General features: G+C 42.8%; 114 protein-coding genes, 4 tRNA genes and 1 other annotated feature (2 of these 119 running past the window's edge). Of the genes, 57 read left to right on the top strand and 61 right to left on the bottom strand.

Annotated features, from left to right (window positions below; genetic code table 11):
- The 3 genes from BMZ58_RS13775 to acsA form a co-directional block, all read right to left on the bottom strand.
- Nucleotides 1-692, bottom strand: partial view of a lysine N(6)-hydroxylase/L-ornithine N(5)-oxygenase family protein gene (locus BMZ58_RS13775; RefSeq protein WP_075037159.1) — the 5' portion only. It extends 628 nt beyond the left edge of the window; the window shows 692 of its 1,320 coding nt (coding positions 1-692); it begins with the start codon at nucleotides 690-692; its stop codon lies beyond the left edge, outside the window.
- A 30-nt stretch (nucleotides 693-722) separates the two neighbouring features.
- On the bottom strand, nucleotides 723-2,027 hold the full coding sequence (locus BMZ58_RS13770) for a purine/pyrimidine permease (RefSeq protein WP_075037135.1): 1,305 nt from the start codon (nucleotides 2,025-2,027) through the stop codon (nucleotides 723-725).
- Nucleotides 2,028-2,662: 635 nt separating this feature from the next.
- Nucleotides 2,663-4,372, bottom strand: a complete 1,710-nt coding sequence (gene acsA / locus BMZ58_RS13765) for an acetate--CoA ligase (RefSeq protein WP_075037134.1) — start codon at nucleotides 4,370-4,372, stop codon at nucleotides 2,663-2,665.
- Nucleotides 4,373-4,739: 367 nt separating this feature from the next.
- Between acsA and queF the strand changes: the two genes are divergently transcribed.
- On the top strand, nucleotides 4,740-5,234 hold the full coding sequence (gene queF / locus BMZ58_RS13760) for a preQ(1) synthase (RefSeq protein WP_075037133.1): 495 nt from the start codon (nucleotides 4,740-4,742) through the stop codon (nucleotides 5,232-5,234).
- 281 nt (nucleotides 5,235-5,515) lie between these two features.
- On the opposite strand, the gene aldA is transcribed toward queF, so the two are convergent.
- Nucleotides 5,516-6,967, bottom strand: a complete 1,452-nt coding sequence (aldA, locus tag BMZ58_RS13755; RefSeq protein ID WP_075037132.1) for an aldehyde dehydrogenase — start codon at nucleotides 6,965-6,967, stop codon at nucleotides 5,516-5,518.
- A 109-nt stretch (nucleotides 6,968-7,076) separates the two neighbouring features.
- Between aldA and BMZ58_RS13750 the strand changes: the two genes are divergently transcribed.
- On the top strand, nucleotides 7,077-7,259 hold the full coding sequence (locus BMZ58_RS13750; protein WP_075037131.1) for a hypothetical protein: 183 nt from the start codon (nucleotides 7,077-7,079) through the stop codon (nucleotides 7,257-7,259).
- A 180-nt stretch (nucleotides 7,260-7,439) separates the two neighbouring features.
- On the opposite strand, the gene BMZ58_RS13745 is transcribed toward BMZ58_RS13750, so the two are convergent.
- The 22 genes from BMZ58_RS13745 to BMZ58_RS13635 all read right to left on the bottom strand — a co-directional run bounded on the left by BMZ58_RS13745 (nucleotide 7,440) and on the right by BMZ58_RS13635 (nucleotide 23,255).
- Complete coding sequence (locus BMZ58_RS13745; protein ID WP_075037130.1) at nucleotides 7,440-7,691, bottom strand: hypothetical protein; 252 nt, start codon at nucleotides 7,689-7,691, stop codon at nucleotides 7,440-7,442.
- A gap of 110 nt (nucleotides 7,692-7,801) precedes the next feature.
- Entirely contained in the window at nucleotides 7,802-7,912 is a 111-nt protein-coding gene (locus BMZ58_RS13740) for a YjcZ family sporulation protein (RefSeq protein ID WP_075037129.1), read from the bottom strand.
- Nucleotides 7,913-8,019: 107 nt separating this feature from the next.
- Entirely contained in the window at nucleotides 8,020-8,673 is a 654-nt protein-coding gene (locus BMZ58_RS13735; RefSeq protein ID WP_075037128.1) for a M50 family metallopeptidase, read from the bottom strand.
- Nucleotides 8,674-9,565: 892 nt separating this feature from the next.
- On the bottom strand, nucleotides 9,566-10,132 hold the full coding sequence (locus BMZ58_RS13730) for a DUF4352 domain-containing protein (RefSeq protein ID WP_075037127.1): 567 nt from the start codon (nucleotides 10,130-10,132) through the stop codon (nucleotides 9,566-9,568).
- A 142-nt stretch (nucleotides 10,133-10,274) separates the two neighbouring features.
- Nucleotides 10,275-10,517 carry a hypothetical protein gene (locus tag BMZ58_RS13725; protein WP_075037126.1) on the bottom strand — a complete coding sequence of 81 codons (243 nt, stop codon included), beginning with the start codon at nucleotides 10,515-10,517 and terminating at the stop codon, nucleotides 10,275-10,277.
- A gap of 103 nt (nucleotides 10,518-10,620) precedes the next feature.
- A complete protein-coding gene (locus tag BMZ58_RS13720) occupies nucleotides 10,621-11,790 on the bottom strand; it encodes an SAP domain-containing protein (protein ID WP_075037125.1) in 1,170 nt (389 codons plus the stop codon).
- 28 nt (nucleotides 11,791-11,818) lie between these two features.
- Nucleotides 11,819-12,322, bottom strand: coding sequence for a hypothetical protein (locus tag BMZ58_RS13715; protein ID WP_075037124.1), 504 nt, complete (start codon nucleotides 12,320-12,322; stop codon nucleotides 11,819-11,821).
- Nucleotides 12,323-12,337: 15 nt separating this feature from the next.
- On the bottom strand, nucleotides 12,338-13,252 hold the full coding sequence (locus BMZ58_RS13710) for a DUF6731 family protein (RefSeq protein ID WP_075037123.1): 915 nt from the start codon (nucleotides 13,250-13,252) through the stop codon (nucleotides 12,338-12,340).
- Nucleotides 13,253-13,374: 122 nt separating this feature from the next.
- On the bottom strand, nucleotides 13,375-13,998 hold the full coding sequence (locus tag BMZ58_RS13705) for a hypothetical protein (RefSeq protein ID WP_075037122.1): 624 nt from the start codon (nucleotides 13,996-13,998) through the stop codon (nucleotides 13,375-13,377).
- Between the two features lie 43 nt (nucleotides 13,999-14,041).
- Nucleotides 14,042-14,359: a hypothetical protein gene (locus BMZ58_RS13700; RefSeq protein WP_075037121.1), complete on the bottom strand. Its 318-nt coding sequence runs from the start codon at nucleotides 14,357-14,359 to the stop codon at nucleotides 14,042-14,044.
- Nucleotides 14,360-14,485: 126 nt separating this feature from the next.
- Nucleotides 14,486-14,692: a hypothetical protein gene (locus BMZ58_RS13695; RefSeq protein ID WP_075037120.1), complete on the bottom strand. Its 207-nt coding sequence runs from the start codon at nucleotides 14,690-14,692 to the stop codon at nucleotides 14,486-14,488.
- A gap of 984 nt (nucleotides 14,693-15,676) precedes the next feature.
- Nucleotides 15,677-15,811 (bottom strand): hypothetical protein, encoded by a 135-nt coding sequence (locus BMZ58_RS21635; RefSeq protein WP_279626137.1) that lies wholly within the window; start codon nucleotides 15,809-15,811, stop codon nucleotides 15,677-15,679.
- A 320-nt stretch (nucleotides 15,812-16,131) separates the two neighbouring features.
- Complete coding sequence (locus BMZ58_RS13675) at nucleotides 16,132-16,392, bottom strand: helix-turn-helix domain-containing protein (RefSeq protein ID WP_167360085.1); 261 nt, start codon at nucleotides 16,390-16,392, stop codon at nucleotides 16,132-16,134.
- 91 nt (nucleotides 16,393-16,483) lie between these two features.
- Complete coding sequence (locus BMZ58_RS13670; protein ID WP_075037115.1) at nucleotides 16,484-17,050, bottom strand: hypothetical protein; 567 nt, start codon at nucleotides 17,048-17,050, stop codon at nucleotides 16,484-16,486.
- A 351-nt stretch (nucleotides 17,051-17,401) separates the two neighbouring features.
- Complete coding sequence (locus tag BMZ58_RS13665) at nucleotides 17,402-17,893, bottom strand: hypothetical protein (RefSeq protein WP_244151578.1); 492 nt, start codon at nucleotides 17,891-17,893, stop codon at nucleotides 17,402-17,404.
- 447 nt (nucleotides 17,894-18,340) lie between these two features.
- Nucleotides 18,341-18,508 carry a hypothetical protein gene (locus tag BMZ58_RS21180; protein WP_167360084.1) on the bottom strand — a complete coding sequence of 56 codons (168 nt, stop codon included), beginning with the start codon at nucleotides 18,506-18,508 and terminating at the stop codon, nucleotides 18,341-18,343.
- A gap of 176 nt (nucleotides 18,509-18,684) precedes the next feature.
- On the bottom strand, nucleotides 18,685-19,260 hold the full coding sequence (locus BMZ58_RS13660) for a tyrosine-type recombinase/integrase (protein WP_075037114.1): 576 nt from the start codon (nucleotides 19,258-19,260) through the stop codon (nucleotides 18,685-18,687).
- 347 nt (nucleotides 19,261-19,607) lie between these two features.
- Nucleotides 19,608-20,030 (bottom strand): endonuclease domain-containing protein, encoded by a 423-nt coding sequence (locus BMZ58_RS13655; protein WP_075037113.1) that lies wholly within the window; start codon nucleotides 20,028-20,030, stop codon nucleotides 19,608-19,610.
- A gap of 50 nt (nucleotides 20,031-20,080) precedes the next feature.
- Entirely contained in the window at nucleotides 20,081-20,998 is a 918-nt protein-coding gene (locus BMZ58_RS21465; protein WP_075037112.1) for an HNH endonuclease, read from the bottom strand.
- A 76-nt stretch (nucleotides 20,999-21,074) separates the two neighbouring features.
- Nucleotides 21,075-21,857, bottom strand: a complete 783-nt coding sequence (locus BMZ58_RS13645) for a helix-turn-helix domain-containing protein (protein WP_075037111.1) — start codon at nucleotides 21,855-21,857, stop codon at nucleotides 21,075-21,077.
- 166 nt (nucleotides 21,858-22,023) lie between these two features.
- Nucleotides 22,024-23,034, bottom strand: a complete 1,011-nt coding sequence (locus BMZ58_RS13640; protein ID WP_083412777.1) for a tyrosine-type recombinase/integrase — start codon at nucleotides 23,032-23,034, stop codon at nucleotides 22,024-22,026.
- 148 nt (nucleotides 23,035-23,182) lie between these two features.
- Nucleotides 23,183-23,255, bottom strand: a tRNA-Arg gene (locus tag BMZ58_RS13635).
- A 197-nt stretch (nucleotides 23,256-23,452) separates the two neighbouring features.
- Here BMZ58_RS13635 and BMZ58_RS13630 point away from each other — a divergent pair.
- Together BMZ58_RS13630 and BMZ58_RS13625 are read left to right on the top strand one after the other, a co-directional pair.
- Entirely contained in the window at nucleotides 23,453-24,094 is a 642-nt protein-coding gene (locus tag BMZ58_RS13630) for a deoxynucleoside kinase (RefSeq protein ID WP_075037109.1), read from the top strand.
- Nucleotides 24,091-24,774, top strand: coding sequence for a deoxynucleoside kinase (locus tag BMZ58_RS13625; RefSeq protein ID WP_075037108.1), 684 nt, complete (start codon nucleotides 24,091-24,093; stop codon nucleotides 24,772-24,774). The genes BMZ58_RS13630 and BMZ58_RS13625 overlap by 4 nt, the downstream gene beginning before the upstream one ends.
- A gap of 31 nt (nucleotides 24,775-24,805) precedes the next feature.
- On the opposite strand, the gene BMZ58_RS13620 is transcribed toward BMZ58_RS13625, so the two are convergent.
- The 7 genes from BMZ58_RS13620 to guaB all read right to left on the bottom strand — a co-directional run bounded on the left by BMZ58_RS13620 (nucleotide 24,806) and on the right by guaB (nucleotide 31,930).
- Complete coding sequence (locus tag BMZ58_RS13620; protein WP_075037107.1) at nucleotides 24,806-25,273, bottom strand: NUDIX hydrolase; 468 nt, start codon at nucleotides 25,271-25,273, stop codon at nucleotides 24,806-24,808.
- Between the two features lie 248 nt (nucleotides 25,274-25,521).
- Nucleotides 25,522-25,614 (bottom strand) — tRNA-Ser (locus tag BMZ58_RS13615).
- Nucleotides 25,615-25,827: 213 nt separating this feature from the next.
- On the bottom strand, nucleotides 25,828-27,102 hold the full coding sequence (serS, locus tag BMZ58_RS13610) for a serine--tRNA ligase (protein WP_075037106.1): 1,275 nt from the start codon (nucleotides 27,100-27,102) through the stop codon (nucleotides 25,828-25,830).
- 49 nt (nucleotides 27,103-27,151) lie between these two features.
- Nucleotides 27,152-27,372 (bottom strand) — a binding site (T-box leader).
- Nucleotides 27,373-27,411: 39 nt separating this feature from the next.
- Nucleotides 27,412-28,002, bottom strand: a complete 591-nt coding sequence (pdxT, locus tag BMZ58_RS13605) for a pyridoxal 5'-phosphate synthase glutaminase subunit PdxT (protein WP_075037105.1) — start codon at nucleotides 28,000-28,002, stop codon at nucleotides 27,412-27,414.
- Nucleotides 28,003-28,019: 17 nt separating this feature from the next.
- Nucleotides 28,020-28,904 carry a pyridoxal 5'-phosphate synthase lyase subunit PdxS gene (gene pdxS / locus BMZ58_RS13600; RefSeq protein WP_075037104.1) on the bottom strand — a complete coding sequence of 295 codons (885 nt, stop codon included), beginning with the start codon at nucleotides 28,902-28,904 and terminating at the stop codon, nucleotides 28,020-28,022.
- 120 nt (nucleotides 28,905-29,024) lie between these two features.
- Nucleotides 29,025-30,320, bottom strand: coding sequence for a serine hydrolase (locus BMZ58_RS13595; protein ID WP_075037157.1), 1,296 nt, complete (start codon nucleotides 30,318-30,320; stop codon nucleotides 29,025-29,027).
- 140 nt (nucleotides 30,321-30,460) lie between these two features.
- Complete coding sequence (guaB, locus tag BMZ58_RS13590; protein WP_075037103.1) at nucleotides 30,461-31,930, bottom strand: IMP dehydrogenase; 1,470 nt, start codon at nucleotides 31,928-31,930, stop codon at nucleotides 30,461-30,463.
- Nucleotides 31,931-32,102: 172 nt separating this feature from the next.
- Between guaB and BMZ58_RS13585 the strand changes: the two genes are divergently transcribed.
- Complete coding sequence (locus BMZ58_RS13585) at nucleotides 32,103-32,819, top strand: YaaC family protein (protein WP_075037102.1); 717 nt, start codon at nucleotides 32,103-32,105, stop codon at nucleotides 32,817-32,819.
- A gap of 16 nt (nucleotides 32,820-32,835) precedes the next feature.
- On the opposite strand, the gene BMZ58_RS13580 is transcribed toward BMZ58_RS13585, so the two are convergent.
- The 8 genes from BMZ58_RS13580 to dnaA all read right to left on the bottom strand — a co-directional run bounded on the left by BMZ58_RS13580 (nucleotide 32,836) and on the right by dnaA (nucleotide 43,234).
- Nucleotides 32,836-33,930, bottom strand: coding sequence for an HD-GYP domain-containing protein (locus BMZ58_RS13580; RefSeq protein WP_083412774.1), 1,095 nt, complete (start codon nucleotides 33,928-33,930; stop codon nucleotides 32,836-32,838).
- Between the two features lie 94 nt (nucleotides 33,931-34,024).
- Complete coding sequence (gene gyrA, locus BMZ58_RS13575) at nucleotides 34,025-36,583, bottom strand: DNA gyrase subunit A (RefSeq protein WP_075037100.1); 2,559 nt, start codon at nucleotides 36,581-36,583, stop codon at nucleotides 34,025-34,027.
- 74 nt (nucleotides 36,584-36,657) lie between these two features.
- Nucleotides 36,658-38,580 (bottom strand): DNA topoisomerase (ATP-hydrolyzing) subunit B, encoded by a 1,923-nt coding sequence (gene gyrB / locus BMZ58_RS13570; RefSeq protein WP_075037099.1) that lies wholly within the window; start codon nucleotides 38,578-38,580, stop codon nucleotides 36,658-36,660.
- 66 nt (nucleotides 38,581-38,646) lie between these two features.
- On the bottom strand, nucleotides 38,647-38,931 hold the full coding sequence (remB, locus tag BMZ58_RS13565) for an extracellular matrix regulator RemB (RefSeq protein ID WP_075037098.1): 285 nt from the start codon (nucleotides 38,929-38,931) through the stop codon (nucleotides 38,647-38,649).
- Between the two features lie 9 nt (nucleotides 38,932-38,940).
- Nucleotides 38,941-40,059, bottom strand: coding sequence for a DNA replication/repair protein RecF (gene recF / locus BMZ58_RS13560; RefSeq protein ID WP_075037097.1), 1,119 nt, complete (start codon nucleotides 40,057-40,059; stop codon nucleotides 38,941-38,943).
- A gap of 14 nt (nucleotides 40,060-40,073) precedes the next feature.
- A complete protein-coding gene (gene yaaA / locus BMZ58_RS13555) occupies nucleotides 40,074-40,295 on the bottom strand; it encodes a S4 domain-containing protein YaaA (protein WP_075037096.1) in 222 nt (73 codons plus the stop codon).
- Between the two features lie 270 nt (nucleotides 40,296-40,565).
- The gene (gene dnaN, locus BMZ58_RS13550; RefSeq protein WP_075037095.1) at nucleotides 40,566-41,705 is read right to left on the bottom strand and encodes a DNA polymerase III subunit beta; all 1,140 of its coding nucleotides are present in this window, start codon (nucleotides 41,703-41,705) and stop codon (nucleotides 40,566-40,568) included.
- A gap of 173 nt (nucleotides 41,706-41,878) precedes the next feature.
- Nucleotides 41,879-43,234, bottom strand: a complete 1,356-nt coding sequence (gene dnaA, locus BMZ58_RS13545; protein WP_075037094.1) for a chromosomal replication initiator protein DnaA — start codon at nucleotides 43,232-43,234, stop codon at nucleotides 41,879-41,881.
- 670 nt (nucleotides 43,235-43,904) lie between these two features.
- On the opposite strand from dnaA, the gene rpmH reads away from it, so the two are divergent.
- The 9 genes from rpmH (at nucleotide 43,905) to BMZ58_RS13500 (ending at nucleotide 52,908) form a co-directional block, all read left to right on the top strand.
- A complete protein-coding gene (rpmH, locus tag BMZ58_RS13540; protein WP_035545113.1) occupies nucleotides 43,905-44,039 on the top strand; it encodes a 50S ribosomal protein L34 in 135 nt (44 codons plus the stop codon).
- Nucleotides 44,040-44,264: 225 nt separating this feature from the next.
- On the top strand, nucleotides 44,265-44,618 hold the full coding sequence (gene rnpA, locus BMZ58_RS13535; protein ID WP_075037093.1) for a ribonuclease P protein component: 354 nt from the start codon (nucleotides 44,265-44,267) through the stop codon (nucleotides 44,616-44,618).
- A 113-nt stretch (nucleotides 44,619-44,731) separates the two neighbouring features.
- Nucleotides 44,732-45,493, top strand: a complete 762-nt coding sequence (spoIIIJ, locus tag BMZ58_RS13530; RefSeq protein ID WP_075037092.1) for a YidC family membrane integrase SpoIIIJ — start codon at nucleotides 44,732-44,734, stop codon at nucleotides 45,491-45,493.
- Nucleotides 45,490-46,104 carry an RNA-binding cell elongation regulator Jag/EloR gene (gene jag, locus BMZ58_RS13525; RefSeq protein WP_075037091.1) on the top strand — a complete coding sequence of 205 codons (615 nt, stop codon included), beginning with the start codon at nucleotides 45,490-45,492 and terminating at the stop codon, nucleotides 46,102-46,104. The genes spoIIIJ and jag overlap by 4 nt, the downstream gene beginning before the upstream one ends.
- A gap of 809 nt (nucleotides 46,105-46,913) precedes the next feature.
- On the top strand, nucleotides 46,914-48,290 hold the full coding sequence (gene mnmE, locus BMZ58_RS13520) for a tRNA uridine-5-carboxymethylaminomethyl(34) synthesis GTPase MnmE (RefSeq protein WP_075037090.1): 1,377 nt from the start codon (nucleotides 46,914-46,916) through the stop codon (nucleotides 48,288-48,290).
- Between the two features lie 42 nt (nucleotides 48,291-48,332).
- Nucleotides 48,333-50,222 carry a tRNA uridine-5-carboxymethylaminomethyl(34) synthesis enzyme MnmG gene (gene mnmG / locus BMZ58_RS13515; RefSeq protein WP_075037089.1) on the top strand — a complete coding sequence of 630 codons (1,890 nt, stop codon included), beginning with the start codon at nucleotides 48,333-48,335 and terminating at the stop codon, nucleotides 50,220-50,222.
- A gap of 17 nt (nucleotides 50,223-50,239) precedes the next feature.
- A complete protein-coding gene (gene rsmG / locus BMZ58_RS13510) occupies nucleotides 50,240-50,956 on the top strand; it encodes a 16S rRNA (guanine(527)-N(7))-methyltransferase RsmG (RefSeq protein ID WP_075037088.1) in 717 nt (238 codons plus the stop codon).
- 574 nt (nucleotides 50,957-51,530) lie between these two features.
- Nucleotides 51,531-52,034: a metallophosphoesterase family protein gene (locus BMZ58_RS13505; RefSeq protein WP_075037087.1), complete on the top strand. Its 504-nt coding sequence runs from the start codon at nucleotides 51,531-51,533 to the stop codon at nucleotides 52,032-52,034.
- Between the two features lie 112 nt (nucleotides 52,035-52,146).
- A complete protein-coding gene (locus BMZ58_RS13500; RefSeq protein ID WP_075037086.1) occupies nucleotides 52,147-52,908 on the top strand; it encodes a glucose 1-dehydrogenase in 762 nt (253 codons plus the stop codon).
- Nucleotides 52,909-53,081: 173 nt separating this feature from the next.
- Here the strand turns inward: BMZ58_RS13500 and BMZ58_RS13495 are convergent, their stop codons facing one another.
- The 4 genes from BMZ58_RS13495 to BMZ58_RS13480 form a co-directional block, all read right to left on the bottom strand.
- Nucleotides 53,082-53,951: an SDR family oxidoreductase gene (locus BMZ58_RS13495; RefSeq protein ID WP_075037085.1), complete on the bottom strand. Its 870-nt coding sequence runs from the start codon at nucleotides 53,949-53,951 to the stop codon at nucleotides 53,082-53,084.
- A gap of 87 nt (nucleotides 53,952-54,038) precedes the next feature.
- Complete coding sequence (locus tag BMZ58_RS13490) at nucleotides 54,039-54,509, bottom strand: hypothetical protein (RefSeq protein WP_075037084.1); 471 nt, start codon at nucleotides 54,507-54,509, stop codon at nucleotides 54,039-54,041.
- A gap of 23 nt (nucleotides 54,510-54,532) precedes the next feature.
- A complete protein-coding gene (locus tag BMZ58_RS13485) occupies nucleotides 54,533-55,519 on the bottom strand; it encodes a DUF3231 family protein (RefSeq protein ID WP_075037083.1) in 987 nt (328 codons plus the stop codon).
- Nucleotides 55,494-55,733 carry a hypothetical protein gene (locus tag BMZ58_RS13480; RefSeq protein WP_075037082.1) on the bottom strand — a complete coding sequence of 80 codons (240 nt, stop codon included), beginning with the start codon at nucleotides 55,731-55,733 and terminating at the stop codon, nucleotides 55,494-55,496. The genes BMZ58_RS13485 and BMZ58_RS13480 overlap by 26 nt, the downstream gene beginning before the upstream one ends.
- Nucleotides 55,734-55,832: 99 nt before the next feature.
- Here BMZ58_RS13480 and BMZ58_RS13475 point away from each other — a divergent pair, with 99 nt between their 5' ends.
- From BMZ58_RS13475 to BMZ58_RS13465, 3 genes are read left to right on the top strand one after another with little or no spacing between them, the layout of a single operon-like run.
- Entirely contained in the window at nucleotides 55,833-57,344 is a 1,512-nt protein-coding gene (locus BMZ58_RS13475) for a spore germination protein (RefSeq protein ID WP_083412772.1), read from the top strand.
- Nucleotides 57,337-58,452 (top strand): GerAB/ArcD/ProY family transporter, encoded by a 1,116-nt coding sequence (locus BMZ58_RS13470; protein ID WP_075037080.1) that lies wholly within the window; start codon nucleotides 57,337-57,339, stop codon nucleotides 58,450-58,452. The genes BMZ58_RS13475 and BMZ58_RS13470 overlap by 8 nt, the downstream gene beginning before the upstream one ends.
- Nucleotides 58,442-59,530, top strand: a complete 1,089-nt coding sequence (locus BMZ58_RS13465; RefSeq protein WP_075037079.1) for a Ger(x)C family spore germination protein — start codon at nucleotides 58,442-58,444, stop codon at nucleotides 59,528-59,530. The genes BMZ58_RS13470 and BMZ58_RS13465 overlap by 11 nt, the downstream gene beginning before the upstream one ends.
- A 316-nt stretch (nucleotides 59,531-59,846) precedes the next feature.
- Here the strand turns inward: BMZ58_RS13465 and BMZ58_RS13460 are convergent, their stop codons facing one another.
- From BMZ58_RS13460 to BMZ58_RS13445, 4 genes are all read right to left on the bottom strand, one after another.
- Nucleotides 59,847-60,371: a hypothetical protein gene (locus tag BMZ58_RS13460; RefSeq protein WP_075037078.1), complete on the bottom strand. Its 525-nt coding sequence runs from the start codon at nucleotides 60,369-60,371 to the stop codon at nucleotides 59,847-59,849.
- A complete protein-coding gene (locus BMZ58_RS13455; protein WP_075037077.1) occupies nucleotides 60,368-60,841 on the bottom strand; it encodes a hypothetical protein in 474 nt (157 codons plus the stop codon). The genes BMZ58_RS13460 and BMZ58_RS13455 overlap by 4 nt, the downstream gene beginning before the upstream one ends.
- A 100-nt stretch (nucleotides 60,842-60,941) precedes the next feature.
- Nucleotides 60,942-61,970: a spore photoproduct lyase gene (gene splB, locus BMZ58_RS13450; RefSeq protein ID WP_075037076.1), complete on the bottom strand. Its 1,029-nt coding sequence runs from the start codon at nucleotides 61,968-61,970 to the stop codon at nucleotides 60,942-60,944.
- Entirely contained in the window at nucleotides 61,964-62,218 is a 255-nt protein-coding gene (locus BMZ58_RS13445) for a transcriptional regulator SplA domain-containing protein (protein ID WP_167360083.1), read from the bottom strand. Before BMZ58_RS13445 ends, splB begins: the two co-directional genes overlap by 7 nt.
- A gap of 174 nt (nucleotides 62,219-62,392) precedes the next feature.
- Here BMZ58_RS13445 and BMZ58_RS13440 point away from each other — a divergent pair, with 174 nt between their 5' ends.
- Nucleotides 62,393-62,914, top strand: a complete 522-nt coding sequence (locus tag BMZ58_RS13440; protein ID WP_075037074.1) for a GNAT family N-acetyltransferase — start codon at nucleotides 62,393-62,395, stop codon at nucleotides 62,912-62,914.
- A 63-nt stretch (nucleotides 62,915-62,977) separates the two neighbouring features.
- Here the strand turns inward: BMZ58_RS13440 and BMZ58_RS13435 are convergent, their stop codons facing one another.
- Nucleotides 62,978-64,153 carry an MFS transporter gene (locus BMZ58_RS13435; protein WP_075037073.1) on the bottom strand — a complete coding sequence of 392 codons (1,176 nt, stop codon included), beginning with the start codon at nucleotides 64,151-64,153 and terminating at the stop codon, nucleotides 62,978-62,980.
- Between the two features lie 630 nt (nucleotides 64,154-64,783).
- Here BMZ58_RS13435 and noc point away from each other — a divergent pair.
- The 4 genes from noc to BMZ58_RS13415 all read left to right on the top strand — a co-directional run bounded on the left by noc (nucleotide 64,784) and on the right by BMZ58_RS13415 (nucleotide 68,344).
- Nucleotides 64,784-65,647, top strand: coding sequence for a nucleoid occlusion protein (gene noc / locus BMZ58_RS13430; protein WP_075037072.1), 864 nt, complete (start codon nucleotides 64,784-64,786; stop codon nucleotides 65,645-65,647).
- Nucleotides 65,648-65,921: 274 nt separating this feature from the next.
- On the top strand, nucleotides 65,922-66,695 hold the full coding sequence (locus tag BMZ58_RS13425) for a ParA family protein (RefSeq protein ID WP_075037071.1): 774 nt from the start codon (nucleotides 65,922-65,924) through the stop codon (nucleotides 66,693-66,695).
- On the top strand, nucleotides 66,676-67,524 hold the full coding sequence (locus tag BMZ58_RS13420; RefSeq protein ID WP_075037070.1) for a ParB/RepB/Spo0J family partition protein: 849 nt from the start codon (nucleotides 66,676-66,678) through the stop codon (nucleotides 67,522-67,524). The genes BMZ58_RS13425 and BMZ58_RS13420 overlap by 20 nt, the downstream gene beginning before the upstream one ends.
- A 115-nt stretch (nucleotides 67,525-67,639) precedes the next feature.
- Nucleotides 67,640-68,344 (top strand): DUF554 domain-containing protein, encoded by a 705-nt coding sequence (locus BMZ58_RS13415; protein WP_075037069.1) that lies wholly within the window; start codon nucleotides 67,640-67,642, stop codon nucleotides 68,342-68,344.
- A 1-nt stretch (nucleotide 68,345) separates the two neighbouring features.
- Here the strand turns inward: BMZ58_RS13415 and yyaC are convergent, their stop codons facing one another.
- Nucleotides 68,346-68,972, bottom strand: a complete 627-nt coding sequence (yyaC, locus tag BMZ58_RS13410; RefSeq protein WP_075037068.1) for a spore protease YyaC — start codon at nucleotides 68,970-68,972, stop codon at nucleotides 68,346-68,348.
- An 89-nt stretch (nucleotides 68,973-69,061) separates the two neighbouring features.
- Here yyaC and BMZ58_RS13405 point away from each other — a divergent pair, with 89 nt between their 5' ends.
- The 7 genes from BMZ58_RS13405 (at nucleotide 69,062) to rpsR (ending at nucleotide 73,806) form a co-directional block, all read left to right on the top strand.
- Nucleotides 69,062-70,081, top strand: a complete 1,020-nt coding sequence (locus tag BMZ58_RS13405) for a YkvI family membrane protein (RefSeq protein ID WP_075037067.1) — start codon at nucleotides 69,062-69,064, stop codon at nucleotides 70,079-70,081.
- Nucleotides 70,082-70,131: 50 nt separating this feature from the next.
- Nucleotides 70,132-71,061: a mechanosensitive ion channel family protein gene (locus BMZ58_RS13400; protein WP_075037066.1), complete on the top strand. Its 930-nt coding sequence runs from the start codon at nucleotides 70,132-70,134 to the stop codon at nucleotides 71,059-71,061.
- On the top strand, nucleotides 71,061-71,255 hold the full coding sequence (locus BMZ58_RS13395; protein ID WP_075037065.1) for a DUF951 domain-containing protein: 195 nt from the start codon (nucleotides 71,061-71,063) through the stop codon (nucleotides 71,253-71,255). The genes BMZ58_RS13400 and BMZ58_RS13395 overlap by 1 nt, the downstream gene beginning before the upstream one ends.
- A gap of 270 nt (nucleotides 71,256-71,525) precedes the next feature.
- Complete coding sequence (ychF, locus tag BMZ58_RS13390) at nucleotides 71,526-72,623, top strand: redox-regulated ATPase YchF (RefSeq protein WP_075037064.1); 1,098 nt, start codon at nucleotides 71,526-71,528, stop codon at nucleotides 72,621-72,623.
- 139 nt (nucleotides 72,624-72,762) lie between these two features.
- Nucleotides 72,763-73,056 (top strand): 30S ribosomal protein S6, encoded by a 294-nt coding sequence (gene rpsF, locus BMZ58_RS13385; protein WP_075037063.1) that lies wholly within the window; start codon nucleotides 72,763-72,765, stop codon nucleotides 73,054-73,056.
- Nucleotides 73,057-73,068: 12 nt separating this feature from the next.
- Nucleotides 73,069-73,557: a single-stranded DNA-binding protein gene (ssb, locus tag BMZ58_RS13380; RefSeq protein ID WP_075037062.1), complete on the top strand. Its 489-nt coding sequence runs from the start codon at nucleotides 73,069-73,071 to the stop codon at nucleotides 73,555-73,557.
- 21 nt (nucleotides 73,558-73,578) lie between these two features.
- Entirely contained in the window at nucleotides 73,579-73,806 is a 228-nt protein-coding gene (rpsR, locus tag BMZ58_RS13375; protein ID WP_035507315.1) for a 30S ribosomal protein S18, read from the top strand.
- Between the two features lie 454 nt (nucleotides 73,807-74,260).
- Here rpsR and BMZ58_RS13370 read toward each other — a convergent pair whose 3' ends face one another.
- Complete coding sequence (locus tag BMZ58_RS13370; RefSeq protein ID WP_075037061.1) at nucleotides 74,261-74,698, bottom strand: Rrf2 family transcriptional regulator; 438 nt, start codon at nucleotides 74,696-74,698, stop codon at nucleotides 74,261-74,263.
- 176 nt (nucleotides 74,699-74,874) lie between these two features.
- On the opposite strand from BMZ58_RS13370, the gene hmpA reads away from it, so the two are divergent.
- Nucleotides 74,875-76,095: an NO-inducible flavohemoprotein gene (hmpA, locus tag BMZ58_RS13365; RefSeq protein ID WP_075037060.1), complete on the top strand. Its 1,221-nt coding sequence runs from the start codon at nucleotides 74,875-74,877 to the stop codon at nucleotides 76,093-76,095.
- A gap of 52 nt (nucleotides 76,096-76,147) precedes the next feature.
- On the opposite strand, the gene BMZ58_RS13360 is transcribed toward hmpA, so the two are convergent.
- A complete protein-coding gene (locus tag BMZ58_RS13360) occupies nucleotides 76,148-76,783 on the bottom strand; it encodes a YczE/YyaS/YitT family protein (RefSeq protein ID WP_244151576.1) in 636 nt (211 codons plus the stop codon).
- Between the two features lie 127 nt (nucleotides 76,784-76,910).
- Nucleotides 76,911-78,569, bottom strand: coding sequence for a peptide ABC transporter substrate-binding protein (locus BMZ58_RS13355; protein WP_075037156.1), 1,659 nt, complete (start codon nucleotides 78,567-78,569; stop codon nucleotides 76,911-76,913).
- Nucleotides 78,570-78,849: 280 nt separating this feature from the next.
- Here BMZ58_RS13355 and BMZ58_RS13350 point away from each other — a divergent pair, with 280 nt between their 5' ends.
- Both BMZ58_RS13350 and serA read left to right on the top strand, forming a co-directional pair.
- Nucleotides 78,850-80,010: a pyridoxal-phosphate-dependent aminotransferase family protein gene (locus BMZ58_RS13350; RefSeq protein ID WP_075037058.1), complete on the top strand. Its 1,161-nt coding sequence runs from the start codon at nucleotides 78,850-78,852 to the stop codon at nucleotides 80,008-80,010.
- A 2-nt stretch (nucleotides 80,011-80,012) separates the two neighbouring features.
- Nucleotides 80,013-81,596, top strand: a complete 1,584-nt coding sequence (gene serA / locus BMZ58_RS13345) for a phosphoglycerate dehydrogenase (RefSeq protein ID WP_075037057.1) — start codon at nucleotides 80,013-80,015, stop codon at nucleotides 81,594-81,596.
- A gap of 76 nt (nucleotides 81,597-81,672) precedes the next feature.
- On the opposite strand, the gene BMZ58_RS13340 is transcribed toward serA, so the two are convergent.
- Entirely contained in the window at nucleotides 81,673-82,191 is a 519-nt protein-coding gene (locus BMZ58_RS13340) for an NUDIX domain-containing protein (RefSeq protein WP_075037056.1), read from the bottom strand.
- Between the two features lie 3 nt (nucleotides 82,192-82,194).
- Nucleotides 82,195-83,013 (bottom strand): histidinol-phosphatase HisJ family protein, encoded by an 819-nt coding sequence (locus tag BMZ58_RS13335; RefSeq protein WP_075037055.1) that lies wholly within the window; start codon nucleotides 83,011-83,013, stop codon nucleotides 82,195-82,197.
- 162 nt (nucleotides 83,014-83,175) lie between these two features.
- On the opposite strand from BMZ58_RS13335, the gene BMZ58_RS13330 reads away from it, so the two are divergent.
- From BMZ58_RS13330 to dnaB, 4 genes are all read left to right on the top strand, one after another.
- The gene (locus BMZ58_RS13330) at nucleotides 83,176-84,123 is read left to right on the top strand and encodes a YybS family protein (protein ID WP_075037054.1); all 948 of its coding nucleotides are present in this window, start codon (nucleotides 83,176-83,178) and stop codon (nucleotides 84,121-84,123) included.
- Between the two features lie 29 nt (nucleotides 84,124-84,152).
- Entirely contained in the window at nucleotides 84,153-86,126 is a 1,974-nt protein-coding gene (locus BMZ58_RS13325; protein WP_075037053.1) for a DHH family phosphoesterase, read from the top strand.
- Nucleotides 86,123-86,569 carry a 50S ribosomal protein L9 gene (gene rplI, locus BMZ58_RS13320; protein WP_075037052.1) on the top strand — a complete coding sequence of 149 codons (447 nt, stop codon included), beginning with the start codon at nucleotides 86,123-86,125 and terminating at the stop codon, nucleotides 86,567-86,569. Before BMZ58_RS13325 ends, rplI begins: the two co-directional genes overlap by 4 nt.
- Before the next feature lie 192 nt (nucleotides 86,570-86,761).
- Nucleotides 86,762-88,123, top strand: a complete 1,362-nt coding sequence (dnaB, locus tag BMZ58_RS13315; protein WP_075037051.1) for a replicative DNA helicase — start codon at nucleotides 86,762-86,764, stop codon at nucleotides 88,121-88,123.
- A gap of 139 nt (nucleotides 88,124-88,262) precedes the next feature.
- Here the strand turns inward: dnaB and BMZ58_RS13310 are convergent, their stop codons facing one another.
- A complete protein-coding gene (locus BMZ58_RS13310; RefSeq protein WP_075037050.1) occupies nucleotides 88,263-89,120 on the bottom strand; it encodes a Cof-type HAD-IIB family hydrolase in 858 nt (285 codons plus the stop codon).
- Nucleotides 89,111-89,893, bottom strand: coding sequence for a DeoR/GlpR family DNA-binding transcription regulator (locus tag BMZ58_RS13305; RefSeq protein WP_075037049.1), 783 nt, complete (start codon nucleotides 89,891-89,893; stop codon nucleotides 89,111-89,113). The genes BMZ58_RS13310 and BMZ58_RS13305 overlap by 10 nt, the downstream gene beginning before the upstream one ends.
- Before the next feature lie 660 nt (nucleotides 89,894-90,553).
- Here BMZ58_RS13305 and BMZ58_RS13300 point away from each other — a divergent pair.
- On the top strand, nucleotides 90,554-91,843 hold the full coding sequence (locus BMZ58_RS13300) for an adenylosuccinate synthase (RefSeq protein ID WP_075037048.1): 1,290 nt from the start codon (nucleotides 90,554-90,556) through the stop codon (nucleotides 91,841-91,843).
- Nucleotides 91,844-91,915: 72 nt separating this feature from the next.
- Nucleotides 91,916-92,461, top strand: a complete 546-nt coding sequence (locus BMZ58_RS13295) for an LOG family protein (RefSeq protein WP_075037047.1) — start codon at nucleotides 91,916-91,918, stop codon at nucleotides 92,459-92,461.
- A gap of 25 nt (nucleotides 92,462-92,486) precedes the next feature.
- Here BMZ58_RS13295 and BMZ58_RS13290 read toward each other — a convergent pair whose 3' ends face one another.
- The gene (locus BMZ58_RS13290) at nucleotides 92,487-92,969 is read right to left on the bottom strand and encodes a hypothetical protein (RefSeq protein WP_075037046.1); all 483 of its coding nucleotides are present in this window, start codon (nucleotides 92,967-92,969) and stop codon (nucleotides 92,487-92,489) included.
- A gap of 135 nt (nucleotides 92,970-93,104) precedes the next feature.
- On the opposite strand from BMZ58_RS13290, the gene BMZ58_RS13285 reads away from it, so the two are divergent.
- From BMZ58_RS13285 to BMZ58_RS13245, 9 genes are all read left to right on the top strand, one after another.
- Nucleotides 93,105-93,181: transfer RNA gene (locus BMZ58_RS13285), tRNA-Asp, on the top strand.
- 90 nt (nucleotides 93,182-93,271) lie between these two features.
- Nucleotides 93,272-93,344, top strand: a tRNA-Phe gene (locus BMZ58_RS13280).
- A 315-nt stretch (nucleotides 93,345-93,659) separates the two neighbouring features.
- Nucleotides 93,660-94,943: a peptidoglycan DD-metalloendopeptidase family protein gene (locus BMZ58_RS13275; protein WP_075037045.1), complete on the top strand. Its 1,284-nt coding sequence runs from the start codon at nucleotides 93,660-93,662 to the stop codon at nucleotides 94,941-94,943.
- A gap of 396 nt (nucleotides 94,944-95,339) precedes the next feature.
- Nucleotides 95,340-96,044 (top strand): response regulator YycF, encoded by a 705-nt coding sequence (gene yycF / locus BMZ58_RS13270; RefSeq protein WP_075037044.1) that lies wholly within the window; start codon nucleotides 95,340-95,342, stop codon nucleotides 96,042-96,044.
- A gap of 6 nt (nucleotides 96,045-96,050) precedes the next feature.
- A complete protein-coding gene (gene walK / locus BMZ58_RS13265; protein ID WP_075037043.1) occupies nucleotides 96,051-97,889 on the top strand; it encodes a cell wall metabolism sensor histidine kinase WalK in 1,839 nt (612 codons plus the stop codon).
- On the top strand, nucleotides 97,886-99,253 hold the full coding sequence (locus BMZ58_RS13260) for a YycH family regulatory protein (RefSeq protein ID WP_075037042.1): 1,368 nt from the start codon (nucleotides 97,886-97,888) through the stop codon (nucleotides 99,251-99,253). Before walK ends, BMZ58_RS13260 begins: the two co-directional genes overlap by 4 nt.
- A gap of 17 nt (nucleotides 99,254-99,270) precedes the next feature.
- Nucleotides 99,271-100,176, top strand: coding sequence for a two-component system regulatory protein YycI (gene yycI, locus BMZ58_RS13255; protein WP_075037041.1), 906 nt, complete (start codon nucleotides 99,271-99,273; stop codon nucleotides 100,174-100,176).
- A gap of 31 nt (nucleotides 100,177-100,207) precedes the next feature.
- Entirely contained in the window at nucleotides 100,208-101,002 is a 795-nt protein-coding gene (locus BMZ58_RS13250) for an MBL fold metallo-hydrolase (RefSeq protein WP_075037040.1), read from the top strand.
- Nucleotides 101,003-101,077: 75 nt separating this feature from the next.
- Nucleotides 101,078-102,304 (top strand): S1C family serine protease, encoded by a 1,227-nt coding sequence (locus BMZ58_RS13245; RefSeq protein WP_075037039.1) that lies wholly within the window; start codon nucleotides 101,078-101,080, stop codon nucleotides 102,302-102,304.
- Nucleotides 102,305-102,900: 596 nt separating this feature from the next.
- Here the strand turns inward: BMZ58_RS13245 and BMZ58_RS13240 are convergent.
- Nucleotides 102,901-104,268 carry an alanine/glycine:cation symporter family protein gene (locus tag BMZ58_RS13240; RefSeq protein WP_075037155.1) on the bottom strand — a complete coding sequence of 456 codons (1,368 nt, stop codon included), beginning with the start codon at nucleotides 104,266-104,268 and terminating at the stop codon, nucleotides 102,901-102,903.
- Between the two features lie 246 nt (nucleotides 104,269-104,514).
- On the opposite strand from BMZ58_RS13240, the gene ltaE reads away from it, so the two are divergent.
- Nucleotides 104,515-105,537 carry a low-specificity L-threonine aldolase gene (gene ltaE, locus BMZ58_RS13235; RefSeq protein WP_075037038.1) on the top strand — a complete coding sequence of 341 codons (1,023 nt, stop codon included), beginning with the start codon at nucleotides 104,515-104,517 and terminating at the stop codon, nucleotides 105,535-105,537.
- A 93-nt stretch (nucleotides 105,538-105,630) separates the two neighbouring features.
- Nucleotides 105,631-105,801, top strand: a complete 171-nt coding sequence (locus tag BMZ58_RS21175; protein ID WP_167360082.1) for a hypothetical protein — start codon at nucleotides 105,631-105,633, stop codon at nucleotides 105,799-105,801.
- 47 nt (nucleotides 105,802-105,848) lie between these two features.
- On the opposite strand, the gene BMZ58_RS13230 is transcribed toward BMZ58_RS21175, so the two are convergent.
- A complete protein-coding gene (locus BMZ58_RS13230; protein ID WP_075037037.1) occupies nucleotides 105,849-107,210 on the bottom strand; it encodes an FAD-dependent oxidoreductase in 1,362 nt (453 codons plus the stop codon).
- 246 nt (nucleotides 107,211-107,456) lie between these two features.
- Between BMZ58_RS13230 and BMZ58_RS13225 the strand changes: the two genes are divergently transcribed.
- From BMZ58_RS13225 to BMZ58_RS13190, 8 genes are all read left to right on the top strand, one after another.
- Entirely contained in the window at nucleotides 107,457-107,924 is a 468-nt protein-coding gene (locus tag BMZ58_RS13225; protein ID WP_075037036.1) for an NUDIX hydrolase, read from the top strand.
- Nucleotides 107,925-107,997: 73 nt separating this feature from the next.
- Entirely contained in the window at nucleotides 107,998-109,272 is a 1,275-nt protein-coding gene (locus tag BMZ58_RS13220) for a M48 family metallopeptidase (protein WP_075037035.1), read from the top strand.
- A gap of 184 nt (nucleotides 109,273-109,456) precedes the next feature.
- The gene (locus BMZ58_RS13215; protein ID WP_075037034.1) at nucleotides 109,457-110,821 is read left to right on the top strand and encodes a sigma-54 interaction domain-containing protein; all 1,365 of its coding nucleotides are present in this window, start codon (nucleotides 109,457-109,459) and stop codon (nucleotides 110,819-110,821) included.
- Nucleotides 110,822-111,025: 204 nt separating this feature from the next.
- The gene (locus BMZ58_RS13210; protein ID WP_075037033.1) at nucleotides 111,026-111,721 is read left to right on the top strand and encodes a CoA transferase subunit A; all 696 of its coding nucleotides are present in this window, start codon (nucleotides 111,026-111,028) and stop codon (nucleotides 111,719-111,721) included.
- Between the two features lie 17 nt (nucleotides 111,722-111,738).
- On the top strand, nucleotides 111,739-112,413 hold the full coding sequence (locus tag BMZ58_RS13205) for a 3-oxoacid CoA-transferase subunit B (RefSeq protein WP_075037032.1): 675 nt from the start codon (nucleotides 111,739-111,741) through the stop codon (nucleotides 112,411-112,413).
- Nucleotides 112,414-112,425: 12 nt separating this feature from the next.
- Nucleotides 112,426-113,202, top strand: a complete 777-nt coding sequence (locus BMZ58_RS13200) for a 3-hydroxybutyrate dehydrogenase (RefSeq protein ID WP_075037031.1) — start codon at nucleotides 112,426-112,428, stop codon at nucleotides 113,200-113,202.
- Between the two features lie 18 nt (nucleotides 113,203-113,220).
- Nucleotides 113,221-114,399 (top strand): thiolase family protein, encoded by a 1,179-nt coding sequence (locus BMZ58_RS13195; RefSeq protein ID WP_075037030.1) that lies wholly within the window; start codon nucleotides 113,221-113,223, stop codon nucleotides 114,397-114,399.
- A 19-nt stretch (nucleotides 114,400-114,418) separates the two neighbouring features.
- Nucleotides 114,419-115,343, top strand: the 5' portion of a protein-coding gene (locus tag BMZ58_RS13190) for a GntP family permease (protein ID WP_075037029.1). Its footprint extends 359 nt past the window's final position; the window shows 925 of its 1,284 coding nt (coding positions 1-925); the start codon lies at nucleotides 114,419-114,421; its stop codon lies beyond the right edge, outside the window.

Genomic DNA, 115,343 nt, shown 5'->3' with positions numbered 1-115,343 from the left:
CCACCTGATCGTGTGAATAGACTGAGCTTCATTTCCGTATCTCTTTCTTGTTCTTCCAACAAATCCAAAAAAACTTCCAGGGCGCTCTGCCCTGACCCCACAATTGTGACATGCTTCGCTTTGAGCAGATGGTCCTTTTCAAAGAGATAGCGGCTCGAATGCATGACATCTTCGTTCGGCAGACGATCCAGCCCATCGAGAATCAATGGTTCACTTCCAGTTCCCATGACAATATGCCTTGCCTGGTAGTATTTCTTCCTTCCAGTGGACGTCTCCTCTACAACTATTTCGTAATGAGGGACATCCGCTTCTTTTTTATCGATTACATCGACGACCGTATTACCAAAATATAGACCTTCCAGTTGTTTAGCTACCCATTGCAAATAGTGATTGTATTCTTGTCTCGGTACCTCGAAATGTCGATGAAAGAAAAAAGGAAACATTCGATCGTGCTCATGTAGATAATTCATGAATGTATAAGGACTTTTAGGGTCAGCGAAGGTAACTAAATCCGCCAAAAAAGGAACCTGCAAATCCATTGTTTCAATAAGCATTCCAGGGTGCCATACAAACTCTGGTGTCTTTTCAAAAAAGATAGCATCGATTTCATCCGTTTGATCCAGCAAGGCCGCCATTCCTAAATTGAAAGGACCGATACCTATACCAATCAAATCATATAATTTATTTTCCATTTGATCACTTCCTCTATCCATCACTTTCCCCTACGAGGACTTGTTTGATACCTTCCACACTTGGTTTAGCACGATGACGAGTACTGTGCCAACCAACAAGCCATTACTCAGCAGATTTTGCAGGATCGGTGGAACACCGGCAAAGGCCTCTGAAGGGAGGAACATCAGGCCGATGCCCAATAAAAAGGAGATCCCTAAAATCGTCAACCGTCGTTCATCCAGAGGTTCGCTTGTCATGTTGGATAAACCGAGCCCCATAAGCTGGACAAAAGTAGCCAATAAAGCAGCATTTGCTACAGGAGCAGGTATTCCAGATATGAAAGCAACAATAGGAGGAGAAAAGGAAAATACTACTAACAAGAGGGATGCATACAAAAATGGGCGTTTTCCCTTTTGTCCTGTCAATTGCATAAATCCTGAAGAAGAAGCGAGGGAAACATTAGCTACAGCAGAAAAGATCGCTGTAATTCCATGGTTCACACCTAAAAAACTACTCCCCTTATTAACCTGGTCATATGTATAACGAGGTTCCCCATAAATCGTATGACTGACAGCAATGACAGAAGCCACCAGGTTCGACAACAAAATAACCGCTGTAATAAAGCCAAGGGGAAGCGTTCCCCATGTCAGATGAGGAGGGCCCCAGGCGAAGAGATCAGGGAATGAAAAAGCTTCTGGGTCTCCAGACTTGAGAGCTTCTCCCCCTGTCATCACATACAATACCCACCCGACACCTATCCCAATCAGTACGGCAAAGCTTTTCAGCCACCCTTTTCCCATAACCGACAAACCGATGACGAGAAACAAAGTCACCAATGCAACCATGGCTTGTCCACCATCCACCTTGTCTGTCGATTGTTGAAGACCGAGCATCCCCTGGAGGAATGTCCCGCTTAACTGTACGGTTAACAAAAATAAAAAAGCGCCCGTTACAAAAGGGGTGAACACATACAAGACACGATGGGAAAGGCGGAAGATTCCAAACAGAAATAAGAAAATTCCGGTCCAAATCATCGTCCCTTCCAACACCTGTAATGTGTCCAAGTAGCTATCACCGGACTGTGCTCCGCTATATGCCATTACAGCGAAAATACTAATCCAAATTCCAGCAGGACCTTCCATGATCGGCAATTTATGTCCAAACACCCCTTGTAGGAAAGAAGCTACACCGACGACAAAAAAGGTCCTTTGCATAAGTCCAGCCACTTCTCTGAAGTCCAATTCAAAAATTGAACCTATAACAATCGGAAGAGCAACGGCACTTGCCAAGAGAAATACAAACCACTGAATGGTTTCTAATGAACGGTCAAAAAAACTAATAGATTCTTCCTTCATCGTTGTTCCACCTGCATTCTATGTAATCTATCCCTCCACATCTTACCATAACAAAAAATTACTTTTCTTCCCCTACGCCCTGAAGTTTCACGTGAAACGCTCCCTATTCTGTAAGACTCAGTTTCGAGACATCTGGTGAAGTGCGAATGGGGGCTTGGAAGCTACTCGCTTTCCGCGGGGAAGACGGCAAGCCTCCTCGGGCTGTACGCCCTGTGGGGTCTTGCCAGTCTATCCTTTCCCGCAGGAGTCTCGCAGCTTCCCATCCCCCATTACCTTAATGAGTATCTCGAAACTTCTGGATAGACAGGATAGGGAGCTATTGATGAAAAGGCTCTACAACAGGGATTTTCATATGCAACGATGGATACCATGCAGAATGATTTCGAATCCTATTTTATGGCTGAGGGGCGGAGGGAAACGGTGAGACCCCGGAAGGCGAAAGCCTGAGGAGGCTCAGCGCCCACCCCATGGAAAGCGAACCGTTTCCCGTAGCCCCTAAAGCACCCACAAACATCTCGAAATCGAGTCTTCCAGAACACTGCCATTTTAATGAATAATTAAACCATAGAGAATGGAAGAGACGTTCATATAACCATAGTAAAAGCACAGCCATGGGAGGCTGTGCTTTTAGTCATTTATTCTTCTAATGTGGAGGTATCACCCGTCGGTAACCCTAGTTCCCAAGATTTAAGAAGTCGGCGCATTATTTTACCACTACGCGTCTTCGGAATCGTATCCTTGATTTCAATCTCCCTTGGCGCAGCATGAGCACTTAAGCCTTTTTTAACAAACTGACGGATTTCTTCAAGCAATTCATCAGATTGTTCATATCCTTCTCTCAAAGTGATGAAAGCTTTAATGACTTCCCCACGCTCAGGATCAGGCTTACCGATAACTCCGGCTTCTGCTACCGCCTCGTGCTCAATCAATTTGCTTTCAACTTCGAATGGACCTACACGTTCCCCAGAAGTATTGATAACATCATCTAGACGACCCTGGAACCAGAAGTACCCATCTTCATCTTTATAGGCACTATCACCAGACACATACCAACCGTTCAAGAAATAGCTCTCATACTTACCAGGGTTATTCCATATAGCTCTCATCATGGATGGCCAACCTTGTTTAATAGCCAAGTTCCCCATTTGATTGGCTGGAAGTTCATTTCCATCATTATCTACAATAGCCGCTTCTACTCCAGGGAACGGTTTACCCATGGAACCTGGACGCATATCCATTGCTGGGTAGTTACAAATGAGCATACCGCCTGTTTCTGTCATCCACCACGTATCATGGATGCGTAAGTCGAATGCAGAAAGTCCCCATGTCACGACCTCAGGATTCAATGGTTCTCCAACACTCAAAATATGCCTTAAGGAGGACAGGTCATGTTTCTGTGCTGCTTCTTCCCCGGCACTTAAAAGTTTCCGGAAGGCGGTCGGTGCGGAATACCATACAGAAACATTCTTTTCAGCAATGGTTCCATACCAATCATCCGGGCTGAATCGCCCCCCACGGATAACATTCGTCACTCCGTTCAACCAAGGCGCAAATATGCCATAACTCGTCCCAGTTACCCAACCAGGATCGGCTGTGCACCAATAGACATCGTCCTCTTTCAGATCAAGCACCCATTTACCTGTTTGATAATGTTGTAACATCGCATTATGGACATGATAAACCCCTTTAGGCTTACCGGTTGAACCAGAAGTATAGTGGAGAAGCATACCATCTTCCAAGTCCACCCACTCTATGTTGAATTCATCCGAAGCATTATCCATTTCCTCATCAAAAGAGATGTAGTTTCCTGGAGCATCGCCACCTACAAGCACTACTTGCTTTAAATTTGGAAGGTCATCCGCTGGAACACGCTCAAGAAGTTCCGGTGTTGTAATTAACATCGTCGCTTCACTATCTTCCAGTCGGTCTCTTACCGCTTGCTCCATAAATGCTTCAAAAAGAGGACCTGCAATGGCACCTACTTTCAATATTCCAAGAAATGCAGCATAAAACTCTGGACTTCTCGGCATAAAGAGGAAAACGCGGTCTCCCTTTTCAATGTTGTGTTTCTTCAACACATTTGCAAAGCGGTTGCTCTTCCGTTTCAAATCTTCAAACGTGAGTGTCTCTTCTCTATCTGGGGCCGAATATATGAGAGCGGCTTGGTTTTTCTTATCAGGATCCTCTGCATGACGATCAATGGCCTCATAAGCGATATTCACTTTACCTGTCTGATCCCAAGTAAAGTTTTTTTTCACTTCTTCCCACTGGAAATTTTCATACGCTTCTTTGTAGTTTTCCATGTTGTGATTGCCTGACCTTGCTGGAATTGGTTTCATGTCCATAATAATCACCTCATAAGAATGTTTTGTAAACGGTTTCCTTTTGTGGTTGAAGAAAGCTCTGTTTTCTCCAGAGCCACGTGTTGCATACTTTTCTGAAAATTTTATGAATTAATTCCATTGTAGGGTATTTCCACACATTTTTAAAGAGTTATGCCCAAAGATTTACAGAAATAGGACAAGGGCACGGGGTAAATTGACAGTATTCTACTCAATTTATATAATAAGATCAGTATTGCAGATTCCAATAAAGAGGTTTCTTAGCTACCCCTCTATAAAAAACTAAGGATGCCGTCTTATCTAAGCCGCAGCCCTTAGCCGCTGCGGCTTTTTTATGTAATGATAAATAATCAGAAGAGGAGCTTCATCTATGACTGGACGTAACGACCAAGATCTTGATTTGTCTTTACTAGGAAATCAAGGGACTTCCTATTCCTTCGAGTATGACCCCGAGGTATTAGAAACATTCGATAACCAACACCCGGATCGCGATTATTTTGTAAAATTCAATTGCCCCGAATTTACGACTCTTTGCCCTAAAACCAGACAACCAGATTTCGCTACGGTATATATCAGCTATATTCCCAATGTGAAAATGGTTGAAAGTAAATCATTGAAATTGTATCTCTTCAGCTTTCGTAATCATGGAGACTTCCATGAAGATAGTATGAACACGATCATGAACGACTTAATCGAATTGATGGATCCTCGATACATTGAAGTTTGGGGCAAATTCACCCCACGAGGAGGAATCTCCATCGACCCTTACTGTAATTACGGTAAACCTGGAACGAAATTCGAACAAATGGCTGATCACCGAATGATGAATCATGACCTTTACCCAGAAAAAATCGATAATAGATAATAAAAAAAGCTCCCTATTCTGTAAGACTCAGTTTCGAGACTTTAATGAGAGTTTGGGGCTGCGGGAAAAGGTTCGCTTTCCGTGGGGCGGGCGCTGCGCCTCCTTGAGCTAAAGCTCTGCGGGGTCTCACCTGTCCCGCAGATCCCATAGGAGTCTCACCGTTTCCCTCCGCTCCTTTCCATGATAAGTATCTCGAAACCACCTTCGAGTACAGAGAGCTGTATGCAGAGGACATTGCTGTTCTTGTTAAAAAGAGCTGCGATTTTATCGCAGCTCTTTTTTTATTGCTTATCATCTTTATATTGCATATAGACAGTTTGCGTGACAAGGAAGTCTTCCATCCCGTGTTTTCCATCCGTTCCACCAAGTCCAGATTTTCTCATTCCAGCATGGTAACCCTGGACAGCTTCGAAATTCTCACGGTTTACAAATGTTTCTCCAAATTTCAACTCATTGACTACCCTCATCGCTTCATTCATGTCATCTGTATATACGGACGAGGAAAGCCCATAGTCTGTGTCATTCCCTTTATCAATAGCTTCGTCCAGCGTTTTATATGTTGCTATAGGAATGACTGGACCGAATATTTCTTCCTGTATAATATCCATATCCTGTTCCACATTGGTCAAAATCGTAGGTTTATAGAAATAACCTTTTTCTAAGTCACCACGTTCACCCCCGATTTCGACTCTCGCCCCTTCATTTACCGCTTCTTTAACCATTGTTTCTACTTCTTCCAAGCGATCTTTACTGACAAGAGGTCCTACGTCAGCTTCTTTATTCTCCCGGGGATTTCCAAGAGTCAAGGACTCAAATTTATGCCGAAGTTTGCCAATAAGCTCTTCTGCAACACTTTCATGGACATACACACGTTCCGCATTCGTACATGCCTGTCCATTGTTAGCTAACCTTGAGGTGGTAATACTGTCTGCAGCTATATCTAAATCAGCATTTTCTGTAACAATGGCGGGAGCCTTCCCACCTAATTCAAGGTTCACTTTCGTAATATTTTGTGCGGCAGCTTCCATTACCTTTGTACCTGCAGGGACGCTACCTGTCATCGAAACCATATGGACATTTGGGTGAGTGGCAAGAGCATTACCAATCTCTGATCCTGTGCCGGTTACGACATTATAGACTCCTTCAGGAATCTCCTCCATCGAGTCGACTATTTTCGTGAACTCCATCGCTGTGTTTGGAGTTTGCTGACTCGGCTTCAATACTATTGTATTACCTGTCACTAATGCTGTAGCTACTTTTCTTGCTAAAATGAAGACTGGGAAATTCCAGGGTACGATTCCTGCTACGACACCGATCGGTTTTTTATATATGAAGATATTTTCATTTTTTCGATCACTCGGTACAACCTCTCCTTCAATCCTTCTGGCCCATTCAGACATATAGCGGAAATAATCGATGGCAAGATCTACTTCACCGCTGGCAAGCTCATAATCTTTCCCTTGTTCTTCTTGCAGTAAATCAATAAAAGTCGCACGATTTTCTTCCATGCGGTCGCCCAGCTTCCTTACAATTTGCCCCCTTTCAATATTAGGCGTCAGCTCCCAACCTTTCTGTGCTTCAAAAGCAGCTTCCACTGCCCGATTCACATCATCTTCCGTGCCTTTAGGTGTCTGGGAGATAACCTCTTCTGTCGCCGGATTAATAATATCAATCAATTCTGATCCATTGGATGTTGTATATTCGCCATTAATGTACAATTCATGTTTCAACAAAATGATGACCTCCTGTTAGGGTTTACCATTTCCATTCCACCTTCAGGGTGAACATAAACAGGCAAATACGTTATGATAAAGACGAAGATCCAAAAAAAGGAAGGTTTCCATGCAAAAACAGAACCAAATGTTCTTCATCCTGGGATTAATAGGGACAGGGAACATAATTGCAGCTATAGTCTTATTGTGTGCTATTAATAACACAATGGTTTCCGTAATGTTGTTTGTCTCCGGTGCGTTATTGATCATTGGTGGAATAGCTGATCGCAAACATCGTATAGGGAATAAATAAAGTACAAGCGCCGTGCCCTGCTGACAAGCTTTGGCCAAACAATCTCCATACACTTTTTTTAAAGAGATGGGGAATAAGACCTCCACGGGATCATGCTGAAGCTGGAGACAGTCCATGATAAAGTGATGTACAACCTTGGGATATAAATCTTTAAACAAAAAAGCCCTGGGAACAGGACTTTTACCATTCAAGGATGAACCCTTTTATTTTCTTTTCCCCACCGTCTTCATCCTTCTGTTCAGCTTCAAAATAAGGGTGTTCCTCTTTGAAGTGATAAGTAATACTCTCTGGTTCCAGGTACAACTTGTACTCTAAGTCCGTCACTTTGTGAAGGGTGACACCCGGTACGGTCGTTTGTTCTCCATCCTCTCCTACAATCAAAATATCAATTTGATCATAACCTTGAGTAATCAATCGGTCTTTTAAATCCATAAACGAATCCCCCGTCCAATTATTCTAGTTCTCTTATACCCCTTATCAATCCATCAAAAACGTTTCATTTTATGTAAAAAGCGGGAAACAATTCCCGCTTTCCTTACTGATTAATATCCGTATCCGTAGCCACGGCCACCTACATAAGATGCACCAATGATAATCAAAAGGATGAACAAAACAACTAATAGCGCGAATCCGCCACCGTATCCTCCGCTCATTTAATTCCCTCCTCTCTTTCCTACTTTAATACCTTATTCAAAAGTGAATTAGAGGGCAGGGCATGAGCGGAATTTTTTCTTTTTTGATTAAATCATGCACCCTTTTCTTAAGGAAACACACGTTTTATAGAGAGGAGAGCGAAATATAAAGCTTGAACGAAAAATAGAATCCCCCAAAACGGGGCTGGGATGAATTTTGTGGCACGGGCTAAGTTCGCTGCATCTCCTGCTTGTCCAGGCGAAACAAGGCTGATCCACATGATTTCAAATGCGCTTGTCACAGACTCGACAAGGATGAGGGACGCTAAGAAGAGAAGGACATAGTGCACTACTTGTTCATGTCCAGACCTTAATAACCAGATGAAACCTGCGCCAAAGGTGAAAATCCAAAAAAGCCCATACACATTTCGGACCCAAAAGATTAAGTTAATCAAAAGAAAACCCATTAAAATGTATACCATCCATTTATATTGGCCCCGGCTAACCAACCAGAAGAAAACAAAAGCAAAAAAGGAGGCAAAAACATAACCAGCCAAACTGGTCAGCACTTGTCCTATCCAGGAAGTATGCCCCGTGAGGGCGAAGCCTGATGTATTTGGTAGTAAAGATACACGCCTTACTTCTCCGCCAGTAATTAGTGCCATGAGCGAATGACCACTTTCATGAATCATTGTGTTTAATATGGCAAAGTATTTTCCTGCGATAGGCAGTTGAGTAAGTATAAGAGCTAGAATAAGAGCGGAAATCACCTGTAACTTCATCTTCTCTCACTCCTTTCCATTCTTTTTTGTCAGCTGATAAACATCAATCTATTTACTTTCTGCTACCTTTACGAACGGTTTTAAGAAAAGTTCCAAAGAAGTGAACACGAAATAGAGCAACATTTCTGTATTCCTAACTGTTTTACAATGTGACAAAAATAGTCAAAATCAAATAGTAACATTTTTTTCTGAAATGTGGGCTAAGGAAGAAATACTGGACATAAACCGTTCCTGTTGCTGCTATTATGAATTTTGCCATGTTCGTCAAAGCATGATTGATTCCCAACGCATTATTTCCCGGGAAAAGCCCTCTACTAATAAATGGCAAGAAGTGAGAAAAAACAGGATACCTTGGGAGACATGTTAAGCAAAATGTTTGGAGAAAGGTTCCCCCCTTCCACAAGGCTGATTGCTTATGACCCGATAGAATATAGCTGTTCGGAACATTTTAGTTATTTCTCAGGCAATAAAAAAGCTGAAGCTAACTTAAGCTTCAGCAATAAACGCCCCCGGCAGGATTCGAACCTGCGGCACACGGTTTAGGAAACGCTTATTGTGTTGAAAAATACGTTGCTTGCCGTTTGCTTACCCGTTGAGTCTTTAAGGGGGGGTCACACGGTTAGTCGATTACACATACGTGCTTGATTCCGTATCAAATCATTTCTAACGTCTATGTTACGATACTTACCGATGAATGACAAGTCATTTACGAGAATCGCTCTCTGTTGAATCGAGTCGGACTAACCCCCGTCTTAACGAAAATAATTTCGCTCTGAGGGCGCCTCTTTGCATCACCGTTGAAAACATAGAACATAAGTACGTTATTAGGCGAGTAAAACAACACGGTAAAAGCATGAAAAAGACGGGTATTACCCCGCCCTTTGTTTTCTCGTTATTTAAGGTCAATTGTTTTCGTGTTAGTACCGAATACACCTTCGGATACTTGAAGTTTCAACCCGTCTTTTTCTGCTGTTTCAGCGTTGATATCAAAAGCAACTTTACCTTCGATAGTTGAGTCTGGATTAACTTCGGCTAAGAAGAACTCTACGGCATCTTCGTTAGCTGCCATCGTGGCTGCTGAATCAGCCTCGTAAGTTTTGTCTTCAAATTTCAGCTTAAACATAGAACTATCAACCGTGTTAGCCTCGTTCCCGTTATTTATAACAGTGACGTCGACCAGTACGTATTTACCGTTAGCTTCTTCTTGAAGCATTTCTGGACCGACTGTGCTAGCCGTTGTTTTCTCGTTAGCAGTAAACGCCATTTTTCCGACTTCCACTTTATCGCCAATGCTATAAGTTTGTTCTTTTTCTTCGGAACTTTCACCGTCAGCCGACGTTTCCGTGTTCTCTCCATCTGTAGACGCTGTATCGTCCTCGCCTCCAAGTGAAGCAAAAATCACTCCTAGAACAACAAGGGCGATAACCCCGAGACACCCGAACTTAAAAAACTTCTTCATATAACTCTCCCCCTAAATATGTAATACTTTCGTAATAATTCCACTCATTACATACTAAGGGAATATATGGGTGATTACAATAGGTTTTCAATAAAAAAGTTTCAGTTTCGAGAGAAAAAATCTAGGCTATTGAGTCACGCTGTTACTCATCGTAAATCCCCGATTGTATAACCTTCATCTGTCGTAGGAGAAAACTGCGGATTTCATCGTCAGAGATAGTCGGTATGTGGGACTGTACGTAGGTGGTCGAATGATCCGGATTAAGACGATCAGATACGGTAATGGATCGTTCACCATCCGGGAGAAGAATGCACTTATCAATGTCAAAACGGGAAGAGCCGGCGAACTCGAGAAAAATCTGCTTGCGGTAACGATAATCGTTCATGTATAACGCTCCTTGTAATATGTCATCGGAGTTATATTCGACAACCTTCCGCATTTTCCTCTTTTCGCATAGAAAAAGCGAGGCTGCGTAGCCCCGCGCTTCATTAATCGTACTTATCGAGATCAATCGGTAAACTTAGCCCGTATTTCTTACGTAGTGACTTCTCGTTAAACTCGTTTGTAAGTCGATCATACGCTTTTAAAAGTTGTTCTTTAACTTTCTCAGTCCCGTCTTCTTCCTCAGTTATCGAGTTTAAAAGGCAACGGAAACACTCGTCTTTCGTTAAATAATGGAACTCTAATTCCCCTCTAACTTTTCCCCACGTTTTATCGAAATGGTCACGCAGTCCAGTCTCGTCTATGTCTAATCTCTTCACTAGAACCTTCACAAAACGCCCCATCGGTTGAGGAATCATTGCGTATTTCGGATGCTCTAAGTGTCTGCCATTTTGTAACCCACTTGTATCGAAAATGAACACCCTTAAGTATTGGAACAGCGCCGATTCATATTTCTTTTCCCTTTCCAACTGCATTGCTTTGTTTAGGATAACGTTTCGCATTAATCCGTAATCCCGTTTCTCAGCGTAATCAATATACGCTTGTTGGAACAAAGCCCACGAGATATCTCCATTATTAGGCTTATAGTTAAGCTTTTTGACGTGCCGGATCGCGTTCGGAACGTTATAAACGCCATCTTTTGAGTCATTACGATGAGCAGGAACGATATAGTAGTATTCCTCGAGCGTCTTCTCGCCCTTCTCCGTTACTTTCAGCGTTAGACTATCGCCAACCAATGACATGACCTCGGAATCCGAAAAGTTTTCCGAAATCCTCGAAATGAGGTCGGCTTTCTTACCGCTAACTTTCAGTTGCTTCGATTTTAACGCTTCTTTTAACTCCGGCAGTTTAAACGAAACTAACGATTCTACCGGTGTTGCTTCCGATATGTACCCATTCTTTACGAGCTTTTTCAGTGAACGTTCGGGTTTAATGCCGTATGTCCTCTCGTAGTATTGAGGAAATCGAACGTTCTGCTTTTTACCCGTGATCCAATCGATTAGCAATACTTCACCGGGAAGTAACCCGTTAGATAACTTCTTCGTGAGAATCGGGTCAATGTTGACCTGGCCATCGTTATAACTCCTCGTTTTCACCTCGACTTTAGTTTCTATCGAAGGTTTCGAAGATGACTGTTTTTTAACGCTTGATTTTGGCGTCTGCTTCGGTTTACTCGCTTCTTTAAACGCCTTAAGGATTGAATCGAAAAATCCCACAATGACCGACCCCCTCTCCAGTTTCTAGTTAGTCGTTTTTTTTCAACGTTGGTTTAGCAACTTTTCTCTTCGGTTCAGGGTTTGACCCCTTAGATTCCTCCAATGCGTTTTTGAGTATTTTAGAAGTTAAGTTTAGTATTCTATATGAAGAAGAAAGTAGAAAAGTAATCAAAAATATAAATGCACTTAACATTAAATACGTATATTTACCGTTGTAATCCAAACACATTAGTAAGACCATTGAATAGACAACTAATAACAATCCACCAATAACAGTCTGCGCAATATATGAAGTAAGTAAGCCTTCCCCATCTTCATCTTTTATCCTTTGCATTACATGAGAACCGGCTAAAGATATAAATATTGAAACCATAGTACTTAAAAAAGCTATTATTATAGAACTAAAAGTTATTGTTGCATTTAGTATTTCCTTAAAGTTATTAATATCTATAATTCCCCATTTAAACCAGTACACTATGACAGCACTTAATAGAGCAATTATATAAGGATACATTTTTTCAATAAACCTCAAGGATCACACTCCTCCCTAGACATACACGTTATTAATATCTCCAACCCTCTCACGATACAGCCTATGCATACGCCCTATTACTGTAGTATGAAGAATATTTCGCGATAGTGGGCTTATATCGTTTTCAGTAAAAGCACTGTAGTCAATTAATCTGTGTTTTATTAAATCAATCGGTTCCACTTTTGCATCTTCATCCGCCTTCCTACGAACCTTGATGCTTTGCACAGAAGGATCATCCACCAAATTTCCTAGCTCCTCATAAACTGGAAGTCGACTATGTTTTCTAGACCCTTCTTGTTGAATGCTTATTTTAAATGTCACGCTTACAGACTCATTCATATCGTTTGCTCTGGTTATCATTTGTCCCAAAGACCTACGTGTAGTATCTCTTGCATTTTTAATATCAGCTACCGAAATTTCAGCTCCTCTAATCAAATGGTCTTCCTCTAACAAATCTGTTGCTCTAGGGTGAATAAGGGGTTTAAAATACAATGTAAAACCCGGCTCATCAATTACGTCTGTAAGGTAGTTAGCTATTGCTGATGGAGCTAAACTGTGCATATTTCTTCTAACCATAATTACATAATTAGTTGGATCATACAAAACTGAAACTTCTTCACCAAAGCCCTCTTCTTCATCTAAATCTTCAAAATATCCATACGTTCCGTCATCGTGGGTTTTAATTGGAAATCCATTTTTTCTAATCCGAACGAAATGTAACTCCCACTTATCGTTATTTTGACTCATCCCTTGTAAACGTGCTTGGTCATCTCCAAGCCTATAAACCCTATCCACTACCGGTGTATTATTTAATCCTTGAAAAAGGTCACTTAAATCGCATGGTACGTCTTCCATAACATCCCTCTCTTGATTATATTCTCGAGCATTCACTTTAAAGTAATCGAACCTAACGTTTTTTCTTCTTGGCAAAATAGCTCCTCTCCCTTCAACCTACATAATTCTACGTCAATAGTACTAAAACCTCCTGAATTTGCATTTAGTTCCAATTATTATGAAGAAAGAAGGGGATAAAAGAAGCTAACCTCGGTAGTTTATCGTTTATAACCTTTTTGATAATCGCTGTATGCCGGGTGCGTTAACCTCAACCTGCGGAAAGAAGTGTCAACACCGGACAATTTCGCTTGCTTGATCTCTTCCAGGTGCTCGGCCTCCGGCGTCTGTAAGGCGTTAAAGGTTCCGTTAATTTTACGAAGTTCCTTCATTGAAAACTCGTCGTCGTTTACTGCCTGAGCTACTTCAGGTAACTTTTGCTTTATAGCGTACAGACCGCTCTCATCGTCGAAGTGGTGAATTTTTTCCTCGAATTTATTGAAGGCTGCCCGTTTGTCTGCTTCACTGTAGGAGAACGTTAGCTCCGCCTTCAAGTCGGTTGTGAACTGCTCCGCCAGTTGTCGGTCAGCCGTGCTGACTCGGAAGGTGCTACGTGCTGCCTCACGTTCTTGGGCCTCGACTACCTCGTCTATCTTCTTTTGGAACTCATCGCTAATCTCGGCCACTCGTTTTTCAAGTTCCTTTCTTTTTTGCCCGATTTCATAGTCGAGTACCGCCTGATCGTGATAATACGGGTTCTCGCTTGTCTTCATTTTCTGTACTTCGTTTCGGAACCCTTTAACCTCTTGATCGACCTGCTGTTGATACTGTTGTTTAATATCCATTGATAACCTCTCCTTAGTAGTGATAGTTTGTTAGTTTTGGGTTTTACCTCATGCGTTTGTCTGTTGTCTTAACCATTGGCAGCTTGGCGTCGGTGTACCCCGATTCAACAACCAATCCCTCGGCGTCAACGTACTGTCTAACAATGTCTTTAGCCGTATGGTACGCATACATTTCGCTTTGACTTGTGGCGAAGCTCGCCTCAAAGACGTATTCTCCCCGCCCTCTATCGAGAACCTTTACGTTTATCTCACGTTCATCTCGGTTGATCCAATTAACAAGGATCTGAACGTGGACAAAACCGTCCTTCGGGATATCGGAACTAGCTTCGACACGCCCTCGGTTCCTGCCGAATACATTCATTGACTATCGACGTCCTTTCCGATGGTTTCTTTTAGGCTAAAGCTGCTTTTTAAACCGTTTGCCACTCTCTATCGCTGCTTTCGCTCTCTTTGAGTGTTTAATATCGATTCTCGGATTGCCCTTGCTTTAAAGCAGCGTTTTGCTTCCGTCATTCCGACCCATCCTTTCGTATGCTTCCGTTAACCCGTTCGCCTTCAACGCTTCCGCAGTTTGCTCGAAGACGTTATAAACAATGATGTCCGATGATTTCTGCCAGGGCTCAATCGGCTCATGCTTTTTTCGTTCCGGTTTCGGTTCTATGCGTACATTTCGTAGCTCGTGTTTGTCGCTCATGCTATCGCCCCTCCGATTTCTCGTATAATGCTGCTATCATTCGTCCGTCCGGCTTGTAGACTTCGACTAGCCTTTCGAGCTCGTCGTCACTCTCGAGCCTTTGAATCGTGGTCCGTCTGTCCGTATAAATCTGACTCACCGCACCACCTCCGTAAGCTCTCGGGCTGTAATGATAGCCCGTAGCTTTCTCGTAAAACCGTTGTCGTCGAACTCTCTCGCATCGATCACGGCATCCGAGTTAAGGACGTTTGGAATCACCCGGGCGTCCATCGTCTGTAACATCCATCGTCCGTCTAATAGCTCATAGGTTACTGTGGGCTCGTCCGCTCTTACCGTTATCTCCCGGTTAAGTCGGTGTAGGAACTCCGCCGTACGCACCTCGCCTTTATAATGTTGCTCCGTTAAATTTCTCGCTTTGGTTATCGTGTTCATCGTTTTAATAGCCCCTTTCGAAAAATGCGTGATTTAGGGGTCGACCCCCGTATTTTCTTGACGTATATGACAGCCTGAGCCCAAAATATCGACCTGTGTGCGAATTAGTTAGGCTTAAACGGTTCATCGTCTTACTGCGATTTCTAATTTCGTCTGAGGCCCGTATTTTTCGCTGAGACGGTCATATGTGTCAATCGATCTTTCTGGCGGTGACTCCGAAGAATCGTTCTGCCTTCCGTCTTTCTTTTGCGGGTATCAAGTACAGATACGTTGCGTTGCGGTCGGACTGCTTAACACCGGTAGCCCACGACCGCCCCACGCTCTTCCATGTCTTCGATTTGTTTGACCGTGTGATGTTCCGAATCAATGTTCTGTCGCCGGTACATCCGATAAGCTGCCGTTCATCCGAGTAGAATAAATCGTTCACCGTGAATCATCCCCCGGCAGGATGCTTCGTAGCTGCTCGTCCATCCGATCAAGTTTTTCGATAATGTGCTCGTAGATTGCCTGTTCGTTCATATCTCTCACTCGCTCCTTCATTCGGTTATTAGTTTACTTGCGTAACTCTTCTTCGATAGCTTCCAATGTCGACGTAATCTCTAGAGTTACGTGGATCCCTTGTCGCTTTAACTCCGCCAATGCCTTCAAGTATTCGATCAAGTCCGTTAGTTTTCGTGCTTCATTCATTCGCTCACCTCTCTCATTCGTGAAGTACGTTCTCGTGCTTGCGTTTTTACTCCGCCTGCGCTAAAATTAAATTGATAATTGCGGAAGTATGCGTTTTATACCTTGTAGTATAAGAAGCCGTCGTCGGTCGCTTGGACCTCGTAGGCCTCGCATAGTCGCTTAACCAAGCGCTCGACTTCGGTTTCTGGCTCACCGCCCACCCACGTTACAAGACCCGTGAGCCGCCGGTTTACCTTTTGCGATATCATTAACGCCTGCGTCGTTCGCGGCGTTGATACGTAACGTCGAGTCATTACTGATCGCCTCCACTTTCGATAGATTTATAGATTCCGATTGAGTAGATCCATCGTTTTCTTTACGTGCTCAATTTGCTCGAGACCGAACTCCTCGTTTACCTTGCGTTCTAATGCCCTGCTTATCGGCGTCTTATCCGTTTCCACCAACGCTAACAGTGCCCGCGATACCTTCAAACGGTCGGCCGCTTGGAGCTGCGTTAGTTGGTTCAGTTGACGTAGTGTCTTAAATAGCTTTGAATCCATTTTGACCCCCCTCCTCTTATACAATTTGTTAACGAGTGCCATAAAAAAAAGTACACTAACCTTCCCTCTAATTAGGTATGAGCGATACGTTTGTTTACATAGTTTTGAGGTTTTCCGCTAGATTTTCGATTTTTTACCGCAATTTATCGAACATATCCGGATCTGGAATGCCGTAATCCTGCTCGTCTTCCCACGCTGCCCGCTCCATTTCCGTTAACGCCGCGTTACCTCTCTTGTCGCTTTTATCCGGAGCCATATCGACAGATACCTCGTTTACTTTACGTTTGTAGATAGGATCTATCACCGTTCCCGGACGTTTTCGGCGCACCTCGTATTCATGCTCACAATAAGACCCTTTATAACACGTTACCTTCCGTCCATTCCTGGATACGTCGTAAAAGTAATCGCTGCATATCTCACAACGGCTGATCCGATTAGGTTTGAACTTCACCTCACGCCAGGTTAACTCGATAGGAAACGGCATATCCGACAACCAATCGTCCACACAATCCCGAAAATAACGCCTTTCGGACTTGTGAAGCTCCGATAGTTCCGCCCGGAAGTCCTTGACCTCCGGCTTGTGGTGCGCCCGCTCAAATCGTTCCACCAGGAATTGATACACCTGGACGGCCACGTCTTCCGGTATTCCCTCGTCGATTAAATCTTGTACTTCTCTTACATACGCTTGCTTCTCCGCCACTCTCGATCAATCCCCTTTGTCGGTGTATGGTATCGGATATGCTCGTTCAATCGCTCACACGCCCTATCGGTCTAACGTTTCCACTCGTTCACACGTACTAACGCATATCCGTATAGGTATTAATTTTCGGACATGCACTTGTATTCGTATGGAACTTTGGTTACGTTAGTACGGTTACTTATAAGTTTACGAATAAGTGACCTGGTGCGAGGTAACGAGCCCACAATGGTTTGTTGCTATTTTTAACGTTGCTATTTTATCGTTGCTATTTTTACTGTACCTAAATAGGGATTTTGCATTGTTCCTTTTCAGGAACGACGGTAAATTCCCTTTTCGGAACAACAGGGGTTTTCACTTGATTATTTCACTATAATCGGGAACCACTTTCTCCCCGTCTTCATTAACGATGTAGCCATCGTCCGATATTTGCGGACAAAACGAAGGCTTATACCACAGGTAACGGTTAGTCCCTTCATAGTAATCGCGGACATCGCTGAGTATCCCGTTTGCTTTCAATATTCTCGTAAGCTGCTTGTGCCTTTTACGGTCGACCCCTGTCATTTCCGCAATGCGGTCCTGGCTCGGGAACGCATATCCGAACCGTCCGTTAAGGGATCCGTCAGCTCTATACCTATTTCCGTCGATGTACGACAACAACGCAAAGTAAAATGGTATGATGTCACCCGTCTTAGACTTCGGCCTAATATCTCTGACTTCCGCTATGATTCTAGGAAACACCTTCCGCACTAACTCCCGGTTGTACAATTCGTACCCCTTCGCCTCCATCAATTGTTTTTTGTCGTGTGGTAAGACCTTTTCGTCTTTAACCATTTGTTGAATCATAGTAAAACTCTCCTTTTCCGTTTTGATTTTTGCCTTACACTTTCTTGAACCAATTTAATCCCCACTTTTGGACCACCTACTTTTACCAATTAACTCATCAACCACAACCCTTGAAGCTCTAAGCGTAAAAAATTTAAAAAGTTTTTATCAGCACCGAGTCACCATCAACTCCACTGAAAAGAACCGTTTAATTCCTAATAACAAAAAAGCAACCGAATTTGGACCAACCGTTAAAATCGCCCTCAATTCCTAATAGACCATTTAAGGCTACCTATGGGACATCGAATTTCTAAAACCTACACTTACTAAGACCACGTAAAACCTTGTTTGTGGGACATCGAGTTTAAAAAAAATCGTATACTCACTAAGACCACATTGAGATACAATCGTGGACCATTTTAAGCGAAATTTTCTCAATAAAAATACGGAGACCCCGAAGGATCCCCGTTATGTAACGCTATTTCCTACTGGTTGTTGAAACTCCACGACACCGAGGTCACATTTGCCTGCCGTTGAAAAACGAGTCCGGTTTCGCACTTGAGAAGAGACGGTCACTATCGCATAGCCCAGGTTTTCAATTGGGGGAACGTTTGGCCAGGTGAACACGAACGCCATAAGTGTTATTCTACCGCTCCCCACCTTTGACCCCCGACCTTTTAAAATTTTGCAGCAAATTATCGCAGGCCCGGCGGGCTGCTCCCTGCGCTTACGCCCCCGGGGGGATTTACAAAAACAAAAAAGAGCTGACGTGTTTACGCCAACTCTCATTGATTTATTCGATGGTCATTTGGTTATAGTCGGAAGTCTTTCAACGTATCCGCTATTTCATCCTCAGTTATTCCTATGTATCGCTTTGTCGTCGCCTGATCCGAGTGGTTGAATATCTCCATTAACGTAGCAACGTCCTTTGTCCGTTGGTAGTAGTGGTAACCAAACGTTTTTCTTCCCGTGTGTGTACCGATATCCTTCCGTCCTAGTAAATCGGCAGCCTTAGCATAGATTCGGTATGCTTGCGTAGAGGTTATATGCCCGTCTCCTTTGCGACTAGGGAAGAGCCAACCCTCGTTTGGCTTATCGGATAAGTAATCGGCAATGTCGCCCATGATAGCGTTCAAATGAACCCTACGAGGCTTCTTCGTTTTCCCCTCTGATACTACGATACTGGAAGCACCTTTAACGTCTTCAATACGTAGCTTTACGATATCTCCTATCCGTAACCCCGTGTTTATCCCGAGATTAAAAAGCAGCATGTTCCGATCAGCCTGCTTCGATAATTTTAACGCTTCCCGAAACTCTTTGATTTCCGCAGGCGAGCGGAGTGGTTCCACGTTGACCAAATTGCCTTCTTTTCCGCCTTCATATGTCATTCAAACGCCCCTTTCCGAATGTACGGTTTTATCTTATTTAAAATGATATCATACATTCAAATAGCAGTCAATGAACAGACGGCTACATTACGGCAAATCCAACGTATGGAAATACACAAAAGCATACATTCGCTAAAAGCATGTTGGACCGATTTATCGCCTGGTCAACGCACTACCCCCTCGATATTTTCGGAGGTACTCGTCTAGTGAACGGGTTGCCCCTTATCTACTCGATATTTGTGTACTCTCGTTACCTATTCGAATACCTATGTCACCGTGTTAAAGTGCGTTATTTCCGAGTTTCTTCCATACACCGTTTCCCACGACATATCGCTATAAATCACCGATTACACATCGGTTCTCTTCGTTACTTCTCGACTGATGCTCTTTACTGTACTCGGGAGATTTCGGTAAATAGTCGATCCTTTGAAACGCATAACCTTCCATCCGTTTTTCCGCAAGTAACGGTCTTTCTTCCGATCATGCGCTTTTTGTGACGCCGTTGAATGGAACGCTTTACCATCGCATTCAATCGCTATTTTCAGCCCAGGGAACGCTATGTCTATTCGATACACCCCTACGTTGTACTGAGTGCGTGGATGCAATCCATACGAAACTAAGCCGTTGTATAAACGACGTTCAATCGGAGACTCGCACTTCTCATATTCGGATGCCTCAACCGGTTCTGGATCGTATTGAAAACGATTCAAACAGAACACCGTGAAGACCATTAGCAAAAAGAGTACAACAGACACAATAAATTCGCTCATATTTCATCACCGGTACTATTCTCGCCTAATCACTTGTTCTATATCCCACATTATGTTTTTTGAATAAGTTTTCTGACATCCTCTTCAAGATTTAAATGATGCATTTTCCTATGGCAATTAGGACATAAAGCTATAGTATTCTCGGGAGTATCTAACCCACCATTGGATAACCATTTAATATGATGTGTCTCTAAGAAAGGCTCTCCATTTCTATCTTTAAAAGGTGCTGGTTTTTCACACAATTGGCAAATACCATTCGCTCTTATTTTAGCAAGAAGCGATATTACAAAACTTCGATTAAAGGAAGCATTATTCGTCTTCATTCTTTTAGGTTTCATATATTTACTTTTGGCTTTTTTCATCAGATCCTCAATGCTACTATCAGAAAACTTTTCTTTTGCTTTTCCGGCTTCCAAATATTTATTTGAATTTCGTTTATCTGTTTGGTTGCCAGCCGAAACATCTCCATATTGAACATCTATAGTCTTTTTTATTGGTTCATCAAACACCCAGTTAAACCAGATTGTCCCTTCACTAATAATTTGGTCTCTTCCCCATTTGAACATCCTATTGATAGTCCAAAGAAAAAAATCATAATAGAATACTTTTTCGTTTATGTAGAAGCCATCATATTCTTCTCTAGCTTTCTCAAAATTAAAAGTAATGAAAGATTTTGGAGCTGACCCCTTGTGTTCGAAAGGAAGTTCAATAAAAAAATCACTATTAGAATTGTAAAATTCCTCTAACTTATCGAAAGAAGTTAAATCTAAAACTTTTGCTTTTCTTTTTAATTTAAGTAACCAGATAACCTCTGTTTCTACGAAACTACTTACTGACCCTTTAAACTGTTTTTCAACATTTAGCGAAGAGACTTCCGCGCTAATAGAATCCCTATTATAACAATTTGTAGTAAATCCTTTTTTCAAGTCTCTCTCATCAGGTTTATCGGTTGAATAATAGTAATACAAAATTACGACCTCCCAGTAAAAACGCTAAATAATAGTATTCTATAACTACATAAGTTTCCCTTCATCCAACCAATATCTATTCATAAATATCAGCAAATTCTACATACTGTAACCACCTGAATAATCGCTTCATAGACGCAAAAAGATAGGAATGCATCCGGTTGACCTTCCCTTCCTTAACTCTTCTTATAACATCCATTAACACGGTTTTTAATGCCTCTGAGTGCGACTCTAAGCGTAGTCCTCTATTCACCTTTGCTTTTGCTTTAAAGATGATTCCCGTCAATGTGTATAGGTCTCTAGCGTTATAGAAAGGAGAAAGACATTCAAAGATCGGCGTAGGGATAGCGTTTTTTATGAAATCTGCCTCGTCCGTTTGCCCCGTCTCTAAGACGTGCTCTTGAATATGATTAGTATAAGATGGTTCGGGAATTATTTCGTTCCCTGATCCCTTGCCCTCGTTGACTTCCTCGGTTACTTCTATGGTTTCAACTTGCGGTTTCATTGAGAGAATACGAATTACATTTACGGATTTCTTCCGACTTCCTCCGATCCCCCATTTCTTCAACGTTGGTAGCCTTTCAATCATTCCGTAGTTATCTAGCCTGTTTATCGCCCGAATCACTGTACTTTTCGATAGGTTTAACGCTTCCCCTATCGTTTGGTACTTCGCAAAGGAAACGCCTAGCACTCGAAGGCTGGACCTCCCGAAGAAAAGTAGCACCTCGATGGTTGACTCTGGAGCTTCGTCGTTTCTTAGTACCTGGATGTACTCGTATATTTGCTCGTCCATCTTCGTTTGTTTCTCGAATGTGGCATATTCCGATAGCTTTGTTAGGTCGATTGTTAGAAAGTCCATTCCGTTTGTCCTCCCGTAGGAAGACGCAACACTCGAATGTATGTTCGGTTTAAATCGCATAGCAAATACGCTTGCAAAGGAACCGTTTTTTGCGATAAACTATACTTGTCTAGAGTAGGCGTATATCACTTCGGTTCTTCCGAGTGGTTGCGTCTTCTTTTTTGTCTTATTTTCGTTTTCTTAGTCGACTTATTGGCGAATAGTTAGCGTGTTGTCGCTTCAAGTCATCGGTAGTAAACTGAATGTATTTTCTAGTTGTCGATATATCCGAATGACCTGCAATTCTTTGTAACGTAAAAATATCTCCCCCGTTAAGAATGTAATCGCGGCAAAACTGATGCCGCAGAGAATGTGCGCTTAACGGCTTCTCGATTCCTGCTTTTTGCTTGTAGTCGTGGATCCGTCGCCTAAAACTCGTCGGGTTATATTTCTCTCCGAAGTTAGAGGTGAACACGTACTCCGTTTCGAAATTCGCCTTTACTTCCGTAATCAACTCCATCAACAATCGGAGAACCTGATTCGACAACGGTAAAACTCTCGGCTTCCTATTCTTCGTCTTCTTACCTGGAAGATAAATAGCCCGGCTCTTGAAGTCCACGTTTGAGAACTCCAACGAAAACAACTCCGACGTTCGTATCCCAGTATCCAACGTTAGGTAAATCGCTACTAAATCCCTAAACTGTGCGTACTCTTGCATGTCAGGGATCCTTAACAATCGGTTGATTTCGTCCTCAGTTAACGGTGAAAAAGAATCCTCGTCCACCTTCAACAACTTCACACCTTTGACCGGGTTTTTGTTGATAATTTCCTCGCTTTGAAGTACGGTGAAAAACGTCTTCAACTGTCGTATCCGCACATTTACGGTGTATGGAGATAACCCCCGTTCTCCTGTTCGCTTGTTTTCGTGCGTCTCAGATAGATAGACGATGTACTCTCGAATCAATCCACTTGTTACCTCGTTAACTCGTTCTATTTCCGGGTGCTGCTCTCGTATCCATTCATTAAAATAATCGAATAGAACACGGTGATCCTTTAAAGTTCTCTCCCGTAAACCTTCCGATTTTTTGTAGGCATAGACGTACTCCAATGCATCATCGAGTGATAGATTAATCGTGTTATCGTCTAAAATTTGCGGAATCGTTCTTCGTCGAATAATCTTTTTTCCTTTTCGAGACAAAAAAAGCACCTCCCTTCCGATTTGATACGGAAAGAAGGCGCAAAAATAAGCCTTACGTATATGTAATTTAAGCCGTCTAAACCGTGGGCTTGCTCGTGCCCCTCGTAATGCTTAACGGTTGAGTCAACGGCTTTATATCAACGATTAGCGCCCCCGGCAGGATTCGAACCTGCGACACACGGTTTAGGAAACCGATGCTCTATCCCCTGAGCTACGGGGGCATAAAACGTATGTGTAATATTATACAAAAGAATCCAAAGATTGAAAAGCGTAGACCCCTGAAAAAATAATCTCTTCTGTTACTTCCAACGTATGTATATGATAAAATGTTATTTGTCTGTCTAAAAGTATCGTATTTTGTACGGATGAGTGATATACAATCATGCTTTTTTGAATTGAGTTTGAAGGAGGAAAAGAGATGGGAGATCTACCTTTCATATCCGTTGAAGGGCCCATTGGGGTTGGGAAAACGTCTCTGTCTAAAAAGCTCGCCTCCCAGTTTGATTTTCATTTGCTGAAGGAAATCGTTGAGGAGAACCCATTTTTAGGCAAGTTTTACGACAATATTGAAGAATGGAGCTTCCAAACGGAAATGTTCTTCTTGTGCAACCGGTTCAAACAACTAGAAGACATTAACCGTCAATTTTTGCAATTGGGGAAGCCTGTGGTCGCTGACTACCACATATCCAAAAATATGATTTTTGCTCGCCGCACGTTGCGGGAGGAACAGTTTGAAAAGTACGCTCAGATTTTTGATATATTGACACATGATATGCCTAAGCCGAATATGGTCGTCTATTTACATGCGAGTCTTGATACGTTGCTCGAGCGCATTCGTATGCGTAACCGGGATGTAGAGGCTAATATTCAGCCCTCTTATCTTGAACAACTCTCTCAAGACTATGAAGACTTCATGAGGCATTTTGAAGCTACTCATCCTGATATTCCTGTCATACGCTTGAATGGAGACCACTTAGACTTCGTAAAACATCAAGATGATTTAAATTATATTGTTGGCCAAGTGGAGCAGCATTTAAATAAAGGAGAAGTTATCAAATGAACGCACGTGAACGTTATGGAATACCACATGATAGCGTCATTACAATTGCAGGTACAGTCGGGGTCGGGAAGTCGACGATGACGAATGCTCTCGCAGATGCCCTCAACTTCCGTACTTCTTTTGAAAAAGTCGACACAAACCCTTATCTCGACAAATTTTATCAAGACTTTGAACGTTGGAGCTTCCATTTACAGATTTATTTCCTAGCGGAACGTTTCAAAGAGCAAAAGAAAATTTTCGAATATGGCGGTGGATTCATCCAGGATCGCTCCATTTATGAAGACACTGGCATTTTTGCACGAATGCATTATGAAAAAGGAACAATGTCTGAAATAGATTACGAAACCTATCGCAATCTGTTTGATGCTATGGTGATGACACCTTACTTCCCTCATCCTGATCTGTTAATTTATTTGGAAGGATCGTTTGACGATATCCTTACCCGTATCCAGGAAAGGGGACGTCCGATGGAACAAGAAACACCGATCGAATATTGGGAGGAAATGTTCAGGCGTTACGAAAACTGGATTGATAACTTCAATTCCTGCCCCATTTTACGTTTGAATATTGCTGACTATGATGTGTTAAATGATAAAACAAGCATCGAACCAGTTTTAGAAAAAATCGGTCATTTCATCCAACAATCCCGTAAATGGCGCTCCAGCCACTTATTAACGTAAATATAAGATAGAAAAACTCCTGATGAGTCCACTACTCGTCAGGAGTTTTATATTTATGAATGAACTCTTCAATCATCATGCGGTGACTGCCAATCATCTTTTCAGGCAGTTCAGCAGGAGGCAGGAATTTAATCTGCAATGTTTCTTTTGGATCAATGGTAACCGGACCTTCATATGTCTTTGTATAGTACACCGTTGTGACTACATAGAATTCATCTCCGTTCGGCGCACGACTAAATTGGTCCTCTCCGGAGTATACGGTCATTAATTTTAAATCATCCACCTTAAGGCCTGTCTCCTCTAATACTTCTCGCTTTGCCACCTGTTCTGTACTTTCACCCAGCTCCATCAATCCACCAGGAAGTCCCCAAACACCTTTTGGAGACGTACGCTGTTGTAATAAAATACGGTTCTGGTTATCAAGAATCAAAACGACTGATCCAACTAAAATAACCGGTCGCTGTCCAATGATTGCTCGCAAGTCTTCTACATACCCCATCACAACCACCTCCCCCTCTTATATTATAACAAGAAAAGAAAGGTATGTTCCTCATCCAATAACACAGATTTAAACAGTAATGGCAGCTTTTGAGTCGAGGAGGGGCTGGAGCGAAGACATAAAAAAAGCCCTCTCAAGTTTGATGAGAGGGCTTTAAATAGAAAACAAAATAAAAAAACCGTTACACATAGTAACGATTTTTGTTCTATTAAATCTCCAATATTTATGCGCTATTGTTGATATAAAAATGGCGGAGGAGGAGGGATTCGAACCCCCGCGGGGCGTAAACCCCCTGGCGGTTTTCAAGACCGCTCCCTTCAGCCGGACTTGGGTACTCCTCCGTGTGACCGACAATGAATATAATATCATGGTTGTCCGCTTTCGTCAATAAAATCCTTTATTTTTTAAAAAAAGAATTTTGCCGAGCAACCAATAATTTTGACTGCCCCGCTATTATACAAATTACAAAAGCAAGAGTCAAGCTATCATAAATCTCTTTTCTTACAATAAAAAAGGATGGAGACTCGATGGAATCCATCCTTTTTGGATATGGTCTATTGAATAACTTCCTTACCACCCATATAAGGGCGAAGGACTTCTGGTACAATTACACTTCCATCTTCTTGCTGATAGTTCTCAAGAATAGCTGCAACCGTACGCCCAATCGCAAGACCTGACCCATTCAATGTATGAACAAACTCCGGTTTTCCTTTTTCTTCACGACGGAAACGGATGCCTGCACGACGAGCCTGGAAGTCCTCAAAGTTAGAGCAAGAACTGATTTCACGATACGTCTCCTGGCTCGGGATCCAAACTTCAATGTCATACTTCTTGGCAGCTGTGAAGCCTAAATCTCCTGTACACATGCTCATGACACGATATGGGAGCTTTAAAAGCTGTAGAACTTTTTCTGCATGTCCTGTAAGCTCTTCTAAAACATCATAAGATTCTTCAGGCTTGGCAAACTGGACAAGCTCAACTTTATTGAATTGATGCTGACGGATTAATCCTCTCGTATCGCGACCGGCAGATCCTGCCTCAGACCGGAAATTTGTACTGAACGCGACAAATTTTTGAGGTAGGTCTTCGACAGACAAAATTTCTTCCCGATGGAAATTAGTTACCGGAACTTCTGCTGTCGGTACCAGGAAGTAATCCCAATCCTCAATCTTAAAAGCGTCTTCTTCGAATTTCGGTAATTGACCTGTGCCTGTCATTGCTGTACGGTTCACTAATTGTGGCGGTAGCATTTCCTGATATCCATGTTCATCGGAGTGAAGATCCATCATAAAGTTTAGTAGTGCTCGCTCTAATCGCGCACCTAAGCCCTTATAAAAGACAAAACGGCTTCCTGTCACTTTAGATGCTCGCTCAAAATCAAGAACTCCTAAATCAGTGGCTACATCCCAGTGTGGCTTTGTTTCAAAGTTGAATGTAGGAATTTCCCCGACCTTACGTGCCTCAATGTTATCTTCCTCATCTCCTCCGACAGGGACACTTTCGTGCGGGATGTTCGGAATGGATAATAGTAGAGTTTCAAGCTTTTCTTCGACTTCTTTCAGCTCTGTATCCAAAGTTTTGATGCGGTCTCCCACTTCTCTCATTTCCTTGATTTTATCATCTGCATCTTCTTTTGCTTTCTTTAACTGGGAAATTTCCTTAGAAACCTCATTACGTTTTGCCTTTAATTCTTCTGTCTCCTGGATTAATTCGCGGCGTTTACTATCAAGATCTCCAAAAGCATCCAGATCAGACAAGTCTTCTCCACGGTTTTTCAACTTTGCTTTGACTTCTTCAAAGTTCTGACGTAAGTATTTCATGTCCAACATTATATTTCCTCCTTTAGTTATATAAAATAAAAAAACTCCCGTCCCTAAAATAAGGGACGAGAGCTTTAATTTATGCTTCCCGCGATACCACCCAAGTTGAAGATCTACAGGATCTTCCGGCTTTACTCATAACGGTGAGTACCGGTCCAGCTTACTTTATTCAGCCAGACACTCAAGGATGGATTCACATGGCTTCTCCGTCAGTTTGCACCAGCCACTGACTCTCTTAGGAAGAAGGGGCATGTTACTAGTTCCTATCATCGCGTTTCATATGAAAGGTTGTGTTACATAAGATTAGCGGAATCGAAATTATAATGCAAGGGCTTTTTTAGCTTCTTCTACCATGCCGACAAAGTGAGCCGTTAAACGATGGTCATCGGTCAACTCTGGATGGAAAGAACAAGCCAAATATTGATCCTCCTGAGCAGCTACGATGTGACCATCATAACGCGCCAGAACTTTCGTATTTTCGCCGACTCCCTCAATGTAAGGGGCACGGATGAATACGGCATTAAAATCATCTGCCACGCCATCAATATCGAGATGGGCCTCAAAACTTTCACGTTGGCGCCCGAAAGCATTACGACGAACTTTGATATCCATAACTCCGAGGTGGACATCATACGATCCATCGATTTCTGATGCTAGCAAAATAAGCCCAGCGCAAGTACCGAAAATTGGGTTGCCTTGCTTTCCGAATGATTGAATCGGTTCCAGGAACTCATACTTATCAATCAATCTTCTAATCGTTGTACTTTCTCCACCAGGAATAATAAGTCCATCAATCTCATCCAACTGCTCTTTCCTTTTAACGACAACTGCTGAAGCACCTGAAGCTTCTACAGAACGGACGTGTTCACGAAAGGCTCCTTGTAAGCCCAAAACTCCGATTGTAGTCATGCTGCATTCTCCTTTTCTTACTGACTGCGCTCTTGCATACGCTGTTCAGGAGTAAGAGTGGACATTTCCATCCCTTTCATTGCGGTACCAAGCCCTTTGGACAATTCGCCGATCAACTTATAGTCGTCATAATGTGTGGTAGCTTCCACAATCGCACGAGCGAATTTCTCAGGGTTATTGGATTTGAAGATTCCGGATCCAACAAAGACTCCATCTGCGCCCAATTGCATCATCAAGGATGCATCCGCTGGAGTAGCAATTCCTCCTGCTGCAAAGTTTACGACAGGCAGGCGCCCTTCTTCACGGATTTCCATAAGAAGATCGAATGGAGCTCCGTTATCTTTGGCATAAACCATAACTTCGTCTTCTGATAATCCACGTAAGTGACGGATTTGAGACTGGACCTGACGCATATGACTGACAGCTTCTACGATGTTACCAGTGCCTGGCTCCCCTTTTGTACGTAACATGGACGCGCCTTCACGGATACGGCGTGTCGCCTCCCCGAGGTTACGGCACCCACATACGAATGGAACCGTGTACTCATCTTTTTTGATGTGATAAATCTCATCTGCTGGTGTAAGAACTTCACTTTCATCAATATAGTCCACGCCCATTGCTTCAAGGACGCGCGCTTCTGTAATATGCCCAATACGTGCCTTTGCCATAACTGGAATAGAAACGGCATTCATCACTTCTTCAACGATTGTTGGGTCTGCCATACGAGCGACACCGCCAGCAGCACGAATATCTGCTGGTACACGTTCAAGAGCCATTACTGCGACAGCTCCTGCTTCCTCTGCGATTTTCGCTTGCTCAGCATTAACGACGTCCATGATGACGCCACCCTTTTGCATTTCTGCCATTCCGCGTTTGACGCGATCCGTACCTGTTTGTGACATGTTGATTCCTCCCTAACAGCTATATAGTTCAAGCATTTTATTTTGAATCATAGATTCTTATATACTATTGTAACTCATTCCTACATTAAATCCCACTAAATAAATAGGGATTTTTCCCACTTAGAACCAGCCTTTAACCATATCGACAGCACCTGTAAAGATATCAGTGAAAAATTCACCAACAGCTCCCATCATCAACATGAACCAGTTAGATTTTTCTACTGCAGAAGATGTGATGATATCAACACTTTGCCCGCCATCAGATAGAATGTTCCCATAGTCTTCTTCTCCATTATAGATAAGCGTTGCAGTTCCGACTGTTTGGCCTTTCTCTACCGGAGCAACTAGATTTCCTTCTTCATCGAGTTGGTCATCAGAGATGTTGAACTCGATTTCGTATTGATCTTCTTCTCCATTTTTCACAATGGTACGAAGGGCTTCAGCTGTTTCGACCGCCACTTCATCCTCTTTCCCTTTTGCAACAGTAAGGGTAGATTGGTCTTCAGGCGTTTCTCCAGCAGCGAAAAGTTCCTTCTGGCTGAAGTTTTCGAAACCATAATCAAGAAGCGTTCTTGTTTGTTCAAAGCGAGATGCTCTGGATTCTGACTTCATCACAACAGAAATGAAACGCTGTCCATCTCGTTCTGCTGTTCCTGTAAACGTGTTCTGAGCGAGTTCTGTATAGCCTGTCTTCAATCCGTCCATACCTTCATATGAGAATTGTTCCAAGCTATCTCCAGGCATTCCTGGAAGCATCCAATTCCAGTTCATGACCGTTTGCCCACCAAACTCCAGCGTCGGTTGACTAGATATTTCTAAAGCCTCAGGGTAATCGTTGGTCAAATGATAAGCGAGAAGTGCTGCTGATCTCGCCGAAAGCATGTTTACATCATCAGGCTCTGTCCCTTCTGGATGATTGCCGCCTAAGTGAGCATTATCCAACCCAGAAGCATTGACGAATTCATAATCAGGAAGACCTAGTTCTGCTGCTTTCTCATTCATCATTGTCACGAATTCGCCTTCTGATCCTGCAATCAATTCGGCAAGCGCAATGGTTGTTGCGTTATCTGAATTGATGGCCATAGCCTCGTAAAGTTCCCGTACCGTATATTCTTCATCCAATTTCAAGCCAACCCCTGAAAATTCAGGATTAGCGGATATATCAAAAGCATACTGACTGATCTTTGTCGTCGTATCCCAACTGATTTGTCCTTCCTCAATAGCTTCCATGACTAGATATTCGGTCATCATTTTCGTCATGCTTGCCGGAGGTAGGGTCAAATCTGCCTCTTTCTCAAATAAAATTTTCCCTGTTTCCGCGTCAACGAGTATTGCTGATTCTGCTCCAACATCTACGCTTGCATATGTATGTCCAGGACTAATGGACACAGCAAAAAGCCCCATTAGCAATGCCATTACCAAGGCTATAGATGTTTTTATTCTTTGTGTCAACTTTCTCAACCTCCACCCTTAAATTATGCATCTTTGTTATTTTATCACATGCGAATATAAAAGAATAGACAGGGAAAAGTCCCTGTCTATCATCTTTATACGGGTCAAATGGAGTAGTTTGGTGCTTCTTTCGTAATTTGCACATCATGTGGATGGCTTTCACGTAACCCTGCGCCTGTGATTCTTGTAAACTGAGCATCTGTCCTCAATGCATCAATTGTAGGGGTGCCACAGTAACCCATTCCTGACCTTAGTCCTCCCAGAAGTTGGTGAATGGAATCAGACAATGGCCCTTTATAAGGCATGCGTCCTTCAATTCCCTCTGGTACCAGCTTTTTGGCTTCTTGTTCGTTTTGGAAATAACGGTCCTTCGAGCCAGATTCCATTGCACCGACGGAACCCATGCCGCGATATACTTTAAAGCGGCGTCCTTGAAAGATCTCTGTTTCCCCAGGACTTTCTGATACCCCGGCCAATAAGCTTCCAAGCATGACAGCATGACCACCAGCAGCGAGGGCTTTAACGATGTCCCCTGAATATTTAATGCCGCCATCTGCAATCACTGGTTTGTTATATTTCTCTGCTTCTCTAGCACAGTCATTTACAGCGGTGATTTGAGGCACACCAACGCCAGCGACGACACGTGTCGTACAAATAGATCCCGGCCCGATTCCAACTTTCACCACGTCTGCTCCGGCTTCAATCAATTCACGAGTAGCTTCCGGTGTCGCAACGTTACCAGCAATAATATTGATTTTCGGATGACGATCACGGATCCTCTTCACCTGGTCAATGACCCCTTGAGAATGTCCGTGCGCTGTATCAACTACAAGTGCATCGACCCCAGCTTCGACCAGTTTATCAATACGTGTCATGGCATCTGCTGTAACCCCAACAGCCGCTGCACAAAGGAGACGCCCCTGTTCATCTTTTGCTGATAGTGGGAACTCGATGACTTTTTCAATATCTTTGATGGTGATCAAGCCTTTGAGAACCCCCTGATTATCTACCATTGGAAGCTTTTCAATCTTATATTGCTGTAAGATCTTTTCTGCTTCCTCAAGCGTTGTCCCTACGGGTGCTGTCACCAGGTCCTCACTCGTCATAACTTCATGGATAGCCATTGAATAATCTTCAATGAACCTGAGGTCACGATTGGTGATGATTCCGACAAGTTTCTGTTCTTGTACATCATTAACGATCGGTACACCAGAAATCCGAAATTTACCCATTAAATGCTCCGCATCGAAAACTTGATGTTCCGGAGTCAAAAAGAATGGATTTGTAATAACGCCGCTTTCTGAGCGTTTTACACGATCGACATGTTCTGCTTGTTCTTCGATCGACATGTTTTTGTGAATGACTCCAAGTCCTCCCTGGCGCGCCATCCCGATTGCCATTTTTGCTTCTGTCACCGTGTCCATTCCTGCACTTATGATCGGCATGTTCAACCGCAACGTTGATGATAGCTCTGTGGCGAGTGATACATCACGCGGCAGAACATCGGATTTTGCAGGCAAAAGTAGTACATCGTCAAATGTTAAACCTTCTTTAGTAAACTTGTCTTCACGCATGCTTGACCTCTCCTTTTCTTTCTGGAAATAGTTTGGGTGAAAGTGGGTAAAATAAGTGGTATATTCACAGGCACCATTTCTTATTGTTATTTACAATACGACAATGATTGCCCTTTTTCAACCATAAAAAGTTGGGAGGATTTTCCTGTCCCCGACAGAAAGGAGAGGCATTTTGCATTCCACCGATCCAATTCTCACCTATCTCCAGGTTACCGCTCATACGAGACCATTTTTATTCGCTTGTTATGAAAAAATCGACCATTCAAGAGCTGAACATCATTCCTATAACAATGCGGAGCGCTTCATCCATGGCCTTACTCTCGGAAACGATTACTGGTCAACCGCTCTACATACCCCGTTGAGTGTAAAACCTCTGCTTTTCTATTACGGAATGAATCATTATATTAAAAGTTGCCTGCTAACTGTAGATCCCGGTTATCCAGCGACAGCTAAGGTGCTGGCCCATGGATTATCGACAAGGAAAAGAAAAAAACAACATTATCGCTTTTTAGAAGATGATGTTCGCATTCAACCTCATGGGTTATTTCCTCATGCGGCTAGCCATTTATTTGGATTTTCTGCACAAAAGGACAAAGTCTCCATGAATGAACTCCTTCGACCACTTCCTCCGATGGAAGAACTTTTCAAATTAAAAAATAGCCCGCCGCTCGAAGGTGGAGAGAAATGGCCGGAATTGCTGAGCTACTTTGCCGTTCTCTATAACTTGAGTATGCTCGTGCGGTATGAAGGGGAATGGTGGGGGGAGATGGAACAGATGAAAGATCGGGAAGATTATGCATTCATTGTCCATTTCCTTGACTCAGCATCCGTGCAAATTCCAAAGATCTTTTCATCATGGTTAAAAGACCAGTTCACGTCGTTATCCTGACGCTAACTGGTCTTGTTCATTCGTACACTTCTTCAATATGTAGACCCCGGTGTTCCTTCAAAGACAATATTTTTCCGTTTTCCTCTAATTTAACCAATGGCCTTGTCGGATGTGTTTTTTCGACAAAAATGACTTCCGCATCCTGATTGTCGGAAAGTCGGATTTTCGTACCTGTCGAATAGTGAGTCATCTCTTTGACGAGTAGTCCAATAACTTTATGATCATAGCGACCGAATTGTTCATGGATGATCTCTTCTAGTACTTTGTATGGTGACTGTTTCCTGCGATACTTACGTTCAGAAGTCATAGCGTGGTACATATCACTTACAGCAATGATTTGGCTGAATGGATGAATTTTCGTTTGAATCCCTAATGGATAACCAGTCCCATCCAAACGCTCATGGTGTTGTAAAACAGCGATTTTCGCCTGATTACTTAACGATGGAATCTTTTGTACCTGTTTGTAGCTATAAGTAGGGTGTGTTTTGATTTTATCAAAATCCCCTTCTGTCAATGGACCTTCTTTCCCTGTGATGTGCTTGTCCATTTTAGCCATACCTGTATCAGCCAGCAGCCCAGCTAAGCCTATCTGGATCCATTCCCCATAGTTATAGCCCATTTTCGCAGCCAAGTAACCAGATAATAGACCCATTGCTACACTATGATGGTAGATGTATTCCTGGCTGGAAGTGAAATGATGAAGGTTAAACACTTCACGTTTCGAATCGACAACCCTTTCAAGGAGGGGAACCATTACTCTCCGTATGGCCTTCATATCGATGGGAACCCCTCCTTGCCAAGAGGTAAACCATGTTTTGTAAGACTGAACAGCTTCCAAATATTGATCTTGGAAAGAACTTTGGACTACTTGTTGGCTGTTTGCCTTCGAGGTGGCTGTCCCTTCTTCTTCGCAATGGGCCTCGACGACAAAATGGGCACCATCGGAACGGCGATTCGATATTTCAACAGTCTGGATTTTAAACTTTTTTAATACCTTGATATGAACCGGCTGGATGATTGTATTCTTTGGAATAATCGGTCGGTTCGTCTTTCCCATGACATCTTTGATGACTAGGCAACCGGGTTCCAATTGAGCGGGTTTCACCTTCACTATTCTGAACCACCTTTACTTATTCCTTTTTCTCTTTATGTAAAAAAAGCCGCCTGTCGCTATTGTTCGACAGGCGACGATCATTCATGTGTATTTATGATTCATCTGACTCTTCTTCTGTTGTTTCTGTTGGTGTTTCTACACTTTCGTCCTGAGATTCGTCATGATTCAATTCAGCTTCTTTTTCAAGAGCCTCTTCCACCATTTCCTCTTCTTCTTTTTCAGACTCCACTCGAGCGACTGTCGCTACCTCTTCTCCGTCACCGAGACGAATCAACCGAACACCCTGGGTATTACGGCCAGTCTCTGAAATACTTTCAAGAGGCATACGGATCAGGACGCCACTTGCCGTGATAATCATAATATCTTCTTCACCAGTAACGGCTTTCGTAGCGACTACTTGACCGTTTTTATCTGTTAAGTTACAGGTGATGATCCCTTTACCACCACGGTTAGTAATTCTGTATTCATTTGCTGGTGTCCGTTTTCCATATCCTTTACTGGTTACAGTCAAGACTTGTAAGGAGTCATCGAGAATTTCCATGGAGACGACTTTATCATCTTCACGCAGTGAAATTCCTTTCACACCAGCAGCTGTACGACCCATCGCACGTATTTGATCTTCGTTGAAACGGATCAAGTATCCGTTTTGTGTGCCGATCATGATATCTTTCGTTCCGTCGGTCAACCTTACGGAAATCAATTCATCATCTTCCCGAAGACCAAGAGCGATTAGCCCGCCTTTCCGGATATTAGCGAATTGAGATAATGTGGTCCGCTTCGTGATGCCGTTTTTTGTCGTAAATACGAGGTACCAGTCATCGACAAAATCCTCAACGGTAATGACAGCATTGATCCACTCATCACGCTCTACGTTAAGCATATTTATGATGGGTATTCCTTTAGCTGTACGGCTGAATTCAGGAACTTCATATCCTTTAGCCTTATACACTTTTCCTTTATTGGAGAAGAAAAGCAATGTGTTATGGGTAGAGGTGGATAGGAGATGTTCCACGAAATCTTCTTCGTGTGTCCCCATGCCTTGAACGCCTCTTCCCCCACGTCGTTGGGAACGGTAAGTGCTAGCCGGAAGACGTTTTACGTAACCCTGGTGGGTCAACGTCACGATAACAGTCTCTTCTGGTATCAAGTCTTCATCTTCAATGAAGTCCGTGCCCCCAAGAATAATTTCTGTTCGGCGTTCATCATTGTAACGTTCTTTAATATCAAGCAATTCTCCGCGGATAATTTCCAAAACTTTTTCATCATCAGCAAGAATCGCCTTTAATTCTGCGATTAATTGTACGATTTCCTGGTATTCATCTTCAATTTTCTCACGCTCTAAGCCTGTTAAACGCTGAAGTCGCATATCTAAAATTGCCTGTGCTTGTTTTTCAGATAAACCGAAGCGTTCCATCAAGCCTGTACGTGCGATTTCGGTCGTCTGTGATTCACGAATCAGGGAGATGACTTCGTCCAAATGATCAAGCGCAATACGTAAACCAGCCAGAATATGAGCCCGTGCTTCCGCTTTTTTCAGTTCATATTCTGTCCGACGACGAATGACGACTTTTTGGTGTTCAAGATAATGCTCTAAGCATTGCTTCAAGTTCAATACTTTCGGATGACCGTCCACAAGAGCAAGCATGTTTATACCAAAGGTCGATTGTAAGGCAGTCATTTTGTATAAGTTGTTCAATAGGACGTTCGGATTTACATCACGACGCAGTTCAATAACTATTCGCATTCCGTTACGGTCTGATTCATCACGCAAATCGGTAATCCCATCAATCTTTTTATCACGAGCAAGATCGGCGATTTTTTCCACCAATCGGGCTTTGTTTACCTGATATGGTAACTCAGTGACAATCAGGCGGGCTTTTCCATTTGCCTGTTCGTCAATTTGCACATCTGCACGAACGGTAATCGATCCTTTCCCAGTTTCATAGGCTTTTCGTATACCACTCAAACCAAGAATTTTACCGGCTGTCGGAAAGTCAGGGCCATAAATATGATTTTCCATCAGCTCTTGGATCGTAATATCGGGATCTTTACTCAATGCAAGAACAGCGTCAATAACCTCTCCTAACTGGTGAGGAGGGATATTCGTTGCCATTCCTACAGCAATTCCAGAACCTCCGTTGACTAGCAAGTTCGGGAATTTGGAAGGTAAGACAATCGGTTCTCTTTCCGTTCCATCATAGTTATCCGCATAGTCGATAGTATCTTTGTTAATGTCTCGGAGAATTTCCATGGAAATCTTAGACATACGTGCTTCTGTATAACGCATAGCAGCAGCTGCATCACCATCGACAGAACCGAAGTTACCATGACCGTCGACGAGCATATAGCGATAATTGAAATCCTGTGCCATCCGCACCATCGTGTCATAAACAGCAGAATCACCGTGAGGGTGGTACTTACCAATAACCTCACCAACAATACGTGCTGATTTTTTATAAGCTTTATCGGCATGCATACCAAGATCGTGCATCGCATATAAAATTCTCCGGTGTACAGGTTTTAAACCGTCCCTTACATCAGGAAGGGCCCGAGCAACAATAACACTCATCGCATAATCCAAAAAAGATGTACGCATTTCCTGGCTGATATTAATTTCCTGCACGCGCGGACGTTCGGGTTGATCCACCATTCTTTCTACCTCCTAATTGCCTAAAGGGAAAGGGTAACCCCTCTCCCGATCTATCTCATGACATTCACTCTTTATTAAACATCAAGGTTCTGTACATATTGGGCATTCTCTTGAATGAAGTTACGACGTGGCTCGACTTTATCTCCCATCAGGATATCGAACGTCTCATCCGCTCCGATAGCATCTTCAAGACTTACTTGAAGCATGGTGCGTGTTTCTGGGTCCATAGTCGTTTCCCATAATTGCTCTGGATTCATTTCACCTAGACCCTTATAACGTTGCACCCCTGGCTTCGGTGAGTTAGAGAGTTCAGCAAGCTTCGCATCCAGCTGTTTATCACTATATGTGTAATAAATCGCCTTTCCTTGCTGAATTTTATAAAGTGGTGGCTGAGCGATATAAATATATCCTCGTTCAATCAATGGACGCATATATCGATAGAAGAACGTCAATAGTAAGGTACGGATATGGGCACCATCCACATCGGCATCTGTCATGATGACAATTTTATGGTACCTGGCCTTCGAAATATCGAAATCTTCGCCAATTCCCGTTCCTAAAGCCGTAATGATTGCACGGACCTCGTTGTTCGATAGAATTTTATCTAAGCGCGCCTTTTCTACGTTGATGATTTTACCTCTTAACGGCAAAATCGCCTGGAAGTGGCGGTCACGGCCTTGTTTGGCAGAACCTCCGGCTGAGTCACCCTCAACGATATAAAGCTCTGAAATATTGGCGTCTTTGGAAGAACAATCCGCAAGTTTACCAGGCAGATTCGAAACTTCCAGTGCGTTTTTACGACGGGTCAGTTCCCGGGCTTTCTTTGCTGCCATACGTGCTCTTGAAGCCATCAAACCTTTTTCGACAATCGTCTTCGCCATATTCGGGTTCTCGAATAGGAATTTAGAAAAACCTTCAGAGAATAGGGCATCTGTAACCGTACGTGCTTCACTGTTTCCGAGCTTCGTTTTTGTCTGCCCTTCGAACTGAGGATCAGGATGCTTTACGGAGATGATTGCAGTAAGTCCCTCACGAACGTCATCCCCTGTCAGATTTGGATCCGTTTCTTTGAACATATTATTTTTACGAGCATAATCATTGATTACACGCGTCAGACCTGTTTTGAATCCTGACTCGTGTGTACCCCCTTCATACGTATGGATGTTATTCGCGTAAGAATAAAGGTTGCTTGCGAATCCGTCATTGTATTGCATAGCAATTTCAATGGAGATATCGTCCTGCTCATCCTCGATGAAAAATGCTTCATGCAAAGCTTCCCGTGTACGGTTCATATGTTCCACGTACGAAAGAATCCCGCCTTCGAAGTAATAGTTTACAGGATCTTCGTCTGTACGTTTATCTTCGATGGTGATTGTCAATCCTTTGTTCAGAAAGGCAAGTTCACGCAAGCGGTTCGCCAAGATTTCGAATTTGTATTCTTGTGTTTCACGGAAAATCTCTTCATCAGGCTTGAAGTGGATACGAGTTCCCGTCTGATCAGTCTCTCCGATCACTTTCAAATCTTCTTCCGGCACACCACGGTGGTATGCCTGGTAATGGATTTTTCCATTAAGGTGAACAAACACTTCAAGTTTCGAAGATAGAGCGTTAACTACGGATGCTCCTACGCCATGTAGACCTCCAGATACTTTATACCCTCCGCCGCCGAACTTACCCCCGGCATGGAGAACTGTCAGTATAACCTCTACAGCTGGACGACCTGTTTTTTCCTGAATCCCTACTGGAATTCCACGACCATTATCCGTAACAGTAATGCTGTTATCTTCCTCAATAGCGACTTGAATGTGATCGCAAAAACCAGCCATTGCTTCATCGATACTATTATCGACAATCTCCCAGACCAGGTGGTGCAGACCTTTTTCATTCGTGGAACCGATATACATACCTGGGCGTTTCCGGACTGCTTCTAAGCCTTCCAGTACCTGTATTTGGCTCTCATCATACGCCTGCTGCTCTTCGATAATATCTTCCTTCATGGTACTCACCTACATTTCTCAAGTCGTTTTACGTAAAATCACTTACCACTGTCTCTGTATCTAATATTAAAAATCGGATTCTTCCGAGAAGTCTTCTAATTTATTTAAAGTTGTCATCATATTCGCCCGCTTTTTCAAGGTGAAGACGGAGAGTGGGCTGAAGTAGATGACATCATTCGTGATCACGATCGCCTTCGCCTGGTGTTCTTCTGTTTCGATCACTCGCTTAGCTTTGCGTTGATTTTTAATCATTTCTTCCACAATGGTAGAAGAAGAAATCAAATGATGATCGATGATCGTTACGACATCCTTGGACTGAATGACGTGATCATCCCCGATGTGAATGAACAATTCGCCACCTCATTTCTCTATGTCTATCGTTCCTTCTGTAACGCGGAAAATCTCCGCTTGTTCCAGTGCTTCGTGTTCAATTCCCTCAATACTCGTCGTAGAGACGAATGTCTGTACTTTGCCCTGGATGGTATGGAGTAAATGCGACTGTCTAAAATCGTCCAATTCACTTAGCACATCATCCAAAAGTAAAATCGGATACTCTCCTACTTCACTATGAATCAGTTCAATTTCAGCGAGTTTCAAAGATAAAGCAGTCGTTCGTTGTTGTCCCTGTGAACCGTACGTCTGGACATCTTTTCCGTTCACATAAAAAACAAGGTCATCCCTATGGGGCCCAGCCAACGTTGTCCCGCGTTCTACTTCTTTCGAGCCAATATCATTGAATTTTTCGGTATATGTCCTCTTTATTGTTTCCAAATTCATATCCTCTGATACTCGAACACTCGCATCATACGCAATTTCTAGTTTTTCTAACTGCCGACTGATCCCTTCATGAATAGGAGTAGCCCACGACCTTAAAAGCTGTAGAAACTTGAACCGGCGTTCAATGATCGTTGTCGCATGTTCAATCAATTGCTCTGTCAACACCTCGAGCATCGTACGATCTGCTCCGGGTTTCCGTTGCAATTCTTTCAAAAGATGATTCCGTTGTCTAAGAATCTTTTGATATTGCCCTAAATGGTAAATATATGTGGGTTGAATTTGTCCGATTTCCATGTCAATAAACCGACGACGCACCTGAGGACTCCCTTTGACGAGATTGAGATCCTCAGGTGCAAACATAACCACATTCAAAGCGCCGATATAGTCACTCAGGCGCTTTTGCTCAATATGATTCAACTTGGCCTTTTTTCCCTTATTGGAGATAATAATTTCCAAAGGAAAACGACGATTCCGTTTAAAAATACTCCCTTTTATTTTACCATACTCTTCGTCCCACTGTATCAATTCTTTATCCCGGGGGGTCCGGTGCGACCGCGTAAAAGCAAGGACGTAGATCGCTTCCATCAAATTGGTCTTTCCTTGGGCGTTTTCACCAATGATGACATTGATCTTATGGTCAAACGTTAATGAGAGTTGATCATAGTTCCGATACGATCGTAATGATAACTCGTGTATATACATAAGAGATTTCTGTTTTACCCGTCATGGACAACTGTGTAGCTGCCGAACTCCTCGATTTCTACTGTATCGCCCACGTACAGTTTTCGCCCCCGACGATTTTCAAGTTCCCCATTTACAAAAACTTCAAATTCTGCCAGAAAAATCTTCACCATTCCACCAGATTCGACAATATTCGCCAACTTCAAAAACTGCCCTAATGGAATGTAATCTGTACTGATTTCGATTTCTTCGCTCATTTCATTCACCCTATTCCATGGATTCACCTATCTTTTATTTTACTAAAGATATGTGTGTAAAGAAAGCCCGAGGCGACGAAACAGTTCGTACGTCTCCCTAACGCTCTAAGGATCCCTGAATTTTATAATGTATTTTAAGAATGCTGAGGGTAATGGGGAGTTAAATAATAAACAGTTTTAAACTGTATTGAAAAGAAAAAAACATATGAAAAAGAAGAAGGTGCTTATAAAAATATAAAGCACCTTCTTAGTATTAGCTTAATTCATTTATTAATAAGTTCTGACAGGAAGAATAAGCTGTAAAATTTGATCGTCATCTACAGGGCGAATAAGGAAAGGCCTCATGGCACCTGTAAATTCAACTTTGACTTGTTCATAGTCCACAGCCTTCAATGCATCCATCATATACTTCGCACTGAATGAAATTTTCAAATCCTCACCTTCGACATCATTCGCCATCACTTCTTCGACAACATTCCCTACTTCTGGAGAGTTACCTGTGATTTCAAGGTGGTTGTCTTCTTTTGTTATTAACCGGACGACATTGTTTCGGTTTTCTTTTGCAAGTAAAGAAGCACGATCTACTGATTGGAGTAATTCTTTTGTATCAATTTTCACGACCGTTTTACTTTGCTCCGGAATTAAACGCGAAGTCTCTGGATAATTTCCATCCAATAGACGAGAAAGGAAATACAAATGCTTCGTACGGAACAGAACCTGGTTGTCTGTAACACTAATTTCAATCGTTTCTTCTGAGTCATCAAGAATCTTGTTGAGTTCCGTCAAGCTTTTACCTGGTATGACTACGGCAGGGATGTTCTTACCTTCCGGTTGTTCCAGTGGAATTTTTCTCGAAGCTAGGCGGTGGCTATCGGTAGCGATGAATTCTAAATCGCCATCTACCATTTTCACATGAACACCTGTAAGGATCGGTCTTGTTTCAGACGTCGAAACAGCAAATACGGTTTGACGAATCAAGTTTTTCAAAAGATCAATCGGTAATTCAAAACTTTCCTCTGTTTGATGTTGTGGCAGCTGCGGATACTCCTCTGGATCTTGTCCATTCAAATGGAACTCAGCGTTTCCAGAATGGATCGTGACGTTTCTGGAATTATCACTTTCTATCTCTACAGTATTTTGAGGAAGTTTACGTACGATATCTGGGAAATATTTTGCCTGCAATACTATACTTCCTGGTTCAATATTCTCTACATAAACAATTCCATCTTCTTCACTAGGAATGAAAGATTCAATAGAAATATCAGAATCACTACCGGTCAATTTAATTCCTTCTGCTGTTGCTTCGATTTTCATACCCGTAAGGATTGGAATAGTAGTTCTAGAAGAGATGGCTTTCATTACATTTTGGACACTATTGATTAACTGATCTCTTTGGATTACGAATTTCATTTCAATACACTCCTCCTACTGAGCATATATTAATTATTTTTATTATAAATTCTAGTAATAGTACTAGTATGGGCTGTGGAAATGTGGATAACCGGTGTGCTGGTTTGTTACTGGTAGTTTTCCACATGTGGATAGGTTGTTGACGATTGTGCACCCTTTATTCACATTATCCACTAGTGGGATTTTAGTTGTTCTTTAATTTCATCCAGCTCTTTTTGTAATTGTTGATCATCTGCTACCATTTTTGAAATCTTTTCATGCGCATGGATGACAGTTGTATGATCTCGTCCACCGAATTCTTCCCCAATTTTAGGTAGAGAGAAATCAGTAAGTTCTCTAGAAAGGTACATAGCGATTTGCCTTGGAAAAGCTACGGATTTGGTCCGTTTTTTTGCTGGGAAGTCTTCGAGTCTTACATTATATTTCTCTCCGACTATTTCCTGAATTCCCTCTATAGTAATCACTTTAGGCGTAGAACTTGGAATGATATCTTTCAAGGCTTCAGCCGCAAGGGATGCATTGATATCACTATTGATCAAAGAAGAATAGGCAACGACTCGTATCAGTGCTCCTTCCAACTCACGGATGTTTGTATCGATTTGATTCGCAATATAAAGCATCACTTCATTAGGAATATCCAGGCCTTCCGCTTTCGCTTTTTTACGGAGAATGGCAATTCTTGTTTCTAAATCAGGAGGTGTAATATCCGTAATCAATCCCCATTCAAATCGAGAACGAAGTCGGTCTTCCAGAGTAGGTATTTCCTTCGGCGGGCGGTCACTGGAGATGACGATCTGTTTACTTTCCTCATGGAGGGTATTGAAAGTATGGAAAAATTCCTCCTGTGTTTGTTCTTTTCCTGCCAGGAACTGTATATCATCTATTAAAAGTACATCGACACTTCGATATTTATTGCGGAAGTTGACGGCTTTGTTGTCACGGATAGAATTGATGAATTCATTAGTGAATTTTTCCGACGAGAGATAGACGACTTTCGCATTCGGATTATGATCTAGTACATAATGGCCGATGGCGTGCATCAAGTGTGTTTTCCCGAGTCCTACCCCACCGTAGATAAACAGAGGGTTATAGGCTTTTGCAGGAGCTTCTGCTACTGCAAGAGAGGCAGCATGAGCAAAACGGTTCCCTGATCCAATGACAAATGTGTCGAAGGTGTACTTAGAATTCAACATACTCTGGGGGGACTCTTCATTCCCATTGTTCTTCACATTGGGAGCCTTTTTCGACGAAAGCTTAACATCTTCTAAAGAATCTTCTTTCGACTCCGGTATGATGAATTTTGCTTCAAGTTCTGCTCCTGTGACTTCATACAAAGTTTCCGTAATCAAATTCTCATATTGATTCTCCAGCCAATCTCTGGCGAACTCATTTGGAGCAACGATCGTCAGTGTATTATCACTGAGTGAATCGGCTTTGGTCGCTTTTAACCATGTCTCAAAACTTGGCTTACTAATTTTCTCTTTTATTTGATCCAACGTATTCGTCCATAATTCGTTGATGTTCTCCAAATATCTCACCCCTCTCTGTTTCATTGGAAAACAAAAAAACCTTTCGTTCTCTTTTTCGAACGTAGCAAAAGGATCGAAAGGTGTTCGTATAAGCTTTGTATAATGTTTTTTGTCTAAAAAACTCGAATCCGATGTGGATGTCCGAAAGTTGATTTTACTAGAGTTCTAGATAGTTATTTTCAATATCCACACACTTGTGAATAACTGAATAAACAAGTGTGTTAATAAATGTCCACATGTTATCCACAATCTGTGGAAAAGATTTTTAGTGTGGAGAAGTCATTCACGGTTAAGCACAAATATAATACCAGATTAAAACGGCAGTTGCAATGGTTCACGGGAACTTATCCACAATATCAATGCCTTGTAGATGAAATTCATCCACAGTACTATATTTTGTGATTTTCTTGTCGATATGTGTTGTGGATAGCAAAAAGCCCAGGTGAGAATTATACACATAACCTGTGAATGTTCGCTAGGGGGGGATTATATTCGCTCCTAAAAGAATATTCATTTTCTTGTTATAGTACAGGGCTGTTATATAACGGTGCGGATCTGTGCAGAGATGGTTTGGAAAGATAAGTTGACAAAACCCCCTCTTTTTGATTATACTAATCGGGACTGCCTTTTAGATGTATTATTGGAATTTTCCCCAGGAGGTGTATATATAATGAAACGCACATTTCAACCAAATAACCGTAAGCGTAAAAAAGTACACGGATTCCGTGCACGCATGAGCTCTAAGAACGGTCGTAAAGTTCTTGCGCGCCGCCGTAGTAAAGGACGTAAAGTTCTATCCGCATAGGCCACTGAAAATTATCAGTGGTCTTTTTTTCAGTATAATGGCCAAAAATGGGGCGGTTGGCCGCCCCTCTTTTATTTTTATTAGGATATAGAATGAATGGACGGGGATTTTTCACTACATAATGTAGAAGATCTCTTTATAAGGACTCGTCAATTGTTGCGATCCTTCTTTTATTGCGTCGTGCTCCTTAGGGCATTTGCGCTTTTCTATTTTGGAGGGTGTTCGATGAAGAAGGCTTATCGAATTAAGAAGAATGAAGAGTTTCAGAAGGTTTTTCGTGATGGTCAATCGTTCGCAAACCGTCAATTGGTTCTCTATTATATGAAAAAGAAAGATCAGACTCATTTCCGGATAGGGTTGTCGGTTAGTAAAAAGATCGGACATGCAGTCATGCGTAATCAAGTGAAACGCTATTTGAGGCAGGCCTTCCACGAACTTGAGGAATATATTCATCCGGATTATGATTTGATCGTAATTGCAAGAAAACCGACGAATCAAATGGGTTTTCATGAAGTGAAGAAAAGTTTGACCCATGTCCTGACAAGGTCAAAGTTAGTAAATAAAAAAATTCGCGTGTAATCTTTATAGAATTATGGCAGGAAATAATGCTAAACTTATGAATGTCGTCTAGTCCTTCATAGGTTTGTTTTTTAAAATGATATAAGAGCGATTTCAGTAAGGAGGAAGGAACGTTGCGTAATAAAATGTTGATCCTGCTAGCAATGGTAGGAATGCTTACGTTCCTATCCGGGTGTATGGATGTCAATCAAGAGATCACCCAGGATAGTACAGGATTTTGGAATGAGTATATAGTTTACCCTTTGTCAAAAACTTTGTTATTTTTCGCTGATGCGACGAATGGCAGTTATGGTTTGGCAATCATTATTGTCACCATCATCATTCGCCTATTGCTTTTGCCATTGAACGTCAAGCAATTGAAGAGTTCAAAAGCGATGCAGGATATTCAGCCAGAGTTAAAAGAGCTTCGTGAAAAATATTCTTCAAAAGATGCTCAAAGTCAACAGAAGTTGCAGCAAGAAACGATGCAACTTTTCCAGAAAAACGGGGTGAATCCGTTAGCCGGTTGTTTACCAATTATTGTACAAATGCCGATTTTGATCGGTTTTTATCATGCAATTATGAGAACAACAGAAGTACAAACGCACAACTTCTTATGGCTCGAGTTGGGACAAGCAGATCCATTCTTAGCGATTTTGACTGCTGCAACAACATTCTTACAACAGAAATTGATGATGGCAGGTGGAGCGGCTGCTCAAAACCCGCAAATGCAAATGATGCTTTATATCATGCCGTTAATGATCGGTACTTTTGCATTCTTCTTCCCATCAGCCCTGGCGTTGTACTGGATTGTCGGTAACATTGTTATGATTCTTCAAACCATTTTCATCCGTAAACCAATGATGAAAGAGGAGACGGGAGGAGCAAGCGAGTGAAGCAATGGACTGCTACGGGAACTACAATTGATGAAGCGATTGAATCAGCACTAGAGCAATTACAGACATCAAGAGATCAGGTCAATGTCGAGATCGTTGATGAAGGTAAAAAAGGATTTCTTGGATTTGGTACAAAACCAGCAATTGTGAAAGTATCTATTAAGAAAAATCCTGTGCAGGATGTTGAAACATTCATCTATGAAGTAGCAGAACAAATGGGCGCTCCTGTTCAAGTGAAAACGGAACTTCGCCAACGGGAGATTCATATGGAGCTTGTCGGTGAAAAAATCGCAATGTTGATAGGTAAAAGAGGTCAAACATTGAATTCCCTTCAATACTTGGCACAATTAAGAGTCAATCGGGAATCAGATGTCTTTTATACGGTCATGTTAGATGCAGAGGGGTATCGAAGCAGACGTAAAGATACCCTTCAAAATTTAGCTAAACGCTTGGCGGAAAGAGCCATCCGTACGAATCAAGAAGTTAAACTTGAACCGATGCCATCTTATGAAAGAAAAATCATTCATAGTGCATTACAAAATAATGAAAATGTCGAAACAGATTCTGCAGGGAAAGATCCGCGAAGACATGTCGTCATTCGTCCGCAGTGAATGTTTCTAATAAATGCCTCTGTCCATAAACATGGCCAGAGGCATTTTTTTGTTTTTTCCTCTATCAGGATTAATCATCTTCCACAAAAGCTCCCTTTTATTGAAGACTCAGTTTCGAGACTTTAGGGAGAGTTTAGGGTCTACGGGAAAAGGTTCGTCCAGTTCCATCGCCCAGACACTCGCGTCATAAGCAATACATCAACGGAATAAAAAACCATTCCGTTGATGTATTGCTTATGCCAGTCGTGTCTCCCAGGGCGATTCCACATTTGAACACTTTCCGTGGGGCGGGCGGTGAGCTTCCTCGAGCTAAAGCTCTGCGGGGTCTCACCTGTCCCGCAGATCCCACAGGAGTCTCACCGTTTCCCTCCGCCCCTTTCCATGATAAATATCTCGAAACCTTCTTCAAGTAAAGGAAGCAGCATGATGTAATTGAAAATGCGGTAATCACAAGCTTGAAGTGCTATTCTCCCTCTACTTATGGCAGGGTTATTGTTAGGCGATTTCGAGTATCCCCCACCGACCCTTATTCGCAATAAAAGTCTCGAAATCGAGTCTTCCGGAATACTGCCATTTTGTTGAATAGTGGCTTGTTTATTCTGCTATCGTATTGTTCTGTTTAATAGTGGAGAAAATGAAAGGAGGACTTATACACATGTGGATAAAAATAATGGGAGAAAAAACGGATATATGTGTTGATATCTTTTCAAAACACAAGGCTATGTGGTAAGGTAGTATGTTAGTGATAACTATATTTTACCGATTGTGGATAACTATAAATAAGATATTTTTTCAGGAGGTGAGTGCGTGTGGAAACAGATACGATAACCGCGATTTCCACCCCTATGGGAGAAGGAGCTATAGCGATTGTCCGGTTGAGTGGACCAGATGCGGTCACGATTGCTGCAGACCTTTTTAAAGGGAAGGATTTAAATCAAGTTGATTCCCACACGATGCATTACGGAAAAATAATAGATCCCGAAACGGATGAAGTGGCAGAAGAAGTTATGGTATCTGTCATGCGCGCGCCAAAGACGTTTACGAGAGAAGACATAGTTGAAATTAACTGTCATGGTGGTCTTGTCTCTGTGAATCGTTTATTGGAAATAGTTTTAGCAACCGGGGCACGGTTAGCGGAACCCGGGGAGTTTACAAAGCGGGCGTTTTTGAATGGTCGGATTGACCTTTCGCAAGCAGAGGCCGTTATGGATTTAATTCGGGCGAAAACGGACAGGGCAATGGATGTCGCTTTGAAGCAGATGGACGGACGTCTATCAAAGCTTATCCAAGAGTTGAGGCAAAAACTGCTTGAGACTCTAGCACATGTCGAGGTGAATATCGACTATCCCGAGTATGATGATGTCGAAGAAATGTCCCATGAAATGATGGAAGAAAAGACTAAAGAAGTACTGGACGAGGTCTCACGTATCCTTGAAACAGCGAAGCAAGGGAAGATTTTACGAGAAGGGCTTGGCACAGCGATTATCGGTCGCCCGAATGTCGGGAAATCTTCCTTGATGAATGCACTTGTTCATGAAAACAAAGCCATTGTAACAGAGATTCCAGGAACTACCCGGGATGTGATCGAAGAGTATGTCAACGTTCGGGGAGTGCCACTTCGCCTTGTCGATACAGCAGGTATTAGGGAAACGGAAGACATCGTCGAACGAATCGGTGTCGAACGTTCCAGACAGGTACTCAAAGAAGCAGATCTCATCTTGTTTGTGTTAAACTATGGGGATGAGCTGAATGAAGAAGATGAAAAACTGATAGATGCAATTCGTGATATGAATGTGATTATAATTGTGAACAAAATGGATTTGGATCATAAATTAGACATCGATCGAGTGAAAGAACTAGCGTCTGGGCATCCGGTCATCACTACAGCATTAATCCATGAAGAAGGTATTGATCAGTTGGAAAAGGCTATTGGAGATACGTTCTTTGAAGGAGATCTGGATGCTGGAGATATGACTTATGTATCTAACGTCCGTCACGTCCAGTTGCTGAAACAAGCGAAACAAGCACTTGAAGATGCACAGAATGGTATGGAAATGGGTGTCCCGTTGGATGTCGTACAAATTGATGTCACGAGGACCTGGGAGATCCTTGGCGAAATCGTCGGGGATACTGTTCATGAAAGCTTGATCGATCAGTTATTTTCACAGTTTTGCTTAGGGAAATAAGTACTCAATGATAAGAGTGAATAAAAAAGGAGAGACATCCGAATGACATATGATGCAGGGCATTATGATGTAATTGTTATTGGTGCTGGTCATGCCGGAGTAGAAGCGGGGTTAGCTGCAGCAAGACGTGGCGCGAAGACATTGATGTTGACATTGAACCTTGATCTTGTAGCATTCATGCCATGTAACCCGTCCATTGGTGGTCCCGCTAAAGGAATCGTTGTACGTGAGGTAGACGCATTGGGCGGTGCAATGGGAAGAGTGATCGACAAAACCCATATACAAATGCGTCTTTTGAATACTAGAAAAGGACCTGCCGTGAGAGCGCTCCGTGCCCAAGCGGATAAACCGCTCTATATTAAAGAAATGAAACGAGTTCTGGAAAACCAGGAAAACTTAACGCTTCGTCAGGCAATGGTCGAAAAAGTGCTCGTTGAAGATGGTCAAGTCAAGGGTGTAGTGACGGAAACAAAAGCCGCGTACTATGCACCAACAGTCGTTGTTACGACAGGTACATTCATGCGTGGACGCGTCATCATTGGGGATTTATCCTATGAAAGTGGTCCAAACAACCAACGTTCAACGGTATCCCTGTCAGAACAGCTGGAAGAAATGGGCATTGAAATGGTACGGTTCAAAACGGGGACACCGATGCGTGTGAACAGTCATACCATCGACTATTCCAAGACGGAAATCCAACCAGGAGAAGAAGAGCCACGTTCATTTTCTTATGAAACGACGGAATTCATTACAGATCAGATTCCTTGTTGGTTGACGTACACCAATGAGGACACCCATAAAATCATCAATGATAATCTAGGCCTTTCTGCGATGTATTCAGGTGCGATCAAAGGAACAGGGCCTCGATATTGTCCTTCGATTGAGGATAAAATCGTCCGCTTCAATGATAAACCGAGACACCAGATCTTCCTCGAACCGGAAGGAAGAGATACAGAAGAAGTTTATGTTCAAGGACTTTCCACCTCGTTACCGGAGTATGTCCAAAATGAAATGATGCGGACCGTACCTGGTCTTGAAAAAGCGGAAATCATGCGGGCGGGCTATGCGATTGAATATGATTCTGTCGTGCCGACCCAACTGTGGCCGACGCTGGAAACAAAACAGATTGAAGGTTTGTTCACAGCTGGGCAGCTTAACGGTACATCCGGTTACGAAGAAGCTGCAGGACAAGGGTTGATGGCTGGTATTAACGCAGCTGCGAAGTCGTTGAACCTTGAACCATTGATTCTTGACCGTTCTCAAGGCTATATCGGCGTTATGATTGATGACCTTGTTACAAAAGGGACAGGCGAACCTTATCGTCTATTGACGTCACGTGCCGAATTCCGCTTGATGCTTCGCCATGATAATGCTGATTTACGTTTGACGGAAATTGGTTATAATCTAGGGTTAATTCCGGAAGATCGCTATGAGCGTTTCCAGGAGAAAAAGCGCTTGATAGAAGAAGAGAAGAAACGTCTTGATAAAGTGATTTTGAAAGAAACAGAAGAAGTGCAAGCCGTCATTGAAGAAGCTGGAGGTTCCCCATTGAAGGACGCTGTCCGTGCAGTAGATTTGTTAAAACGTCCAGAGATGAACTACAGCCATATCGAACGTGTAACCCCGAGTGATGTGACACTTCCAGAAGATGTGAAAGAGCAAGTGGAAATCCAAATCAAGTATAGCGGTTATATTAAAAAAGCACTGGAACAGATTGATCGGATGAAGAAAATGGACTCTAAGAAAATCCCGGAGGACATCGATTACGACGCAATTCACGGGCTTGCAACAGAAGCAAAAGATCGTTTGAAAGCAGTCCGTCCTTTATCAGTCGGACAAGCTTCCCGGGTCTCAGGGGTCAATCCTGCAGACGTTTCTATCCTGCTTGTCTATATTGAGCAAGGGAAAATCGCTCGCGTCTCTGGGGAATAACTTGAAAGGATGGACTTATGGATATAAACACCTTTCTGCAAGCATTACAAGAACAAGGCATTGAATTGAATGAAAAACAACAGGCACAGTTCCATCGATATTTTGAAATTTTGGTGGAATGGAATGGAAAAATGAATCTGACAGCTATTACCGATCAAGAAGGTGTATATCTTAAGCACTTTTATGATTCATTGACGGCTGCTTTCTACTACGATTTCAATCAGCCACTCCGGATTTGTGATGTCGGGGCGGGTGCTGGTTTTCCAAGCCTTCCATTAAAAATTGTTTTCCCACAATTGAAAGTGACGATTGTCGATTCTTTGAAGAAAAGAATCACATTTTTGAATCACTTAGCCCATGAATTGGAGCTGGATGATGTCGCTTTTTATCATGACCGTGCCGAAAACTTTGGGAAAAATGCGAATTTCCGTGAAGGCTATGATCTTGTTATGGCCCGGGCTGTTGCTCGAATGTCCGTCCTGAGTGAGCTATGCCTTCCGCTTGCGACAAAAGGCGGAAGGTTCATAGCAATGAAAGGACCGAACTTGAAAGAAGAAATGGAAGATGCCGGCGTCGCCATTCAAACCGTCGGAGGGGAAGTTCTTGATGTGCATACGTTCGATCTACCGGAAGAAGGTAGTGAACGTAACATTGCTATTATTGAGAAGAGGCGTAAAACACCTAAGAAATACCCAAGAAAAGCGGGTACCCCTAATAAAGCTCCAATACAATAACACTCAAAACCTCTCTACTTTAGTAGAGAGGTTTTTTAAAAAATTTCTTCAACTATCTGGCAGTATTCTTGAAGACCGATTTCGAGACTTTTATTGCGAATAAGGGGCGGAGGGGGATAAGTCGCTTTCCGCGGGGAAGACGGCAAGCCTCCTCGGTCACTTCATGACCTTTGGTGTCTTGCCAGTCTATCCTTTCCCGTAGGAGTCTCCTCATCCCCCTCCGCCCCTTTGCCAACTCAGTATCTCGAAAACACTTTTGGGGATCTGCTTTTATGCTCAAATGAAGGGGGATAATAGGAAAACGCCCCAATGGTCATTTTATGCGTGAAAGCTTGATATATAGCGCTTTATATCTACTTATGAGTGAGAGGGGGACATCCCATCTTAGTAGAGGGGTTCGTTTCTCACTACCATCGGATGGGGTGATTGGGAAGCTCGGCGCTCCCCCACAGGAAAGCTAGTAGCTTCCCAAACACCCCTGACTCCTAATATGGCAAACGAATCCCCGGATTATCTCGAAAGTGAGTCTCAAGGAATAGGGAGCTTATATTGAATACGAAGAGGAGGAAGGGCGTTGAAAATCATTGTTGTATCTGATACCCATATGCCTAAAAAGTCTAAGGTACTCCCCGAACGTTTCTTGGAAGAGTTAGGGGATGCGGATGCGATTATCCATGCAGGCGATTGGCAGACGATAGATCTTTATGAGAAGTTGAAAGATTATGCACCTGTTTATGGTGTATATGGAAATGTAGATGGTGAAGAGGTGCGGAGACGTTTCCCATATAAAAAGCAGTTGAATTGGAAAGGGTATGTGATCGGAATCGTCCATGGACACGGGGCAAAGAAAACGACGGAAAAACGGGCACTTGAGACGTTTGAAGAGAATCCTGTCGATATCCTTATTTATGGTCATTCCCATATCCCTGTCCTCCGCTACTTCAAGAAAACTTTACTATTCAATCCCGGTTCCCTCACCGATAAACGACGATTGCCTGTATATTCTTTTGGAAAATTGACGCTGAGTGAAGAAGGCATTCATGCAGAACATATCTTTTTTCATAGCTATGAAAATTAATTTCATAAAATATATTTCTTATTAGAAAGGATATTCCAAACCCTATGAAGAATGTGTTATGTGAAAGCGTTTTTTTATTGAAAGGTTTTTAACATCAAGAAAGGGGATTATCATGGCAAATCATTTATTTCAATTAGACGGAAAGATAGCTGCAGTTACAGGGGGGACTAGAGGAATAGGCCGTTCTGTTGCTCTAGGGTTAGCAGAAGCTGGAGCAGATATAGCATTACTGCAACGAAACCCTTCACAGCTTGATGTGAAAGAGGAAATTGAAGAATTGGGTAGGACATGTCACATTATTGATTGTGATCTTAAAGACACAGACCAGGTAAAAGAAGCTATCCCTAAGGTGGTCGAAAACTTTGGGAAAGTGGATATATTAGTAAATGCGGCCGGCATTCAGAGACGGTCTGATGCTGTCGATTTTTCAGAAGAAGATTGGGACGAAGTCATCAATATCAACTTGAAGACGACGTGGATCCTTTGTCAACAAGCCGGACGTTTTATGGTTCCGAATCAAGGCGGGAAAATTATCAACTTTGCTTCTTTATTATCTTACCAGGGCGGAATCCGTGTACCTGCTTATGCGGCATCAAAAGGGGGAGTATCTCAACTGACGAAAGCTTTATCCAATGAGTGGGCGTCCCAAGGAGTGAATGTCAATAGTATCGTACCTGGCTATATAGCGACAGACATGAACACTGCTTTGATTAATGATGAAAATCGGAATCAACAAATCCTCGATCGTATTCCAGCCGGTGATTGGGGGAAACCGGAAGACTTTATAGGGGCAGCTATTTTTCTAGCATCGGATGCTTCAAATTATGTACATGGTCATCAACTAGCCGTAGATGGTGGTTGGATGGGGAGATAAGGAAAACCGGTATCACTTTAATGTGATACCGGTTTTTAATAGATTATCGACCTGTTTCCCATCTTTTCTCCCGCTAAATGTGAAGGGGTGGTGGTAACAGGATGTAGCGGCAAGTCTTCTTTTAACGATTTCTTATAATTTAAAGAGTTTCTGACATCAGCTTATATCTCTTTTTAGCTGGATGTATACATGCCACCATTAATGTGAATAAATTGTCCTGTGATGTACGTGGAATCATCAGATGCGAGCAATACATAACTTCCGACATGTTCCACTGGTTGACCAGGTCGACCCATTGGTGTATTGGTGCCGAATCCCTCTACATCTTCTTCAGGAAATGTAGCTGGGATGAGCGGTGTCCAGATAGGTCCGGGAGCAATTCCATTCACACGGATTCCTTTGTCTACTAATTGTTTAGCCATGGAACGGGTAAAGCCGACCACTGCCCCTTTAGAAGCGGTATAATCAACAAGCTCCGGGTTTCCGATATAAGGATTAATGGACGCAGTGTTGATGATTGTACTTCCTTTTTTCATATGAGGGATGGCAGCTTTTGTTAAATGAAACATGGAGTAGATATTCGTTTTGAACGTGCTCTCCAACTGTTCTGTAGAAATATTGAGAATATCATCAGTCGGATGCTGTTCTGCCGCATTGTTGACGAGGATGTCCAACTGCCCTAGTTCTTGGACAGTCCTTTCTACTGCTTCTTTACTAACCTCTTCATCGCCGACGTCACCTGGGATTAAAATCGCCCGTCGCCCTTCCGCTTCAATTTTACTTTTTGTGAGTTCCGCATCTTCATGCTCTTCTAAGTAGGAAATGGCCACATCTGCGCCTTCTTTCGCATAACCGATTGCGACAGATCGTCCAATCCCGCTATCTCCGCCAGTGATAAGCGCAACTTTACCTGATAGTTTATTTCCACTTTGGTAATCTTCATCTGCCTGTAAAGGGCTCGGAGTCATAGGTCCTTCCATGCCTGGTTGTTTTTTCTGTTCTTGAGCTGGTTGTCCATCTGTTTGACGATTATATCTTGTCATAACTGTAAGTTCCTCCTCAATTAGGATTTTATGAACTCATTCCACCTTTTGGGGAGAATCAAACAAACAAAAAAAGAATTCCATGAATTATGACATGGAACTCTTTGAAGGGCGGATGAAGATTTTTCTTAAATAAAGACCGATTAAGATTCCTGGCAATAAGAAAAGAATCGGGAGCCAAACCGGGCCAATCAGCATTCCTCCCACCTTGAAAACAGGCGAATAGATGAGGCCGACCGTAACGGTGTACGCGGAAAAGGCGAATGGAACAAATATATAAGGTCCGCACTCACCATCCGCATGACGGTAGGCATCCCAAACAGCGAACATGTACACACACGGGTAGAACATGAGCCATTGATAGTTCGTCACTTCAATTGCTTCGTTGATATTCCCTGTGAAGCTATGAATTATAGCCATATTAAAGGAGCTGTTGAGGTTGATAATCACTTCTAACAGGATAAAGGCAAGCCCTTTGAGGACCTGACCATTTAAGATCTGTCCGAACCCGGGGAAGGCTATGCTCCATAATAAAATTTCTAGTTTTTTTTCCTTCATATCGATTCCTCTTCCGCTAAATATTATTGGATGAGTTTTTGCTTATCTGGAGCTTGAGGGGGTTCTTCAAACCAGCCATTGTGAATCATGATGTCGAGCCCATTTTTAGAGAAAACAGCCGTATCGACAGACAACCGATGATAAGTATAGACGATATCGTAGCGCAAACTATGTGTCGCCCCATTCGCATAATTCGCATGACCGGCTGTAACAAAGACATTCATCATGTACATCATCAATCGGTCAGAAAATACTGGGTCTGTATTGTTGGTCAAATAGTTGGAAGAATGGCTAGGTGTAACAATGCCTGATTGATCCAGGATTTTTGTGAAGATCTTCCTATGTTTGGTGGATATATTCTTCCCCTTCACCATGAAATTTTTTACGGTTTTGTTTTTGCTTGTTTGAGCGAAAGCCTGACAAACCGCTTCGCCGAGGTAATTGTTTTTTGCATTTTCATATAAGTGCAGAATTTCGATAGTATTTAAAGAACGTTTGCTAAAAGGATGAAAGTATCCTTTTCCTTCAATAAATTCAACGTTATTTTCCACCTCGATTTGTGGTGCCGATGTATAAAATCCCTGTTCCATGGCGGTATTGACGCAAAGGTTGTAAAGTTGATCTTGCTTATTCATTCTCTCCGTGAAAAAATTCCGCACATCCTCCCTTGCTGATGTACCTAAGGATAAACCATCAGAAGTAAGACCTACTTTCCCCATATGTTCGATAAAAGCTAGCATAAAAGCTTCTGTAAAAAGCCTGTGAGCATTCGGATTCATATCATCTAGGCTATAACCATAGGGAACGGAGAGGTCCGCTTCATCAAAAAATGCCTGGCATTGCTGAACACCCTCCTCTGCAATATCCCTTGCTAAATTAATGATGGGTTCCAGTGTCTTATCTTCATTAGTCAACTTGAAATATTCCAGCAGTGGAACCGCCATGCTGTTCTGAATATATTGCGTCCAGAGCAGGCCGATTTCATTAGCTGTTAACATTTTTCTCGACATCTTGTTTTTCCTCCTTAGTTATTGACGGCTTTATCGACGGTTGCCTCAACTTTTTATCTTTAGCTTCTTCAATGAATAGAAGGAGCCCAGGCAGAACCATCAAATTCACTAGGAATATATAGATCAATACTTTGGTTAGCCAATCGATGATGAAAATGGTGGATACCAATATAAGGGTGACAATAAGTAACGGAGATATATAGGCATAAATCATACGAAACCTCCTTGCCTTTTTATAGTTTCCAACAAGGTATAAATTATTACAGTATGTGGATGATAATAAATAGAAGTCACACCAGAAGTGGGGTTCATCATGTGGAAGTGGAAAAGGAAAGAGAAAAGCTCCACGGAGCAAACACAGCAGAAATCAAAGCAAAAAAAATCCCTGACGGAGTTCATTCAATCCTTGCAAAATTCAGAGGACTTTGTTTGCTATAGTCTTGGTGGGGAAAATGAGTGCACGATTTCATATATAAAAACGATGAGTGATTCGAAAATCCTGAATCGAAGCGTGCTTCCAATACTTAACGATGGGATTTTTCAAAGTATAGAGGAGATCAAGCAAAATATACCCGTAGAAAATATGACTGTGACGGAGGATATCGATCTTATTCAAGAGAAAGTGATGTTCGGGTATATTATGATCCAGCTTAGTAACTCTGCTAAAGAGGTACTTCTTATCCCGGCTGTTTCACTTGAAGCAAGACAGGTCAGCATTCCTGAAGTTGAATTCAGTGTTGTCGGACCCAAAGAGGCCTTTGTAGAAACCCTTAATACGAACATCAATCTCATTCGAAAACGCCTCCCCTTGCCACAGTTGACAATTAAAGAACTCACTATTGGGAAGGTAACGAAGACACGTGTGGCGGTTATCTTTGTGGATGGGGTGGTAGATCCGAAAAATGTCGAAACTGTAACCCAACGTTTAGAAGATATTGAATTCGACCAGTTAATTGACAGCTCATTCATTTCACAAATTCTTGCCGATAACTCTAATTCTCCTTTTCCGCAATTTCTTGATACCGAACGCCCGGACAGGGTCGTGTCAAACTTGATTGAAGGAAAAGTTGCTATCATGGCTGATGGTGCACCACATGCGTTGACGTGTCCCACAACGGTTGTTGAGCTTTTTGGTGCTTCTGATGATTATTTTGTTCCGTGGCATTTAGCGACGGTCTTTCGATTGATTCGATTATTTGCGGTCATTTTCTCGGTTTTGAGTACGCCTCTTTATGTTGCTGTACTCACTTATCACCATGAGATGATCCCTGGTGAATTGATGGCAACGATCGTATCTTCCAGAGCTGACATCCCGTTTCCACCGATATTAGAAGTCATTGTATTAGAATTGACGATCGAATTATTGAGGGAAGCAGGAGCAAGACTTCCGACGAAAATCGGGCAAACGATCGGTATCGTTGGTGGTATCGTTATCGGAACAGCAGCCGTAGATGCAGGTCTGACGAGTAATGTGTTATTGATTATCGTCGCATTAAGCGCACTTGCCTCCTTTACGACCCCTATTTATCAGATTGGTAATACCATTCGCTTGATCCGGTTTCCGTTTATCATTGGGGCACAAATGTGGGGATTGATCGGCGTGTCCATGTGTATGGTTTTCTTCATCGGCCATCTGGTCAAACTACAATCCATCGGCCGTCCATTTTTCGAACCGATCTATCCACTACGAGTCCATGACTTAAAAGACTCATTTGTCCGGTTACCTTTCAGTAAGCAGACGGAACGACCGACTTTGATGCGTACCAAAGATTCTCAACGGATGGATGCATCCCGTGCGAATGCAAAGAGGGATATTGATGAATAAACTTAACAACACGAATAGCTTGGATATTCCAGAGAATTATTTAGTGACCCCGATGTATGTGTTTTTTTTGATTCATAGTATGCAAATCGGGGTTGGGATCCTTGGATTTGAAAAATACCTGGTGGAAAAAGCCGGGTACGACGCGTGGATTTCTATATTGATTGCCGGAGTATTTCTGCACCTTATTCTTTGGATGATCTATCGCCTCCTTCAAAACGGAGGCGGTGATATTGTCCAAATTCATAAGAATGTTTTTGGGAAGTATATCGGTGGCTTCTTAAGCCTGGTTTTTAGTTTGTATTTCCTTCTATTAACCTTTACTGTCATTATCACATTCATAGAGGTCATTAAAGTATGGGTGTTTCCAAGTCTGCAGGTTTGGATATTCGTATTCGTCCTCCTTTCCCTTGTTTACTATCTTGTTTCGGGGGGCTTCCGGGTGATCACAGGGGTATGTCTGATCAGTGTTTTCATCGGACTACCGCTTTTACTGTTGAAATACTTCCCCGTCCAGGCCGGTCATTCGCTGAATGTATATCCGGTGATCAGTCATAGCGTTACAGACATCCTGGCAGCAACAAAACAAAGCATTTTGAGCTTTATCGGTCTGGAATTTCTGTTGATCTATTACCCGTTTATAAAAAATCCTGCTAAGTCGAAGAAATGGGCGCACTTTGCAGTTTTTTACACGACGATGATCTACTTGATCAGTTTAATCGTTACATTTGTTTATTTTAGTGAAGAACAACTGAAACAGGTTTTATGGGGTACCATTTCAGCTTGGAAAATCGTCGAGTTCCCTTTTATTGAACGGTTTGAATACGTGGGAATTGCGATGTGGCTGTATGTCATCCTGCCGAATATTTGTCTTGGTTTATGGGGGGCGACAAGGATTCCGAAACGCCTGTTCAATATTAAACAGAAATATGTACTGATTGCGTTCATCCTTGTGCTTTTCTTCCCTGCTGCAATACTAGAAGGTCGCCCAGTCATTGATGCGGTGAATAATCTTTCTGGTCAAGCTGGCTTTTATGTTTTACTTTATATCCCCGTCTTGCTTGTGCTTAAAACTATCTCAGATAAAGTGAGGAAGAAACGTGAAGGCTAAAATTTTTCTTGTTTCCCTAATTGCAGTGTCACTTTTGTCAGGATGTATAGACCATAGTAGTGTAGAGGAGAATGCCATCATCCAAATGGCAGGGTATGACAAAGGGGAAAATAAGCGAATCAGAGGAACCGTGTCGATTCCCCAATATGAAGGCAGTGGGGAGGGGTCACCTGCAACCGAAGTTTATTTGACTGCAAGCGCCGACGGGGTAAAAGAAGTGGAAGAAGAAATTCAGAAGCAGTCTTCCAAACCGATTTCTATCGGAAAACTGTCAGTCACTCTTTACAGCATGGAACTGGCTGAGGAGGGGATATCGGATATCATCGATATTTTAAGTCGAGATCCGCGAATCAGCCGTAACATGTTCCTGGGAATTGTCGACGGTGACACGAAAGATGTGATTGAAAGTAAACCTTCCTCTTCCCAGGAATCTACATCATCCAGACACTTAAAGGGCCTGATTGATACTAATACTCAATATAACTTCCCGAAAACGAATCTCCATAGATTCCTTTATTCTTATTATGCTGAAGGGATGGATCCCTTCCTTCCGATTATTATTCCAAAGGACTCCACAGTTGAACTTGACGGTCTCGCTTTTTTCAAAGGAGGGGCCGTAGTCGGTACCATCCCCGAATCCAAGAGCTTTCCATTTAGAATGCTTAAGGAAAACTTTAAAAGGGGGATGCAGAAGATTAACTTCGAAGGTGGAACCATTATGTTGGATAATATTGGATCGAGTGTTAATTACGAAATGAAAGGGACAGTGGATGATCCCGAATTTGATATCAAGATCGATCTCAAAGCGGAAGTCAATGAAATGGTCGGTATCAATAGAGAGGCAACCCCTGCTTTAGCTAAAGAAATTGAAAAAGCATCTGTCGATTTTTTCGAAAAAAACGCCGATGAGTTGATACAAATGTTCAAAGAGAAGGAAATCGATCCACTTGGGTTAGGGAACTTTGCGAAAACAAGAAAAAGGAATTTTGACCTCACCAAATGGAAGGATAATTATTCTGACCTTAAAGTCAATGTGAAAATTAATGTAGAGATTACGGAATACGGGATATTCTCCTAAGAGAAATTCTTGGTGCCAAAAGCTTTCTTACCAATTCAGGAACTGTACTTAAGATGGCAATGTGGGTAGAGGAGCCTCCTCCTTTTCCCCGCTGTCCCAAGAGAGCAGGGAAAGAAAGCAAGACGCCAATCATATCAAACAATAGGATAGAGAATTTGATCTTGTTAAGAGGGTTCCCGTAGACCACGATGCCTCAACAACTTACCGGTTAAGATCCTCCCCGAGTTTATGTGATCCCGGTTTTAAAGCCATAATGGATTCCCGGTAATGGAAAGCCCTTCGAAGCAAAATGAAAAACCAAAAAGAAACACGTGCATCAGGAGTCCATGCGCGTGTTTCTTTTTGGTCTACGAAGAATCTGTCTCTTTGAAGCTACATTCTCATAATAGAGTGCTGTTATCGTTTGTGTTATAAGGAATATTGCAAAGGAGTAAGGAACCCGGTAGTCCTTCTTGAATTCGATAATATTTATTAAAGTAAACACCCATTGCATTCCTACACCAAGTAATGCCCATGCTATAATGTACACAATGAAAGTTTTCTTGCTGATATGGAAAGTATCATATAAGTAGACAAATAAGTAGCTGAACGGTGCGAAAAGCAAATAGTAGAAAAAGTCGAACAGCTCATACCTTTCCGAATCATTTAATGTATAAAAGTCAATGATCCCGCCTCCGATGGTAAAGTCGAAAACAACCCCGATGGTAAACCCGAAAAATAAAAATAACAGAGCGATATCTCTCTTATATTTTCTTGGGAGGAAATAGATAAGAGCATAAGAAGCGATAAGCATGATGAGGATCGATATTTCGTTTACATCAAAGTTTTTCCATATATTCATAAGTCATTAACCTCATTCATTTGAATGGTTTGGAATATTTTCAACGTAACATATGCAATTCCATGGAGAGCCAAATAGTATAGAGCATCGTAAGCGATGTTCCAATTCACATATTTGATCATTCCGAAGTGAAGGGAAAAAAATGTGAACAGAAGCAAGCACGCAGTCGATAAAACTATCGTCCATAAAGAAAGGGTTCTTGACCGGGCTAATGCTGATATATTCAATTGAGTGATGATCACTATCGGGATGATTATACTTCTGAACATCAAAAAGGCTGCATAATCCATAGGCGTTTCCGTGGATTCGATGAATTTAAACTCTTCGTAAATAATCCATGTCCAGTTAATACTGATCACAAGGAGAATTAAAAACACAAACGTATTTTCAGTAAAGGCTAGTTTCTTTGGTATAATGGTAAACAGTGTTAACACTAGCCAGGAGCCGAAGAAAAATAGTGTAAAAGCCATAGGGAACCTCCTTCTCTTCTTTCTAGTGTTTGTGAACCTCAATGGAAATATTCTCCCTCACATAAAAAACAAAAGAGGCGATTTGAACGCCTGTTTTGTTTCACGTGAAATATTCCAAACTTGCTTCGGGGAAGTATTGATTGATATAGCCTCCTAATACATCCTTCATTTCTTCTTGTTCATCTTTTTGATAGACATATTTTCCAATTCCATATTTCCCCCATTTGTATTTACGTTTTTCTTCATCCATTTCAAGTTTCGTCATCGGGTAATTCTTTTGGATGACACGTTTGGCTGGTTTGGTAAAACGGTGTTGAATCAATTCGAAAGTTAAATCCTTTGTCGCATAATCTGGTAATTTGGCTTGCAGTTTTTCAAAAAGAATGCGATATCCTTCTTTCCAATCTTCATACAAATAAATAGGAGCGATGATGAAACCTAAAGGGTAGCCTGCTTTTGCTACTTTAGCTGCGGCTTCGATTCTGTCATCCAGTCGGGAAGTCCCTGGTTCTAAGTATTTGATTACATAATCAGCATTCATACTGAAGCGGAACCTTGTCCGGCCGTTGTGTTTGGCATCAAGTAGATGATCGACATGGGCGAATTTTGTCACAAAACGAAGCCTGCCATATTCCGATTCTCCAAAGTATTCAATCGCCCTCTTCAGGGAGTGGGTCAAGTGATCGATTCCGACAATGTCTGAGGTACAGGAAGCTTCAAAGCGTGTTTCCTCAGGTGCTCGCTCTTTCATATACTGTTCAGCGGCGTCGAATACTTCTTCCGCATTCACATACGTCCGGATATATGGTTTACTTCCCATCGTTGTCTGCAAATAACAGTAGTGGCAATGCCCCATACAACCAGTCGCGAGAGGGATTGCATACTCTGCAGACGGCTTGGATGTGTCGAATTTCAAAGTTTTCCTTACACCAACGACTAGAGTGGATTTGGCAATCCGGTACTTTTGAAAATCGTTCTCTCCTGGAAGGTTACGGACTTGATTGTGCGATGTGGTCTCTCGGATTTCGATGCCCATCCCTTCAAATTTCTCCTTTAATTCACGGCCTAAGGGAAATTCCAGGGCTCTTGGTTCAATATAGACAAGTTCAGGTACAAATGGTTTTACCAAAGCTCTCCCTCCGATTCTGCAGCCCCACCGAAAGTATCGTTATACGCTCGCTCTGCTTCCCCCTCTGACGCGTAGATGGCGATGTTATCATCTAGTGGAAAATAGGTTTCATATAAAAATAACGCCAGTTCCCCGGGATATTCCGGGTTGTGGACGACGGCTGCCTCTTGTACATTCGCCACGTCATAGGTGTGTGGGTTTCGGTAAACCACATACACGATGTCCCCCGCTTTATAATTGTTTTCCATATCCATGTGTCACCTGCTTTTTAAAGTTATTAACAAAACATTCGCTTTCCATTTCTTACTCAAAATCATTTTTCCACAAATATCGACTTTTATTATGGAAGCCCCCGTTTGAAAAAAGGGTTTGAACTCATAGAGCTAGAAATAACAAAGAATAACAGTTAAGGAGGTACGGTCATGGAATTACATACAAATCGTCTGGTTTTGAAACCTTACACAAAGGATTTGGCGGAGCGGGTGGTCGAATTAGCCGGGGATGAAGACGTAGCGGCTACTACTTTTGTTCCGCACCCTTACACTCTGGAGATTGCAGAACAGTGGATTGCTGCTCATCAGGCATGGATCGATAATAAAAACGCTTTTCCGATGTCTATGATTTTAAAGGAGACGGAAGAGTTGATCGGGACGATGACATTAAGGGTGGATTCCAAAAATAATAAAGGGGAGCTCGCTTATTGGGTGGGAAAACAATACTGGAACAAGGGTTTCGCTTCAGAGGCAGCTAAACGGATCGTTGAATTTGGATTGGAAGAATTGAACTTGCATCGCATTTGGTCTGCAGCTATTTCGACAAATCCTGCATCGACAAAAGTGATGGAAAAAGCCGGACTCACTTATGAAGGCACATTAAAACAAGACATCTACCATTGGGGAGAATATAAGGATATCGATGTTTATGGGTTGGTAAAACAAGTGTGAAACGTTTCATGTGAAACAACAAAAGCTCCTATCTGGAATAGAAGCTTTTGTATGATACCTTTATTATTTCCGGATGGGAATCGATGTGCCAATCATTGCGATAATCGCGCATGTAAGGAACATCCATAGAAGACCCACGGATGCTATCCCACTGAGAGTTGTAAAGATGAGCAGGTCAAAGCATGAATCCAATATGGAGAGCAAAGAAATCGTGGTGGCCCTCACATTTGAAGGAATGATATTGTTTGCCAGCTGGGAATAAACAGGATAACGAATAGCACTGACGAGTTTGAGTAAAACCATGGCTCCTAATATAATCCATAGCGACGTATGGAAGAAAGCGGTGGCTGTTAAAGCGAAAACGGCTAATAACCCAGTCAGGTTCAGCAGATGGACACGATCGATTTTCTTCGTCATCCAACCGATCGCTCGTGCTGCAATAAATCCGATCATAGCTGTAAGGGCATAGACCATGCCGATTCCATATACGGGTAGACCTGCATCGACGAGTAACTTCTGATCAAACTTTTCGAAAATAGCGACCGCCGGTATAAAGACAAGCGAAATATTCATGAACATCCAAAGAACTTGAGGCATCTTTCTAATGGCCACGTATCCCTCAACAACTTGCTGGATTACCGATGTCCTGCTCCCCTCTTGATTAGGCGGATTCTTAATGAAGAGGATTAAAATGAATTGAACCGTCATAAAGCAGACTCCGAGTATAAGAAGTAAACGAAATTGATGCTCCGTCAACTCATTTGCCAGTAAGGCCCCGATAATGACGACAAATATGGATATGATGAACCTTGCAGAGCTTATCTGTCCCATCGCTCGATCCATTAAGTTTTCTTCCTTGCTCAGTTTCAATGACTCATAAATGAGCGCTTCGTCAGCGCCACTGAAAAACGTTGCTGCAAACCCGGTCAGAAAACTGCTTAAGAAAAATAACCACGGATCGAAGGCGATAATTAGGAGAGTATGCGCTACAATGCTTAGGATAGAACCAATGAGAAAGGCTCGTTTAGCCCCGAAAAGATCAGCGAGGACCCCTGTTGGAATTTCACCGAACAGAACTCCTATACTGAAAAAAGTCATAACGATTAAAATCATTGATTCATCAAGGCCGCGAGCGAAATAAAAAAGTGTCAAAACTGGCTGGATGAATCGGATGCTTCCAAACAATTCTCCCCAAAATAAAATACATATATTATGGGATGCTAAGGTATTCTTTTTCAAAATTTTTTCCTCCTGCGAAAATATAATCCGATATAAGCAGGAGGTTAAGCGCCTGTTATTCTAAGAAGCTCTCCCCCCTGTTTGTCGATTGGAAAATTTTGCAGAATTTTTTTGCATATGAATTTCCTCCTAATAAATTATTCCAACTATACAATTTATTCATATCCCTCACTTTCCCCTGCTTTTTTAACTCAATAAAATTCTCCATAGGGGGAGAGAGACTCGTCCGGGGACCCTACAGAGCAAAGTTCGAGGAAGTCCATTAAACGCCCTCAGAAAGCAAGTCATTCCTCCAACCATTTTTTAAATCAAATTAACCAGGAAACTTATGGAATATAGGAAATTTATCGACTGTATTTGTCATAAGAAGCCATCAAACAGACCCCGACAAATGGCAGGAAATCACGGTTCTCCCTAATGCGGAAGAATGATTTCGACAAAACTGGCAGGTAATTCTTAATTCTTGAAGATACTTTTCATAGATTAAATGTGATAAAATGAATAGAGAAATGAAAACGGCATACGTACGCGCAGCAGCTTAATAGCCTGCGGCGCTTTTTATGTTTCAAAATATAGGGTATATACAATAAAAACAGCGTATGCTCGATCGTATAAAGGTGGTGTCTGATCGTGTTACATCCTTTTGGTCGTTTGTTCGGGCTTGGGGACAAACCGGATTCTGAAAATGACAACAGTGGAGAAGAAGGCTACAACCCCGATGAAGTTGTACAAGTTCCTGTCGAACAGGTACAGCCCAACCGTTACCAACCTCGAGCGGTTTTCAACAACGAGAAGATTAGCGAACTCGCCCAGACGATACATACGCATGGGATGATTCAGCCGATCGTTCTCCGTCGGTTAAATGAAGAAGAGTATGAATTGATTGCCGGTGAACGTAGGTGGCGAGCGGTCCAATCTTTGGACTGGCAAACAATCCCTGCGATCATCCGTGATATGAATGATTCGCAGACAGCGTCTGTTGCTCTTATTGAAAACTTGCAGCGGGAAGAACTGACTGTGATCGAAGAGGCGTTAGCTTATGCAAGGCTGCTGGAACTTCATCAAATTACACAAGAGGCATTGGCCCAACGGTTAGGAAAAAGTCAATCGACGATTGCGAACAAGCTTCGGTTGTTAAAATTGCCTGAAACTGTACAGCAGGCAATTATGGATAAAAAAATTACAGAGCGACACGCGCGTGCTTTGATCGGTCTCAAAGACCCGGAAATGCAAGAAAAAGTGCTAGCGGAAATAATTGAAAAGCAGTTGAATGTAAAACAGACGGAAGAGCGTATTGCTAAACTGAGTGATCCGAAACCTAAGAAGAAAAAGCCGAAAATAAAAGGCGTTAATAAAGATATGCGAATTGCAATGAATACAATCCGCCAATCTCTGACAATGGTATCGGATACAGGTGTCGACTTAGAAACAGACGAAGAAGACCATGATGATTATTATCAAATCACCATAAAGATTCCAAAGAAAAAGTCATAGCTTGAACAACCCATCTTGACATTTGTGGAGATGGGACTTTTTTTAAGCTCGTCGGCGGTGTGCAAGACCCGTGGCGCTTTTTATCGTCTAGCTCCAACTCCCAGTCAATCGCGACATAAGCATCCGTATTTCGGCAGGGAAGATCACCTTCCTCCAGCCGTTTTGCTTATGCGTGTCGTGTCTCCCAGGGCACATGCGCTTTTTTTGTGTCTTTTGACCTAATCCTTTGAATGGAATGGTAGAATGGTAGAAAAGAAAAGAGGCAGGTGGCATCATGGGGAAAGTGATTTCTATCGCGAATCAAAAAGGTGGCGTCGGAAAGACGACGACAGCTGTTAATTTAAGCGCATGTTTAGCTCATTTGGCCTATAAGGTATTGTTAGTGGATATCGATCCTCAAGGAAATGCGACAAGTGGGGTTGGAGTGGAAAAGGGTGATATGGACCAGTGTATATATAACATCCTCGTTGATGATGTAGCGGCGGAAAATGTCCGGACGGGAACAATTGTGAACAACCTGGATGCAATACCAGCAACGATTCAATTGGCGGGAGCAGAAATCGAACTTGCCCCCACTATTTCCCGGGAAGTAAAATTGAAGAAATCGCTCGACCAAATCAAGGGGGAGTATGATTATATCATCATTGATTGCCCCCCATCCCTTGGGCTCTTGACCCTTAATTCCTTAACAGCATCGGATTCCGTTTTGATTCCTGTTCAATGCGAATATTATGCTCTTGAAGGTCTGAGTCAGTTGTTGAATACGATCCGCCTCGTACAAAAGCACTTGAATAACCAACTGATGATCGAAGGTGTTCTTATGACAATGTTGGATGCCCGGACAAACCTTGGTATCCAGGTCATCGATGAAGTGAAGAAATATTTCCAGGACAGGGTTTACCGCTCTATCATTCCCCGAAATATCCGTTTAAGTGAAGCCCCCAGCCATGGCAGACCCGTTATAATATATGATGCGAAGTCCCGGGGAGCGGAAGTATATTTAGATTTAGCAAAGGAAGTGATTGTGAATGGCGAAAGGGTTAGGTGACAAAGGAAAGGAACCTTTACGCGCTTTTTTCAATAATAAAACTTCAGATGATGATATCACCCATGTAGCGATTAAAGATTGTAGGCCCAACCCTTATCAACCGCGGGAGCAATTCGATGACGAAACGCTTGCCGAATTAGCGCAGTCCATTGAGAAACATGGTATCCTTCAGCCCCTTATTGTAAGGGGGAGCATTAAAGGTTTTGAGATTGTTGTCGGAGAACGAAGGTTCCGGGCTGCTCAAAAAGCGGGGCTTGCCCAAGTTCCCGCTATTGTGAAGGAACTGACGGATGAAGAGATGATGGAGCTTGCTTTACTTGAGAACTTGCAACGAGAGGACCTTACTCCTATTGAAGAAGCGAGATCCTATGAAAAATTGATGAAAGAACTTGGCGTGACCCAGGATGTCCTTTCCCAGCGCCTTGGTAAAAGCAGGTCTCATATTTCGAATTTAATTCGACTATTGACTTTACCGAATGTGGTGGTAGAGAAAATCAATACAGGAAAACTATCTATGGGACACGGCCGTGCCCTACTCGGATTGAAAGATAGGGATGAACAAATGAACCTCGTGAAGCGGATTGAAAGAGACTCGCTCAATGTCCGCCAGGTGGAAACCATCATTAAAGAAATAAATGAAAAGAAACCTAAAAAGAAAGAGAAAAAAACAAAGGATATCTTCCTGCAAGAGCGGGAAGAGAATTTGAAAGAACGGTTAGGCACAAGTGTGAAGATCCATAAAGGAAAACGTAAAGGAAAAATCGAGATTGAATTCACGAATGAGCAAGATTTAGAGCGTATTATCGATATGTTTGGTAAAAAAGAGTGAAAATCAGAGTCTGAGGTCTCTGGGTATTTTTTTGTAAAGGTCCCCTCCCCTGTGATGGGAAAAGTAAAGATGGAAAAAAGAATCAATACGATAAGACGGTAATGGAGAGAATGGTATGGTGTTATTTGGTACATTAATCAATGGCTTATGTATATTTGTTGGTACATTGTTAGGATTATTCTTCACAAAAATCCCAGAGAGGTATAAAGAAACGGTCATGAGCGGGGTCGGGCTTGCTGTCATGTTGATCGGGTTGCAGATGGCCTTTGAAACAGAAAACATCGTCATTGTGCTTCTCAGTTTATTGACAGGAGCGATTATCGGTGAGGCGGTGCATCTGGAAGCCAAGCTTGAATACATAGGACGCTGGGTCGAAAAGAAATTCACGAAGCCGGATCAGACATCGAGTATCGCCCAGGGTTTCATCACTGCATCTTTGATTTTTGTGATTGGGGCCCTATCTGTTATAGGAGCGCTCGATAGCGGTCTGAGGAACGATCATGAAGTGTTGATTACAAAGGCGATCATTGATGGATTCGTTTCCCTTGTTCTCACTTCGACCCTGGGTATAGGAGTTATTTTTTCTGTTATCCCTGTCGTCCTCTATGAAGGTTCGATTGCCCTTCTAGCCACTCAAATCAATAATTGGATTCCGCAAACAATGCTTGATTTATTCATTGTCGAAATGACGGCGACAGGAGGATTACTGATCGTTGCCATCGGCTTGAACCTTCTGAAATTGACAAAAATCAGGGTGGCCAACTTGTTGCCTTCTTTATTGATGGTAGGTATTGTACTGGCTGTATCCCAATGGTTCTGACTTATCGAATCCCCTTTTTGACAGGAGGCATGTTCGCCGTAAACGTCTGATAGGGAGAACTTTCTAAATTCACTTGTTTCCGTTTCGCTTCTGATAATTGTATGGCAGCAGCAACTTTAGCAGCCATTTGCATGACCACATGCAGTCTCGTGTTTTGCAAAACGACATGCTCCATGAAACCACTGACATTGACCATTCCGCTGATATGTAGTTGACCTACAGGCGGGAGGTCTTTTTTTAATGCCGAACCAGGATTAAGAGCTCCTTTCCCTAAAACGACGGAACCGACAGAAGTTGATTTACCGAGACATGCATCAATAGCAAGTATATAGGGGTTCGGGTGGTTTTTCCTGATAGCAGCCAACCTCTCCTTCAAATTCAGAGCATGTAAAGGTTCCTCAAGCGTCCCGTATATATGAAAGGTTTCAAGGGATTGGTCCTGGAGCATCGAGCCAACCAATGGGCCGAAAGCATCCCCAGTGGAACGATCCGTACCGATACAGGTGACAACGATATCCTTTGAAGGGGGAAGCCACTCCTGTAAGTAGGTGCTCAATATATCACTCATTGCTGGATCATCGGTGCTGACGCGCTTTTCCTCTTTAGAAAACTTGTCCTTGAAATTCATAGCTTCTCCTCCAGACACATAGTAGTAACAGTATATAAGGTTGTCCGCGGTTCTATACGTGACAAATACATAGATGTGGAGGAACGGTCATGTTAAAAGCAGGGTTCAAGTGGATGTTCTTGATTATAGGGACGATGATCGGAGCAGGATATGCTTCCGGAAGAGAACTGTGGCAGTTTTTTGGTGATGATAGCAGCTTGGCAATTCTTTTATTTTCATTGATGTTCACCCTATGCTGTAAGGCCATTCTTGATATCAGTTACAAGAAACAAACCGGGCACTATTTGCCTGTTCTCCGGACACTGGTTGGCAAACATTTGACTGCAGTATATGACTGGATGATCATCATTTATCTTTTTACAACGACCGTAATCATGCTGGCAGGTAGCGGAGCAACGTGGCAAGCGTTCAACTTCTCTTACCGGTTGGGGGTCCTTGCGATTATCATACCGCTCATCCTCCTTTTTGTATGGGATGTCAAAGGAATCGTCATCGTAAACAGTTTTGTCCTTCCTTTACTGATCTCAGGCCTCTTGTTTGTGTTGATATTATTCATAAGGGATCAAGAATTGTCTTTGTTTGGACATTTTCATGAGATGAGTAACTGGATGGCAGCTTTTCCATTTACAGCCCTAAATATTTTGCCGTTGATCGCTGTTCTTGGGGCGATAGGCAATCAAGTACGTCATAAGGGGGAAATCTGGATTGCGAGTGTCGGCAGTGGTATGATTCTTGGATCTGTATCTTACCTTTATAACAATAGCCTCATCCAAATCTCTGAAGATATCATTTTGTATGAAATCCCCCTTTTCGCGATTTTGAAACATTATCCGTATGAGATGATGTTGTTCATGTCTTTGATGCTATGGATTGCAATCTTCACGACGGCTGCTTCTGGAACGCTCGGATTGGTTACGAGGTTCAGGGAATATGTGAGACAGCCATTATGGATTTTGGCCATGGCTGTCATTGCTATCATGCTCCCTTTCACTTCTTTCGGTTTTTCGACTTTAATCGAATATTTGTATCCGCTTTACGGTGTCTTGAATTTATATGTATTGGTTTCTCTTCTTCTATACCCCATTCTTTCCCGATTCAAAATTCGCTAGAAACCTGTTAAAATGATTATCATATTCATAGTCGTACAGGAGGGAAAGTGGTGACCGATGCTACAAACAACGCTGTAGAGGAAGCGAAAACTAAATGGGACGAAATCGTGGAATATGTGGTAGATCCAGAGTTGTGGTTCCAGGTGGCTGGTGGAGCGATCCGGATTGTTCTCATTTTATTGGTCTCTTTTCTCATCATTCGAATTGCAAGACGGGTGATCACCCAATTTTTCGCCAATAAAAGAAGAGGACCTTTTCGAATCACACAACGCCGGGAAGCGACACTCAATAAGCTAGTCCTTAATACGCTGACTTATGTCGTGTACTTTATGGCCTTTATTATGATTTTAGAAACATTCAACTTCGAAGTAGGCGCATTGCTGGCAGGGGCTGGTGTCGCTGGTCTTGCGATCGGTTTCGGGGCACAGAACCTCGTACGTGATATCATTTCCGGTTTTTTCATTATCTTTGAAGATCAATTTTCCGTGGGGGATTATATCCAAACATCCGGTGTAGAAGGCTTCGTCGAAGAAGTGGGCCTTAGGACAACAAAAGTGAAAGCATGGACAGGCGAGGTACACATCCTTCCGAATGGGAATGTGACCCAAGTGACGAATTTCTCCATGCATAATAGTGTTGCTTTCGTTGATGTAAGCATCGCTTATGAGGAAGATATAGATGCGGCGGAAAAAGTCATCTCTGAACTGCTCCAAGAGCTTCCAGCACGATATGAGTCGATGTTGAATGTTCCAGAATTGCTGGGGATTCAAACTCTCGGTGCATCGGATGTAGTCATGCGTATTATTTGCGAAGTGCCTCCTATGGAGCACTGGGCGATGGCACGGGTGATAAGGAAAGAAGTGAAAAACAGGCTGGATGCAGAAGGAATTGAAATTCCATTTCCACGCATGGTTATGTACTCACGTGATGAAGCTGCGAACGTTGAAGTTAATGACGAAAAACAAGGAGGGGCTTCCTGATGGCTGAAAAATCTTATGAACTGAACGATGTGGTTCAAATGAAAAAACCTCACCCTTGCGGAGAGAACCGTTGGAAAATCATCCGAATGGGCGCAGATATCCGAATTAAATGTGAAGGTTGCGGACATAGTGTACTGGTCCCTCGCCGCAAGTTTGAAACAAAAATGAAGAAAGTGCTTGAAACAAGCGAATAACCCCTTCCCCTTCTAATATATTGGAAGGGGATTTTTTCTCTTGAACTCGTATTGATACTAAAGAAAATCATTAGAAAAATGTAATAAAATTAATGTTTTTCTCCTTTTTTTCAATAACTATTGAATTTGTTAATGTAGAAAAAGGAGTTTTTTAGGAGAAAAAGCAGATGCTTTCTCCTTTTTGCATAGGTTGTTATTTTTAAGTACAGAATCTATAATTAAGTGGACTAACATGCATGTATGTAAATCCTTAAGGAGTGAAAGTCTCATATGGCACTAACAGCAGGAATCGTAGGTTTGCCGAACGTAGGGAAATCTACGCTATTTAACGCAATTACACAAGCAGGCGCTTTGTCTGCCAACTATCCGTTCGCCACAATCGATCCGAACGTCGGGATCGTGGAAGTTCCGGATAGTAGACTAGAAAAGTTGACTGAGCTTGTGAACCCGAAGAAAACAGTCCCGACAGCATTTGAATTTACAGATATCGCAGGAATCGTCAAAGGCGCTAGTAAAGGCGAAGGACTTGGGAACCAGTTTTTATCCCATATACGCCAAGTGGATGCAATCTGTCACGTGGTCCGTGCTTTCGAAGATGAAAATATCACCCACGTTTCCGGTCAAGTCGACCCGATAACTGATATTGAAACCATCAACCTGGAGCTTATTCTAGCCGACCTTGAAACCGTCTCAAAGCGGATGGATCGTGTCGCTAAAATGGCCCGTCAAAAAGATAAAGAAGCTGTTGCAGAGTATGCGGTCCTTGAAAAACTGAAGGAAGCATTGGAAGAAGAAACCCCAGCGCGTGCCGTTGAGTTCAGCAGTGATCAACAGAAAATCGTCAAAGGTCTCCATTTATTGACTTCAAAGCCGATCCTCTATGTCGCTAATGTCAGTGAAGATGAAATCGGTGAAGCGGATAACGATAAAGTGAAACAAATTCGTGAATTCGCAGCACAGGAAAACGCGGAAGTGATTGTTGTTTGTGCGAAAATCGAATCTGAAATTGCTGAGCTTGAGGGAGATGAAAAAGATGAATTCCTTGAGGATTTAGGAATTGAAGAGTCCGGTCTCGATCAACTAATCAAAGCAACATACAATTTATTGGGTCTCGCCACATACTTCACTGCTGGTGAGCAGGAAGTGCGGGCCTGGACATTCAAAGAAGGTATGACCGCTCCACAAGCTGCCGGTATCATTCATACTGATTTTGAGCGAGGGTTCATCCGTGCAGAGACAGTTTCTTATGATGACCTCGTTGATGCTGGTTCCATGGGGGTAGCTCGAGATCGCGGGCGTGTCCGTTTAGAAGGTAAAGAGTATTTGGTACGAGATGGAGATGTCATCCATTTCCGTTTCAACGTATAAGCGAAGGATCCTTCCGTTTAAAAGGTTGTAAATCTTGGACAAGTTTGATACAATACTTTATTGTGAGTAATTAAACGAATTACTCCTTGCTCCTTTTGATAAAAAAGGAGCCGTCAAGTCCATAAGGAGGTGAAAACGGATGAGTAGAAAATACGAAATCATGTATATCATCCGCCCAGACATCGAGGAGGAAGCCAAAACATCTGTCAAAGATCGTTTCAGCAAAATCCTTACAGATAACGGAGCGGAGATCGAAGAAGTTAAAGAAGTTGGCAAGCGTCGTCTTGCTTACGAAATTAACGACTACCGTGATGGGATCTATGTAACGATCGACTTCACAGGTACACGTGACGCGATCAATGAATTCGACCGTCAAGCGAAGTTCACGGATGATATTATCCGCCACATCGCTGTACGCGAAGATGACAAATAAGGGGTGGTTCTGATGTTAAATCGTGTCGTTTTAGTCGGCAGATTGACGAAGGATCCTGATTTACGCTATACGCCAAATGGAGTAGCTGTCGCCAACTTCACAATTGCCGTGAACCGTCCTTTTTCAAGTAACTCAGGAGATCGCGATGCTGATTTCCTTAACTGTGTTGTTTGGAGAAGAGCGGCTGAGAACTTAGCTAACTTTATGAGTAAAGGAAGCCTCGTCGGAGTCGACGGACGCTTACAGTCCCGCAGCTTTGATAACCAAGAAGGCAAGCGTGTATTTGTAACAGAAGTTGTTGCAGATAGCGTCCAATTCCTAGAGTCCAAAGGTGCTTCCCAAGGCGGAGGAAACCGTGGAGGTTCAGGATACCAGCCAAATCAGAATCAACAACCATCAGGAAACAACTTCGGTTCTAATAACAACAACCAACGAAATGACGACCCATTCGCAGATAATGGGGAGCCAATCGATATATCAGATGATGATTTACCATTCTAAATAGGAAGGAGTGAATGCTACATGGCACGTCGTGGACGCGGAAAACGTAAAAAGGTGTGTTTCTTCACAGCTAACGGAATCACACACATCGACTTTAAAGATGTTGATTTGCTAAAACGTTTCGTCTCTGACCGTGGAAAAATTCTTCCTCGTCGAGTAACAGGAACTTCTGCAAAATATCAGCGTAAATTGACGAAAGCGATCAAACGCGCTCGTCAAATGGCCCTACTTCCTTACACTACAGAGTAATAGTAGCGTCGACAAAACCCTTGATGGCTTCTTAGGAGCTATCAAGGGTTTTTTATGTCTACTCCCCCACTAAAGCTCCCTGTTCTTGAAGACATAGTTTCGAGACTTTTGTTTGAGAGGATGGTGGGTGGGAAAACGGCTCGCTTTCCCGCCCACCATACGATAGAGAGTTGCTAGAAACTACCTTCACAGGAGAGGAGCTTTTGGGTGCTGTAAATGTTATAACTACGACGTTAAAGCTTGATTCTTCCGCCACATAGGGCAGTTTTGAACTCGTGATTTCGAGAAACACATATAGGTAAGGGGCGAACCGTTTCCCGTAGCCCCCAAAGCACCCACAAACATCTCGAAATCAAGTCTTCAAGAATACTTCCAATATTTAATATGCAATGATTTCATATAATAAAAAACCCCGGATGCTTTTCTTGGCAAAGCGAAAAGCACCCGGGATTTTTTATTTCAAGCCCATTAAATCTCTAAGCTCTTGTTTGTTTGTTAACAGGTCGTCGAGTGTATATTTATCTAATACTTCCCAAAATGCTCGTAAGGCTTCGTGTAATACACCCTTCAGCTTACAGGCAGGAGTGATGACGCAATAGTTCGTGGCGCAGTCAAAGCATTCTAGTAAGTGGAAATCATCTTCCATAGATCGGACTACACTGCCCAAATTAATTTCCTCCGGGTCTTTAGCCAATCTAATTCCGCCTGAACGGCCACGTATAGTATCGATCAACTCCAACTTGTTCAATTCATGAATGATTTTTCCTAAATGGTTTTCGGAAATATGGAATACTTCAGAGATTTCCTTTTTGTTGGCAAGCTCTCCTTCACGTTTGGACGCTGTAAAAATCAGAACTCTCAAGGCATAATCTGTATATTTCTTCAGTCGCATGAAAGCTAACCCTCATTCTTGTTTTTTTCTATCTTATCATAAACCAACCAGTCTGTCTTAAGTGGAGAATGTTTCCGTTTTTGTCACAAAAGGTGTATTTATAATATTGCTTTTATAAGTCTCCATTCCCTATAATAAAGATGTATATAAAATACATCAATAAAGGAGTTTTGAGGATGTCTACCCAGACTACTGAAACACTCGATAAGAAAACAATTGAAACGGTAAAAGCGACAGTACCAGTCTTAGAGAAGCATGGAGAAGCCATCACGACTCATTTTTATCAGCGTTTATTTGAAGATCATCCTGAATTGAAAAATATCTTCAACCAAACACACCAGCGTGCTGGTGATCAACCGAGAGCGCTAGCGAATACGGTTTATGCGGCTGCACAGTATATTGATCAGCTGGAAGTGATTCTGCCACGAGTAAAGCAAATTGCAGAAAAACACCGCAGTTTAAATGTACAGCCAGAACATTACCCAATCGTTGGAGAGTATTTGCTAAAGGCAATTAAAGAAGTGCTGGGAGATGCAGCTACAGACGATATTATAACCGCCTGGGGCAATGCTTACGGTGTCATTGCTGATGCCTTTATCGGTGTCGAAAAGGGGATGTATCAACAAGCAGAGCAGCAAAAAGGAGGCTGGACGGGGTACCGTCTATTTAAAGTAACAGATAAGGTAGAAGAGAGTGATGAAATTACCTCTTTTTATCTTGAGCCGAAAGATGGCGGGGAACTGCCAGTTTATAAACCCGGTCAGTACTTGACGATTAAGGCAGAGATCCCTGGAGAATCTTATGACCACTTGAGACAATACAGCCTTTCAGATGCTCCAGGAAAGCCTTATTACAGAATTAGTGTGAAAAGGGAACATGGACCTGTGGGGAAACCGGATGGTATAGTATCTTCCTGGCTGTATGATAAAGTAAAAGCAGGTGATTCTATTCCTGTAAGTGCTCCAGCTGGGGACTTTCACTTGGATGACCATACTCATCGTCCAGTTGTCTTGATCAGTGGTGGTGTAGGATTGACGCCTATGCTGAGTATGTGGCGTTATGCTCAGGAAAAACAACCGGAGAGAAAGGTTCACTTCATTCATGCAGCGCGCAATGGCAGTGTACATGCGTTTAAAAAGGAGATAGAAGAAGCACAGCCGGGGACAGCTCACCTCATTTATGAAATGCCGAGTGAGGAAGATACAAAACAGGGACTATATGCAAGAGAAGGTTATATTACCCTTGAATGGCTCAAGACCGTGGCCCCTGATAACGCAGAGTTTTATTTCTGTGGACCAGAAGGATTTATGAGAGCTGTTAATCATATGCTTCTAGAATGGGCAGTTCCAAAAGAAAGGATCCATTATGAGTTTTTTGGACCTCAAGGGGTGTTATAAAAATAAACGAGGTAGAGTCACGTTTGTGATTCCACCTCTTTTCGCTGTTTCCTTACATTTGGGCACTTTCAGGGATTGGCTGTATTCGGCGGTCCACCTTTTCTATCTGCAGCATAAACGAATGAATCAGAGGGCCACTGAGAAGGGTGATGATAATGGTCCCTATCCCGATTGCTCCTCCGAATAAAAAGGCTAGAATTACAAGGAGAATGCTAATCAGGGCTCTCGAGATCGACACATTCCAGCCTGTCATTTTACTGACAACGAGCATCATACGATCAAACGGATTCGGGGCGAAGTCAGCCTGTAAATTGAAGGCAATACCGAATCCGGCAATGACCATACCAGCGAGGAGACAAATCATTTGTGACCAAAATACATCCGGGTGGACGGTTTCCCGAATCGTGAACACCCAGAAGTCAATGCCAATCCCTGTTAAAAGAGAGGTGGCAAGTGCCAGTAATTCTGGTCGTCTACGTTCTGCAATTGCATTGAAAACGATCATGCTGAAACCGACAACAATTTCCCAACTGCCGATCGTCAAGCCAAATGTCCGATGGAGACCGACAAGGAGGGCATCAAAGGGCGATGTACCAAGAGTGGACTGGATCGTCAGAGCAATTCCCAAAGTCATTATGATGATTCCCACTGTATAATACATCGCCCGGTAATACAATCGTCGTTTCACACCCGCCGCCCCCTTTCCGATTTTCATATCTTCAAAGACTATATCGTGAAATTGAGGGAAATATCAAGAGAAATGCTGTAAAAAAACGGCAGGAGAAAGATTCTCCTGCCGTTGTCTACCTATCTAATTATTCTTCTACATAAGCCCATTTGAATTCAAACTCTGGACCGGTAGCAGTTGTGAATACACCTTTGATTGATGGACGGAAAAGCTGGGCTTTTGCATCCTGGTAAATAGGTGCTACAGCAGCATCTTCTTCAAGAAGAACTCTTTCTGCTTCCAGGAACGTTTCGAAACGTTTCTCTGGGTCTTGAGCATACTCCCCATTTGCTTTTTCAATCAAAGCATCATATTCTTCGTTGGAGTAACCCATTCTATTGTTTTGACCATCAGTCAAATACATGTTCAAATATGTGTTCGGATCGACATAGTCAGGTCCCCATGTGGCAGCTTCCATTTCGAATTCCGCTTCATTGTCCCGACGAACGCGCTCTTTGAATGGCACTTCTAGCAAATTGATCGTCAATCCGTCAAGCGTAGTTTCTAATTGGTTCTTATAGTAAGCTAGAACATCTTTAGAGGTTCCTGTATCATCCCCGAGAAGTTCGATTTCAACCGTGTCTGTGCCAAGAGCTTCCAGTGCTTTGCTCCAGTGCTCTTTTGCTTTTTCTTCGTTGTACTCGACCAGAGGTCCTTGAGCCTCACGGAAATCTTCTTCACTATCCGGCATAGAAACGAAGTTGGATGGTACGTACCCTTCAGCCGGTACAGACCCATCGTTTAAGATAGCGTTTGTTAGTGATTGGCGGTCGATGGCATAAGAAATTGCTTTACGTGCATCCACATTTGCTAATGCCTCGTTATTGTCTTGATTGAACTTAAAGAAGTATAGGTATGGTTTTTCAGCAACGTTGAATGCTTCGTTAGAACGATATTGATCGACGAACTCTGCATTCAGTTCTGTTTGATCAAGATCTCCAGTTTCATACAAGTTAACACCAGTAGACACTTCTTTGATTACCTTTGCATTGATTGTTTCTAATTGAACGGTGTCCGAATCCCAATAAGTATCGCTTTTCTCCACAGTCCAGCCTTCTCCATGATTCCACTCTGTCATATGGAAAGGACCATTGGAAATTGTATATTCCGCTTCTGTTGCGAATTTATCGCCTTGTTCCTCTACATAATCCTGGTTCAACGGCATGAACGTGATAAATACAGTCATGGACTTAAAGTAAGGAACTGGTTTCTCAAGTTCTACTACTAATGTTTTATCATCCTTCGCAGTTGCCCCGAGTTCTTCCAGTTCAGCTTCTCCATTGCTGATTTCTGTAGCATTTTTAATGATTCCCCCAAGGAAATAAGGGCCGTACTCAGATCCAACGTCCGGATCCACTGCTCTTCTCCATGCATATACGAAATCGTGTGCAGTTACCGGGTCTCCATTAGACCATTCTGCATCACGTAGTTTGAATGTCCATGTAAGTCCATCCTCACTTACTTCAGAGCTTTCAGCCATACCGTCGACAAGCTGGCTGTTTTCATCCAGGCGGTAAAGGCCTTCATATGTTTCCCCTGCCCATTGGAAACCGACAGAATCGGTGATCAGGGACGGATCCATACTAGGAATCTCACTTTTTGCTGTGACAGTTATTTCTTGATTCCCGGAAGCTTCCCCTTCAGAAGAATCTTCTGTTGTACTTTCACTCGTATTATCTTCGCTTGTGTCTGTGGATGTTTCGCTATCTCCCCCACCACTACATGCGGCTAAGAAAAAAACGAACATCAAGGTAAGCAGTACCAATAGATGTTTTCTCAAAGTGATCTCCCCCGTTTTAATTTTCTAAAAATAATTACTTTTTGAATTATACAGATAAATAAGAAAAAAAGCAAAGTTCTTTATTCGAGAAAAATAAGAAAAAAATGTCGTAAAATAGAATATTCTTATTTGATTGACAACAAACCTTTCTTTGATAGGATTATAGAATATCATTGCTTTTCTAACGTGATAAAGTATTTAAAATAAGAAAAGTGAGAGTAATAGTCACGAGGAGGTTCAAGTGAATATGAAACGTGAATGGGATTTGTTGCACACACCTGGCCCTACCCCGATTCCGCCAAGTGTTGAACGGAGCATGAGCCAGCCGATGATCGGCCACCGGGGTGAAAAGTGTAAAGAATTGATGAACGATATTGCTCCCCGATTGAAGCCGGTTTTCGGAACTTCTGGGGAAGTGCTCGTGGTGACAGGGAGTGGCACCTCTGCTTTAGAAGCATCAGTAGTCAATGTCACCAAGCCTGGCGATGATGTCATTGTAGTAGTAGCAGGAGCTTTCGGTGACCGTTTTGCCCAAATTTGTGAAACATACGAGTTGAACGTAACTCGTTTAGAAGTTCCATGGGGGACCGCTGTTGAGGTGGAACAAGTAGAAGCAGCTCTTGCAGACCACCCGGAAACGAAGGCTGTTTTTCTTACCCATTGTGAGACATCAACGGGTGTGATGCATCCAGTAGAAAAAGTAGCGAGTCGAGTAAAAGAGGTCAGTTCAGCACTTGTTATTGTTGATGGGGTTTCTTCCATGGGTGGTGCAGGTGTCGATATGGACCAAGCTGGAATCGATATCTTAGTCTCAGGTTCACAAAAAGCTATGATGCTTCCTCCTGGGCTTGCTTTTGTCGCTGTCGGTAACCAGGTATGGTCTGTCATAGATGCCAATCCGAGACCACGATTTTATTTGGATCTCAGGGTTTACCGCAAGCAATTACAATCGGGGCAAACACCATTCACTCCTGGGTTATCTTTATTGTTTGGCTTGCAACAGGTGCTTACTTTGCTTGAAGAGGAAAGCTTAGAGCGTGTTTTTGAACGTCACCAGACAATGAAAGAAATGACAAGAGAAGCATGCCGTGCTTTGCGATTACCTCTTTTGGTTTCTGATCAGGACGCATCTTCGACTGTCACATCTATTCGTCCGGATACATTTGAGGCGGAAAAACTGAGAAAAGTCGCGAAGGAAGAATTCGGCTTGATTTTAGCAGGAGGACAGAAACACATGAAGGGGGAAATTTTCCGTATTGGTCATATGGGTTATTGCCGCCCTGCAAATGTCCTTCAGTATATCAGTATTTTGGAAATCGTCTTGAAGCGATTAGGCCATGAGTTTGAAGCTGGATCCGGTGTTGCTGCAGCTCAAGAAGCCTACTTGAAGTGTACAAAGGAGGAATAGTAATGCATCGTGTATTGATTAGTGATCCATTGAGCGAGGATGGAATCAAACCTTTATTAGAAGCGGAAGATATAGAAACAATCATGGATTCGTCCCTCTCTCATGAGCAATTGTTAGAGGCCGTCAGTTCTGTTGAGGCGCTGATTGTGAGGAGCCAAACGCAAGTGACAAGAGAAGTCATTGAACATGCTCCTTACTTGAAGATTATTGGTCGTGCAGGTGTAGGAGTGGATAACATCGATCTTGATGCGGCGACGGAGAATGGGGTCATCGTCGTCAATGCACCGGACGGTAATACCATTTCAACGGCTGAACATACGATGGCTATGCTTATGTCGCTGGCTCGAAACATTCCTCAAGCTTATCATCAGCTCCAGCAAAAGCGGTGGGAGCGTAAAAAGTTTGTCGGAGTCGAGTTGAAGGATAAAGTGATTGGTATTGTAGGCTTTGGCCGGATCGGTCGTGAAGTTGCCCAACGTGCCAAAGGCCACCGGATGAAAGTCATCGCTTTTGACCCTTTCTTGAATGAAGAAAAGGCGGAAAAGGCAGGGGTATTGCACGGAAGCTTAGAAGAAGTCCTCCAACAAGCTGACTTCTTGACGGTCCATACCCCACTCATTGAAAAAACGAAGCATCTAATAAACGAAGAAGCCATTTCAATGATGAAAACAGGGGCGCGTATATTGAACTGTGCCAGGGGTGGAATAGTTGAAGAGAATGCTCTTTATGAAGCCATCCAATCAGGCAAGATTGCAGGAGCAGCCCTGGATGTGTTCGAGGAAGAGCCTGCGACAGACCACCCGTTATTAACATTGCCTGAAGTCATCGCTACCCCGCACTTAGGAGCAAGCACAATAGAGGCTCAGGAAAACGTCGCAACAGATGTCAGCTACGACATTTTAGAGGTATTGCACGGCGGTACGGTAAGGAATCCGGTCAACCTCCCTTCCGTTTCATCCGAAATGATGGAAAAATTATCTCCGTATTTCAACCTGTCTGAACGCCTGGGGGCCTTTTTGTCGAAAGTTGTGGAAGGGACACTTGAGCGTGTAAATGTTTACTATAGTGGGGAATTGTTAGATGTTGATACAATGCCTTTAACAAGAATTGCGGTGAAAGGTATATTAGCTCGACATCTCGGCAGCCGTGTGAATGATGTCAATGCGTTCAAGACCGCTGCCGATAAAGGAATCACTATAGCTGAGCAAAAGTCGACACGGACGAAAGGCTTTACCAACTTGGTTACGGTTGAGGTTGAAACAGATCAGGAAAAGCGGAGTATTGCTGGTACATTGTTGAATGGCCTTGGAGCAAGGATCGTTCAATTTGACCACTATTCCATAGATGTTGTCCCTGAAGGAAACTTAGTCGTCATCCACCATACGGACCAACCGGGTGCGATCGGCCAGGTTGGTAGTTTGCTTGCTGAACATAATGTGAACATTGCAACAATGCAAGTAGGACGAACGAATGAAGGTGGAGAAGCTGTCATGGTCCTGACCGTTGATAAACCTGTGGAAGGTAACTGTAATGAAGAACTTGCTCAGATTGCAAATATTAAGCAAGTCCATTGTTTAACAATATAAAAAAAGACGATAAAAAGGGAAGCCTGTCGACAGGCTTCCCTTTTTATTGCTCAGCAATTTTTTAATGCCGTGCATATTAAAGGCGGAAAAAAGTCGTGTTCCGTAGCTGGTTTAACACAAGGTTTTCTCTATAAATCCACCGGTTTTCGGCGGATTGTGCAAGTATTTTTTCATTCTGAGAGATTGCTTCATCCAAAGTTATCCAGACAGGTGTAAATGCCTGTGCTTCTTCATAAGGGTCCAGGTGCTGCTCTCCTCTTTGCCCGGACCATTCACAAATATAGTAATGGGAGACCATCTCGAATACAGCTTCAGAATCATAGATATCTAGGTGGCTTTCAACGACCTTACCGATGTACTTTTCCACATTGCATTGGAGATAGCCTGTCTCTTCTGATATTTCCCTGATGAGAGCCGCCGTTTCGCTTTCTCCAGCATCGACACCTCCGCCTGGAAGTTTGTAATCCCCTTTATTGGATTTCACTGTAAGTATTTTCCCATCATGAAATAGGATGCCTCTGACAGCGACACGCTGGTTAATAGTGTACCCTTTCACTTCTGATTCTTTTAAACCTAATCTTTTGTCAAAGAGCATGAGTTATTCCTCGATAGGGTGTACAGTCGCCTGTCGTTGAGAAAACACATGGACGTCTGTATATCCCACAGATTTGGCGAGTTCAATCGCTGCTTCATAACGATAGCCGATATGGTCGGGTTTATGAGCATCAGAGCAGAGAACGATTCCAACTCCTTCTTCTTTACACATTTGGAGAAGGGCGGGGTCTGGATAGAGTTCACCAACTGGTTTCCGCAACCCTGCTGTACTAATTTCGATACATGTACCGGTTTTAGCCAAAGCTTTGGCTGCACGACGGTATTGTTCGTGTAAAAATACTTCATCATCAGGACGATATCCGAAAACTTTGATAACATCGATATGGCCGACAAAATCGAACAGACCGGATTCTGCCAATGTGACGACACGATCAAAGTATTGGCGGTAAACTTCTTTCAAGTCTCGTTTTTCATATTCTTCCCGATAAATAGCAAGGTCGATGCCCCAATCATCTATCCAGTGCACGGATCCGATGACATAATCGAAAGAGTGAGAAGAAATGAATGCTTCCATTTCTTTCTCTTTCCCTGGCATGTAATCCATCTCTATCCCCATCTTAATCGGGAGTTCTTCCTTTTCTGCTGCATCGAACATATTTTGGTATGTTTCAAAATTAAGCGTACGACGATTTTCGACCCAGGGGTTGGAGAGGATTTCCCTTGTTTCTTCAAAGAAATAGGCATGTTCAGAGATACCTAACTCTTCGATTCCTTCTTCTTTTGCTTTTTTTATGTAGGTTCGTAGGTAGTCGACATCTAAATTTCCTGTTTCTGCCATATGGACATGATAATCAGTTCTCATGGTCGTCCTCCTCTTTCGAATTTCATTTATCATAACAAACATGGGAAAAAATCACCAAGACGTAGACATAGGAAACATTTGATACGAGATAAAAGGGACGAGGATATGTTAAAATTGGGAGGTTAGGAACAGAGCGATAGAAATAGAGGTGCTTTATCGATCATGAATGACACAAGAAGATTGACGGAAGGGGCTTTAATGACCGGCATATATCTGCTATTGTTATTGGTAATTATTTTCATGCCGGTTGTTGGGCCTATATTATTATTGGTACTGCCTGTGCCATTCGTTTTTTATAGTTATCGTCATGGATGGAAAGCTGGAGCCCTTATGTTTGTGGCTGCCACCTTGTTTACTTTCTTGTTTGCTTCCATTTATATAGTATTCACTTTATTAGCCGGATTTGGCGGTCTGTTTTTAGGAGGAGCATTGCATCACAAGCGTTCATCCTATGAGTCTCTTGCTATTGGAACGGTGGGTTTCATTATTGGCCTTCTTTCCATATTCCTTGTGACCCAACTATTACTCGGCGTCAATTTAATGGAAGAATTGCAAAACAGTATGGATCGGGGATTCAACACATTTGAGAGAATCTTTTCAGGTCTGCTTGATGGAGAAAGCATAGAAGAAGACTTGAACGATTTTCGTGAGTTGATTGCTTTCCTCCCGGATATCGTGCCAAGCATACTTGCGATGACGGGGGCGTTTATGGCCTTTGTCAGTCAGTGGCTTACGTACAGGCTGATTAATAGAATCGAAAATAAGAAAATGAAATTCGTGGATTTTAAGAACTTCAAGCTGCCGACATCAATACTATGGTATTACTTTGTCGCGATGATCTTTAATTTCATGATGGCAGAGAATGATGGAATGATTTATTTAGCTGCGATCAACGTGTTCATAATTACAGGTGCACTTTTGGTCGTGCAAGGGTTCTCCTTCGTTTTCTTCTATGCAGAGAAGAAAAAATGGTCGATAGCGGTCCCGATCCTAGTGGTCGTTTTTTCCTTCCTTATTCCTCAAATAATCATGTATCTTGTAAGAATCTTAGGTATAATTGATATAGGATTCCCATTGAGGGAGCGCGTGGAAGATAAGAAAGAGAGTTAGCTCGCAGAAGATGGTAGGAGCTGAATGCAATGCCGAATTTTTTTAAAAAACCAACGATGAGCGGACACTTATGGATCATTTATTTGATCTCTTTAATTCTGCTTAGTTTCATATGGTATTACCAATGGATGCTAGGTCTGGTGATGACACTGTTTTTAGCTGCATCCATTTTCTACAGTGTCCGTACAGAACAGAATATGATCAATGAGACAGAAGAATATATCTCGACCCTTTCTTACCGGGTGAAGAAGGTCGGAGAGGAAGCGTTACTTGAGATGCCCATCGGAATCATTTTGTATAGCGAAAACTATATGGTGGAATGGGCTAATCCATATATGAATAAATTTACAGAAGAAGACTCGATCGTTGGCGACTCTTTGAAAAAGATTTCAGATCAAATAATCCCTGCAATCAAGGATGAAGATGAGGAAGTCTGGGTTAGTGTGGACGGTTACAAGTTGCAGACGATCATCCGAAGAGAGGAACGTCTGCTGTATTTGTTCGATCGTACGAAGCAGACGGAGATTCACAACCGCTATGAGAATGAACAGACCGTCCTTTCGATCATCTTCCTTGATAACTATGAAGAAATCACCCAGGGAATGGATGATACGGCCAAAAGCCATATCAATTCTCAAGTGACATCGATATTAAATAAGTGGGCAAGCGATTATGGCATCTATTTGAAGCGGACTTCACAAGAACGGTTCATAGCAGTGATGAACCAGGAAATACTCTATACGTTGGAAAAAGCCAAGTTCGAGATTCTGGATGATGTCCGCGAATTGATTACAGATCAAAATGTTCCACTAACCCTCAGCTTTGGGATAGGTGTAGGACCTGTCAGTCTTCCGGAACTAGGGGAATTAGCCCAATCCAGTCTTGATCTGGCACTTGGACGCGGAGGGGACCAGGTCGCAATTAAAGATGATTCGGGTAAAGTACGCTTTTATGGCGGGAAAACGAATCCGATGGAAAAAAGGACCCGAGTCCGTGCTCGTGTCATTTCACACGCAATGAAAGAATTAGTTCAGGAAAGTGAAAAAGTACTGATCATGGGTCACAAATCACCAGATATGGATTCTGTGGGTGCTTCGATCGGAATTTTGAAAATAGCTCAGGCAAACGATAAAAAGGCCGCAATTGTCCTTGATCCAGATGATATCGATACAGGTGTTCAACGCATGGTGGAAGAGATTGAAAAAGATGAAGATCTCTGGCATTATTTCATACCACCGGAAGATGCGCTGGAGATGGCCACGAACGAGACACTACTCGTCGTGGTCGATACGCATAAACCTTCTATGGTGATGGAAGAAAAGCTCCTCTCGAAGACAGAGCATGTCGTTGTTATCGACCATCATAGGCGAGCGGAGGAATTCATTGCAGATCCAACCTTGGTTTATATGGAACCATACGCTTCTTCAACAGCAGAGCTTGTAACAGAACTTCTGGAATATCAACCGAAAAAACTGAAACTATCCATGCTTGAATCGACAGCCCTCCTGGCAGGGATTATCGTCGATACGAAAAGCTTCACACTGAGGACTGGTTCACGTACGTTTGATGCCGCCTCTTACTTGCGTTCTAAAGGGGCAGATACCGTCCAGGTCCAAAAGTTCATGAAAGAAGATTTGGATGTCTATGTCCGGAGAAGTAAACTGATTGAGCGGGCTTCTGTTTATCGGGATGGAATTGCTATTTCAACAGGGGATCCTGGGGAAACGTACGGCCCTGTGATTATTGCCCAGGCAGCTGATACCTTACTCACGATGAGCGGTATCGTGTGTTCCTTCGTGATATCCGAGCGGAGCGATGGGCGAATCGGAATCAGTGCCCGCTCTCTTGGAGATATCAATGTTCAGGTCATCATGGAGAAGATGAATGGGGGCGGTCATTTGACGAACGCTGCTACTCAGCTTGATGACACAACGCTTGAAGATACAAGAGCATTTTTGCAAGATATAATTGACGAGTATTTTGAAGGGGGAGACACAGAATGAAAGTAATTTTCAAAGCAGACGTAAAAGGAAAAGGTAAAAAAGGCGAAATCAAAGATGTAAATGATGGTTATGCGCGTAACTACCTTTTGAAAAACAACTTAGCTGTTGAGGCGACAAAAGGAAATATCCAAGCACAAAAAGCTAAAGATGCCAAGCAAGAGCAGAAGGCTCAAGAAGAAGTCGAAGAAGCGAAACGCTTGAAAGCTACTTTAGCGGATATGGAAGTCAAACTGACAGCTAAATCCGGGGACAACGGCCGCCTTTTCGGTTCCATTACAAGCAAGCAGATTGCTGAACAGTTGAAAAAAGACCATAATATCAAAATTGATAAGCGTAAAATTGAGCTTGATGACCCGATCCGGACGTTGGGCTATACAAATGTCCCTGTGAAACTCCACCCAGAAGTCACAGGAACAATCAAAGTCCATATTGAAGAAAAGTAAGCGATGTATCATCAAGCGCCCAATCCGTTGACTTGGACTGATTGGGCGCTTATGTTTTGGTCCGGGGATTCGTGCCTTTTCCTGTTCTTCATAAAAAGGGGTTCTATTGCAGAAAATAACCTCTAAGAGAAGTACGGTTACTTTAACGAGGCAGGAGGCCCATGTGTTTTAGATCCAGAGGAGGAACAGCTAGTGAGTGAAATGTGGAACGATCGTACCCCGCCCCATAATATAGAAGCAGAACAGGCGGTCCTCGGTGCGATCTTTTTAGAACCGGAAGCGATGTCGACAGCCGCGGAGTATCTACTGCCAGAAGATTTCTATCGAGCGAGTCACCAACGGATTTTCGAGGTGATGCTCACGCTTTCCGATCGCGGGGAGCCGATCGATTTAGTCACGGTTACTTCGGCTCTTTCCAACAATAAAGTATTAGAAGAAGTCGGAGGGGTTTCCTATTTGACGGATATCGCCAATTCCGTGCCGACTGCTGCCAATATCTCTTATTACACGAGTATCGTCAGTGAAAAATCCACACTACGAGGTTTAATTCGAACGGCAACAAACATCGTGACATCAGGGTATGCCGAGGAAGAGGACTTAGAAGATGTACTGAATGCAGCAGAGAAGGACATCTTAGAAGTTTCCCAACGGAAGAACTCGAGTGCCTTTAAAAGCATTAAAGACGTTCTGATTGATGTCTATGACAATATCGAACAACTTCATCATAATGATGGGAGTACAACGGGGATTCCTACAGGATACCGCGATTTGGATCACATTACCTCCGGGTTCCAGAGGAATGACCTGATCATCATAGCTGCCCGTCCTTCCATGGGTAAGACGGCTTTCGCATTAAACATAGCTCAAAACGTCGCGGTTCATACCGAGGAAAATGTAGCAATCTTCAGTTTAGAGATGGGTGCAGACCAGCTGGTATCCCGTATGCTTTGCGCGGAAGGTAACATCGATGCCCAACGATTGCGGACAGGCCATTTAGAAACCGAGGATTGGAATAAACTCACGATGGCTATGGGAAGTTTATCCAATGCTGGAATTTATATTGATGATACCCCCGGAATCCGTGTCAGTGAAATTCGTTCGAAATGCCGCCGCTTAAAGCAAGAACATGGTCTAGGCATGATCCTTATCGATTACTTGCAGTTGATTCAAGGGAACGCCAATTCCAAAGAAAACCGTCAGCAAGAAGTTTCGGAAATATCCCGTTCCTTGAAGGGTCTTGCACGTGAGCTTAATGTTCCGCTTATCGCCCTATCTCAGCTTTCTCGTGGGGTAGAATCAAGGCAAGATAAACGTCCGATGATGTCTGACTTGCGTGAATCAGGTTCCATCGAGCAGGATGCCGACATTGTCGGGTTCCTTTATAGAGATGATTACTATGATCAGGAGTCGGAGAACCAGAATATCATTGAAATTATTATAGCGAAGCAACGTAACGGACCTGTCGGAAATGTTGAACTTGCTTTTGTGAAAGAGTACAACAAGTTCGTAGATTTGGACCACCGTTATACGGATGCAGATATACCACCGGCATAAAAGGAAGACGCCCGACCATTACAATGGTCCGGGCGTCTTTCTTTATCCAGTAAATGGATGTGCTCTCTTAAAAGAGCATAATATGATTCATCACTGCCCTTGACGCCTCCCGAAGAGTCACGCAGGGCAATGGATGATCCTAGGTTGTAAGGAAATGGCGAATCGCATGAGCGACTCCATCTTCATCGTTTGTTCGGGTTAAAAAGCGGCTGGCTTCTTTGACTTGTTCTTTAGCATTGCCCATTGCAGCACTGTAGCCAGCCATAGAGATCATGGAGAGGTCATTTAAACTGTCTCCGATCACCGCTGTTTTTTCGAGAGAAAGGTTGAGTTTTGCAGCCAGCTTTTCTACAGCTAAACCTTTCGAAGCCCACCGGTGTTCCATTTCGAAATTATGGTCTGCCGAACTAACAAGTGTAAGGTCTGGGTTTGAGTGGAACTTTTCCCACCCTTTTTTTAATTTATCCTTATCAAAGGAAAAAGCAAGGATGTTGTAGATCTTTTGATCAGCATCGACGATTTCTTTATAAGAGTCTACATGCAAAAAGCCGTGCTGACTGAATTGTTTCTCTATCGCCTTTTCCAGTTGACCAATGTCTGCCTTAGGATTCGCACTTTTGATTCGATCGAGCTCAATTTGCAACAACTCTTTCCCATTTAACGGGGTGAGAATCGAGTGGTCATCAATTGCTTCATAATAAAAGTTCTCTTCCTCAAGCCAGGCCAATATTTGATGTACATCCTTTTGTTCCATTGGTACGGAATAGAAAAGGGAACCATCGGGACGGTGGATGGTCGCCCCATTGGCAGCGATGATCCATGTATTAAGCTTAAGCCCAGAAATGAGCCTGCGGACATCAAATTCGGCACGACCAGTGGCAATAACGACTTCCACCCCTTCCCCCTGCGCTTCCCGGATGGCCTCCACATTTTTTGAGCTTATTTGGTTTTTTGAATTTAAGAGAGTTCCGTCCAAATCGACGGCAATCATGTCCATGGATCTGTGCCCTCCTCTTCTGTAACTATCAAATCGACATCAAAATCCTTTAATAGACTTTGAAAATCTCCTCCTGGCAGGCGGTCGGTGATAATGACGTCCACGTCGGCCAACACTGCAAATGAGAAAAATTCTGTTCTGCCGAATTTTGTATGATCGGCTAGAACGATGACTTGTTCCGCCTGCTTCATCATGTTCCTTTTGACCATTCCGTCCTCTTCATGTGCAATCGTAAGTCCTTGTTCTGAAATACCTACCACTCCAATGAAAGCTTTATTCACATGATAATTCTTCAACCGTTCAATGACGGAGGCGCCATATAGGAATTGGTGTTCTTTCTGCAAATAACCGCCCAGGAGCTGAATGGATACGTTTTCAACATTGGATAAGATTTCAGCCTGGTGGATGGAATTTGTAATAACCGTAACCTCACTAGCAGGAATTTGATTGGCGCAAGCTTGGACGGTTGTGGAGGTATCTAAAATGATCTTATCTCCTGGACGTATGAAGGAAGCGGCCTTACTACCAATTTGCTGCTTTTCATATGATACGGTGTTTAATCGATGGCTGTAATCTTTGATAGCGTCTTGCGTTCTCGGTAAAATAGCTCCTCCACGTGTCCGGACGATAGCTTTCCGTTCTTCAAGTTTTACTAAGTCTCTCCGTGCCGTGTCTCTTGATATATCAAACATGTCACACATTTGGTCGATGGATATTCTGCGTTTTTCTTTTAAAAATTGTATGACCCCGATCAGTCGTTCTTCTTGGTACATGGAATTCCCCTTCCACATCTATCCTTTGTAAGTGATTATAAGTAATTTTTTAATTAAAATCAATGCTAAATAAGTTTTTATAAGTTAATTTCTTATTAAGCTATACGATAGTATTCTTGAAGACTCCGTTTCGAGACTTTTATTGGGAAAAGGGTCGGTGGGGGATAAGTCGCTTTCCATGGGGTGGGCGCTGAGCCTCCTTAGGCTTTGCCTTCTGGGTTCTCATCGGTCCTACACGCCCCATAGGAGTTTCGCCATTCCCCTCCGCCCCTTTGCCATATCAGTATCTCGAAACCACTTCTGGGGGACTCTGCTTGTATGCTCAAGCGAAGGGGATAATATAAATCGCCACAGTTTGAAATAGAGCGATTTATATCTACTTATGAGTGAGGGGAAGACTCCATCTTAGTAGAGGGATTCGTTTCTCATCTCCACCACCCCTGACTCCTAATATGGCAAACGAATCCCTGGATTATCACAAAACTGAGTCTGCATGAATAGGGAGAGTTTATGGAGTAAGGGGGACTTTTATTGAGTAATAATCGAACGATATTAATCTATTAATATATAATGTTCGGGAATGACATTGACTTAACTAGTGGAAATTGGTAAACTGACGGTGGAAATCATATAATACAAAAAATTTGGCGGAGGTGCCTTATGTCATCTGTAGTCGTAGTCGGAACCCAGTGGGGGGACGAAGGAAAAGGTAAAATCACGGACTTTCTTTCACAAAATGCAGAAGTAGTCGCTCGCTACCAGGGCGGAAATAATGCAGGACATACAATTAAGTTTGATGGAATCACATATAAGCTTCATTTAATTCCTTCAGGGATCTTTTTTGATGATAAAACCTGTGTATTAGGAAACGGAATGGTCATTGATCCGAAGGCTTTACTTGACGAGCTTAAATATTTACATGATAAAGGCGTTTCTACAGATAATTTAAGAATCAGTAATCGTGCCCATGTCATTCTTCCTTACCACCTGAAGCTAGATGCTTTACAGGAAGAGGAGAAAGGCGACAATAAAATAGGGACGACTAAAAAAGGAATTGGGCCTGCTTATATGGATAAGGCTGCTCGTACTGGAATTCGCATCGCAGATCTCTTAGATAAAGAAAGCTTCCGCGAAAAGCTGGAGCAAAATTTGGCTGAGAAGAACCGTCTGTTTGAGAAAGTGTACGAGACACAACCTTTTACGGTCGAGGAAATCATGGATGAGTACTATGAATATGGACAGGAAATCGCTTCTTATGTATGCGATACCTCTGTTGTGTTGAATGATAGCCTTGATGAAGGACGACGAGTCCTCTTCGAAGGTGCTCAAGGTGTCATGCTCGATATTGACCAGGGTACTTACCCTTTCGTTACCTCATCTAACCCGATTGCTGGCGGAGTCACTATTGGTTCTGGCGTCGGTCCTTCTAAAATCAAACATGTCGTCGGCGTATCTAAAGCTTATACGACACGTGTTGGAGATGGACCGTTCCCTACAGAGCTTGATAATGAAGTTGGTAATCAAATTCGTGAAGTCGGCAATGAATATGGTACTACCACAGGGCGCCCACGTCGTGTTGGCTGGTTTGATAGTGTCGTCGTTCGTCATGCACGTCGTGTCAGTGGAATTACAGATCTTTCATTAAACTCTATCGATGTTCTAACAGGTATTGAGACATTGAAGATTTGCACAGCCTACAAGTATAAAGGAGAAATCATCGAAGAATTCCCCGCCAGTTTGAAGGTTCTTGCAGAATGTGAACCTGTATATGAAGAGATGCCAGGCTGGACAGAAGATATCACAGAAGCTAAGTCGCTTAGTGACCTTCCGGCAAATGCACGCCACTATATTGAGCGTGTATCCCAACTGACTGGAATACCTCTTTCTATCTTCTCCGTAGGTCCAGATCGTGCTCAGACAAACGTTGTCCGCAGTGTTTATAGTGAATAAAAATAATGCGCCCGGCTGTCTCAGTCGGGCGTTTTTTGTTAATGATAAATAGTAAGGGAAGGAGTGTTTCACGTGAAACGAATTTGTGTTTTTGCCGGTTCCAGTACAGGGAATGACCCAATATTCACTGAGAAAACGAGAGAACTTGGAAAAACATTTGCTGAAAAAGGAATCGAACTTGTTTATGGAGGTGCTAAGAGTGGCCTGATGGGTGTAGTGGCAGATGCGGTGTTAAACCATGGTGGGAAAGTAACGGGAGTCATGCCCACTGGGTTATTTGAAAGGGAAATCGTCCACTCTCGTCTCACTCATTTAATTGAAGTGAAGACGATGCATGAACGGAAAGCAAAAATGAGTGAACTCTCCGATGGGTTTATCGCTTTGCCAGGGGGATTCGGTACTTTCGAAGAGCTTTTCGAAACGGTGAGCTGGGCTCAAATAGGAATTCATACAAAACCGCTAGCCCTTTACAATATTTCAGACTACTATACTCCCCTCGTACAACTGGTAGAGCATTCTATTAGAGCGGGTTTTGTACAAAAAGAAAACCGCAATCTTATCATCGACGAATCTGAACCCAGTATTCTTCTGAATCAAATGCTTCACCGAAAAGTATAAAGACGTGCCTTTAGGAGGCGCGTCTTTATACTTTTATCGTAGTAAAGAAGACAAGGCCGAAGTACCGATACGTCAAGTTGATACTATCGATCGAGGTATCTTCGGTAATACTTAGACCATAAATGGTTGTTGGTGATTTCTCCACAGTTGATGCTATTGCTTTAGTAATCATGGGAGAGGTATCAGGATCCAGAGAAAAGGTTTCATAGTCGTACATTCCATATGTGTCATCGGCGAGAGCGTAAGTATCTGTCAGCATAAATCCTTTTTCAGAGTCACTGACTTGAATTTTTGCATTCGGTGTGGATTGATTATTATTGATGGAAACATCTGTGATATGGATACTGCCGAGTAAGCTCTTGTTTCCCAGGGCAACGATGACCGTATGTTTATCTTCTGTTGTTCCAATAGATCCGTGCGCAAGTGGTGGATTGATTTTTAGAAATCCAATAATGATAACAATCAATAATATAAGGGCGAAAAAAGTATAACGGAAAATTCTTTTCAAAAAATATCCTCCTTTCCTTAAGGAATGATAATAAGACGAGAATGTTTAAGTAAATCTTACTTTCTATGAAAATTCTATTGCTTCCCTATTTTCCATGTGGTACGATAAGTATCGTTGCAGTGAACGACATTCATTGGTCCGGTAGTTCAGTTGGTTAGAATGCCTGCCTGTCACGCAGGAGGTCGCGGGTTCGAGTCCCGTCCGGACCGCCACTTTAATTATACCACTCGCGGTAGTCGAAAAAACACGTAACATGGTGGGATTAAGAATTAATTAAGTCGAATGAATGGAAATAAATACATGGCTCGGTAGCTCAGTCGGTAGAGCAACGGACTGAAAATCCGTGTGTCGGCGGTTCGATTCCGTCCCGAGCCACTACTCAAAAGCTTACGGTAAATTACCGTAAGCTTTTTTTGACCCCTCAACTATAATGCCGTATTCCTGAAGACGGATATCGAGATTTTTATTGAGAATAAGGTCTGTCAGGATAGGGTGTTTTTTGGTGGAATGTTGTTATTTTGGCAGTGTTTTAATTTATAAGAAAATATATAAAACTTTTCGTAATTTTGGTAAGAAAATTATATATTCTTTACAATTCACAAAAAATATTTTATATAAATTACTGCTATGGTAGATTAGTTTAGAGAAAATAGATAATCAACGGAGATAATTGCTTCAGGAGGATCTACCATGTGGAAGAAAATAGCTCTCACAACCATTGCTGTCGTCGGTATCGGCGTAGGAACTGCCTATGCGGAAAGTTCACTGCCGACGGTATATCACGTTTATATGGACGGAAACCAAATAGGGACCGTAGAAAATAAAGAAAAGATAGAGACGTATGTAGAGGAACATGTAGAGGATGCAGAACAGAAACACGAAGATTGGGATTTATCCCTCAGAGAAAATCTTACATTCGAAGAACAAAAGGTACTATCTGTAAAAGATGAAGAACCAAAGGTATTGAAGGAACTGGATGAAGAGATGAGTTTGGCTGTTGATGTGGTACGCCTCCAAGTCAATGGACAAGCGGTTGCCCATTTACCAAGTAAGGAAAAGGCAGAAGAAGTCATTGAAAAAGTTAAAGAGCAGCATGTAGACACGGAGGTGCTTGAAGAACAGGGGGCTGAACAAACGGAAGAGGTCCCTGTCGGAGAATCCAGGGTTACAGAGGTCCGGTTATCGGAAGCAGTCACTTTTGATGATCAAAAAGTATCCCCTTCCCAGGTCCATACGGTTAAACAAGCTGTCTCGAAAATTAAAAAGGGGGATGGCTATGCCCCTTCTTCCACTAAAGGAGGGAGAATGGTGGCCTCTCTTAAGACTCCACAAGAACCCCTTCTTGATGTTCTTGTTACAGAACGGGAACGTAAAGAAAAAACAATCGAGCATAAAGTAGAAATAAAAAAGACGGACGAACTTTATGAGGGAGAAACGAAAGTAAAACAAAAAGGTGCTGAGGGTAAAAAGGAACTTCTCGTGGAGAGGAGTTTTCGAAACAGCAAAGAAGAGAAGGAAGAAATCTTACAGGAAAAGGTCGTTAAAGAGCCGGTAACGAAAGTGGTTTTAAAAGGAACAAAACCAGCCCCTTCTAAAGGTAGTGGCGACTTTATATGGCCTGCCGTAGGAGGAACCATTACAAGTAAGCAAGGAGAACGATGGGGCCGGTATCATAAAGGAATTGATATCGCAGGTGTTTCAGATAAGACGATTAAAGCTTCTGATAACGGTAAAGTAATAGAAGCGGGAATGAGAAAAAGTTTCGGAAATAAAGTAGTCATTGATCATGGAAATGGTTATGAGACGATATATGCTCATATGTCTTCCATAAGTGTAAAAGAGGGTCAAGTAATCCAAAGAGGAGAAAAAATTGGAGTGATGGGAACTACGGGGAGATCCACCGGCATTCACCTTCACTTTGAAATCCACAAAAACGGATCGTTAGAAAACCCGCTATCACATGTTTCACAATAATGATGTTAACCGCTATGATTCAATAAATGGCGGTTTTTCTTTTTATAATAAGCCATGTTTTTGGCACACTTTTCGAGAATGAGCATAGCGCTTAGGGAAAGATAAATTAACGAGCTATGGGTAAAATATCCTGTATAGCGTCCTCTCGAATCCAAGCGACTCCTCTCTTAAGTCGTCCGCCTCACGGAAGAGGAAATCACGACTTCCATTTAAATGTTTGGCTTATGATACCCAGTATATCCTGAGTGTTTGCTCCATTATAAGACCATGCTAAAATTTTGAGTAGGTGTAACGGCTGATTTCCGGAAGAGCTTCGAGGTAGAATAAGACATTTAGATAGAAATGAGTTAAAATGAGGTAAAGAAAAAGAAGTCGAAGAAAAGGATGTGACGGAATATGGCACAGAAAATTTTAGTGGTAGATGACGAAAAACCGATTGCAGATATATTGAAATTCAATTTAGAAAAAGAAGGTTATGATGTCGTCTGTGCATATGACGGTGACGAGGCGATTGCGAAAGCGGATGAAGAAGATCCGGAATTGATATTGCTAGATATTATGTTGCCGAATAAGGATGGTAATGAAGTTTGTCGTGAAGTAAGGAAACGACACAACATGCCGATCATTATGCTGACGGCTAAAGACGCGGAAATCGATAAAGTATTGGGACTTGAAATGGGAGCGGATGACTATGTGACGAAGCCGTTCAGCAATCGTGAATTGATTGCACGTGTGAAAGCGAATTTACGCCGCCAGCAACAAGACCCAGAAGATAATGCTCAGCAGACGAAAGATATTGAAATTGGACGTCTTGCAATCCACCCGGATGCTTATACGGTGACACGTGATGGCAAGCATATTGAACTGACCCACCGTGAGTTTGAATTACTACATTATCTTGCTCGTCACATTGGACAGGTGATGACTCGTGAACATCTCCTGGAAACAGTATGGGGCTACGATTATTACGGGGATGTACGTACGGTCGATGTTACCGTCCGCCGCCTTCGTGAAAAGATAGAAGAGAATCCGAGTAACCCGATGTGGATCGTTACACGTCGTGGAGTGGGTTACTATTTGAGAAACCCAGAGCAGGAGTAAGCCTTTATGAAAAAGGTGGGCTTTTTTCAGTCTGTCAGGCTGAAATTGATTGTAGTTTACATTTTATTACTTTTATTAGGCATCCAAGTGATTGGAGCCTATTTTGTTGACCGTCTGGAAACACAATTGAAGGATAACTTTAAAGTTTCCATTGATGGTCAGTTGAGTTCCTTAACATACAGTTTGCAAAATGCCTTCAATACCGAACGGGAAGAGGGGGCCGCTCCATTAAGCACAGACTTGCAAGGCTTGATCAGTGAGTTCGGTAATAACCGTGAAATCCGGAAAATGATGGTCGTGGATGATAAGCCGAATGTATTAGCGGCCATCAGCACAGGGGATGATCAATCCCTCGTCGGTAAAAAGGTGACCGACCAGAAAATCACCCGTGTATTTTTATTTGAGGACCCTACCGAACCTGTCGAAATGCAAGACAGTGAGTCGAATAGCAGGCTTTATGTCGGTACAACGCCAATTACGAATGAAGCCGGGGATGAGATTGTCGGTGCTCTTTATTATGAATTTTATATGGGTAGTATTTATGAACAATTAGAAGAAATCAATAGTATTTTTGCCAAAGGGACGGTCTTAGCCATAACGGTTACAGCTTTGCTCGGTATCCTGGTGGCGAGAACAATTACAAAACCGTTAACGGAGATGAAGAAGCAGGCTCAAATTATGGCGACGGGAGACTTTTCACAAAAGGTAGATGTCCAGGGTAATGATGAGCTTGGACAGCTAGCTCATACCTTTAACGATTTGAATGACAAGCTTAAGCTTTCTCAAGCCACAACGGAAGGGGAGAGGCGGAAGCTAAGTTCTGTTCTTTCCAACATGTCAGATGGTGTCATTGCTACAGACAGGTTGGGGGCGATTACACTCATGAATGCACCTGCATCTAAATTGATCGGCCAGACCTTCGAAGAGGTGCAGGGACAGTCTTTAGTAGACGTTCTCGATTTGAGTGATCAATTAGAAGATATTTCAGAAGTGGAAGAAGCAGGTTCCATGATTATTGATTTGAGTAGTGAAGAGGCCCACTTACTGCTGAAAGCGAACTTCTCAGTGGTGGAGGATGAATATCATGAAATGAACGGATTCATATCGGTTATCAGTGATGTTACGGAACAGCAGCGTGTTGAAAAGGAAAGAAGAGAGTTCGTCTCTAACGTATCTCACGAGCTTCGCACACCGTTAACGACGATGCGAAGCTATATCGAAGCCTTGAATGACGGAGCGTGGCAAGATCCGGATATCGCTCCGAGGTTCTTGGATGTCACACAAAATGAAACAGACCGGATGATTCGTTTAGTAAACGACCTCCTTCAGTTGACCAAAATGGATCATAAAGAGACAAGTCTTATTAAAGATCGCGTCGAATTTATCGGTTTCTTCCATCAGGTCATCGATCGTTTTGAAATGAATAAGGACGAAAAGGTGGACTTTGTCCGGAACATGACGAATAAGAACATGTACGTATGGATGGATAAGGATAAAATCACTCAAGTACTGGATAATGTGATTTCCAATGCGATTAAATATTCGCCAGAGGGTGGAAGTATTCGCTTTGACGCTCATTCAACGAAAAAACAACTGCGTGTGAGTATAACGGATGAAGGCATTGGCATGCCGGCAGATACAGTCGATAAAATCTTCGATCGCTTCTATCGTGTGGATAAATCACGTGCGAGAGAAATGGGTGGAACTGGACTAGGTTTAGCTATTGCCCGGGAAATGATAGAAGCACATCACGGGAAAATATGGGCGGAAAGCCGCGAAGGCAAAGGAACAACGGTTCACTTCACCCTGCCGCTCATGAATCAGAAGCGGAGGAATCAGTCATGAATAGAGAAACAATGAAATCTATCATCTTAGTGATTCTCATCGCTTTTAGTCTTGTATTGACTGTAGCTCTGTGGAATTATCAGCCGGTGAACGATACGATTGATGATAATGTGCTCATTGGCAATACCCAGCTGGATGAATTAGGGAGTGAGCGGACACTTAGTGAACTGATCATCCCGGAAGAGATTGTGTTTCATGACGGGGACGCTTATTATACACATGCCGAAAGTATTGATAATAAAGATTTTTATCAACAACAAATACAGCAATGGAATGTGACAAATATAGACACTAGTCCAGGTTCTATTAATTTGGATAATCATCATCATGCTGTCGAAATCGTGTTTCCTGCTGAAATTCCTATTCAGACGATTCAAGATTTATTTGTACTGAATAATGAAGAAGGATTGGAAGGTATTCAAGCTAGTTTCGACCGTATCTTTGTCGTTCAGCAAAATGGTGGGTCAGTATCCTCCACTTTTAGTTTATGGTTTGTAGATAGTGATTCTAGTGAAAATAGGTTTTCTCTTAAGGCCGATATAAGTACATCAGCCGGAGAGAATGCGTTTAGAGAATTGGATGATAAAGAGGAATTAAAAGAATTGATCAGAGTAAGGGATACAATCGCAAATGAAGAAGGATCGAATGAAGGTTTTGCAAATATATACTTACCGAAACAAACGTCAAGGATTCCAGAATATGTCCTGCAAACAGATTCCTTGGATGTAAGACCATTGCAAAATGATCTGTTCCCTTCCAATACGGCAGTTACTTCATACACAGCAAGCGGTGGGGAACGGGTAACGAAAACGTTCAAGCAACAATTGACGCAATTTGATAAACGTATGGAATATGAGTTAACCATTCCTAACGCTGCCAACCAAGATGATTTACAAGTATACGATATGCTGAATCAAAGTATGCAGGACATTAATAGCCACCTGGGATGGACAAATGATTACCGACTATCTTCTGTACTCACCGGTTGGAATCAAGTCCAATACCAAATGTACTTCGGAGATTTACCTGTCATGGAAAATAGCGAGACAAGTATGTTAGCTACAATCATGATGAGATATCAGCAAGGGCAAATTCAGGAGTATAAACGTCCACTCGTTAAGTTCAGTTCGATTACAAGTGAGCGAAAAGCAACATTAAAATCAGGAGAGCAGGTTTTAGAGGACCTACAAGAAAAGAATGACTTAGACAATCGTACCATTCTTGATTTGGAGATCATGTACACTTTGGAAGAGCAAAGAAACAACCTGGTTTTTAGTCTGATTCCTGAATGGTATATAAAGACGAATGCAGGATGGATGAAAGTTTATTCAGAGGAACAATCCCAGAATGAAGAGATATCTTAAGCGAGGAGGCGGAGAAGATGCAGTGGGGTCAAATTAAATTATTGTTTATTCTCAGCTTCCTGATTCTCGACCTATTCCTCTTGCAACAATTTCTGTCCAAACAGGCAGAGGATGAGTTAGGGCAAATATCAACTGTTGCTGAAAGTGTGGAAACAGATCTTCAGGAAAATGATATTACGGTGGCAGAGGATGCTATCCCTGATAACCTTCCTGAAGCTTCAGAAATCGTTTCTAAAAGTAATAGTGCGTTTTCAGAAGAAATTATGAGTCAAATTGAAGAAATAGATGATAGTAACCAGCAAATTGAATTGGATGAGGATCGTCAGGTAGTGAAAGTTACTCTCGAGGAACCTATAGAAGTGACTGAGGACACGCTGCAGGATGAAGTGGATTCTCTCATCCCATTCTCCTCTCAATACTCCTATTGGGGTTGGAATGAAGACGAGGGGGCAGCCATGTTCTTTCAAGCGGTTGACAACCAAACGGTTTACTTCAATAAAGGTGGATTGTTGCTTGTTAATATAGAAGATAGTGAAATTACAGGCTATGTAGCGTCTCTATTGTCTTTTTCTGATGAAGAGTCTTCCATGAATGAATTTAATCAGTCGGATGTCAATCTTGAACCATTGAATGCGATCCGGACGCTACTGGAAAATGGGTATATTCAGCCGGGAGACGAAGTGACATCCATGGATATCGGCTATCACACCAGTTTCGATCTGGCCCCAGGAGAAGAAAATGGATCTCAAGTGTTCACATCGACCTGGAAAGTAACCGTGAACGGCGAACGGAATCATTTCGTATATGCCCTGTACGGAACAGTCATCGAAAATATAGACGAAGCTTCGTTCATTTCAGACATTAAGCGGACGTATGATTTCGAAAACCCTATGCCCGAGCAAACATCTTTTAAGAAGAAGTGAAATATGAAACAAATTAATTGGAGTGTATGGAATGACCTTACGATTTAGTGTACTTGCTTCAGGAAGTACAGGAAACGCATTCTATATTGAATCTGGGGAAGAGAGAATATTGGTGGATGCGGGCTTAAGTGGCAAAAAGATGGAGGGCCTCCTCGATCAAGTAGGAATTGACCCTCAGACATTGTCACGTATTTTAGTTACACATGAACACAGCGACCATATTAAGGGACTTGGAATCATGGCACGTCGATACCAATTACCGATTTATGCGAATGAAAAAACATGGAATGCGATGGAAGATAAAATAGGGAAGATATCCCTTGATCAAAAATTTCACTTTTCCATGGAAGAAACAATGACGTTTGGTGGGTTGGATGTGGAATCCTTCGCTGTCTCCCATGATGCGGCAGATCCGATGTTTTATACATTTCATCAAGATGGCAGGAAAGTGGCCCTCGTTACAGACCTAGGTTATGTTTCCGAGCGGATAAAGAAGACCGTTGAAGGGGCGGATGCTTATATTTTTGAATCGAATCATGATGTGAGTATGCTGCGGATGGGGCGTTATCCTTGGAACGTAAAGCGGAGAATTCTTGGTGATTCTGGACACGTGTCTAATGAAGATTGTGCTCTTGCGCTTACCGATTTGATTACAGATCAGACAAAACGGGTTTATCTTGCTCACTTGAGTCTTGATAACAATATGAAAGATCTTGCTCATATGTCAGTTAAAAATGTCTTGCAAGAGCGTGGTTTTGAGATAGGCACACGGGTCGAATTACATGATACCGACCCTCAAGAAGCTACACCGATCTTTGAGGTTTAAAAGGTTTTAATTAGTAAAGAATAAGGAACAATACCTTAGAAATATAGGAACGAAAGAAAGGTAAGGTGAAGAGGCTTGGGCTATTATGATGATCATTCACCGACTCGCCAACAAAGCCATCAACGGAAGCGATGGGTCATGCCGACCATTGTCGGGGTTGTGTTGGGAGCCGTCCTGGTGTTGTTGGCTTTACCCGCATTAGTCCAAACGGAATTGCTACCTTATGATATGACCATTCCGGAGGACGAGAGCGGACTCGTTCAAGATGATCAAAGTCTGACAGGAAATACAACGAAGAATGTAGAGCTTGATGTAAAAACACAAATTACAGATGTCGTTGACAAAGTGACACCTTCTGTCGTTGGAGTTGTCAACCTTCAGACACAAGAGAACTTTTGGCAAGATAATAACGATTCTGCACAACAAAGCGGCGTCGGATCTGGAGTTATTTATAAGAAAGAAGACGGAACAGCTTTTGTTGTTACGAACCATCACGTCATCGAAGGGGCAAATGAAATTGAAGTTGTTCTATCAGATGATACGAGGGTAAAAGCTAAATTAGTCGGCAGTGATTTATTTACAGATTTGGCTGTACTGAAAATGCCGGCAGACCAAGTTGAGCATGTGATCGAGCTTGGTACTTCTGAAAACTTGAAAGTAGGCGAACCAGCTATTGCCATTGGGAACCCATTAGGATTGAGTTTTGCAGGATCGGTCACCCAAGGGATCATCAGTGGTAAAGAACGAGCGATTCCGCAGGATTTTAATGGGGATGGATTAGAGGATTGGCAAGCAGAGGTGATTCAAACGGACGCAGCTATCAACCCTGGAAATAGTGGCGGAGCTCTCATCAACATTGACGGACAATTGATTGGTATCAACTCTATGAAGATTGCCCAATCAGCAGTTGAAGGCATTGGTTTTGCTATTCCGATTGATTCAGCGAAGCCGATCATTGAGGAACTCGAACAGTTTGGGCAAGTGAATCGTCCATACATCGGAATTGAAGCTTATGGTTTAAATGAAGTCCCAACATCGGAATGGAGCAACACATTGAATCTCCCTCAAGATGTAGAAGGCGGATTGTATATCCGAAGTATTCGCCAAATGTCTCCAGCAGCAAAAGCAGGTTTAGAGCCGTTGGATGTCATTACAGCATTGGATGGGGAATCTGTCAGTAATATCATTGAATTACGCAAATATCTTTATAATGAAAAAGATGCAGGAGAAGATATGGAAATCACTTATTACCGTGATGGAGAGAAGAATAGTACGACAGTGACGCTTGGTTCACAAGAATAGCCGATGGAAAAAGGAGTATCCTAAGTGGATACTCCTTTTATATGTCAAAATTCGATATAATCCCTCATTATTCTTCCCTTTGTTATCCACAGGGTGTGAATACTTTTCTGGATAAGTGTCATATATGGTAGCAGAAAATATGTTCGCCACCATATAGAATTATGAGTTGTGAATATGTGGATAATTTCTGTTGATAACCTGTTTATATTTCGGGGACAGCTGTGAATATCAGAAAATTAACAAGTTTTGTGCATAAGTCTGTGGACAAATGTGGGTAACTAATATCGTTAGTGGTCTTTTTCCACATGTGCATAAATATAAACATCTTTTTTGTGGGTATTGTTATAGATTATCGATCAAATTTTGTCTAATTCTAACGTCTTTCGAGAGTTCCATTCTTTCGAAATATTGTTAGTAACAAAGTTCACTCTCTGATTGCGAATATGCTAGTTGAACAGTCATGCCCTATTTTTTAATGGATTTAAAGTTTTATATGAACAAAACACTTTATAGATGAAAAAACGCATGAAATCAGATTGGATAATCTTGATTTCATGCGTTTGAATAGTGACAAAAAGATAGGTTCAAAACTCTTATTAAAGAAGTTCATCCTGCCTCCAGGTCGATTTTATCATTTTTGTTAAAGCAAGAATGGCGACCAAGTTAGGAACGACCATCAATGCATTGAATGTGTCCGCCATTTCCCAGACGAAATCCACCTGGACAAGGGAGCCCAAAACGATAAATAATAATACGATACCGCGGTAGAAGGGAACACCTTTTTCCCCGAACAAGAACTTCACATTCACTTCCCCGAAGTATGCCCAGCCGAGGATGGTGGTGAAAGCAAAAAATAGCAGGCATATCGCGATGAATGGAATGCCGAAATCCCCTAAACCACGCGCAAATCCTTCCTGGGTGATGGCACTTCCCTGAAGACCGGCTTGGTGTGCATCTGTAAGGAGAATGACCATCGCAGTCAACGTGCAGATGACAACCGTATCAATGAAAACACCCACCATTGCGACAAGCCCCTGGTGAGAAGGCCGTTTGACATTGGCAATGGCGTGGGCATGAGGGGTCGACCCCATACCAGCTTCGTTGGAAAATAGTCCACGCGCAATTCCATAACGGATCGCTTCTTTAATCGTAGCACCGAGCACACCTCCTCCCGCTGCTTCTGGACTAATGGCAGCTTGTATAATCAATTGGAAGGTAGGCAATACTTGTTCCCAGTAGTTGAACATGATGATGAGACTCCCGATGATATAAAGAAGCGCCATAATTGGGACAACATTACCGGCAAAAGTGGAAATACGGCCTATACCGCCGAAAAGAATGAGTCCGATAAAGAACGCAATTACCCCGCCTATTCCTAAGTTCAGTGCCATCGACGATGAGCCTATGGTTTCGTTCATTGCAGTTGTGATCGCGTTTGATTGCACCATATTCCCGACAAAGCCAAGCGCCAAAATAATAGCGATGGAGAAGAAACCGGCTAACCACTTGCTGCCAAGTCCGTCACGGATATAATAAGCGGGACCTCCGTGTACTTCATCACCTTTTTTCACTTTATAAAGTTGTGCGAGGACGGCTTCTGCAAATATGGTTGCCATTCCAAAGAAGGAACTGATCCACATCCAGAAAATCGCCCCTGGACCACCGGCGGCAATAGCTGTAGCGACACCGGCAAGGTTACCAGTACCAACTTGAGCAGAAATGGAAGTGGCCAGAGCTTTGAAGGAGTGGATGCCTTCTGTTTTCTCTTTTTTGAATAAGGGGGCAAATGTCAGCTTGAATCCTCTTCCTAAAGAGCGTACTTGAATGAAGCGAAGCTGGAAGGTAAGCCAGACTCCTGTCCCCAGTAAAAAGATCAGCATGACAGGTCCCCATAAAAAGCTGTTTATTTCTATGAAAACATTTGTTAATTGTTCCAATGGTAAGATCCTTTCTTTCTTTATCATTTGACCATAAAAAAGAGTATCGCATGTGCAAGCGTTTTTAGACAAGAAGTTTTGCATTAGTTAGGAATTCGACATTGTTGTTTTAGTATTCGACAGGTGTAATCAGGAATTCCACAACAATATTTACATTTTCGACCTCATTATTTTAGAAACCGGCATGATTATTTAGAATCTCGGCAAATGGTGCAAATGCTTTCCAAGTCTATCGCCGTTTCCGTACAATAGAATAAAAGAGGAGGCATACATATGATTGATTTACGAAGTGATACGGTGACAAAACCGACGATGGCCATGCGGCAGGCAGCATTGGAAGCAGAGGTCGGAGATGATGTATATGAAGAGGATCCAACCGTTAAGAAGCTTGAAGATAAAGCGGCTGAAATGCTCGGGAAAGAAGCGGCCTTGTTTGTGACGAGTGGTACCCAGGGAAACCAAATTGCGGTATTGACTCACTGCAACCCTGGGGATGAAGTTTTGCTTGACGCAAACGCCCACCTTTTTCTCTACGAGGGAGCGTCGATGTCTGCTCTTGCTGGTGTGCAACCACGGACTATCCAGGGCGAGCGGGGTGTGATGAATCCGGAAGAGGTAAAAGCAGCAATCCGCCCGGACGACATTCATTTTCCCGAAACAAGCTTGATTTGTCTTGAGAACACCCATAATAAAGCTGGTGGTGTCGTAGTTCCGCTTGAAAATATGCAAGAGATTTACGGGATAGCAAGAGAAGCTGGGGTTCCGGTTCATTTGGATGGGGCTCGTCTGTTTAATGCTTCTGTAGCTTCCGGCATTTCTTTGCAGCGCTATGCAGATCAGACGGATACGGTGCAAGTATGTTTGTCTAAAGGGCTCGGAGCACCAATTGGTTCCATCATTGCAGGATCCTATGAATTTATTCAAAAGGCGCGTAAATGGAGGAAACGGCTGGGCGGTGGTATGAGACAGGTCGGCATGGTTGCTGCTCCAGCTTACGTGGCACTCACGACAATGGTTGACCGGTTGAAAGTCGATCATGATCACGCACGTAAACTTGCCAATGGCCTTCAGGTGGTCCAGGGATTAACGATTGAAAAAGTAGAAACGAACATCGTTCTTGTCCATGTAGACGGTATTGACGAAACAGCGGAAACTTTTTTAGAAGAAATAAAGCGGGATGGTATTCTAGCAGTACCGTTCGGGCCGACGACGGTGCGTTTTGTAACGAATTATGATGTGAGTGAAAAAGACATCGATACCGTCATCGACCGAGTCCTAGCAAGGTTCGCGTTCTAAAACGGATGTATATAGAATAAACTTTTTCAACAAGGGCTTTCATTCAGTGGAAAGGGGTAAGGAAAGGACAATAAACCTCTGGAGGTGGCTTTCATGGCGGAGATTAGAGCGAACCAAAAGATCAGGAGACATCTGTTCGTCGATGAGGAGAGCTTCGCTGACTTGTTCCATAAGGACCGTTTTGTTGATGGAATACCGCTGGATGAACTAAGCCGACATTTGAGAAAAACGAAAAAGTACGGAAAAAGAAAAACAAAAACGTAAAGATTAAAAACCCCCAAAGCTATTAAATGCTTTGGGGGTCCCTTTAATTATACTAGTTGGGGCATTGGTTTTGGGTCATTGGATTGTGCTTCTAACCCTGCTTTATTCAAGAAGTTCCAAGGCTGGTTGAAGTGCGGCTGGAAGAAGAAATCTGTGAATGCTAATTCATCAATCGTCATTCCAGTCTGGATGCAGACACTCATCGTGTTGATCGATTGCGTAACATCTGCTTTTGAAATAACCTGTGCACCTAGAATCCGGCGACTATAAGGATTAATGGTCACTTTCAGTTTTACATTTTCTGCTGTTGGCATGAACGCAGGACGATGTGTATCCTCTATTGTGAAATTTTTCACATTTATATTTAAAAGTTGAGCAGATGTTTCTGTCAGTCCGGTAGAAGCCATGTTCCAATCATACATGTGTAACCCGGATGTCCCTTGAGTTCCTACATGTTTTATTGTTGGTTCAATCAAGTTGCGGGCTGCAAGTGTTCCCATGCGGACGGCGTTTGTCGCAAGTGGAATGTACATATGTCCACCTGTAGGATTGTACGGAACCGCACAGCAGTCACCGGCAGCAAAGATGTCCAGATTGCTTGTTTGCATATAGGCATCGACTTTGATGGCCCCATTATCAAGCATATCCACTTTTCCTTTGAGTAGACCAGTATTCGGTCGGAAACCGACACAGAGAATGACAAGATCCGTTTCGTACGTTCCATTGTTCGTTGAGACGGTTTGAACGGTTCCGTTGTGTCCTTCAAAACGTTGGACAGTCTCATTCATCGCAAGCTTGATGCCACGAGACTCAAAGTCTTGTTCTACAATTGTCGTAAACTCTTCGTCCAAGTATTTGTTCAAAATACGATCCGCTCCGTCGATGAGGGTCACTTCTTTGCCTGCTTTTTCAAAAGCTTCGACGAGTTCGACCCCAATATATCCAGCACCAACAACGGTTACTTTTTGAGCATTTTTAGATCGTTCGATAATCGTATTCGCCTGGTGATAGTTTTTTGCAAGCAGAATGTTATCGAGTTCAATACCCTCAATTGGTGGTGTGACCGGCCACGAACCTGTGGTCATGACTAATTTATCATAAGTGTCTTTAACTTTTTCACCAGTAACTAGATTAGTAGCCTGAATGCTTTTTCTTACGGTATCGATCTCTTCCACGTCATGCTGCATCTTCATTTTCACACCAAGTTTTTGCAATTCTTCCGGAGAAGAATAGAAAAGTCCTTCAGGGTCATTCACGACACCTCCGACATACAACGCAAGGCCACAAGAAAGGAAAGAGATATTGTCATTTCGTTCATAAACCGTAATTTCTGCTTCTGGATAAAGTTTCGTCATGTTAATAACCGCAGCAGTACCTGCGTGTGTACTTCCGATTACAGCAATTTTCATGGTTAATCCCCCTTGAGAGTTTATGTGAAATACTTCACATATTGAATATATCTTTATTATAAAACGGTAAGTACGGAAAAGCAATCCTTTTGTTCAATATTTCACAAATTAAGTCATTTCCATTTTCTGTTGTACCAGGTCATCCAATATTTGGATGACCTGGTACAACAATATTTGGTAGATGCAGGAGTTTGGTTTTATGCTGTAGTAATTTATATGGTATGAGGTTTTTAGGGAGGGGATGGAATGGCGAGAGACGTAAGGTTTAAGGTCGGTGGTCAGCGGTTCAATTACCGGGCGGCCGCAATCATGATAGAGAAAGGACATGTATTACTACATAGACAAGTAGATGACTCCTTTTGGGCACTCCCGGGTGGTGGGATTGAACTGGGAGAGGCCTCTGAAGAAACGGTAGTGAGAGAGATGAAAGAGGAGCTTGGCTATGACGTCGAAGTGGTGCGTACTGTGTGGATTGCGGAAACTTTTTTTAAACATCGTGGAGATGCCATGCATGAGGTGGCTTTCTACTATTTATTAAATACAAGGGATTCACTTTTCAAAGATGGATCTTTTGAAGGTCTGGAAGGAGAGCGCCTAATCTATCAGTGGATTCCTATCGACGTACTTGAGGATATCGAATTAAAACCGGCATTTTTGGGCAAAGGATTAAAGAATGTTCCATGTGAAACAATGCATCTTGTAAGGAAAGATTAAAAGAGGCAGAAGTTCTAGGTCCTGATGAATGCTCGTACAATGGTACGAGTCCTATTAATTCGGAGGTGGAGAAGTGAAGAGACGGTTCATCACCTGGACGCTTGGTTTGTATGTGATTTATGGTCTGTTGTTAGGCCTTTATTTTTTTCAATGGACGGATATAGGTGTACCTCCGGCTTATGAAGGTACGGCTGCTGATCCTACGACTTTTATGACTGAACGAGAGTTACAGCTGAGCCAGGAATATTCGAGGTACCAGAACTTCCTATCATTTCTTGGAGAACCGCTGGAATGGATCATCTATTTAGGGGTGATGATCTTTGGAGCGTCTGTCATCTTCAAAAACTTTGGTAAGCAAATCTCACGCTTTAGGATCATTCAGATTCCTTTGTTCGTTTTGCTGCTTCAAACATTGACAACCATCCTTTTATTCCCTCTCGATTATGCTAGACGGTGGTTATCGGTAGAATATGGTATTACAACGCAAAGCTTTTCCAGTTGGATGAGGGATGAACTGATCGGGTTTTGGATCGGCTATATCATAATGGCTGTTCTCATCACAGTCTTGTATTTTCTTATGAAAAAGTTCGAAAAACGATGGTGGTTGATTGCATGGATGCTCATGATTCCATTCCTGTTTTTCATGATGTATTTACAACCGGTTGTTATTGACCCACTATATAATGACTTCAGCGAACTGCAGAATAAACAGCTGGAAGAAAAGATCCTCTCCATGGCTGATGAAGCGGAAGTGCCGGCAGATCGCGTATATGAAGTGAACATGTCGGAAAAGACAAACAGCATGAATGCGTACGTCAACGGGATCGGTTCGAACTTACGGATTGTTCTATGGGACACGACATTGAACCGGCTAGGAGAGAATGAAGTATTGTTCATCATGGCTCATGAAATCGGTCATTATGTGATGAACCATCTGTACTGGAACCTGGCAGGTGCCATTTTTGCAACATTCTTTGGTTTATACTTCACCTCCCACCTCTTACGTTATGCCACACGACGATGGGGAGAGAGACTCGGATTCACGAAGGTTTCGGATATTGCTAGTTTGCCGATGTTTTTTTTGATTTTGACCATGCTTTCTTTCTTATCTAGTCCGATAGAATTAGCGGTTTCCAGGAATGCAGAAAAAGATGCTGATCAATACGCAATTGAAATGACCCAGGACCCAGAAGCAGCAATCGGGTCTTTTCAGGAGCTGACAGTGAACGGCTTAAGTGACGTCCATCCACCGGCACTCGTAAAGTTCCTGCGTTATGGTCACCCGACCATGATGGAACGGATTCACATGCTCGAAAACTACGAAGGCGTAGAAGTTAAAGAAGAATGAATGAAATTCACTTACATTATTTACCGTACCAGGTCATCCATATTTTGGATGACCTGGTACGGTATTTTTTGGGTGTTGAAGTCGAATTCTGTCTAGTATGTGGCGGCAGTATCTGATAGACTTTTAGTAACCGGTTATGAAAACGCTGCCATATTAAACAGGAAGAGAATAGGAGTGTGGGTCAATGCTTTCGATGCTAGAAGGATATCGGAATAATGTGTTAGAGACATTATTCGGAAATGTGGAGCATTGTATTGTGGTCGTGGATTGTGATGGGAATATCTCCTATATGAATGAAAGTTATTGCCATTTTCTTGAGGTGGATCTCGAGCTGGTTACAGGTTTGCATGTGACAGAGGTGATTGAGAATACGCGTATGCACCATGTTGTCGATTCTGGAAAAGAAGAGATGGCTGATCTTCAACAAATCCGCGGTGACTATATGGTCGCCCATCGCATCCCGTTATGGGAAAATGGCGAGCTGATCGGTGCTCTTGGTATGGTCCTGTTCAGAGATACAGATGAATGGAAAATCATGAATTCTCATATTAAAGACCTTCTACTTGAGCTTGAAACATACCGAAATCAAATGCAACAACAGAACGGTGCGAAATATTCCTTGCATGATATTATTACGAGTTCCCCCGATGTTTTACAGCTGAAAGAAAAAATCCGTAAAACTGCTCATAGTAATGTGTCCGTACTATTACGCGGGGAGAGTGGTACGGGAAAAGAACTATTTGCACACAGTATTCATCATTTGAGTGAGCGCAGCACCAAACCATTCGTCAAGGTGAACTGTGCGGCTATTCCTGAACATCTCATTGAAGCAGAGTTATTCGGCTATCAAGAAGGGGCATTTACCGGTGCAAAAAAAGGCGGCAAGCCAGGAAAGTTCCAGCTCGCTCATGGTGGGACACTTTTCCTCGATGAAATCGGAGATATGCCGCTTCAGGCCCAAGTGAAAATACTGCGTGCACTTCAGGAAGGGGAGGTAGAAGCGGTTGGCGCAAATCATCCGCAAGAAGTAGATGTCCGAATCGTCGCTGCAACCAACCAGTCCCTCGAAGCGATGATTCAAGAACAGCGATTTCGTGAGGATTTATTTTACCGCATCAATGTGGTTCAAATGGACATTCCCCCTCTCCGGGATCGAAAGGATGATATTAAGATTCTTTCCAAGTACCTTTTGGAAAAAGTGAATGAGTGTACAGGCAAGCGAGTGAGTGAATTGTCCCCCACAGTGAAAGCCCTCTTTCAAAAGTATCATTGGCTGGGGAATGTGAGGGAACTCGAGAATGTTATCGAATCCGCTGTGCACATGACGGATAGTGAGACGATTGTAGTAGAAGACCTTCCTCCCCACCTCTCCCCAGAAAAAAAGGTGGTGGAAGAAGGCTCATCTTTGAAAAGAATCGTAGAGCAAACGGAAAAACATGCGATTGAAAAGGCATTAAAAGAAACAGATGGCGATAAAAGTGCTGCTGCCACACAATTAGGTATCGGCAAATCGAGTCTTTATGAAAAAGTGAAAAAATATAGCCTTTGACCATTCCAATTTTCAAGAAACCATTCCGAATTTTTGGAATGGTTCTTTTTTTGCCTATATGTAAGGGTTTTCATTAGGTGCAATATACTCATTCCGGAATTCCGTAAAAACATTTTTGAAAATTGTTCACAAACCTTATTCCATCAACACCGTCGAATTGGCATGAAACTTGCTTTTATATTGGTGAAGGGAGCGTGAAGACTCATGAAACAAATTTATTCATCATTTCATGAAGCTGTGAAAGATATAAAAGATCATTCCACAATAATGGTAGGAGGGTTTGGGCTCGTTGGGATTCCGGAGAACTTGATTCTTGCCCTCGTCGAATCGAAAGTGAAAAATTTAACGATCATCTCTAATAATTGCGGTGTCGACGATTGGGGCCTGGGGCTGCTTTTGAAAAATAAACAGATTGATAAAATGGTTGGTTCGTATGTGGGAGAAAATAAAGAATTTGAACGACAGGTGCTTGCAGGAGAACTTGAGGTTGAGCTGACCCCTCAAGGAACGCTTGCGGAGAAAATCCGTGCAGGGGGAGCAGGAATTCCCGCTTTTTACACACCAGCAGGCGTCGGAACTCCGATCGCAGAAGGCAAAGAAGTGCGCACCCTTAATGGAAAAGAATACCTTTTACAAGAGGGGTTAGCGGCAGATTTCAGTCTCGTTCGTGCCAGAAAAGGTGACCATCACGGCAATCTCGTGTACAACAAAACGGCCCGTAACTTTAACCCGATGATGGCGGCTGCTGGAACTATGACGATTGCGGAAGTCGAAGAACTTGTGGAACCAGGGGAATTGGAAGCAGATGCGATTCATACACCGGGCATTTACGTGCAAGGATTAATCGAAGGCAAGCAGGAGAAGCGCATTGAACGATATACGGTAAAAGCAGAAGCTTAAATAGGAGGTAGATGAAAATGGCGGTACAAAAGGACAAAGTGGTAATCCGCGAAATGATTGCCAAACGAGCAGAACAAGAAATTGAAAACGGTTACTACGTCAACCTTGGAATCGGGATGCCGACAATGGTCGCAAACTACATTCAGCCAGAAAAAGAAGTGGTACTTCAATCAGAAAATGGACTCTTAGGCATCGGGCGTTCTCCGTACGAAGGTGAAGTCGACCCGGATTTGATCAATGCAGGGAAAGAAACAGTGACGGCATCAGTCGGAGCTGCTTACTGTGACAGTGCCGAGTCATTTGCAATGATTCGCGGGGAACATCTCGACCTTGCGATATTAGGCGGCATGGAAGTAGCGGAAAATGGTGATCTTGCCAACTGGATGATCCCAGGGAAAATGATTAAAGGCATGGGCGGGGCGATGGATATCGTCCACGGCTCGAAAAAAGTGGTTATCATTATGGATCACGTTAATAAGCATGGGGACGCAAAGATTTTAAAAGCATGCAAATTGCCACTGACAGGGAAAGGCGTCGTCGATCGTATCATCACAGATCGGGCGGTCCTGGACGTAACGGAAGAGGGACTGAAGCTAATAGAAATCGTAGAAGGCTGGACGGTAGACGAAATAAAAGCATCAACAGAAGCAGAACTGATCGTAAGTGAAGAACTTTTACAAATGAGCGAATAAGGAGGAAGAGTAATGGTAGAAAACAAGGTGGTTTTCATTACAGGGGCGGCAAGTGGGATCGGCTATGAGATTGGTACAGAGTTTGCCCGTAACGGAGCAAAGGTGGCCCTCAGTGACATTAATGCAGCAAAAGTGAAAGAAGCAGCTGATCGTCTGAGCGAAGAAGGGATGCAGACGATCGGACTTGTTTGTGACGTTACGAAAGAAGAGCAGATCCAGCGTGCGATTGACGAAACGGTGGAGAAATTCGGTCGTTTGGACGTCCTCGTCAATAATGCCGGTCTGCAGCACGTCGCGTCTATTGAAGATTTTCCTACAGAAAAGTTCGAACTGATTACGAAAGTTATGCTCGTCGCGCCGTTCATGGCGACAAAGCATGCGTTTCCGATTATGAAAAAACAGGGGTTCGGACGCATCATCAATATGGCCTCTATCAATGGATTGATCGGTTTTGCCGGAAAGTCTGCCTACAACAGTGCGAAACACGGTGTGATCGGTCTTACGAAAGTGACCGCGTTAGAAGGCGCGGAAGATGGAATTACGGTGAACGCCGTGTGTCCAGGGTACGTTGATACGCCGCTCGTCCGCAACCAGCTGGAGGATTTGGCAAAAAACCGTGGAGTGTCTCTGGAGAAAGCGTTGGAAGAAGTCATCTATCCACTCGTTCCACAAAAACGTTTGCTGTCTGTCCAGGAAATTGCGGACTACACTTTATTCCTCGCTAGTTTCCAGGCAAGAGGGGTCACAGGCCAGTCGGTCGTCATTGATGGTGGTTACACGACTCAATAAATAAAAGGAGATGTTCCTATGAAACCAGTTTATATTATAGAAGGTGCCCGCACACCGTTCGGTACATTCGGAGGTGTTTTGAAAGATGTGAACCCGACTGATTTAGGTGTGACAGCAAGCGAAGAAGCATTGAAAAGAAGTGGCATTTCCGCAGATCATATTGACCTGACAGTAATGGGGAATGTCATTCATGCTTCTCAAAACGCGCCATATTTAGCACGGCACATTTCATTAGAATCAGGCATTCCAATGTCGAGCCCGGCTCTTGCGGTCAACCGCCTGTGTGGATCTGGGATGCAGTCGGTCGTTTCTGCCGCTCAATCAATTCAGCTTGGCGAAGGAGAAACTGCCCTCGCTGGGGGTGTCGACAGTATGAGCCTCGCACCCTATGCATTACGCGGCAGCCGTTTTGGTACGAAGCTTGGGGCTCCAAAAGTCGACGACATGCTCTGGGCTGCTTTGACGGATGAGTACATCGGTGCTGGTATGGGTGTGACAGGAGAAAACCTTGCAGAAAAATACGAAATTACAAGAGAACACCAGGATGAATATGCCACCCGCAGTCATCATTTGGCTGCAGAAGCTCGCCGCACCGGAAAGCTTGAAGAGGAAATCGCGCCCGTGGAAATACAGACGAGAAAAGGAACAAAAGTCATCGCTCAAGATGAGCATATTCGGGAAGAGACCAGTCCAGAGACACTCGCTAAACTGAAGCCGGCTTTTAAAAAAGGCGGAACGGTGACAGGGGGGAATGCGAGTGGCATCAATGATGGCGCAGGTGCGGTTATTTTAGCCAGTGAAAATTTTGTAAGCGGTAACAAGACAAAGCCACTGGCAAAAATACTGTCCTGGTCTGTAGCAGGCGTCGAGCCAAAGTTTATGGGCATCGGACCAGCTCCGGCGATTCGTCAGGCATTGGAAAAGGCTGAATTGACGCTTGAGGACATCGATCTCATCGAAGTGAATGAAGCGTTTGCCTCGCAATATTTGGCGGTCGAACAAGAGCTTGGTCTCGACCGTGGCAAAGTGAATGTCAACGGCGGAGCCATCGCGCTCGGTCATCCGGTCGGAGCTAGTGGGACGCGTGTACTATACACGATGATAAAAGAGTTGATACGTCGGGGGGACCGCTACGGTGTTGCCTCGCTTTGCATTGGCGGCGGTCAAGGAATCGCTATGGTCGTTGAAGCTCAATAAAAAATAAGGAGGAAAAACTATGCTTGGAATTTTTCTCGGACTTGCCGTATTGATGATCCTCGCCTATTTAGGCTGGTCGATCATCTGGGTGGCGCCCATCGCAGCTGGTGTCGTCGCCCTCACAGGCGGCCTCGATCTACTTGAAGCCTATAAAGATACATATATGGGCGGGTTCGTAGCCTTTGCCAAAGACTGGTTCCCTGTCTTCATGCTCGGGGCCATTTTCGGAAAATTGATGGAGGACACAGGAATGGCCCGTTCTGTTGCTGTTGCCCTGACAAAATTGATTGGGACCCAGCGCGCGATTTTAGGAGTACTCGTCTCTGCAGCGGTACTGACGTATGGTGGTGTGAGCTTGTTTGTCGTTGTTTTTGCTGTTTATCCTTTAGCATTATCCTTGTTCAGGGAAGCAAACATTAGCCGAAAGCTGATTCCTGCAACTGTTGCCTTAGGTGCTTTCACCTTTACAATGACAGCCCTTCCAGGCTCGCCGCAAATCCAGAACCTGATCCCGATGGAATATTTCCAGACCTCTGCAGCTGCAGCACCTGTAATGGGAATCATCGCGGCTATCGTGATGGCGGGTGGCGGTTACTTTTACCTCAGGTGGCGGGAGAAGAAACTTGTCGCACAAGGGGAAGTGTTCACAGAACCGAAAGAGAAAAAAGAAATCGAACAACCAGATGAAACGCCGAACTTTTTCCTATCGCTTTTGCCATTATTGACCGTTTTACTAACTTTGAATCTCTTAAACTGGGACATCGTTACTGCATTGATTTCAGGGATTGTACTGATCATGCTTTTGAACGTTACAATGTTCAAGAAATTCATTCCTTCAATGAACAGTGGAGCGAGCGGTTCCGTCATCGCCATTATCAATACCAGTGCAGCAGTCGGCTTTGGTACCGTTGTCCGTGAAGTTCCAGGGTTTGCGAACTTGACAG

Source organism: Halobacillus dabanensis (genome assembly GCF_900114165.1).
Classification (GTDB): domain Bacteria; phylum Bacillota; class Bacilli; order Bacillales; family Halobacillaceae; genus Halobacillus; species Halobacillus dabanensis.
This window is presented reverse-complemented; position numbering and strand designations above follow the sequence as displayed.

Coding starts and splice junctions, on each gene's coding strand:
- ltaE (WP_075037038.1), top strand. CDS start 104,515: ATGATTGATTTACGAAGTGATACGGTGACAAAACCGACGATGGCCATG.
- BMZ58_RS13195 (WP_075037030.1), top strand. CDS start 113,221: ATGAAACCAGTTTATATTATAGAAGGTGCCCGCACACCGTTCGGTACA.
- BMZ58_RS21180 (WP_167360084.1), bottom strand. CDS start 18,508: ATGGCGTTCGTGTTCACCTGGCCAAACGTTCCCCCAATTGAAAACCTG.
- BMZ58_RS13205 (WP_075037032.1), top strand. CDS start 111,739: ATGGCGGTACAAAAGGACAAAGTGGTAATCCGCGAAATGATTGCCAAA.
- BMZ58_RS13745 (WP_075037130.1), bottom strand. CDS start 7,691: ATGGATTTAAAAGACCGATTGATTACTCAAGGTTATGATCAAATTGAT.
- BMZ58_RS13740 (WP_075037129.1), bottom strand. CDS start 7,912: ATGAGCGGAGGATACGGTGGCGGATTCGCGCTATTAGTTGTTTTGTTC.
- BMZ58_RS13675 (WP_167360085.1), bottom strand. CDS start 16,392: ATGGCACTCGTTAACAAATTGTATAAGAGGAGGGGGGTCAAAATGGAT.
- BMZ58_RS13750 (WP_075037131.1), top strand. CDS start 7,077: ATGCAAAAACAGAACCAAATGTTCTTCATCCTGGGATTAATAGGGACA.
- BMZ58_RS13440 (WP_075037074.1), top strand. CDS start 62,393: ATGGAATTACATACAAATCGTCTGGTTTTGAAACCTTACACAAAGGAT.
- BMZ58_RS13455 (WP_075037077.1), bottom strand. CDS start 60,841: ATGGCTTTTACACTATTTTTCTTCGGCTCCTGGCTAGTGTTAACACTG.
- BMZ58_RS13460 (WP_075037078.1), bottom strand. CDS start 60,371: ATGAATATATGGAAAAACTTTGATGTAAACGAAATATCGATCCTCATC.
- BMZ58_RS13330 (WP_075037054.1), top strand. CDS start 83,176: ATGAATGACACAAGAAGATTGACGGAAGGGGCTTTAATGACCGGCATA.
- yaaA (WP_075037096.1), bottom strand. CDS start 40,295: ATGAGCGAAGAAATCGAAATCAGTACAGATTACATTCCATTAGGGCAG.
- BMZ58_RS21175 (WP_167360082.1), top strand. CDS start 105,631: ATGGCGGAGATTAGAGCGAACCAAAAGATCAGGAGACATCTGTTCGTC.
- BMZ58_RS13495 (WP_075037085.1), bottom strand. CDS start 53,951: ATGACAAGATATAATCGTCAAACAGATGGACAACCAGCTCAAGAACAG.
- BMZ58_RS13425 (WP_075037071.1), top strand. CDS start 65,922: ATGGGGAAAGTGATTTCTATCGCGAATCAAAAAGGTGGCGTCGGAAAG.
- BMZ58_RS13335 (WP_075037055.1), bottom strand. CDS start 83,013: ATGAGAACTGATTATCATGTCCATATGGCAGAAACAGGAAATTTAGAT.
- mnmG (WP_075037089.1), top strand. CDS start 48,333: ATGACATATGATGCAGGGCATTATGATGTAATTGTTATTGGTGCTGGT.
- BMZ58_RS13415 (WP_075037069.1), top strand. CDS start 67,640: ATGGTGTTATTTGGTACATTAATCAATGGCTTATGTATATTTGTTGGT.
- BMZ58_RS13325 (WP_075037053.1), top strand. CDS start 84,153: ATGCCGAATTTTTTTAAAAAACCAACGATGAGCGGACACTTATGGATC.
- BMZ58_RS13445 (WP_167360083.1), bottom strand. CDS start 62,218: ATGGAAAACAATTATAAAGCGGGGGACATCGTGTATGTGGTTTACCGA.
- BMZ58_RS13310 (WP_075037050.1), bottom strand. CDS start 89,120: ATGGACATGATTGCCGTCGATTTGGACGGAACTCTCTTAAATTCAAAA.
- BMZ58_RS13655 (WP_075037113.1), bottom strand. CDS start 20,030: ATGAGCGAATTTATTGTGTCTGTTGTACTCTTTTTGCTAATGGTCTTC.
- BMZ58_RS13470 (WP_075037080.1), top strand. CDS start 57,337: ATGAATAAACTTAACAACACGAATAGCTTGGATATTCCAGAGAATTAT.
- yycF (WP_075037044.1), top strand. CDS start 95,340: ATGGCACAGAAAATTTTAGTGGTAGATGACGAAAAACCGATTGCAGAT.
- BMZ58_RS13725 (WP_075037126.1), bottom strand. CDS start 10,517: ATGAACGATTATCGTTACCGCAAGCAGATTTTTCTCGAGTTCGCCGGC.
- BMZ58_RS13630 (WP_075037109.1), top strand. CDS start 23,453: ATGGGAGATCTACCTTTCATATCCGTTGAAGGGCCCATTGGGGTTGGG.
- rplI (WP_075037052.1), top strand. CDS start 86,123: ATGAAAGTAATTTTCAAAGCAGACGTAAAAGGAAAAGGTAAAAAAGGC.
- BMZ58_RS13705 (WP_075037122.1), bottom strand. CDS start 13,998: ATGGATATTAAACAACAGTATCAACAGCAGGTCGATCAAGAGGTTAAA.
- BMZ58_RS13250 (WP_075037040.1), top strand. CDS start 100,208: ATGACCTTACGATTTAGTGTACTTGCTTCAGGAAGTACAGGAAACGCA.
- ychF (WP_075037064.1), top strand. CDS start 71,526: ATGGCACTAACAGCAGGAATCGTAGGTTTGCCGAACGTAGGGAAATCT.
- BMZ58_RS13370 (WP_075037061.1), bottom strand. CDS start 74,698: ATGCGACTGAAGAAATATACAGATTATGCCTTGAGAGTTCTGATTTTT.
- queF (WP_075037133.1), top strand. CDS start 4,740: ATGACTGGACGTAACGACCAAGATCTTGATTTGTCTTTACTAGGAAAT.
- BMZ58_RS13210 (WP_075037033.1), top strand. CDS start 111,026: ATGAAACAAATTTATTCATCATTTCATGAAGCTGTGAAAGATATAAAA.
- BMZ58_RS21635 (WP_279626137.1), bottom strand. CDS start 15,811: ATGAATGAAGCACGAAAACTAACGGACTTGATCGAATACTTGAAGGCA.
- BMZ58_RS13215 (WP_075037034.1), top strand. CDS start 109,457: ATGCTTTCGATGCTAGAAGGATATCGGAATAATGTGTTAGAGACATTA.
- BMZ58_RS13200 (WP_075037031.1), top strand. CDS start 112,426: ATGGTAGAAAACAAGGTGGTTTTCATTACAGGGGCGGCAAGTGGGATC.
- acsA (WP_075037134.1), bottom strand. CDS start 4,372: ATGGACATGAAACCAATTCCAGCAAGGTCAGGCAATCACAACATGGAA.
- hmpA (WP_075037060.1), top strand. CDS start 74,875: ATGTCTACCCAGACTACTGAAACACTCGATAAGAAAACAATTGAAACG.
- BMZ58_RS13420 (WP_075037070.1), top strand. CDS start 66,676: ATGGCGAAAGGGTTAGGTGACAAAGGAAAGGAACCTTTACGCGCTTTT.
- serS (WP_075037106.1), bottom strand. CDS start 27,102: ATGTTGGACATGAAATACTTACGTCAGAACTTTGAAGAAGTCAAAGCA.
- BMZ58_RS13735 (WP_075037128.1), bottom strand. CDS start 8,673: ATGAAGTTACAGGTGATTTCCGCTCTTATTCTAGCTCTTATACTTACT.
- BMZ58_RS13620 (WP_075037107.1), bottom strand. CDS start 25,273: ATGGGGTATGTAGAAGACTTGCGAGCAATCATTGGACAGCGACCGGTT.
- rpmH (WP_035545113.1), top strand. CDS start 43,905: ATGAAACGCACATTTCAACCAAATAACCGTAAGCGTAAAAAAGTACAC.
- BMZ58_RS13340 (WP_075037056.1), bottom strand. CDS start 82,191: ATGCTCTTTGACAAAAGATTAGGTTTAAAAGAATCAGAAGTGAAAGGG.
- pdxT (WP_075037105.1), bottom strand. CDS start 28,002: ATGACTACAATCGGAGTTTTGGGCTTACAAGGAGCCTTTCGTGAACAC.
- BMZ58_RS13595 (WP_075037157.1), bottom strand. CDS start 30,320: ATGGCATTGCTAATGGGGCTTTTTGCTGTGTCCATTAGTCCTGGACAT.
- gyrA (WP_075037100.1), bottom strand. CDS start 36,583: ATGGTGGATCAACCCGAACGTCCGCGCGTGCAGGAAATTAATATCAGC.
- rsmG (WP_075037088.1), top strand. CDS start 50,240: ATGGATATAAACACCTTTCTGCAAGCATTACAAGAACAAGGCATTGAA.
- BMZ58_RS13485 (WP_075037083.1), bottom strand. CDS start 55,519: ATGTCGAGAAAAATGTTAACAGCTAATGAAATCGGCCTGCTCTGGACG.
- BMZ58_RS13355 (WP_075037156.1), bottom strand. CDS start 78,569: ATGTTCGTTTTTTTCTTAGCCGCATGTAGTGGTGGGGGAGATAGCGAA.
- BMZ58_RS13405 (WP_075037067.1), top strand. CDS start 69,062: ATGTTAAAAGCAGGGTTCAAGTGGATGTTCTTGATTATAGGGACGATG.
- gyrB (WP_075037099.1), bottom strand. CDS start 38,580: ATGAAGGAAGATATTATCGAAGAGCAGCAGGCGTATGATGAGAGCCAA.
- BMZ58_RS13275 (WP_075037045.1), top strand. CDS start 93,660: ATGTGGAAGAAAATAGCTCTCACAACCATTGCTGTCGTCGGTATCGGC.
- BMZ58_RS13305 (WP_075037049.1), bottom strand. CDS start 89,893: ATGTACCAAGAAGAACGACTGATCGGGGTCATACAATTTTTAAAAGAA.
- guaB (WP_075037103.1), bottom strand. CDS start 31,930: ATGCGTGAAGACAAGTTTACTAAAGAAGGTTTAACATTTGACGATGTA.
- recF (WP_075037097.1), bottom strand. CDS start 40,059: ATGTATATACACGAGTTATCATTACGATCGTATCGGAACTATGATCAA.
- walK (WP_075037043.1), top strand. CDS start 96,051: ATGAAAAAGGTGGGCTTTTTTCAGTCTGTCAGGCTGAAATTGATTGTA.
- BMZ58_RS13475 (WP_083412772.1), top strand. CDS start 55,833: ATGTGGAAGTGGAAAAGGAAAGAGAAAAGCTCCACGGAGCAAACACAG.
- serA (WP_075037057.1), top strand. CDS start 80,013: ATGCATCGTGTATTGATTAGTGATCCATTGAGCGAGGATGGAATCAAA.
- rnpA (WP_075037093.1), top strand. CDS start 44,265: ATGAAGAAGGCTTATCGAATTAAGAAGAATGAAGAGTTTCAGAAGGTT.
- BMZ58_RS13300 (WP_075037048.1), top strand. CDS start 90,554: ATGTCATCTGTAGTCGTAGTCGGAACCCAGTGGGGGGACGAAGGAAAA.
- BMZ58_RS13660 (WP_075037114.1), bottom strand. CDS start 19,260: ATGACATATGAAGGCGGAAAAGAAGGCAATTTGGTCAACGTGGAACCA.
- rpsF (WP_075037063.1), top strand. CDS start 72,763: ATGAGTAGAAAATACGAAATCATGTATATCATCCGCCCAGACATCGAG.
- BMZ58_RS13350 (WP_075037058.1), top strand. CDS start 78,850: ATGAAACGTGAATGGGATTTGTTGCACACACCTGGCCCTACCCCGATT.
- yyaC (WP_075037068.1), bottom strand. CDS start 68,972: ATGAATTTCAAGGACAAGTTTTCTAAAGAGGAAAAGCGCGTCAGCACC.
- BMZ58_RS13260 (WP_075037042.1), top strand. CDS start 97,886: ATGAATAGAGAAACAATGAAATCTATCATCTTAGTGATTCTCATCGCT.
- BMZ58_RS13645 (WP_075037111.1), bottom strand. CDS start 21,857: ATGGACTTTCTAACAATCGACCTAACAAAGCTATCGGAATATGCCACA.
- rpsR (WP_035507315.1), top strand. CDS start 73,579: ATGGCACGTCGTGGACGCGGAAAACGTAAAAAGGTGTGTTTCTTCACA.
- BMZ58_RS13230 (WP_075037037.1), bottom strand. CDS start 107,210: ATGAAAATTGCTGTAATCGGAAGTACACACGCAGGTACTGCTGCGGTT.
- BMZ58_RS13700 (WP_075037121.1), bottom strand. CDS start 14,359: ATGAATGTATTCGGCAGGAACCGAGGGCGTGTCGAAGCTAGTTCCGAT.
- ssb (WP_075037062.1), top strand. CDS start 73,069: ATGTTAAATCGTGTCGTTTTAGTCGGCAGATTGACGAAGGATCCTGAT.
- BMZ58_RS13730 (WP_075037127.1), bottom strand. CDS start 10,132: ATGAAGAAGTTTTTTAAGTTCGGGTGTCTCGGGGTTATCGCCCTTGTT.
- BMZ58_RS13500 (WP_075037086.1), top strand. CDS start 52,147: ATGGCAAATCATTTATTTCAATTAGACGGAAAGATAGCTGCAGTTACA.
- BMZ58_RS13665 (WP_244151578.1), bottom strand. CDS start 17,893: ATGATTCAACAAATGGTTAAAGACGAAAAGGTCTTACCACACGACAAA.
- BMZ58_RS13490 (WP_075037084.1), bottom strand. CDS start 54,509: ATGAAGGAAAAAAAACTAGAAATTTTATTATGGAGCATAGCCTTCCCC.
- yycI (WP_075037041.1), top strand. CDS start 99,271: ATGCAGTGGGGTCAAATTAAATTATTGTTTATTCTCAGCTTCCTGATT.
- BMZ58_RS13395 (WP_075037065.1), top strand. CDS start 71,061: ATGGCTGAAAAATCTTATGAACTGAACGATGTGGTTCAAATGAAAAAA.
- BMZ58_RS13770 (WP_075037135.1), bottom strand. CDS start 2,027: ATGAAGGAAGAATCTATTAGTTTTTTTGACCGTTCATTAGAAACCATT.
- BMZ58_RS13480 (WP_075037082.1), bottom strand. CDS start 55,733: ATGATTTATGCCTATATATCTCCGTTACTTATTGTCACCCTTATATTG.
- BMZ58_RS13625 (WP_075037108.1), top strand. CDS start 24,091: ATGAACGCACGTGAACGTTATGGAATACCACATGATAGCGTCATTACA.
- BMZ58_RS13225 (WP_075037036.1), top strand. CDS start 107,457: ATGGCGAGAGACGTAAGGTTTAAGGTCGGTGGTCAGCGGTTCAATTAC.
- pdxS (WP_075037104.1), bottom strand. CDS start 28,904: ATGTCACAAACAGGTACGGATCGCGTCAAACGCGGAATGGCAGAAATG.
- BMZ58_RS13695 (WP_075037120.1), bottom strand. CDS start 14,692: ATGAGCGACAAACACGAGCTACGAAATGTACGCATAGAACCGAAACCG.
- BMZ58_RS13240 (WP_075037155.1), bottom strand. CDS start 104,268: ATGATAAAGAAAGAAAGGATCTTACCATTGGAACAATTAACAAATGTT.
- dnaN (WP_075037095.1), bottom strand. CDS start 41,705: ATGAAATTCGTAATCCAAAGAGATCAGTTAATCAATAGTGTCCAAAAT.